This is a genomic window from Aeromonas sp. TS_SC_11 (genome assembly GCF_057318915.1).
The window spans coordinates 2364795-2480137 of record NZ_CM170470.1; the positions used below are offsets into that span (position 1 = coordinate 2364795).

93 protein-coding genes and 4 tRNA genes (1 of these 97 only partly in view) are annotated in these 115343 nt (G+C 59.9%); 50 read left to right on the forward strand and 47 right to left on the reverse strand.

Annotated features, from left to right (window positions below; translation table 11 throughout):
• A protein-coding gene (locus AC1P02_RS11175; RefSeq protein WP_021139072.1) for a YciK family oxidoreductase crosses the window boundary here: on the reverse strand, positions 1 to 631 show its 5' portion. Its footprint begins 125 nt before the window's first position; the window shows 631 of its 756 coding nt (coding positions 1-631); the start codon lies at positions 629 to 631; the stop codon falls past the left edge of the window.
• A 224-nt stretch (positions 632 to 855) separates the two neighbouring features.
• On the opposite strand from AC1P02_RS11175, the gene sohB reads away from it, so the two are divergent.
• Positions 856 to 1863, forward strand: coding sequence for a protease SohB (gene sohB, locus AC1P02_RS11180; RefSeq protein ID WP_485185400.1), 1008 nt, complete (start codon positions 856 to 858; stop codon positions 1861 to 1863).
• A gap of 203 nt (positions 1864 to 2066) precedes the next feature.
• Here sohB and astB read toward each other — a convergent pair whose 3' ends face one another.
• Positions 2067 to 3404 carry an N-succinylarginine dihydrolase gene (astB, locus tag AC1P02_RS11185; protein ID WP_429179595.1) on the reverse strand — a complete coding sequence of 446 codons (1338 nt, stop codon included), beginning with the start codon at positions 3402 to 3404 and terminating at the stop codon, positions 2067 to 2069.
• Positions 3405 to 3765: 361 nt separating this feature from the next.
• Between astB and topA the strand changes: the two genes are divergently transcribed.
• Together topA and AC1P02_RS11195 are read left to right on the forward strand one after the other, a co-directional pair.
• Positions 3766 to 6387, forward strand: coding sequence for a type I DNA topoisomerase (gene topA, locus AC1P02_RS11190; RefSeq protein WP_429179594.1), 2622 nt, complete (start codon positions 3766 to 3768; stop codon positions 6385 to 6387).
• Positions 6388 to 6501: 114 nt separating this feature from the next.
• Complete coding sequence (locus AC1P02_RS11195) at positions 6502 to 6669, forward strand: hypothetical protein (RefSeq protein WP_005312189.1); 168 nt, start codon at positions 6502 to 6504, stop codon at positions 6667 to 6669.
• 130 nt (positions 6670 to 6799) lie between these two features.
• On the opposite strand, the gene AC1P02_RS11200 is transcribed toward AC1P02_RS11195, so the two are convergent.
• The 11 genes from AC1P02_RS11200 to AC1P02_RS11250 form a co-directional block, all read right to left on the reverse strand.
• Positions 6800 to 7156 (reverse strand): MGMT family protein, encoded by a 357-nt coding sequence (locus AC1P02_RS11200; RefSeq protein ID WP_290068204.1) that lies wholly within the window; start codon positions 7154 to 7156, stop codon positions 6800 to 6802.
• A gap of 69 nt (positions 7157 to 7225) precedes the next feature.
• Positions 7226 to 8779 (reverse strand): methyl-accepting chemotaxis protein, encoded by a 1554-nt coding sequence (locus AC1P02_RS11205; protein WP_429179593.1) that lies wholly within the window; start codon positions 8777 to 8779, stop codon positions 7226 to 7228.
• A gap of 214 nt (positions 8780 to 8993) precedes the next feature.
• A complete protein-coding gene (locus AC1P02_RS11210; RefSeq protein ID WP_429179592.1) occupies positions 8994 to 10859 on the reverse strand; it encodes a beta-N-acetylhexosaminidase in 1866 nt (621 codons plus the stop codon).
• Positions 10860 to 11019: 160 nt separating this feature from the next.
• Positions 11020 to 11892: a glucosamine kinase nucleotide-binding domain-containing protein gene (locus AC1P02_RS11215; protein ID WP_429179591.1), complete on the reverse strand. Its 873-nt coding sequence runs from the start codon at positions 11890 to 11892 to the stop codon at positions 11020 to 11022.
• 105 nt (positions 11893 to 11997) lie between these two features.
• Complete coding sequence (locus AC1P02_RS11220) at positions 11998 to 13737, reverse strand: glycoside hydrolase family 9 protein (protein ID WP_429179590.1); 1740 nt, start codon at positions 13735 to 13737, stop codon at positions 11998 to 12000.
• Between the two features lie 114 nt (positions 13738 to 13851).
• Positions 13852 to 14844, reverse strand: coding sequence for an ABC transporter ATP-binding protein (locus AC1P02_RS11225; RefSeq protein WP_021139062.1), 993 nt, complete (start codon positions 14842 to 14844; stop codon positions 13852 to 13854).
• Positions 14845 to 14855: 11 nt separating this feature from the next.
• Positions 14856 to 15875: an ABC transporter ATP-binding protein gene (locus AC1P02_RS11230; protein WP_059112083.1), complete on the reverse strand. Its 1020-nt coding sequence runs from the start codon at positions 15873 to 15875 to the stop codon at positions 14856 to 14858.
• Positions 15872 to 16780 (reverse strand): ABC transporter permease, encoded by a 909-nt coding sequence (locus tag AC1P02_RS11235; protein WP_212540034.1) that lies wholly within the window; start codon positions 16778 to 16780, stop codon positions 15872 to 15874. Before AC1P02_RS11235 ends, AC1P02_RS11230 begins: the two co-directional genes overlap by 4 nt.
• Position 16781: 1 nt before the next feature.
• Positions 16782 to 17765, reverse strand: a complete 984-nt coding sequence (locus AC1P02_RS11240) for an ABC transporter permease (RefSeq protein ID WP_021139059.1) — start codon at positions 17763 to 17765, stop codon at positions 16782 to 16784.
• A gap of 117 nt (positions 17766 to 17882) precedes the next feature.
• Entirely contained in the window at positions 17883 to 19568 is a 1686-nt protein-coding gene (locus AC1P02_RS11245) for an ABC transporter substrate-binding protein (protein WP_087756235.1), read from the reverse strand.
• Positions 19569 to 19981: 413 nt separating this feature from the next.
• A complete protein-coding gene (locus AC1P02_RS11250) occupies positions 19982 to 23419 on the reverse strand; it encodes an ATP-binding protein (RefSeq protein ID WP_485185401.1) in 3438 nt (1145 codons plus the stop codon).
• A 248-nt stretch (positions 23420 to 23667) separates the two neighbouring features.
• Between AC1P02_RS11250 and AC1P02_RS11255 the strand changes: the two genes are divergently transcribed.
• Positions 23668 to 23743, forward strand: a tRNA-Gly gene (locus AC1P02_RS11255).
• A gap of 56 nt (positions 23744 to 23799) precedes the next feature.
• Positions 23800 to 23873 (forward strand) — tRNA-Cys (locus AC1P02_RS11260).
• 66 nt (positions 23874 to 23939) lie between these two features.
• On the opposite strand, the gene AC1P02_RS11265 is transcribed toward AC1P02_RS11260, so the two are convergent.
• A complete protein-coding gene (locus tag AC1P02_RS11265) occupies positions 23940 to 24233 on the reverse strand; it encodes a hypothetical protein (protein ID WP_485185402.1) in 294 nt (97 codons plus the stop codon).
• 214 nt (positions 24234 to 24447) lie between these two features.
• Here AC1P02_RS11265 and AC1P02_RS11270 point away from each other — a divergent pair, with 214 nt between their 5' ends.
• The 4 genes from AC1P02_RS11270 to AC1P02_RS11285 all read left to right on the forward strand — a co-directional run bounded on the left by AC1P02_RS11270 (position 24448) and on the right by AC1P02_RS11285 (position 28467).
• The gene (locus AC1P02_RS11270) at positions 24448 to 24648 is read left to right on the forward strand and encodes a YbfA family protein (protein ID WP_021139055.1); all 201 of its coding nucleotides are present in this window, start codon (positions 24448 to 24450) and stop codon (positions 24646 to 24648) included.
• Between the two features lie 343 nt (positions 24649 to 24991).
• Positions 24992 to 25456: a GNAT family N-acetyltransferase gene (locus AC1P02_RS11275; RefSeq protein ID WP_485185403.1), complete on the forward strand. Its 465-nt coding sequence runs from the start codon at positions 24992 to 24994 to the stop codon at positions 25454 to 25456.
• Positions 25457 to 25719: 263 nt separating this feature from the next.
• Positions 25720 to 27015: a methyl-accepting chemotaxis protein gene (locus AC1P02_RS11280; RefSeq protein WP_408113718.1), complete on the forward strand. Its 1296-nt coding sequence runs from the start codon at positions 25720 to 25722 to the stop codon at positions 27013 to 27015.
• A 78-nt stretch (positions 27016 to 27093) separates the two neighbouring features.
• Entirely contained in the window at positions 27094 to 28467 is a 1374-nt protein-coding gene (locus AC1P02_RS11285; RefSeq protein ID WP_485185404.1) for an HD-GYP domain-containing protein, read from the forward strand.
• Positions 28468 to 28524: 57 nt separating this feature from the next.
• Here AC1P02_RS11285 and AC1P02_RS11290 read toward each other — a convergent pair whose 3' ends face one another.
• The 6 genes from AC1P02_RS11290 to AC1P02_RS11315 form a co-directional block, all read right to left on the reverse strand.
• Positions 28525 to 29586, reverse strand: a complete 1062-nt coding sequence (locus tag AC1P02_RS11290) for an FUSC family protein (RefSeq protein ID WP_485185405.1) — start codon at positions 29584 to 29586, stop codon at positions 28525 to 28527.
• Positions 29587 to 29649: 63 nt separating this feature from the next.
• Positions 29650 to 31395: a bifunctional molybdopterin-guanine dinucleotide biosynthesis adaptor protein MobB/molybdopterin molybdotransferase MoeA gene (locus AC1P02_RS11295; RefSeq protein WP_408135905.1), complete on the reverse strand. Its 1746-nt coding sequence runs from the start codon at positions 31393 to 31395 to the stop codon at positions 29650 to 29652.
• Complete coding sequence (gene mobA / locus AC1P02_RS11300) at positions 31392 to 32036, reverse strand: molybdenum cofactor guanylyltransferase MobA (RefSeq protein WP_485182227.1); 645 nt, start codon at positions 32034 to 32036, stop codon at positions 31392 to 31394. Before mobA ends, AC1P02_RS11295 begins: the two co-directional genes overlap by 4 nt.
• The gene (locus AC1P02_RS11305; RefSeq protein ID WP_111588218.1) at positions 32008 to 32703 is read right to left on the reverse strand and encodes an energy-coupling factor ABC transporter ATP-binding protein; all 696 of its coding nucleotides are present in this window, start codon (positions 32701 to 32703) and stop codon (positions 32008 to 32010) included. The genes mobA and AC1P02_RS11305 overlap by 29 nt, the downstream gene beginning before the upstream one ends.
• A 115-nt stretch (positions 32704 to 32818) precedes the next feature.
• Positions 32819 to 33520 (reverse strand): ABC transporter permease, encoded by a 702-nt coding sequence (locus AC1P02_RS11310; RefSeq protein WP_485182228.1) that lies wholly within the window; start codon positions 33518 to 33520, stop codon positions 32819 to 32821.
• 64 nt (positions 33521 to 33584) lie between these two features.
• Entirely contained in the window at positions 33585 to 34430 is an 846-nt protein-coding gene (locus tag AC1P02_RS11315; protein WP_113721379.1) for an ABC transporter substrate-binding protein, read from the reverse strand.
• A 250-nt stretch (positions 34431 to 34680) separates the two neighbouring features.
• Between AC1P02_RS11315 and AC1P02_RS11320 the strand changes: the two genes are divergently transcribed.
• On the forward strand, positions 34681 to 36036 hold the full coding sequence (locus tag AC1P02_RS11320; protein WP_485182229.1) for a sigma-54-dependent transcriptional regulator: 1356 nt from the start codon (positions 34681 to 34683) through the stop codon (positions 36034 to 36036).
• A gap of 31 nt (positions 36037 to 36067) precedes the next feature.
• On the forward strand, positions 36068 to 38194 hold the full coding sequence (locus AC1P02_RS11325) for a sensor histidine kinase (protein ID WP_485182230.1): 2127 nt from the start codon (positions 36068 to 36070) through the stop codon (positions 38192 to 38194).
• Between the two features lie 110 nt (positions 38195 to 38304).
• Here AC1P02_RS11325 and AC1P02_RS11330 read toward each other — a convergent pair whose 3' ends face one another.
• Both AC1P02_RS11330 and AC1P02_RS11335 read right to left on the reverse strand, forming a co-directional pair.
• Positions 38305 to 39171, reverse strand: a complete 867-nt coding sequence (locus tag AC1P02_RS11330; protein ID WP_270905930.1) for a helix-turn-helix transcriptional regulator — start codon at positions 39169 to 39171, stop codon at positions 38305 to 38307.
• 15 nt (positions 39172 to 39186) lie between these two features.
• Positions 39187 to 40044: a formate dehydrogenase accessory sulfurtransferase FdhD gene (locus AC1P02_RS11335; RefSeq protein ID WP_485182231.1), complete on the reverse strand. Its 858-nt coding sequence runs from the start codon at positions 40042 to 40044 to the stop codon at positions 39187 to 39189.
• A 221-nt stretch (positions 40045 to 40265) separates the two neighbouring features.
• On the opposite strand from AC1P02_RS11335, the gene AC1P02_RS11340 reads away from it, so the two are divergent.
• The 9 genes from AC1P02_RS11340 to AC1P02_RS11380 all read left to right on the forward strand — a co-directional run bounded on the left by AC1P02_RS11340 (position 40266) and on the right by AC1P02_RS11380 (position 50095).
• The gene (locus AC1P02_RS11340) at positions 40266 to 41192 is read left to right on the forward strand and encodes a DUF4062 domain-containing protein (protein ID WP_485182232.1); all 927 of its coding nucleotides are present in this window, start codon (positions 40266 to 40268) and stop codon (positions 41190 to 41192) included.
• A gap of 460 nt (positions 41193 to 41652) precedes the next feature.
• The gene (locus tag AC1P02_RS11345) at positions 41653 to 42207 is read left to right on the forward strand and encodes a DUF3305 domain-containing protein (RefSeq protein ID WP_485182233.1); all 555 of its coding nucleotides are present in this window, start codon (positions 41653 to 41655) and stop codon (positions 42205 to 42207) included.
• On the forward strand, positions 42200 to 42802 hold the full coding sequence (locus tag AC1P02_RS11350) for a DUF3306 domain-containing protein (RefSeq protein WP_485182234.1): 603 nt from the start codon (positions 42200 to 42202) through the stop codon (positions 42800 to 42802). Before AC1P02_RS11345 ends, AC1P02_RS11350 begins: the two co-directional genes overlap by 8 nt.
• 104 nt (positions 42803 to 42906) lie before the next feature.
• Positions 42907 to 44649, forward strand: coding sequence for a 4Fe-4S binding protein (locus AC1P02_RS11355; protein WP_485182235.1), 1743 nt, complete (start codon positions 42907 to 42909; stop codon positions 44647 to 44649).
• Between the two features lie 10 nt (positions 44650 to 44659).
• Positions 44660 to 45292, forward strand: coding sequence for a TorD/DmsD family molecular chaperone (locus AC1P02_RS11360; protein WP_162626302.1), 633 nt, complete (start codon positions 44660 to 44662; stop codon positions 45290 to 45292).
• Positions 45293 to 45365: 73 nt separating this feature from the next.
• On the forward strand, positions 45366 to 45569 hold the full coding sequence (locus AC1P02_RS11365) for a transcriptional initiation protein Tat (RefSeq protein ID WP_485182236.1): 204 nt from the start codon (positions 45366 to 45368) through the stop codon (positions 45567 to 45569).
• A 23-nt stretch (positions 45570 to 45592) separates the two neighbouring features.
• Positions 45593 to 48481 carry a formate dehydrogenase subunit alpha gene (locus AC1P02_RS11370; RefSeq protein WP_485182237.1) on the forward strand — a complete coding sequence of 963 codons (2889 nt, stop codon included), beginning with the start codon at positions 45593 to 45595 and terminating at the stop codon, positions 48479 to 48481.
• 4 nt (positions 48482 to 48485) lie between these two features.
• Entirely contained in the window at positions 48486 to 49145 is a 660-nt protein-coding gene (gene fdh3B, locus AC1P02_RS11375; protein ID WP_058393423.1) for a formate dehydrogenase FDH3 subunit beta, read from the forward strand.
• Complete coding sequence (locus AC1P02_RS11380; protein ID WP_485182238.1) at positions 49142 to 50095, forward strand: formate dehydrogenase subunit gamma; 954 nt, start codon at positions 49142 to 49144, stop codon at positions 50093 to 50095. The genes fdh3B and AC1P02_RS11380 overlap by 4 nt, the downstream gene beginning before the upstream one ends.
• A 6-nt stretch (positions 50096 to 50101) precedes the next feature.
• Here AC1P02_RS11380 and AC1P02_RS11385 read toward each other — a convergent pair whose 3' ends face one another.
• Complete coding sequence (locus tag AC1P02_RS11385; protein WP_485182239.1) at positions 50102 to 50917, reverse strand: substrate-binding periplasmic protein; 816 nt, start codon at positions 50915 to 50917, stop codon at positions 50102 to 50104.
• Positions 50918 to 51153: 236 nt separating this feature from the next.
• Between AC1P02_RS11385 and AC1P02_RS11390 the strand changes: the two genes are divergently transcribed.
• Complete coding sequence (locus AC1P02_RS11390) at positions 51154 to 52869, forward strand: NAD-dependent malic enzyme (protein WP_021139102.1); 1716 nt, start codon at positions 51154 to 51156, stop codon at positions 52867 to 52869.
• Between the two features lie 88 nt (positions 52870 to 52957).
• Here AC1P02_RS11390 and AC1P02_RS11395 read toward each other — a convergent pair whose 3' ends face one another.
• Positions 52958 to 53299 (reverse strand): RT0821/Lpp0805 family surface protein, encoded by a 342-nt coding sequence (locus tag AC1P02_RS11395; protein ID WP_282788955.1) that lies wholly within the window; start codon positions 53297 to 53299, stop codon positions 52958 to 52960.
• Positions 53296 to 54762 carry a hypothetical protein gene (locus tag AC1P02_RS11400; protein ID WP_485182240.1) on the reverse strand — a complete coding sequence of 489 codons (1467 nt, stop codon included), beginning with the start codon at positions 54760 to 54762 and terminating at the stop codon, positions 53296 to 53298. Before AC1P02_RS11400 ends, AC1P02_RS11395 begins: the two co-directional genes overlap by 4 nt.
• Positions 54763 to 55067: 305 nt before the next feature.
• On the opposite strand from AC1P02_RS11400, the gene AC1P02_RS11405 reads away from it, so the two are divergent.
• The 4 genes from AC1P02_RS11405 to AC1P02_RS11420 all read left to right on the forward strand — a co-directional run bounded on the left by AC1P02_RS11405 (position 55068) and on the right by AC1P02_RS11420 (position 60104).
• Positions 55068 to 56306, forward strand: a complete 1239-nt coding sequence (locus AC1P02_RS11405; protein WP_021139103.1) for a uracil-xanthine permease family protein — start codon at positions 55068 to 55070, stop codon at positions 56304 to 56306.
• 549 nt (positions 56307 to 56855) lie between these two features.
• On the forward strand, positions 56856 to 57587 hold the full coding sequence (locus AC1P02_RS11410) for a substrate-binding periplasmic protein (protein WP_485182241.1): 732 nt from the start codon (positions 56856 to 56858) through the stop codon (positions 57585 to 57587).
• A 39-nt stretch (positions 57588 to 57626) separates the two neighbouring features.
• On the forward strand, positions 57627 to 59153 hold the full coding sequence (locus AC1P02_RS11415) for a methyl-accepting chemotaxis protein (protein WP_113721679.1): 1527 nt from the start codon (positions 57627 to 57629) through the stop codon (positions 59151 to 59153).
• A gap of 210 nt (positions 59154 to 59363) precedes the next feature.
• Positions 59364 to 60104 (forward strand): dienelactone hydrolase family protein, encoded by a 741-nt coding sequence (locus AC1P02_RS11420; RefSeq protein WP_485182242.1) that lies wholly within the window; start codon positions 59364 to 59366, stop codon positions 60102 to 60104.
• Positions 60105 to 60192: 88 nt separating this feature from the next.
• Here AC1P02_RS11420 and pgl read toward each other — a convergent pair whose 3' ends face one another.
• From pgl to pykF, 3 genes are all read right to left on the reverse strand, one after another.
• On the reverse strand, positions 60193 to 61203 hold the full coding sequence (gene pgl / locus AC1P02_RS11425) for a 6-phosphogluconolactonase (RefSeq protein ID WP_485182243.1): 1011 nt from the start codon (positions 61201 to 61203) through the stop codon (positions 60193 to 60195).
• Between the two features lie 191 nt (positions 61204 to 61394).
• Positions 61395 to 64718: a mechanosensitive channel MscK gene (mscK, locus tag AC1P02_RS11430; protein ID WP_096118056.1), complete on the reverse strand. Its 3324-nt coding sequence runs from the start codon at positions 64716 to 64718 to the stop codon at positions 61395 to 61397.
• A 147-nt stretch (positions 64719 to 64865) separates the two neighbouring features.
• On the reverse strand, positions 64866 to 66278 hold the full coding sequence (pykF, locus tag AC1P02_RS11435) for a pyruvate kinase PykF (RefSeq protein WP_131731419.1): 1413 nt from the start codon (positions 66276 to 66278) through the stop codon (positions 64866 to 64868).
• A gap of 303 nt (positions 66279 to 66581) precedes the next feature.
• Here pykF and AC1P02_RS11440 point away from each other — a divergent pair, with 303 nt between their 5' ends.
• On the forward strand, positions 66582 to 66797 hold the full coding sequence (locus AC1P02_RS11440; RefSeq protein ID WP_485185446.1) for a hypothetical protein: 216 nt from the start codon (positions 66582 to 66584) through the stop codon (positions 66795 to 66797).
• Positions 66798 to 66883: 86 nt separating this feature from the next.
• Here AC1P02_RS11440 and AC1P02_RS11445 read toward each other — a convergent pair whose 3' ends face one another.
• The 4 genes from AC1P02_RS11445 to rdgC all read right to left on the reverse strand — a co-directional run bounded on the left by AC1P02_RS11445 (position 66884) and on the right by rdgC (position 73365).
• Positions 66884 to 68065, reverse strand: a complete 1182-nt coding sequence (locus tag AC1P02_RS11445; RefSeq protein WP_485182244.1) for a M28 family metallopeptidase — start codon at positions 68063 to 68065, stop codon at positions 66884 to 66886.
• A gap of 407 nt (positions 68066 to 68472) precedes the next feature.
• A complete protein-coding gene (ybaL, locus tag AC1P02_RS11450) occupies positions 68473 to 70125 on the reverse strand; it encodes a YbaL family putative K(+) efflux transporter (protein WP_485182245.1) in 1653 nt (550 codons plus the stop codon).
• A gap of 372 nt (positions 70126 to 70497) precedes the next feature.
• Positions 70498 to 72279 carry a gamma-glutamyltransferase gene (gene ggt / locus AC1P02_RS11455; RefSeq protein ID WP_485182246.1) on the reverse strand — a complete coding sequence of 594 codons (1782 nt, stop codon included), beginning with the start codon at positions 72277 to 72279 and terminating at the stop codon, positions 70498 to 70500.
• Positions 72280 to 72453: 174 nt separating this feature from the next.
• Entirely contained in the window at positions 72454 to 73365 is a 912-nt protein-coding gene (rdgC, locus tag AC1P02_RS11460) for a recombination-associated protein RdgC (RefSeq protein ID WP_005312334.1), read from the reverse strand.
• Between the two features lie 179 nt (positions 73366 to 73544).
• Between rdgC and AC1P02_RS11465 the strand changes: the two genes are divergently transcribed.
• The 3 genes from AC1P02_RS11465 (at position 73545) to AC1P02_RS11475 (ending at position 79053) form a co-directional block, all read left to right on the forward strand.
• Positions 73545 to 73973: a GNAT family N-acetyltransferase gene (locus AC1P02_RS11465; RefSeq protein WP_005312341.1), complete on the forward strand. Its 429-nt coding sequence runs from the start codon at positions 73545 to 73547 to the stop codon at positions 73971 to 73973.
• 104 nt (positions 73974 to 74077) lie between these two features.
• Positions 74078 to 75304, forward strand: coding sequence for an exonuclease SbcCD subunit D C-terminal domain-containing protein (locus tag AC1P02_RS11470; RefSeq protein WP_485182247.1), 1227 nt, complete (start codon positions 74078 to 74080; stop codon positions 75302 to 75304).
• Positions 75301 to 79053 (forward strand): AAA family ATPase, encoded by a 3753-nt coding sequence (locus AC1P02_RS11475; protein ID WP_485182248.1) that lies wholly within the window; start codon positions 75301 to 75303, stop codon positions 79051 to 79053. The genes AC1P02_RS11470 and AC1P02_RS11475 overlap by 4 nt, the downstream gene beginning before the upstream one ends.
• A gap of 72 nt (positions 79054 to 79125) precedes the next feature.
• Here AC1P02_RS11475 and AC1P02_RS11480 read toward each other — a convergent pair whose 3' ends face one another.
• Positions 79126 to 79671, reverse strand: a complete 546-nt coding sequence (locus tag AC1P02_RS11480; RefSeq protein WP_125606427.1) for a cytochrome b — start codon at positions 79669 to 79671, stop codon at positions 79126 to 79128.
• Between the two features lie 237 nt (positions 79672 to 79908).
• Here AC1P02_RS11480 and AC1P02_RS11485 point away from each other — a divergent pair, with 237 nt between their 5' ends.
• Both AC1P02_RS11485 and AC1P02_RS11490 read left to right on the forward strand, forming a co-directional pair.
• Positions 79909 to 80727: an ABC transporter substrate-binding protein gene (locus AC1P02_RS11485; RefSeq protein ID WP_485182249.1), complete on the forward strand. Its 819-nt coding sequence runs from the start codon at positions 79909 to 79911 to the stop codon at positions 80725 to 80727.
• A gap of 62 nt (positions 80728 to 80789) precedes the next feature.
• The gene (locus AC1P02_RS11490) at positions 80790 to 81752 is read left to right on the forward strand and encodes a sensor domain-containing diguanylate cyclase (protein WP_096118820.1); all 963 of its coding nucleotides are present in this window, start codon (positions 80790 to 80792) and stop codon (positions 81750 to 81752) included.
• An 88-nt stretch (positions 81753 to 81840) separates the two neighbouring features.
• On the opposite strand, the gene crr is transcribed toward AC1P02_RS11490, so the two are convergent.
• The 4 genes from crr to cysK form a co-directional block, all read right to left on the reverse strand.
• A complete protein-coding gene (gene crr, locus AC1P02_RS11495) occupies positions 81841 to 82350 on the reverse strand; it encodes a PTS glucose transporter subunit IIA (protein ID WP_005312365.1) in 510 nt (169 codons plus the stop codon).
• A gap of 43 nt (positions 82351 to 82393) precedes the next feature.
• Positions 82394 to 84121: a phosphoenolpyruvate-protein phosphotransferase PtsI gene (ptsI, locus tag AC1P02_RS11500; protein ID WP_005312368.1), complete on the reverse strand. Its 1728-nt coding sequence runs from the start codon at positions 84119 to 84121 to the stop codon at positions 82394 to 82396.
• Between the two features lie 44 nt (positions 84122 to 84165).
• Entirely contained in the window at positions 84166 to 84423 is a 258-nt protein-coding gene (locus AC1P02_RS11505; RefSeq protein ID WP_005303128.1) for an HPr family phosphocarrier protein, read from the reverse strand.
• A 442-nt stretch (positions 84424 to 84865) separates the two neighbouring features.
• Complete coding sequence (gene cysK / locus AC1P02_RS11510) at positions 84866 to 85834, reverse strand: cysteine synthase A (protein ID WP_005312371.1); 969 nt, start codon at positions 85832 to 85834, stop codon at positions 84866 to 84868.
• A 167-nt stretch (positions 85835 to 86001) separates the two neighbouring features.
• On the opposite strand from cysK, the gene AC1P02_RS11515 reads away from it, so the two are divergent.
• From AC1P02_RS11515 to AC1P02_RS11525, 3 genes are read left to right on the forward strand one after another with little or no spacing between them, the layout of a single operon-like run.
• Complete coding sequence (locus AC1P02_RS11515; RefSeq protein ID WP_005312374.1) at positions 86002 to 86844, forward strand: AAA family ATPase; 843 nt, start codon at positions 86002 to 86004, stop codon at positions 86842 to 86844.
• Positions 86845 to 86848: 4 nt separating this feature from the next.
• Positions 86849 to 88012 (forward strand): vWA domain-containing protein, encoded by a 1164-nt coding sequence (locus AC1P02_RS11520; RefSeq protein WP_485182250.1) that lies wholly within the window; start codon positions 86849 to 86851, stop codon positions 88010 to 88012.
• 57 nt (positions 88013 to 88069) lie between these two features.
• Entirely contained in the window at positions 88070 to 89191 is a 1122-nt protein-coding gene (locus AC1P02_RS11525) for a beta-ketoacyl-ACP synthase III (RefSeq protein ID WP_125606431.1), read from the forward strand.
• A 75-nt stretch (positions 89192 to 89266) separates the two neighbouring features.
• Here AC1P02_RS11525 and tsaA read toward each other — a convergent pair whose 3' ends face one another.
• Positions 89267 to 89971, reverse strand: a complete 705-nt coding sequence (gene tsaA, locus AC1P02_RS11530) for a tRNA (N6-threonylcarbamoyladenosine(37)-N6)-methyltransferase TrmO (protein ID WP_485182251.1) — start codon at positions 89969 to 89971, stop codon at positions 89267 to 89269.
• Between the two features lie 235 nt (positions 89972 to 90206).
• Here tsaA and AC1P02_RS11535 point away from each other — a divergent pair, with 235 nt between their 5' ends.
• Positions 90207 to 91199, forward strand: a complete 993-nt coding sequence (locus tag AC1P02_RS11535) for an NAD-dependent epimerase/dehydratase family protein (RefSeq protein ID WP_271771758.1) — start codon at positions 90207 to 90209, stop codon at positions 91197 to 91199.
• Positions 91200 to 91279: 80 nt separating this feature from the next.
• Here the strand turns inward: AC1P02_RS11535 and AC1P02_RS11540 are convergent, their stop codons facing one another.
• From AC1P02_RS11540 to cydD, 4 genes are all read right to left on the reverse strand, one after another.
• Positions 91280 to 91666 carry a DUF488 domain-containing protein gene (locus tag AC1P02_RS11540; protein ID WP_005312389.1) on the reverse strand — a complete coding sequence of 129 codons (387 nt, stop codon included), beginning with the start codon at positions 91664 to 91666 and terminating at the stop codon, positions 91280 to 91282.
• Between the two features lie 9 nt (positions 91667 to 91675).
• On the reverse strand, positions 91676 to 92047 hold the full coding sequence (rcsF, locus tag AC1P02_RS11545) for an Rcs stress response system protein RcsF (RefSeq protein ID WP_017412233.1): 372 nt from the start codon (positions 92045 to 92047) through the stop codon (positions 91676 to 91678).
• Positions 92048 to 92215: 168 nt separating this feature from the next.
• Positions 92216 to 93961, reverse strand: coding sequence for a heme ABC transporter ATP-binding protein/permease CydC (gene cydC, locus AC1P02_RS11550; RefSeq protein WP_404293700.1), 1746 nt, complete (start codon positions 93959 to 93961; stop codon positions 92216 to 92218).
• A complete protein-coding gene (gene cydD, locus AC1P02_RS11555) occupies positions 93954 to 95723 on the reverse strand; it encodes a heme ABC transporter permease/ATP-binding protein CydD (RefSeq protein WP_339021151.1) in 1770 nt (589 codons plus the stop codon). The genes cydC and cydD overlap by 8 nt, the downstream gene beginning before the upstream one ends.
• Positions 95724 to 95924: 201 nt before the next feature.
• On the opposite strand from cydD, the gene AC1P02_RS11560 reads away from it, so the two are divergent.
• Both AC1P02_RS11560 and AC1P02_RS11565 read left to right on the forward strand, forming a co-directional pair.
• Positions 95925 to 95998: transfer RNA gene (locus AC1P02_RS11560), tRNA-Gly, on the forward strand.
• A 99-nt stretch (positions 95999 to 96097) separates the two neighbouring features.
• Positions 96098 to 96172: transfer RNA gene (locus tag AC1P02_RS11565), tRNA-Gly, on the forward strand.
• Positions 96173 to 96304: 132 nt separating this feature from the next.
• Here the strand turns inward: AC1P02_RS11565 and arcA are convergent.
• A complete protein-coding gene (gene arcA, locus AC1P02_RS11570) occupies positions 96305 to 97024 on the reverse strand; it encodes a two-component system response regulator ArcA (protein ID WP_005312398.1) in 720 nt (239 codons plus the stop codon).
• A 376-nt stretch (positions 97025 to 97400) separates the two neighbouring features.
• Here arcA and AC1P02_RS11575 point away from each other — a divergent pair, with 376 nt between their 5' ends.
• Positions 97401 to 97817, forward strand: a complete 417-nt coding sequence (locus AC1P02_RS11575; RefSeq protein ID WP_485182252.1) for a DUF3293 domain-containing protein — start codon at positions 97401 to 97403, stop codon at positions 97815 to 97817.
• Between the two features lie 42 nt (positions 97818 to 97859).
• Positions 97860 to 98339 carry a putative 4-hydroxy-4-methyl-2-oxoglutarate aldolase gene (locus AC1P02_RS11580; RefSeq protein WP_485185447.1) on the forward strand — a complete coding sequence of 160 codons (480 nt, stop codon included), beginning with the start codon at positions 97860 to 97862 and terminating at the stop codon, positions 98337 to 98339.
• A gap of 4 nt (positions 98340 to 98343) precedes the next feature.
• On the opposite strand, the gene AC1P02_RS11585 is transcribed toward AC1P02_RS11580, so the two are convergent.
• Positions 98344 to 98820, reverse strand: coding sequence for a hypothetical protein (locus AC1P02_RS11585; protein ID WP_058395661.1), 477 nt, complete (start codon positions 98818 to 98820; stop codon positions 98344 to 98346).
• Positions 98821 to 98992: 172 nt separating this feature from the next.
• Between AC1P02_RS11585 and AC1P02_RS11590 the strand changes: the two genes are divergently transcribed.
• On the forward strand, positions 98993 to 99391 hold the full coding sequence (locus AC1P02_RS11590) for an META domain-containing protein (protein ID WP_485182253.1): 399 nt from the start codon (positions 98993 to 98995) through the stop codon (positions 99389 to 99391).
• Between the two features lie 170 nt (positions 99392 to 99561).
• On the opposite strand, the gene aceK is transcribed toward AC1P02_RS11590, so the two are convergent.
• Positions 99562 to 101289: a bifunctional isocitrate dehydrogenase kinase/phosphatase gene (gene aceK, locus AC1P02_RS11595; protein ID WP_485182254.1), complete on the reverse strand. Its 1728-nt coding sequence runs from the start codon at positions 101287 to 101289 to the stop codon at positions 99562 to 99564.
• Between the two features lie 266 nt (positions 101290 to 101555).
• Between aceK and AC1P02_RS11600 the strand changes: the two genes are divergently transcribed.
• From AC1P02_RS11600 to AC1P02_RS11625, 6 genes are all read left to right on the forward strand, one after another.
• Positions 101556 to 102248 carry a tRNA/rRNA methyltransferase gene (locus AC1P02_RS11600; RefSeq protein WP_005312418.1) on the forward strand — a complete coding sequence of 231 codons (693 nt, stop codon included), beginning with the start codon at positions 101556 to 101558 and terminating at the stop codon, positions 102246 to 102248.
• A 250-nt stretch (positions 102249 to 102498) separates the two neighbouring features.
• Positions 102499 to 104991, forward strand: a complete 2493-nt coding sequence (thrA, locus tag AC1P02_RS11605; protein ID WP_485182255.1) for a bifunctional aspartate kinase/homoserine dehydrogenase I — start codon at positions 102499 to 102501, stop codon at positions 104989 to 104991.
• A 40-nt stretch (positions 104992 to 105031) separates the two neighbouring features.
• Entirely contained in the window at positions 105032 to 106000 is a 969-nt protein-coding gene (gene thrB, locus AC1P02_RS11610) for a homoserine kinase (protein ID WP_485185448.1), read from the forward strand.
• Positions 105997 to 107271 (forward strand): threonine synthase, encoded by a 1275-nt coding sequence (gene thrC / locus AC1P02_RS11615; protein ID WP_485182256.1) that lies wholly within the window; start codon positions 105997 to 105999, stop codon positions 107269 to 107271. The genes thrB and thrC overlap by 4 nt, the downstream gene beginning before the upstream one ends.
• Before the next feature lie 94 nt (positions 107272 to 107365).
• Positions 107366 to 107782 carry a YybH family protein gene (locus tag AC1P02_RS11620; RefSeq protein ID WP_485182257.1) on the forward strand — a complete coding sequence of 139 codons (417 nt, stop codon included), beginning with the start codon at positions 107366 to 107368 and terminating at the stop codon, positions 107780 to 107782.
• 377 nt (positions 107783 to 108159) lie between these two features.
• On the forward strand, positions 108160 to 109110 hold the full coding sequence (locus tag AC1P02_RS11625) for a transposase (protein ID WP_485182258.1): 951 nt from the start codon (positions 108160 to 108162) through the stop codon (positions 109108 to 109110).
• 1037 nt (positions 109111 to 110147) lie between these two features.
• Here the strand turns inward: AC1P02_RS11625 and AC1P02_RS11630 are convergent.
• Both AC1P02_RS11630 and AC1P02_RS11635 read right to left on the reverse strand, forming a co-directional pair.
• Positions 110148 to 111038 carry a hypothetical protein gene (locus AC1P02_RS11630; RefSeq protein WP_485182259.1) on the reverse strand — a complete coding sequence of 297 codons (891 nt, stop codon included), beginning with the start codon at positions 111036 to 111038 and terminating at the stop codon, positions 110148 to 110150.
• An 11-nt stretch (positions 111039 to 111049) separates the two neighbouring features.
• Positions 111050 to 111337, reverse strand: coding sequence for a hypothetical protein (locus AC1P02_RS11635; RefSeq protein WP_485182260.1), 288 nt, complete (start codon positions 111335 to 111337; stop codon positions 111050 to 111052).
• Between the two features lie 523 nt (positions 111338 to 111860).
• Here AC1P02_RS11635 and AC1P02_RS11640 point away from each other — a divergent pair.
• The 4 genes from AC1P02_RS11640 (at position 111861) to tsgA (ending at position 115293) form a co-directional block, all read left to right on the forward strand.
• Positions 111861 to 112235: a hypothetical protein gene (locus tag AC1P02_RS11640; RefSeq protein ID WP_485182261.1), complete on the forward strand. Its 375-nt coding sequence runs from the start codon at positions 111861 to 111863 to the stop codon at positions 112233 to 112235.
• A gap of 226 nt (positions 112236 to 112461) precedes the next feature.
• Entirely contained in the window at positions 112462 to 113043 is a 582-nt protein-coding gene (locus tag AC1P02_RS11645; protein WP_485182262.1) for a DUF1349 domain-containing protein, read from the forward strand.
• A 330-nt stretch (positions 113044 to 113373) separates the two neighbouring features.
• Positions 113374 to 114075 carry a purine-nucleoside phosphorylase gene (deoD, locus tag AC1P02_RS11650; RefSeq protein WP_485182263.1) on the forward strand — a complete coding sequence of 234 codons (702 nt, stop codon included), beginning with the start codon at positions 113374 to 113376 and terminating at the stop codon, positions 114073 to 114075.
• Positions 114076 to 114129: 54 nt separating this feature from the next.
• Entirely contained in the window at positions 114130 to 115293 is a 1164-nt protein-coding gene (gene tsgA / locus AC1P02_RS11655; RefSeq protein WP_485182265.1) for an MFS transporter TsgA, read from the forward strand.
• Positions 115294 to 115343: the final 50 nt, after the last annotated feature.

Genomic DNA, 115343 nt, shown 5'->3' on the forward strand with positions numbered 1-115343 from the left:
CGCTGGCGCGCATCTTGGTGCGGGTACCGCCCGGGTTGAGGGTGTTGACTCGCACAGCCGTGTTTTCCAGTTCGTCGGCCAGCACTTCCATCATGCCTTCGATGGCGAACTTGGAGATGGCGTAGGTGCCCCAGTAGGCGCGGCCTTTGCGCCCCACGCTGGAGGAGGTGTAGACAATGGAGGCCTCACCATGCTCCTTGGCGGTCTGGCGGATCAGCGGCAGTAGCGCCTGGGTCAGCAGAAATTCGGATTTCACGTTGACCTGCATCACCTCGTCCCACTCTTTCTCCTGAATATGTTCGAAGGGAGAAAGGGTGCCGAGCAGGCCCGCGTTGAACAGTACGCCGTCGAGGCGACCAAACTGCTGGGCGAAGGTCTCGGCCATGCCGCGGTAGTGGGCGGCGGTTGCTCCTTTCAGGTCCACCGGCACTATGGCGGGAAGGGGATAACCGGCGGCCTCAATCTGGTCATAAACAGCCTCGAGTTTGGCACTGGTGCGGCCGAGCAGGATCACGGTCGCGCCGTGGGCTGCATAGGTGATCGCCGCTTCGCGGCCTATGCCGTCACCGGCACCTGTGACCAGAATGACCTTGTCCTTGAGCAGATCCCGGGGTGCCTGATAATCGAGCATGACAACTCCTGTTAACAAATTCGTGGCAGATGCGCGCGGCATATAGAGGGGCAAGTGTACTGATCCCGCACGGCATTTGACCAGTATGAGACGGCAAAAATGTGAAGAAAATAGAGGGGTTGTGATTGTCGAGTCTGTTTTTTGAGCCACTGTCGCAGAGTTTTTGCGCGAGCCCTGCAAACTCCCTAGAATGTGAAAAACTCGAACACTGAGCGGAGCATCAAGTGGCATTTTTGACCGAATATGGGCTGTTCCTGGCCAAGACCCTCACCTTACTGCTGGCCATAGCTGCCGTCATCCTGATGGTGATCAGCAGCCGTCAGCCGAAATCCCGCAAGGGGGAGCTGGTGGTGACTGATCTCTCCAGCGAGCTGGAGCAGGGGCGTTATCAATTGCAGGCGGCGCTGGCCGGCAAGACCGAGCGCAAGCTGCTGGAGAAAACGCGCAAGGCCGAACACAAGGCCCGTGCCAAGACGGAAGACGAACGCAGTCGCCTGTTTGTGCTCGATTTCAACGGCAGCATGGATGCCAAAGAGGTGGCTTCCCTGCGAGAAGAGGTGAGCGCCGTGATAGGGGTCGCCCAGTCTGGTGACGAGGTGTTGCTGCGTCTTGAGTCCGGCGGCGGTGTGGTCCATGGCTATGGCCTGGCAGCTTCCCAGCTGCAGCGACTGCGGGACAAGGGCATCAAGCTCACCGTAGCCATCGACAAGGTGGCGGCGAGCGGCGGCTACATGATGGCCTGCGTGGCAGATCAGATCCTGGCTGCGCCCTTTGCCATCGTCGGCTCCATCGGTGTGATTGCCCAGTTGCCGAACTTCAACAAGTTCTTGAAAAAGCACGACATCGAATTCGAGATGCACACCGCTGGCCAGTACAAGCGCACCATCACCATGTTCGGTGAGAACGACGATCTGGGGCGGGAAAAGTTTCGTGAGGAGCTGGGCGCCATCCACGAGCGGTTCAAGGCGTTCGTGGCCGAGCACAGACCCCACCTCGACATAGACAGTGTCACCACGGGGGAACACTGGCTGGCGAGCCAGGCCAAGGGGCTGGGGCTGGTGGATACCCTCTGCACCAGCGACGACTACCTGCTGGCCCAAGCCAGCCACCACAAGGTGGTCGGCATCAGCTATCGCAAGCCAAAGAGCCTGACCCAGAAGCTGGGCCAGCAGGCGGCCCTGGCGCTGGAATCGAGCTTGGGTCGCCTGTGGCAGCAGAGCCCCTGGCGCTGAGAACCTGTTCCGATCTTACTGCGAGGTCGTGATCAAGGCTCATGTGCTGCTCGGAATCCTCACGTATGTTTATACGCTCCGGTTCCTGCGCTGCTCTTCACCTTGCTGACGACCTCTCGCGACAGTTCGAAAACAGGTTCTAGGAAGCCGTTCAAAGGGCAATAAAAAGCCGGGCACTTGCCCGGCTTTTGCTATCCAGCGACTCAGCGCTGGAAGGGGTAGACGGAGCCGAGTTTGAGGATCTGGGTCAGCTCGTCCAGTGCGGTACGGGACTCCTGTACCAGTGCCGGGTCGCGCAGATCATCCAGCGCCAGACTGTCGCGGTAGTGGCGATCCACCCAGTTGTCGAGGCGGGCAAACTGGCTGTCGTTGATGAGGCAGGCCGGATTGACCGCCGCCAGCTCCTGATCGTTCATGGCGACCCGCAGCCGCAGACAGGCGGGGCCACCGCCGTTGCGCATGCTCTGCTTCACGTCCATGTAGTGTATCTGCTTGATGGGGGTGCCCTGGGCGATGAGCTTGCCGAGGTAGGCCGATACCGCCGGATTGTCACGACACTCTGTGGGGGCGATGATCGCCATCTCACCGGACGGCAGGGTCAGGATCTGGGTATTGAACAGATAGGATTTCACCGCATCTTGTACCGACACCTCGGCAGTCGGTACCTCGATAAAGTGCAGCTCGCCTTCGCCGAACTTGTTGCGCACCTCGACCAGCGCCGACTCGGTATTGAGAAACGCCTGCTGGTGGAAGAAGAGCACGTTCTGGTTGCCTACCGCTATCACGTCGTTGTGAAACACCCCTTGATCGATCACGTCCGGATTCTGCTGGATGAAGACGGCACTCTCTTCACTCAACCCGTGCAGACGGGCGATGGCCTGGCTGGCTTCCAGGGTCTGGCGGGCCGGATAGCGCTTGGGGGCGGGCTGGGAGACATCAAACGCGCTGCGGCCATAGACGAACAACTCGACCCCGGATTCGCCGTAGGCACGACACAGTCGGGTGTGGTTGGCGGCGCCCTCGTCACCAAAGTGGTCGTTTTCCGGCAGGTGCTGGTGGTGATGGAAGTGACGGTCGTTGTTGAACACGGCGCGCAGTATGCGGCCCGTCACCTCGGGTTCGAGGGAGCGGTGGAACTTGTTGGTCAGGTTGGCGGGGGTGAAGTGAATGCGGCCATCCTGGGTATCGGCACTCGGGGAGACGGTGGCGGCGTTGGCAGTCCACATGCTGGAGGCCGAATAACAGGCGGCCAGCACGGCAGGTGCCTGTCTGGCGGCCTGGGCCAGCACGCTTGCATCATTGCCGGTGAAGCCTAGACGGCGCAGGGTAGCCAGATCCGGCCGCTCCTGCGGTGCCAGCACCCCCTGGGTCATGCCAAGCTCGGTCAGCGCCTTCATCTTGCGCAGCCCCTGCTTGGCTGCCTCCTTGGGATTGGACGCTTCCTTGGCATTGCTCTGGGAGGCAACGTTGCCGTAGGACAAGCCCGCATAGTTGTGGGTCGGGCCGACCAGGCCGTCGAAATTGACCTCGAAGTGCTTCATTTAGTACATCCTTTCGATTTTTATATGGGTAGCGGTTCCTTCCGCGCACAAAGCTGCGGGATGTAGCCATTATAAAGAGATTTTGTCTTTTGTAACAAGCTGATAACTAAAGTGGTTTGTTATGTTGCAAGAGCGGTTTGTTATGTCGTTTCAAATATAAAAAAGGGGTGGATATGGCATAAAAATAAAAAAGCGGTTGCTTCCCAAGGCTCGGCTTCGCATTAATAAATAAAGAGGTCAGGTGGTTCGGGCTGGTGAGCTAATTTGCTCACAAGATTGCTTTTTCGCGTCAAATCTCTTATACAGCCCCACAAAACCGCACACCAACCCCGTCGGGTGCAATGAGGATAATAGTTACAGCATGGGCAAATCACTGGTCATAGTGGAGTCTCCGGCCAAGGCCAAGACCATCAATAAATATTTGGGCAAAGACTACGTGGTGAAATCCAGCGTCGGTCATGTTCGCGATCTGCCCACCAGTGGCAGCGCCAGCAACGAGCCCAAAAAACCTGTCATTCGCGGTATCAAGCTGAGCGAATCAGAGAAGGCTGCCAAGGATCGCAATGCCCTGTTCTCACGGATGGGGATCAATCCGACCGCAGGCTGGCAGGCCAACTACCAGATTTTGCCCGGCAAAGAGAAAGTGGTCAGTGAGTTGCAAAGTCTGGCCGCCAAGGCTGACACCATCTATCTCGCAACCGACTTGGATAGAGAGGGAGAAGCCATCGCCTGGCACTTGCGCGAGATCATCGGTGGTGACGACAGCCGCTACAAGCGGGTGGTGTTCAACGAGATCACCAAGACTGCGATTCAGGAGGCGTTTGCCCAGCCATCCGAGCTGAACATCCACCGCGTCAATGCCCAGCAGGCCCGTCGTTTCCTCGACCGCGTTGTGGGCTACATGGTTTCCCCCCTGCTATGGAAGAAGCTGGCCCGTGGCCTCTCTGCCGGCCGGGTGCAGTCCGTTGCCGTGCGTCTCATCGTCGATAAAGAGCGCGAGATCAAGGCGTTCGTACCGGTCGAGTTCTGGGATCTCAACGCCGATCTGCTGACCGGTGACAAGGCCGATCTGCGCATGGAAGTGGTCAGCCGCAACGGCGCCGATTTCAAGCCGGTCACCCAGGCCGAGACTTTCGCTGCCGTAGCCGCCCTGGAAGGGGTCGACTACAAGGTGGTGAACCGGGAAGACAAGCCGACCGGCTCCAAGCCGTCAGCCCCCTTCATTACTTCCACCCTGCAGCAGGCGGCATCGACCCGTCTGAGCTTCGGGGTGAAGAAGACCATGATGATGGCCCAGCGTCTGTATGAAGCGGGTTACATCACCTATATGCGTACCGACTCCACCAACCTCAGCAAAGAGGCGGTCGAGGCGCTGCGTGAATATATCGGTGAGCAGTATGGCGCAGCCTATCTGCCGGCCGAGCCGAACCTCTATGGCTCCAAGGCTGGCGCCCAGGAGGCTCACGAGGCGATCCGTCCCTCCAGCGTGCTGGTGACTGCCGAGATGCTGGAAGGCATGGAGCCGGATGCAATGCGGCTTTATGATCTCATATGGCGCCAGTTCGTGGCCTGCCAGATGACACCGGCCCAGTACGACTCCTCCACCCTGACCGTCAAGGCCGGTGAGTTCGAGCTCAAGGCCCGTGGTCGTACCCTGCGTTTCGCCGGTTGGACCAAGGCGCTGCCGCCCATGGGGCGCAAGGGCGAAGACAGCCAGCTACCTGCGGTGACAGTGGGCGAGGTGCTCAAACTGATCAAGCTGGATCCGCGCCAGCACTTCACCAAGCCGCCCGCGCGCTTCACCGAAGCGGCCCTGGTGCGCGAGCTGGAAAAGCGCGGCATTGGCCGTCCGTCTACCTACGCCTCCATCATCTCCACTATCGTGGATCGCGGTTATGTGCGGGTCGAGAGCCGCCGTTTCTTCGCCGAGAAGATGGGTGAAATCGTCACCGACCGTCTGGTGGAGAACTTCGTCGAGCTGATGAACTACGAGTTCACCGCCAAGATGGAAGACAAGCTCGATGGCATCGCCGAAGGCAGCCTGGAGTGGAAGAAGGTGCTGGACGCCTTCTACGAAGAGTTTACTCAGGAGCTGGCAAAAGCGGATCGGGATGCGGAAGAGGGTGGCATGCGTGCCAACCAGATGGTGCTGACCGACATCGACTGCCCGGATTGCGGCCGCAAGATGGGCATTCGTACCGCCACCACCGGCGTCTTCCTCGGTTGCTCCGGTTACGCCCTGCCGCCGAAAGAGCGCTGCAAGAAGACCATCAACCTGGTCTCCGCCGACGAATTTGTCTCCGCCACCGACGGTGAAGAGGCCGAAACCGAGGCGCTGCGTGCCAAGCACCGCTGCGGCATCTGTGGCACCGCCATGGACGCATACATCATCGACGACAGCCGCAAGCTGCACGTCTGTGGTCGCAACCCGGATTGTGACGGTTACGAAATCGAGAAGGGCCAGTTCAAGCTCAAGGGTTATGAAGGCCCCAGCATAGAGTGCGATCGCTGCGGCTCCGAGATGCAGCTCAAGAACGGCCGTTTCGGCAAGTACATGGGCTGTACCAACGAGACTTGCAAGAACACCCGCAAGATCCTGAAAAACGGCGACATAGCGCCGCCGAAGGAAGATCCTGTACCGCTGCCCGAGCTCAAGTGCACCCAGTCCGATGCATACTTCGTGCTGCGTGACGGGGCGGCGGGCCTGTTCCTGGCCGCCAGCAACTTCCCGAAATCCCGCGAGACCCGTGCACCTCTGGTGGAAGAGCTCAAGCGCTTCAAGGATCGCCTCTCGCCCAAGCACCAGTACCTGGCTGACGCTCCGGCGTCAGATCCTGACGGTAACGCCTCCATCGTTCGCTTCAGTCGCAAGACCAAGGAGCAGTACGTGATGACGGAGGTCAACGGCAAGGCGACGGGCTGGACGGCGCACTACGACAACGGCAAGTGGCAGGAGAGCCAGGCCAAGTCGAAGAAGGCGTGATGGCGCGCAGTTCACACTATGATGAAAGAGGCCCCTTGCAGGGGCCTTTTTGTTGGGAGATGACGGTATACTGAAACGGCTGCAAGGATGGCAGCGCTGTACACGGAGGTTGTGATGGAGATTAACGAGATCCGGCCGGGAATGACCTGTTTGACCCGGGAAGGGACTGCCTATGTGCTGGAAGTGGACAGGCAGAGTCTGCTGGTGTTGCTGCAACGGGAGTATGAAACCATACCCGTGCAGGTGCGCAGCGACGAGATCCTGGCTCCCCTCACACTGTGACTTGAAAGGGAACAAGGAGGCATGACAGCTCTTTGATTCGAAAGGAAACCAAGACAGATAGCCGCGCTGTGACTCAACAGAACATCATGAGAAACCGCAGCGCTCTGGTTTAACAAAAAATAGCAGCGCTTTAAAAAGGAATGAGGAATAGCAGCTCGGCGAGGTCGGGCTGCCATTGCCACTCCCGCATCTTTACCCTCCCGCCTATCACAGGCACCCCCTCCTGCTGCAATCGCCCCGTCTGTTCCATAAAGCCTGTCGACCCTTTTGGCAGTGAAATGGTGCCGCCTGCGCCCAGCACGCGATGCCAGGGCAGCACCTTGTCCGTTTCCCGCAGCACCTTGCCCACCAGCCGGGCTCGACCGGGCAGCCCAGCCAGATCGGCCACCTGACCATAGCTGACCACCTTGCCGGGCGGGATCAGGGCGAGGATCGTCTCGATGCGGGCGACCTTGTTCAGGGGGGCAGGGGCTGGCTCCATTCTCATGGGTCATGACTCTCCAGAAACGACAGAAGCGCCATTGTGGCGCTTCTGTCGTGGGGGTGGCAACCTGTGTCAACCAAAGGTCTGACTGAGCCCCTTGAGCTGCCTGGCGCGCTCCAGCAGCTCCTGACTCGAGTCGTCGACTTCCTGCATCTTCTGGCTATTGGCCTGGGAGTACTGGGATATCTGGTTGATGCTGCGGCTGATCTCCTCCACCACCGCCTGTTGCTGCTCGGCGGCGGCGGCGATCTGGGTGGAGTGTTCCGTGACCAGCTCTATCTCTTCCAGCACCGAGTGCAGGCTGCTGGCGCCCTGGCGGGTCATTTCGGCGCACTCGCGGGTCTGTTGCAGGTTCTCCTGCATCATCCCCTTCCAGCGTCCCAGTGTGTGCTGGATCTGCTGTATGCTGCCCTGGATCTGTTCGGTCGCCTTGTGGGTGCGGGTCGACAGGGTACGCACCTCGTCAGCCACCACCGCAAAGCCGCGGCCCTGCTCACCGGCCCGCGCCGCCTCTATGGCGGCGTTGAGGGCCAGCAGGTTGGTCTGATCGGCTATACCCTGGATTTCGCCCATGACGCTGCCGATCCGCTCCGACTCGCTGGCAAGTTCTACCGCAGAGTTGAACGCCAGTTCAGCCTGTTTGGCGAGCTGCTCGATGCGTTGTTCGGTCTGGCTCAGCTGTTTGTTGGTGTGCTCGCAGCGGCTGCGTGCCTCGTTGACCTGACCGTTGGAGTCCTGAATGTTGTGGGCAATCTCATGAGCCGTGCTGGCCATCTGGGTCATGGCGGCAGCCATCTGCTGGGTCTGTGCATCCTGCTCGTTGATGTCGAGACAGGCCTGATGGGATGCCTGTTTCAGGTTGGTGGCCAGGGTCTGCAGGGGATGGGTCGCATCGTTGATCCGGCCCAGCACGGTACGGATGCGGGCCTGCAGCATCTTGATGTGAAAATCGGCGATGGCGCCCGGGCCGTCACCCGAATAAACCAGCCGGGTCAGGCTGTCATACTCCCGGCCGAGCTGCTGCAGGTAGAGGGGCAGGGAGAATATTTCCCGCCAGTAGGCGCCACCGATGAGCAGCAGGGGCAGCAGCATCAGCAGGGCTGTCATGGCGCCCTTGCTGAGAAAGGCCCAGCCGAGCAGGCCGAGCAACAGCAAGCCCAGCACCGGCAGGCGCATGCGGCTGAGGGAGGGAAGGCTGCTGGCCGAGCCCCGCTCAGCCTTGAGCAGGGCCTGATAGGTCTGGCTGGCGACGCGCTTGAGCTGGGGTTCCGGTTTGCAGCGCACTGACTGGTAACCGCTGATCCTGCCCCCCTCGTAGATGGGGGTCACATAGGCGTCGACCCAGTAGTAACGGCCATCCTTGCAGCGGTTCTTCACCATGCCGCGCCAGGGCTTGCCCTCCTTGAGGCGGGCCCACAGATCGGCAAAGGCGGCCTTGGGCATGTCGGGGTGGCGCACCAGGTTGTGGTTGTGACCGACCAGCTCTTCAACGGGGTAGCCGGCAATGCGGCAGAAGGCGGGGTTGGCGTAGGTGATCACCCCGCGCAGGTCGGTGGTGGAAACGAGTTGTTCGTCGGCAGGAAACTCCACTTCGCTGTCCAGGGTATGGACGTCTCTGCGAGCCATAGGAATACGCTCCGATGTTCTTGTTGATAGTTTTGTCGTTGTTATTGTGGCAGATCCGGGCGTGGTTGCAGGTGATTGCCAGGGCGCGCCGAGTCGGCTTCATAGGGGGCTGAATTTTGCCAACAATGGCGGATGAATGGTAGGGGAAAGTTGGTTTTTTGTTGGTGGATGGTAAAAAAAGGCGACCCAAAGGTCGCCAGACAGAAAGATAACACTACCTCTGTGGTACCCGATAACGCACCTGTAGCTGGTCGAGGATCTGCAGCTGGCCCGGCAGGCGGGCGGCGAAGTGATCCCACGCCTTGCGGGTGGCGTCGCTCCAGGCCACCTCGGCGGTGGCCAGCATGCGCGGGAACAACATATAGTCGAGACGGTCACGAGAGGTCACCAGTTCCGACCATAAGGGGCTCAGCACCCCCAGGATGTTATCGTTGGCATGGAAATCGGCCGGGGCAGGATCACATCGATATACCTGCTCCAGATTGAGGGTGCCCGCCCAGTAGAGGCCGGGTTCGCGGGGATCCTGGCTCCAGGCCAGATCCAGATAGAGGTGCTGGGCCGGTGCCATCACAACGGGATAGCCCGCAGCCGCGGCATCCAGCCCTGCCTGGAAGCTGGTCCAGGCGAAGATGGTGGCATCCCGGCTTACCTTGTCGCCGTGCAATATCTCCTCCCAACCCAGCATCTGCTTGCCCTTGCTGGCCAGATACTGTTGGCAGTGGCGCAGCAGGTGGCCCTGCAGCTCGCGGCAATCCTGATATCCCTGCCGTTGCATCAACTGCTGGCAGGCCGGGCTGTCGGTCCATACGCCGGTCGGTACCTCGTCCCCCCCCATGTGTACCAAGGGGCCAGGGAACAGCTCGCACACCTCGTCAATTACCGCCTCCAGGAACTGATAGGTGCCGGGCAGGGCCGGGTTGAGCACGTTGTCGTCGAAATATTGCACCGACAGGTAGCGGGAGCGATCCGCTTCCTCGATCAGTAGCCCGGGCAGCGCCTTGATGGCGGCGTGGCAGTGGCCCGGGATGTCGATCTCGGGGATGACGGTAATGCCGAGCCCGCTGGCATAAGCCACCAGCTTGCGTACCTCGCTTTGGGTATAGTAGCCGCCATAGGGCTCGGGGCCGCCACTGAGCTGGGGCCCCACAGGCAGATCGTGGCCGCGCCAGGCGGCGATCTCTGTCAGCTGCGGGAAAGCCTTGATCTCGAGCCGCCACCCCTCGTCATCGGTCAGATGCCAGTGGAAGCGGTTGAACTTGTAGAGGCTCATCAGCTTGAGCAGGCGCTTGAGGCTAGCGACGGGGTGAAAGTGGCGGGCGCAGTCGAGGAAGATGCCGCGAAAACCGAAGCGGGGGGCATCGACCAGCTCGATACAGGGCAGGCTCTCCCCGTGCTGCTGAGCCCACTGGGCCAGGCTTGTCAGGCCGTGGCGCCAGCCAGCCTCGCCAGCCGCGGCTATGGTCACCCCCTCAGGCGTGATGGTAAGGCGATAGGCCTCGGCAGCCAGGGGGGCCTCGATCAGCCGGATCTCGGCATCATGATCCTGCTCCAGCGCCAGCCCTGTCAGCTCGTTGAAATGGGCCAGCAGGCCGGTCAGCGACCCGGGCCCGCTGACATGAGCCCGTTCCGCCAGCCGGAAGTTGCCCTCCAGCAGCACCAGCTGATCCGGCTGGGGCACTATGCCGGCGAGGGGCTCGACTTCGGGCAGATCCGGGGCGCCGGGCCCGCTTGGCGGCAGGCCCAGATCTTGTTCCACCAAGGTGACCGGCATCAGCTGGGGGCCCGTGTTCGCCTCGGGCAGGCTCAGGAAGAAGCCCTGCGGCATGTCAGACAATCGCTTGATGGGGGTGTTGCGACAGCAAAAACGCAGCTCGCTTTGCCCCTCGGCCGGGATCAGCACCTTGTAGCTGCCGCTCTGACGCTCCAGTCTGGCACCTTCGAGGGAGGCGGGATCTATGTGGCGTGCCAGGCAGAAGTGAAGTTTCCAGGGGACGGCCGGCAACTGGCTCAGGTTGAAGCGGAACCAGACGTCCTCGCCATCGCGTCGGTCAACCTGGGTGTGGATCAGGGGTGTAGACATGAAAATTCCTCTGATGGAGTTAAGGGAACAAACAGGGCGATCATCTCCTTGTGGTACTGGTCAACCCGGGGAGGGATCCAAAGTGCAGGCATGGGTATTCCCCGGAGCGGGCAGAGGGGGATCCTGTCCCCGCCGGCGGGTAGATCAAATTGGACAAGGCTCAGCAGTGCAGACATGGGAACGACTCCGACTGGGCAAACAGTATGGCCCCCTCCAGTGCATCGGCCTTGGGGTTGACCAGGTTTAGGTGCGCCAGCCGGGGAGCGAGGCGCATGCCGATGCCGCCGAGCAGGGCAATCTGGCTGGCTCCCAGCTGCTGCATCCCTTCCAGCAGGGTATTCAGCTGGGCGCAGGTCTCGTCAAGCAGCTGGCAGGCGAGCTCGTCGCCGTCGCTGGCGGCATCGAACACCCAGGGGGCGAAGCGGCCGTAGTCGGCGGGAATGGCGCGGGCGGCCCAGCGCACGACTTCGGCCTGATCCCGTTTGAAGTGATCGAGCAAGCGGATGGCGAGCGTACTGGGGGGCAGGATGCCGTCGTGGCAGAGCAGGGATTGCTGGATAGTGCGCAGCCCCAGCCAGGCACCGCTGCCCAGATCCGAAATGGGAAAACCGCGACCGGAACAGGTGTGCAGCTGACCGTTGCGATAGATGAGCCCGGCCGAGCCGGTGCCGGCGATGAGGATGGCCCCCTCTTGGCCGCCAAAGGCACCGAGGCAGGCACCGAAGGCATCGGAGGTGAGCCTGACGCTGGCAAAGGGAAAGGGCATCTCGAGCATGGCGTGATAGCACTCCGCCAGCTCGGCGGAGGCCAGTGCCAGACCAACCCCCATCCATTGCTGTGAATCGTCATCCAATCCGGCTTCAATTCTGGCCTGCTCGATGGCGGCCAGCACGTTGGTGTGGGCGACCTCTATGCCGAGCTCCAGATTGGATCCGGCGGCGCGCCCCTCGCCCAGCAGCTTGCCCGCCTTGTCCCGAATGCGGGCGCGGGTGTGGGTGCCGCCGCCATCCACGCCGACCCAGTACTCAATCATGCTATCCTCCCGGTGCGCTCTGCCAGCTGATGGCCAGGGCAAACCAGGCGGAATGTATGGAGGATCCACTGCTCTCCCCCAGTGCTAATGATGTCCGAGCCGCTCTCAATCATGGCGACCTCCCTGCACGCTCTGCCAAGTGATGGCCAGGGCAAACCAGGCGGCGTGCGGGATCCACTGCTCCCCCCAGCGCCAGTTCTGATCCAGCCGATCCTTGTACTGCTCAGGAATAAATGCGATATCCGCCTCGTCATCGAACCCTGCTGTGATGCCGTTGCAGATGCCGCCGAGGGCATTGGGATAACCGGCTGTGTAGCCCGGGTTGTTGATGCCGTGGCCCGCCAGCATGCAGACGTTGAACGGGTTCTGCCCCAGGATCCAGTCGAGCTGGCGCTGGCCGAAGCCGAGCAGCTGCCCGGATTGCTGCGGGAGCTGTTCGGCGGCGGCAAAGGCCATGGCGGCCAGGGAGGCCAGCCGGGCATTCTCCCCCTGCCACCAGTAACCCGATTCGTTGTGGTGGGGCATAAAGAAGCTGACGCGAGGCGCTTCATCCACCCCTTTTACATACTGGCGGGCGAGGGAGAAGGGGTTGCCTGCTTGGGCGCAAAGTGCCAGCTCGGCGGCCAGCGCCTGCTGCACCACGGTTTGCACCTGAGCCCTGCGTCCCTGATCCGGCTCTACGCCTAAATATTCCAGCAGCGCCAGCACCGGCAACCCTGCCTCGGCGGCGTGGTAGTAGGGGCGCGAGCCATCCTCGTTGGCTGACCAATAGTGACCCAGCTCCGGATGGATGCGCTGGCGGGCACAGAGCTTGCCGGCCCACACTCTCGCCTCTCTTAGCCACTCATGGCCCAGGGTCTTGGTCAGCTCGACCGCCGCCAGCAGGGCGCAGTAGTCGTCGATGATGTTTTCGACCCCGTCATCGAGATAGGCGAGGTTGTACTCGCACAGGTGCTGGTAGCCGCGTCTGGCCGCCTCGGCGTAGCGGCTGGCATCGAAGTCGCCGCTGACGCTGTCGCGGGCGGCGCGGGCCAGGGCGGCGATGGCCATGCCGCCCCCTTGCCGGAAACCGGCCTGCCAGTTGGCGGATTTGATCCCCTGCTGGGTGGCGTAGGCGCACAGCTCGCGCTGGGCGGGATCCTTGCTCCACTTGTCGAACAGGGTCATGAAGAAGAAGCCCGACTCATCCTGCATCCGGCAGAGGAAATCGGCGCCGTGCAGCGCCTCGTCATTGAGCCGCTTGCAGAGGTTCACCCCGTCTATGTCGCGGCGCGGGGCCAGCAGTTCCCGGCACTTGAGCAGAGCCCACACCACCATGGGGGTCTGCTGGGGGTTGAGGTAGTTGGCGTAGGAGAGGTGGCTCAAGTACTTGCTCATGTCGCCACTGGCGTCGAACCAGCCGCCGTGCACATCTTTGTGCTGGTCGGTGCCAAACAGGCGGGCGCTGCGATCGGCTCTATCGAAGGCGCCGCTGGCACGCTGGCCCTTGAAGTAGTGGATGACGTCGGAGAGGCAGCGACTGGCCAGCAGATCCTGGCCGATGGCAAAACGGGTTGAGCGGACAATGCGCTGCTCCATGGCGGCTGCGCCTGTGGGGGCCGTGATCGCCTCCAGCCGGTAGTGGCCGGGCTCCTTGAATGCAGAGAAGTCGGCGCGCCAGTAGGCACGGCCCTGCCAGCCAGGGACTTCACCGGCCGCTTGCAGTTGGGTTTCAAACAGCGTCTGGCCATCGCTTAAGCGTTGCAGCCTGACATAGCCGCCGAGATCATGGGCAGGGGAGGTTTGCAGCAGGGCGACCTTGTGCCCGTCGCACTCGTAACCCACCTGATTGATCAAGAGTTCCATCAAGGTATTGCTCCAGTGGTTCACCCCATTGCGGTGAGGCACATAGCGGGGCCGTGGTGGCCCCGCATCGAGGCATGGCCGGACTGGCTTGTCCGGCCGTGTTAGTGGCGAGCATCACTCGTAGAGATAGCAGCGCACGAAGTGGTTGTCGGCGAGTTTGGTGATGGGGGGCAGCTCATCCTTGCAGCGGGCCATCGCCTGGTTGCAGCGCCCGGCGAAGGGGCAGCCACAGGAGTCCGGCGTCCAGAGCGGTATCTCCCCCTTGCGGCCCCCCTCCAGCGCGGCGTGGATGCTCTTCTCGGGGTCGGGCACCGCCGAGATGAGCAGCTGGGTGTAGGGGTGTTGGGGGTGGTGTAGTATCTCGTCCACCTCGCCCCACTCCACCATATGACCCACGTACATCACCGCCAGATCTTCCGCCACATAGCGTGCGGTGGCGATGTCGTGGGTGATGTAGAGCATGGAGACCCCCAGCTCGTTTTTCATCTGCTCCATCAGGTTGAGAATGCCGATGCGAATGGAGACGTCGAGCATGGAGGTGGGTTCGTCCGCCAGCACCACCTCCGCCTCCACCGCCAGGTTGCGGGCTATGTTGACCCGCTGGCGCTGGCCGCCGGAGAGCTGGTGCGGGTACTTGGCCGCCGTGGCCTTGGCCGGGGTCAGTCCCACTTTTTCCAGCAGGGTATAGACCATCTCGGGCAGATCTTTCTTGTCGATCACCTTGCTGTGCAGCAGCAGGGGGCGGGCTATGTGGTGGTAGATGGTGTGGGTCGGGTTGAGCGAACCGAACGGGTCTTGCCACACCATCTGCACGCTCTGGCGGTAGTCGAGCAGGGCCGTGCCCTTGTTGAACTCCTCCAGATCCCGTCCGCGATAGAGGATGCGGCCGCTGGAGAGCTTGTACATCTTGGCGATGATCTTGGCGATGGTGCTCTTGCCGGAGCCCGACTCCCCCACCACGGCAAGGGCGCGGCCCCGGTGCAGGTTGAAGGTGATGTCGGAGAGGGCCCGCATCTTGCCGCTCTTGATGGCATTGGAGTTGACGGGGAAGTCCTTGTAGAGGTGCTGGACTTCGATGATGGGCGCGTCGGTTTGGGCGATTTGCATGACAGACATCCTTAACAGCCAGCGGCCTTGTCCAGATAGAAAACGGGATCCGGTTGCTCATCCTGCGCTTCATAAAGGTGGCAGGCGGTTTGTTGCCCCGGCCGGATCTCGACCAAGCGGGTGTACTCCTGGCGGCAGCGATCGTGCACCTTGCCACAGCGGGCCTGGAAGCGGCAGCCGACCGGCACCTCCAGCAGGTTGAGCGGTGTGCCGGGGATCCCTTCCAGCACGGTTTTCGGGCCGTGCAGGGGCGGGAACGAGTTTCCGAGCCCTTTGGTGTAGGGGTGCAGCGGAGCTGTCAGGATCGCCTTGGAAGGCGCCACCTCGATCAGCTCACCGGCGTACATGATGCCGATGCGATCGCAGAATTCGACCATCAAGGAGAGGTCGTGGGTGATAAACAGAATGGAGAAGTTGAACTGCTCTTTCAGGGCATAGACCTTCTGCAGTATCTCCCGCTGCACCACCACATCGAGCGCCGTGGTCGGCTCATCCATGATCAAGAGCTCGGGGTTGAGCGCCATGGCGATGGCGATCACCAGCCGCTGGCGCATGCCGCCGGAGAACTGGTGCGGATAATCCTTGAGCCGGCTCGGATGGATGTCGACTATCTCCAGCAGCACCTGGGCGCGCTTGATCGCCTCATAACGGGTCATGCCGGGATTGTGGGCCAGCAGCACGTCGCAGAACTGCTCCTCCATGCGCAGCACCGGGTTGAGGGCGTTCATGGCGGACTGGAACACCACGGATACCTGTTGCCAGCGGTAGGAGCGCAGCCGCTCCTCGTTGTAGTGGAGAATGTTCTCTCCCTTGAACAGGATCTCGCCACCGCTGATGTAGGCGGGCGGCTTGTGCAGCCGGGCCACCGAGAAGGCGACCGTGGACTTGCCGCAGCCGGACTCGCCTGCGAGGCCGAACACCTCCCCCGGGGCTATGTCAAAACTGACCGAGTTGACGGCGCGCACGTCGCCGCTCTCCGTGATGTAGTCGACGCAGAGGTTGCGTACCGACAGCAGGGGTTGCTTGTTCATGCTGTCCTCTCCTGTGGTGATGCCACGGGGACGGCGAGCTGCTTCCAGCGGCGAAGACCCTTGTGGGAGCGCAGCTGAGGGTTGGCTATCTCGTCGATGGCGAAGTTGAGCAGGGCCAGGCCTGCGCCCAGGGTGGCGATGGCGAAGCAGGGGGCCAGGATCTCCCACCAGGCACCCACCAGGATGGCACTGGAGGTCTGGGCGTTGTAGAGCATGATGCCCCAGCTGACCACGGTCGGATCCCCGAGCCCCAGAAACTCCAGGGTCGCCTCGGTGACGATGGCGTAGATGATGGAGCCGATGAAGCTCACCCCTATGATGGAGATGAGGTTCGGCAGTATCTCCACCAGAATGATGCGCCAGGCCGGCTCCCCCAGCACTTCGGCGGCGATGACGAACTCTTTTTCCCGCAGGGCCAGGGTCTGGGCCCGGATGACGCGCGCGCCGTAGGCCCAGGAGGTAAAGCCTATGATGAGCGCGATCACCGTCGGTGACGCCTCCCCGATGAAGCTTGCGAGCACCAGTAGCAGGGGGAGGTTGGGGATCACCAGCACCACGTTCATCAGGAAGGTGAGGCACTCGTCGATCACGCCGCCAAAGTAGCCAGCCGTGATGCCGACCGTGATGGCGAGGGCGCACACCAGTATGCCGGCCCCGAAGCCCACCATCAGGGAGATGCGGGCACCGTTGGCAAATTGGGACCAGATATCGTGGCCCATGCGGGTGGTGCCCATCACGTATTCGGCGCTGGGGGGCTGGTGCGGACGGGAGACTCGCTTGGTCGGCTCGTTGCTGGCCAGCAGGGGGGCGAACAGTGCCATCAGCACGAAGCTGACCACGATGAAGAGGCCGAAGGCGGCTTTCTTGTTGCCCAGCAGGATTTTCAAAATAGTCGGCATACGCATCTTATTTGCCTCCTGTACGCAGACGGGGATCCAGGAAGACGTAGAGCACGTCGGCCAGGAAGTTGAAGCTGAGCATTGTGATGGTCATGATGAGCAGCTGCCCCTGAATGAGGGGGTAGTCGCGGGCCAGAATGCCCTGATAGAGAGTCAGACCCAGCCCAGGGTAGTTGAAGATCACCTCTGTGATGAGGGAGCCGCCGATGACGAAACCGAGCGCCATGGAGAGCGCCGTCACGCTCGGCAGTATGGCGTTGCGGGCACCGTAGTTGAAAATGACCCGGTTGCTGGAGAGCCCCTTTGCCTTGGCCATGGTGATGTAATCCTCCCCCAAGAGGTTAATCATGTTGTTGCGCATTGTGATGAGGAAGCCCCCCACCTGCACCATGGCCAGGGTGGCGACCGGCATGATGGCGTGGGTCATGATGCTCTTGATGTGCTCCCAGCCAAAATCGGCTTTTATCTCCGGGCTGTAGGCATAGCCGATGGGCAACCACTCCAGACTGACCCCGAACAGGAAGAGGGCGAGCAGGGAGATGACCACGGGCGGAATGGCCTGCATCACCAGGGTGAGCGGGGAGAGGATGCTGTCCATGGCGCCTCCCCGATACCAGGCGGCGAAGATGCCGACGATGGATCCGACGGAGAAGCTCAGTATGGTGGAGGTACCCACCAGGAACAGGGTCCAGCCGATGGCACGTCCGAGTACGTCGGCCACGGGTTGGGGGTAGTAGCGCACCGAGGTGCCGAGATCCCAGGTGAAGACACTCTTCACATAGGTGAGAAATTGGGTGCTGATGGGGCCGTCCACGAAACCGAAGGTGGCCTTGAGGGCCTCCAGCGCGGCGGGTTCCATCATGGCGCCAGCCCGGGCAAACATGACGGAGACAGGATCCCCCGGCATGGCTCTGGGTAGCAGGAAGTTGATGGTGGCGGCCACCAGAAAGGCGACCAGATAGAAGGAGAAACGTCTCAGTATAAATCCCATGGTGAACCCTTTTACTGCAAGCCTGCCCCGCGCCGGGCAAAGCTCCCCCAACCCCGAACAATCAGGGGGATGGAAGACATGGCGGGGAGAATGGCCCCCCGCAGGGGGCCGGGGTGGTTAGCTGTTTGGCTTGAGTGACAACACGTGCAGCAGACGTTCCGGGGTGTCCGGGTGAACCTGCGGCTTGGCGACCGGGTTGTCGGCACTGAACCAGCCATTGAAGCGCTTGGTGCTGTATTCGTACCAGGTCGGGTTGTTGAACACAGGGATGATGGTCTGATTGGCACCGACCTTGTCCTGGATCTCGAACATGATGGCCTTCTGCTTGGCCGCATCGGCGGTCTGGGTGAAGTCATCGATCAGCTGGTCGAGGGCCGGGTCCTTGTAACGGGGCGCCGCAAAGCGGTTGCCACGCTCACCCATGTTGCGGGAGTGGAAGGCTGTCTCGAAGTACTTGTGCGGGTTGGCACCGGCAAAGTAACCCTGCAGGGCGACGTCGAAGTCACCGGTGATCAGGTTTTCGGTCCAGACGGTGGCTTCCGGGGTGGCGGTTTTGGCGTTCAGACCCAGGGCCTGCAAGCCTTCGACCCCGATCTGGGCGGTATTGACCCAGTCGGTCCAGCCGTTCGGTACCAGCACCTTGAACTCGATCTTCTTGCAGCTCGGGGTGTCGAGGAACTTGTCGCCGTCACAGTCCTTGTAGCCCGCCTCTTTCAGCATGGCCTTGGCGCCTTCCAAGTCGAACTTGTTGAATTTGCCGTACTTCTTGTCGACTTCCGGGTTGTTCCAGGAGTCGAAGGCTTTGCCGAGCCCTGAGGGGTACTCGTTGACGGTCGGGTAGCCGTAACCGGCGATATCCACCATGGCCTGACGGTCCATCGCCATGGAGAAGGCGCGGCGGAAAGTGATGTCGTTGAAGGCTTCGTGGTTGCCCGGGTTCTTGGTCTGGAAGTTGACGTTGAACGCCACTGTGCCGGAGGCCGGGAACCAGTACTTGTTGTTTTTCGGATCGTTGCCAACGTAGAGGCGCTCTATGTCCGGTACGAAGGAGCCGAACCAGTCAACGTCACCCTTCATCACGGCGGCCAGCACCTGGTCGTTGGTGGCCATCTGCGGCATGCGCAGGCAGTCGATGGCGAGGTTGGCGTTATCCCAGTAGTGCGGGTTGCGGCACTGGGTGTAGAGCTGGGCGGAGAAGTTGTCCACCTCGGTGAAGGGACCGGTACCGACCGGTTTGTCGTTGGTGAAGGCGACCGGGTCTTTTACCGACTTCCACTGGTGCTCGGGGACTATGGGCACCAGCACCAGGTCATTCACCACGTTGGTATTGACGTCGGTCAGATCGAACTTGATCTTGTAGGGACCTAGTTTCTCTATGTTCTTGATCTGGGTCCAGATAGAGCGCTCATCCAGCGCCTTGTTGGCTTTCACCAGATTGAAGGAGAAGAGGATGTCATCCGCATCAAAACCTTCCCCGTCGGACCACTTGACCCCTTCACGCAGATCGAAGGTGACGGATTTCAGGTCATCGCTGAACGCATAGTGAGTGGCCAGACGATAGACGGGTTTGCCACCCTGCATATCGTTGAAGATCACCAGAGGTTCATAGATGAAGTGACGAGTAGTATGGAGCAAACCCGCTTGCAGGAAGGGGTTGAAGTTTTTGACCCAGGCGGTCTCCTGTTGTGCGACCAGGGTCAGCACAGTCTTGTTTTCAGCAGCCATGACATTGCCGGCGGCCCCGGCAAGCATCATGGTTCCCAGCAGTACAGCAGTAGAGATTTTGGATACTTTGGCAAGCATATTATGTCCTTTCTTATTTTTTGGCATTCCCGAGGGTTCGCCTTGTTTTGTGTGAGCACCGACTTCGCATGCTGGGGAGGTCGGCCCTCTGTGTTGGTCAGGTGTCTAACCTTTGTCGTTCTGTTTTCCAACGTCCCTAGCAAAGCAGAGTTAACAGGAAAACAACAACTGTTCCGTTCGTCGATATCGTAAAAATCACAGCCCCGACGTCAATATCGTCAAAATGGTTTTTAACCCATTTTAAATCATGAAGTTATGTTATTTGCTTTGGCGTAATAAGTCCCTGTCTGCAGGCCATTCATGACAATTGTGTGAATTGGATCGGCTCTTGTTTTGACGCGTTTTACCCGCTTAATTCTGCACAAAAAAAAACCGCCCCGGCAAGTGTGAGCCAGGGCGCAGTTCGGGGGGGATCAGGATTTGCGGTTGGCGAGTTGACGCAGGGTCTGGGCGCTGTGATGCAACTGCTGGCGTAGGGGATCGCTCAGCGGACTGTGGGCGAGCACATACTCGGCGGTGGCGACGACCGTCTTCCAGCGCGGTGCCTTGGGCAGAGTATCCAGGCTCAGGTATTTATCGAGGGTACGGGTCTGGGGGCTGGATCTGTCCATGTAGACGCGCCAAAGCTTGCTCTTCTCCGCCAGCACTATCTTGCCCTTGCCGGTGCTCTGCTGCCAGGCATCCAGGGTGAGACGCATGGTATCCACCAGGGCCCGGCGCAGGGGTTCGTCATCCTGTTGGCGAATGAGATCGTCGGCCAGTGAACGGAATTCTCCCCCCAGTCGGCTCAGTTCACCCAGCAGCTGACCATCCTCTATAATGGCCTGACGTGACAGGCTCTTGAGGGCATTTTCCAGAGCCATCACCCGGTTCTCGTCCTGGCGCAGCTCAGTGCTGAGGGTGAGGGCGAAGGCGGCCTGCCCCCCCAGGCTGATGGAGAGGGCACGGGCATTGAGCTCGTCCTGCTGGCCTGCCACCAGAAACGCCAGTCGCTGTTCCTGCTGCGCTTTCAGGTCAGGCCACTGGATTGCCAGCGGGAGGGCCAGCCACTCATCCAGAGGCTGGCCCTCCATGGCTTCCGGCTCCTGACCCAGCAAGCGGGCCAGCACCCGGGAGGCAAACAGCACAGTGCCTTGCTCATCGATGAAGACAATCGGATCGGCCCCTTCCCCAAGCAGCGCCAGCAGCCGCTCCTGATCCTGATGCAGTTGCTCCTGCAGGGTGAGGCGATGTTCTATCTCCTGCTTGAGCAGGCGGTTCTCCACCAGGGAAGCGCGGCCCGCACTCGCTTCCAGCAGGGCCTTGACCCGGGCAAACAGCTCCTCCTTGCAGAAAGGTTTGACCAGGTAATCGTTGGCCCCGGCGTTGAATCCCTCTTCTATATCCTTTGGCTGGTTGAGGGCAGTGAGCAGCAGCACCGGCAGCTTGTCTTTCGGGTGCTGCTCGCGCAGGCGGCGGCAGACGTCAAAACCCGAGAGGGTCGGCATCATGACATCGAGCAGGATCAGGTCGACCGGCTCCTGGGCCAGCTTGGCCAGGGCGTCGTGGCCATCGCTGCTGGGCAGGATGCGATAACCGCAGGGTTGCAGCAGATGGCGCAGGATATGCAGATTGATGGGCTCGTCATCCACCACCAGTATGAGAGGCGCATCATGGGGCGGAGGCGGCAGATCATCGCTCTCCCAGTCCGGCAAGATGAGCGGCTGCTGGCGCACCAGCTGGTGTTCAATCTGGCGGCTGTCTAGGGTCAGGTTGCCCGCCTTGCCGCTGGCGAGCGGCAGGGTGAAGGCGAAGGTGGAACCGACGCTCGGCTCGCTCTCCACGAAGAGCTCGCCTCCCATCAGGTGTACCAGCTGGCGGGTGATGGAGAGGCCGAGGCCGGCACCCTGTTTGCTCACTTCCGGGCTCATCTGCACCAGTGGTTCGAAGATGTGCTCCAGATGCTCTTTGGCAATCCCGATGCCGGTGTCGGTCACCTTGATGCGCAGGAAGTTGCCCTCCACCAGGGCGCTCAGCACCACCTTGCCCTGGGGCGTGTACTTGATGGCGTTGCCCACCAGGTTGTAGAGCACCTGTTCGAGGCGCTGCTCGTCGGCCAGTACCGGCGGCAGTTCGGCCGGGCTTATGTCCACCAGAGTGAGGGGCTTGGCCTGCACCAGGTGCTGACAGAGATCCAGCACCAGCCGTATGACCCCCTTGGAGGCGACTGGCTGGGAATGGATCTCCAGCTGGCCGTAGCGCATCTGATGGTAGTCGAGCAGGTCGTCCACCAGCCGGGCCAGACCGTCGGCGCTCTTGATGATGAGGCCGAGCTGATTTTGCTGCCCCTCGGTCAAGTCCTGCTGGCTGGCGAGCATGGACTCCGCCATCCCCTTGATGCCATGGATGGGAGTGCGCAGCTCGTGGGAGGTGTTGGCCAGCAGCTCATCTTTGAGCTTGTCCGCCTGTTGCAGACTGAGGTTCTGCTTGTGGGTCAGTTTGACCTGCTGTTGCAGCTCCTGGGTCTGGCGCTCGATAAGCTCAATCTTGTCTTTCACCGAGCGCTGCATGTGGCGAAACGCCTGAGCCAGCCTGTCTATGTCATCGTCGGTGCGAGGGATAGTGATGGGGTGATCCAGGGCGCCATCGGCCACCTGCTCGGCGGCGGCGGTGAGGGATCGCAACGGGGCCGTGATGGAGTGGGAGAGCCAGCGGGAAAACAGGATCAGCAGCAGCAAGGATCCGGCTCCCAGCAGGATCACCAGCGTCTCCAGCTGACGGATGGGGCGATAGGCCTCACTGGTGGAGATCTCGGCGATGAAGGCCCACTCGGTGTCGAACACCTTCACCTGGGTGTAGGCGGCCAGCACATCGTCATCGTGATAGGAACGAAACAGCCCGACACCCTGTTCACCGGAGAGGGCCTTGACCACCAATGGGGTCTGCAAGGGCCTGAAATTGGGGCTGAAGCTGTTCTCCACGCTGAATTCCGGCGCCAGCCAGGCATTGGCACGCATCCGCTTGTCCGGCCCTATGAGGATGGTCTCGCCAGTTTCTCCCAGGCCCTCCCGCTCGGCCATGATCTGGTTGAGCTTGTCCGGCAGCAACTCGAAGATCACCACGCCGCGCACATAGTCGTACTGCATGACGGGGGCGGCCATGTAGGCGACCACCTGGCCGGTCAGCTCGTTGCGGCCAAAGTCGGTGAATTCGAAGATCTGCTGCGGTTTCTGACCGCCGTCGAGGCGGCGCTTGATCTTGGAGAAGGTGCTGCCAAGGCCGCTTGCTTGATAGGGGCCGGAGAGCAGGTTGGTGGCAAAGTTGGGGCGCTTGGTGACTGAATAGACAACGTCGCCGTTGAGATCGATGAGGAAGATGTCGCTGTAATTGGATTTGCGCACCATGTCGGCATAGCCGCGATGAAAGCGCTGGTGCACCCGGCCATACATCTCGTCTGCCAGGATCAGGGCGCTGATGGCCGGTTCGATCTCGACTTTGGGCTCGGGTTTTTGCAGCTTGTCCCAGGAGCCGGGAACGTAGCGTGCCTGGGCGCGTGCGCGGGCCTCCTGCGGCGTGGTGCCGAGCTTCTCGAACGCACCGGTAAAGCCGTAGAAGCGACCTATACTGTTGCCGGCAAAATCCTGCTGGGAGAAGTTGATGATCTGTTCTTTAAGGTTGCCGAAGTAATCCTCCAGCTGGCTCTTCTTGATGTTGCGAACGGAAACCAGGTGGTTGGAAGTCTGGGTGGTGAGATCTTTGCCATGGCTGTAGAGGAAGAACAGGGTGACGACCAGGAAGGGCACCAGACCCAACATGAAAAAAGCCAGCATTAGCTGCGGCCTGAGCCCACGAGGCTTGAAGATCCATTTCATCGTGTGATTTTCAATTGAGAATCCAGTTACTAAGCGGCACAAGTCTCTGACTAAAGACTAATCATTTCAATGACTTTATCTTAAATTCGCCTGTGGGGTCACAGCCTGATGTGGTTTTTTTGGTCAAGCCGTCTAAACCCTGAGCAAACAGTACGGGCAAGGGCTAAAAGTGCGAAAAAAGGGTTGTGCCCGCGCTCGGGGTACGTATAATGCGCCTCGTTGTCAGGTAACTGGCACACGGCAGTCAGGCGGGAATAGCTCAGTTGGTAGAGCACGACCTTGCCAAGGTCGGGGTCGCGAGTTCGAGTCTCGTTTCCCGCTCCAATTTCTCATAGCACCAACTATGGGTATCACTTTCAAGGCAGCAGCCTTGTCAGCATGGCGCGTTAGCAAAGCGGTTATGCAGCGGATTGCAAATCCGTTTAGTCCGGTTCGACTCCGGAACGTGCCTCCATATCCTTACGGTTCAATGCCATTCCAGCGATAAATATCACACACCATAGGTGTGCTTTTCTGTTTCTCAATATCCCTGCTGAGCCAGTAACTGTTCACAGCCCTGCTGTTGCCACTCCCGTTCCAGATAGCGATTGACCTCCACCAGATCCTTCCCCCGGAATTGAAATTGCACTGCGGCCGAATGTTCGGTCAGATCCGCCATCTTTTGTTTCAGCAGACCGCACTGCCACAGGCTGACGGTGGGCACGCCCTGATAGGCCAGGGTGATGCTGTCGCCTTGATTGAGTTGCCAATCCTGCCATTCCGACCAGAGCAAGAGGCCCAGTACTCCCAAGACCGCCATTTCCGCAGGTTTCATCGCACAAGCTCCCTCCTGACTGCCAACCTATTAAATCTGGTCGACGCACATCCCTTTGCCAGTTTTTGTTACTTGTAAGTTAATTAATGTAATTGGATTTCACCATATGGCCTTTTGTGGATTTTTTTGCGAAAAAATGGCGTTATTGGTGTAGTAATCCTACAGTTTGTGGAGTAATCTTTGTTCAGTGGTCTTACCAGTAAGGAGTGCTATCATGTTTCATCCCTTTTCTCTGACTCAGATAATTCTTCGTCGCATCTATGCGTTGCTGGTGGGTATTCTGGCCTTCCCCGTTATGCTGTTTCGCAGCGATCGTGCCCGCTTCTACAGCTACTTGCATCGTATCTGGAGCAAAACCAGTACCAAGCCGGTATGGCTCAAGATGAGCGAGCGTGGTGAGCGGATCTTCTACTAAATTCGATTTCAGACAAAAAAGAGAGCTTCGGCTCTCTTTTTTTATTGTCATCAAGAGACTGAAATAACAGGATTTGTTGGCATCGGCCTCCTTCATCATCTGGTCATCCCTCTCGTGAAGTGGACCCCATATCTTGCACACTTTATCTGACAAGGCCTTTGGGATCGCCAGTCGTGGCGCCGGGTGCTGTGGATCCCGGCCGTCCAGGGTATGGGGGATCTGGCGAGAAGGCCGCATGCCTTGCCAAGGCGGGCCTATTTGTGTGCACACTGTCCCATCCACAAGGGGGCCTGCGGGTGTGCCTCTTCATCTATGAAGCACTGATGAGACTGAAGGAGACGCGATGATTATTCGTCAGGCAGATATGGCCGATATTCCCGCCTTGGTGAGTTTGCGCATGGGGCTGTTTTGCGAGGTGGGGGAGTTGGCCGATCCGCTGGCCGACCTGGATCTCTGGCAGGCGACCAGTGCCTATTTCAGTGCGGGGCAGGCTGATGGCAGTGCGCGCTCCTGGGTGGCGGAGGTCAGGGGAGAAGTGGTGGCGAGTGGCACCCTGGCCCTGTTTGTGCGGCCGCCCTATCCCGGCAACCTGTCAGGGCGGGAGGCCTATCTGCTCAACATGTATACACTGCCGGCATACCGCAAGCAGGGCATGGCCAGCGCCCTGCTCGATGCCATGGTGGCCCATGCCCGTGCCGAACAACTGGGCAAGGTGTGGCTGCATGCCAGTGAGCAGGGGCGTCCCCTGTATGAACGAATGGGTTTTGTGGCCAATTCGGCCTATCTGGAGTGGCAACCAGCGGTGTGACTCCGAGCGATGCGAAACTGATCCAACACGGGCAGATATTCGTACCAAGCGTCCAGCGCAAGCGCGCCTGCTCTCTACGTTGTGTCTCTTTTTATGGATGGCAAGAAGATAACCGGGCGAGCGCCGGCAGTAAAACGTCGGTCAAAGTCTGATCCGGCGATTTCGCTCAACTATGATCAGCCTCATCATGCTCGTACTCGCCCACATTGATGGCGGGTGTCGTTTGCGAGTTCCCACATCGTCAGTACAGAGGTATGACATCCATGTTCAATAACAAGCTGAAGGCACAACTGCTGGCCTGCCAGATGCAAGTCGGTGAGCTGCAGGGTTTTGTCGATGCCGTCAAAGGCGGGGTGGCGACCATCATCTTCACTCCGGATGGCGGTATTCTGGAGGCCAATGAGCCTTTCTTGAACCTGATGGGATACAGCGCAGCTGAACTCCAGGGTCAGCATCACAGAATGTTTTGCAGCAAGGCACTGTCTCAGTCGTCTGATTACCAGCAACTCTGGACCCAGCTACAACAAGGCAGGGTCCAATCCGGCATTTTTCCGCGCATCAACAAGCGGGGCGAGGCGCTCTGGCTGGAGGCGAGCTACTTCCCGGTGAAGCAACAGGGGCGAGTGACCCAGGTGATCAAGATCGCCAGCGATGTGACCGAGCATCACCAGCGCCTGCTGAGTCAGGAGGCCGTTTCCAAGGCGCTTGATCGCTCCCTCGCCATGATAGAGTTCACCCCGACGGGGGAGATAGTGACCGCCAATGCCAATTTCCTGAGTTGCATGGGGTACAGCCTGTCCCAGATCAAGGGGCATAACCACAGGATGTTCTGTGATGATGCCTTCTATCGCGAACAGCCCCGTTTCTGGGAAGAGCTGGCCCAGGGCCAGTTCAAGTCAGGGCTTTTTCTGCGTCGCAACAGCCACGGTGATGCCATCTGGCTGGAAGCCACTTACAACCCGGTCAGGGACGAGAGCGGCAAGGTGACCAAGGTGATCAAGCTGGCCACTGACATTACCGAGCGGGTGACCAAGAGTCATGCCATTCGGGATGCCGCCCAGGTGGCTCATGCCACGGCGCAGGAGACATTGCGCAGTGCGGAGCAGGGCGCTGATCTGCTGCGTTCCGTGGTGGAGACATCCTCCCTTGTCAGTGAGCAGGTAGACAAGACCATACAGCTGGTCAACCAGCTCAACGAGCAATCCAAGAGTATCGAAGCCATCGTCTCTACCATCAGCAGCATCGCCGACCAGACCAACCTGCTGGCGCTCAATGCGGCCATCGAAGCGGCTCGCGCCGGCGATCAGGGGCGCGGGTTTGCCGTGGTGGCCGATGAAGTGCGCCAGCTCGCCGCTCGCACTTCCCTCTCTACCGACGAGATAGCCAAGGTGGTGCAGAAGAACCGGGAGCTGACGGCCAGGGTGACGGACGACATGGCCAGAGTGGCCAGCAGCGCCGAGCTGGGCAAGCAACAGGTCGACAAGGTCAATGAGGTGATGGTCGAGATCCGGCAGGAAGCCAACAATGTCTCGGCGACCGTATCCAGTCTGTCCATCTGACATCGGGATTCGTTCTGGCCTGAATGGGTATAGTATTTCCTGCAGGCAAGATCGCCGTTATAGCTAATGGAGCAGCTCATGACCTTCAGCGGTCTGCGATTATCTGAATTGATAGGTTCCCTCAGTCATGCCCTCGACATGACTGAGGGGCAACCCAGAGGGCACTGCATCCGCTGTTGCTGGATGGGTTCCCGGCTGGGGGAGCAGCTTGGCCTCAATGCCGGGCAGCGTCACGACCTCTATTACACCCTCTTGCTCAAGGATCTCGGTTGCAGCAGCAATGCGGCCCGCATTTGCGAGCTCTATCTCACCGACGATCTGCACTTCAAACGCGACTTCAAGCTGGTGGATGGCTCCCTCTCCGAGGTGGTCAACTTCGTGCTGGGCCACACCGGCCTGCAGGCGGATCTGCTGGGGCGCTTTCGCAGCCTGTTCCACATCTTTCGCAACGGCGATCAGATTGCCAACGAGCTGATCCAGACCCGCTGTCACCGTGGCGCCGATATCGCTCGCCAGCTGCGCTTCAGTGACGAGGTGGCCGGTGGCATCCTCTCTCTTGACGAGCACTGGAATGGCAAGGGGCGGCCGCTGCAGCTGGCCGGTGAGGCGATCCCGCTCTTCTCCCGCATCGCCCTGCTCTGTCAGGTGGTGGATGTGTTTCATGCCGCAGCAGGGCCGGAAGCGGCGCTCAAAGAGGTGCGCGAGCGCAGCGGCAGCTGGTTTGATCCCGAGCTGGTCAGGCAGTTTGAAGCCATTGCCGATGAGCCCTTCTGGCAAGGGCTGGCGGATCCCCAGCTTGCTGAGTGGGTATTTATCCATCCGGCCGGGCAGGGGGAAGTGGCGCTCGATGAAGATTATCTGGATGAGATTGCCGCCGCTTTTGGTCAGGTGGTGGACTCCAAGAGCCCCTACACAGCCGGTCACAGCGGCCGGGTGGCACTCTATACCGATATCCTCGCCACCCAGATGGGGATCCCGGAGCCACGGCGGCGCTGGCTCAAGCGTGGTGCCCTGCTGCACGATGTGGGCAAGCTTGGGGTGAGCAACGCCATCCTCGACAAACCGGGCAAGCTTGATGCCGATGAGTGGGTGGCGGTGCAGATGCATGCCGCCTACACAGAAGAGATCCTGAGCCGGATCGGAGCCTTCAAGGAGCTGGCCCAGGTGGCGGGGGCCCATCATGAGCGGCTCGACGGCAAGGGCTATCCCAAGGGACTCAAGGCGGAGGAGATTGCCCTTGAGACCCGCATCATCACCACGGCCGACATCTTCGATGCCATCACCGCCAAGCGTCCCTATCGTGGTGCCATTCCCGTGCCCCAGGCGCTGGAGATGATGGCCGAGCAACTGGGATCTGCCATAGACCCCGACTGTTTTGCTGCGCTGGAGGCGGGGATCAAGGATTTTTCCATTTACCTCACGGCCGAGCAGCCGCTGGCGGATGCCAGTTAAGTCCGTTGCCCTGACCCCTGTTCAGTCAAAGGCCCCGCTTCGCGGGGCCTTCTGTTTTCAGCGGTCGTCCGACTGGCTGCGGGGCGGGTACATCACCAGCCCCAGCAGGCGGCGCAAGTGGGTGAGCTGTTCGGTGAGCTGTAGACTCAACCAGAGATAGCCGCTGATGGCGGCCTCGCCCCTGGCATCGAGTCGCACCCGGGTCGCGGCCTCCTGCAACTCGCTGATGGCCTGCTCAGCCCCTTTCAATTCGCCGCTCTTGAGCATGAGCGCCAGCTGGGTCATCACGGCCTCGGTCGCCTGCTGGCAGGCGCGCAGCTCGGGGGTACTCTGCATCAGAAAGTGGCTCTGGCGATCACTCCAGTAGGTGTTGGCCAGCATCTCCAGGGTGCAGAGGGTGTTGCGCATCGTGGTCTGGATGGCCTCGAACAGGGCGCTGCCAAGGCGGGTCTCCTTGACCGCCGGGGTCAGCAGGGGGCGCAGGCTCACCATCTTGGAGAGCAGGCGAGAGTGGCTCTGGGCCAGCCTGGGTCGCTCCAGAATATTGGGGGAGAGGTGGGTATGGTAGAGCCGGTGCGCCTGCAGCAGGGTGTCGTGCATCTGCAACCGCCAGTGGCTGTAGGCGCGCTGGGGGTAGATGCTGCAAAACAGCAGCGCCAGCAGGGAGCCAAGGATCACGTCGGCACTGCGCCACAGCGCCGTCTCTATGTCCCCCGGCATGGCCCCCATGGTGACCCCCAGTGTGATGCCGATGAGCAGCCCCACGTAGGGGCGCTTGCCGAGCGCCAGATAACCGCACAGGAACATGATGCAGCCGCACCACACCAGGGTCAGCGGCAGGGAGTAGAGCTCCAGATAGAGGGCCACCACACCGCAACCGGCGCCGAAGATGGTGCCGACCACCCGTTGCAGGGCCCGTGACAGCACGTTTCCCCAGAACGAGATAGGGCCCATCACCACCACCAGCGTGATCAGCGGCCAGGTGCTTTCAGGCAGCTTGAGTTCGCGGGTCAGCAGAAAGGTGAGCATGAAAGCGAGCGCGATGCGCAGGCCGTGGACGATGCGATAGCGGCCATAGATCAGCAGATCGAGCCGGGAGAGCGGGGTATTCAGGCGCAAGGGACTAGCCTCGGGTCATGGGCGCAAGCACCCCGCCACGCCCGGCGGGGTGATCGCGATTTATCAGGCCACTCGTCCCTGGAGTGGGTGGATCCAGACCCGCTCGCCGACCGCGATGGCCGGCTGGGCGGGGACAATTTCAATCAGGCAGTTGGCATCGGCCATGGAGCTGAGAATGCCGGAGCCCTGCGGCCCCGTGGTGCGCACCCGCAGCACGCCGCTGGCATCCTGGTGGAAGACGCCGCGCAGAAACTCGGTGCGGCCAGGGCGGCTCTGCATCTTCTGCTCGGCCTGCGCCGACAGGCGCAGCGGCTGCCAGACCCGGCCCTGCAGGCGGGCGATGGCGGGCTCGACAAATTGTAGGAAGCAGACCATGGCCGCCACCGGATTGCCCGGCAGGCCGAAGAAGGGGGTAGTCCCCAGCTTGCCAAACGCCAGCGGGCGGCCCGGCCGCATCTGGATGCGCCAGAAGGCTATCTGGCCAAGCTCCGCCAGCACCTGTTTGATAAAGTCGGCATTGCCCACCGAGACGCCGCCCGAGCTCAGCACCAGATCGGCGCTGGTCGATGCCTGCTCCAATTGCTGGCGCAGTATGGCGGGATCATCGGGGATGATGCCCAAGTCCATCACCTCGCAGCCGGCGGCGGCGATGAGCGCCATCAGGGTGAAGCGGTTGCTGTCGAAGATATGGCCCGGGGCCAGCGTCTCGCCCGGTGCCTGCACCTCATCGCCGGTGCTGAACAGTGCCACCTTGAGCGGGGTGCGTACCGACAGGCTGGCCTGACCCAGCGAAGCGGCGAGCCCCAGCTGGGGGGCGCCAAGTCGAGTACCGGCCACAATGGCGACCGCGCCCCTGGCGAGATCCTCCCCGGCCAGACGCACGTTCTGCCCCGCCTTGATGGGGGCGCTGATGGTGACCCACTCGCCCTCAACTTGAGTCTCTTCGCGCATCACGACCGTATCGACGCCGGGGGGCAGCGGCGCGCCCGTCATGATCTGCACCGCCTGACCGGCCAGCACAGGCTCATGGTGCTGCTGACCCGCCAGCACTTCACCCACCAGTCGCCAGCGACCGGCGGCGAGATCGTCGCCGCGCAGGCCAATTCCGTCCATCGCCGAATTGGCGTGGGGGGGCACATTGATGGGGCTGACCAGATCGGCCGCCAGCACGGCGCCGTGGCACTGGGCCAGCGGCTTGTCGCAGCAGGCTGTGCTGGGGGTGAGGGCAGCCAGAATGGCGCTGCGGGCCGCCTCCACCGACAGAAATCCCGTTCCCGGCACCTGTTCGGCATGCTTGGCCTTGCTCGCGTAGCCGCAGACGAAGTCGGCGATGGCCGCCAGATCATTGATATTGAGCTGGGGCAAGTCGGTCTGCTGGGGCAGATCTGCTGCCAGCGCCATTATGTCGCCGTCGTCCGGGAACAACAGGGGCTTGCCGAGCTCGGTGCGATGCAGCTCTATCTTGGGGAAGTGCTCGTGCTTGAACCCTTCCACCAGCAGCAGGTCGAGGCAGGTTTGATCGAAGCTTGCCAGCAGCTGATGAAAGTCGGCTTCGGCCAGATCGGTCTCCATGATGCGAGCATGGCGGCGGCGGGAGGCGACCATCATCTGGCTGGCACCGGCCTTGCGCAGGCGATGGCTGTCCTTGCCCGGCTGGTCGATGTCAAAGTCGTGGTGGGCGTGTTTGAGCACCCCAAGGCGCAGACCGCGGCTTACCAGAATGGGGATGAGCTGCTCCAGCAGCGTGGTTTTGCCGGTACCGCTCCAGGCGGCAAAGCCGAGCAGGGGAAGGGTGGGGGCCGGGGTCATGCAGTGGCTCCTTGTCGGGGGTCGGTAGACGAGTTCAGTAGGCGCGCCTCGTAGGCGGCCAGCTCGGCCGGACTGTTGAGATTGATGAAGGCATCCGGCTGGTCGGCAAAGCTCACCACCGCCATCCTGTGGCGGGCAAACCAGATATCGATTTTGCGCTCTCTCTCGGCCAGGGCGGCGGACAGGGAGGGGAGCAGGGATTTGTGCAGCAGGGCCACCACGGGTTGCAGCCAGTCACCATCGTGGGCTACCACCAGTTCGGTATCCGGGGTGAGGGCGGTGCGAAAGCGGCTCATCAGATCATGGGGCAGGGCGGGGCCATCGCAGGGGACGAACAGCACCCAGTCGTGGCGGGCGGCGGCAAGGCCGGCTTGCATGCCCGCCAGCGGGCCGAGATAGTCGTTGTTGTCGTCGCTGATGACGGTGGCCAGCGCCTGATAGCGGGCCTGACTGCGGTTGGCGTTGATCAGCACCTCATCCACCTGGGGACGCAGCCGGTCAAGCACATGGCCGATGAGCGGGCGTCCCGCCAGTGCTACCCAGCCCTTGTCTTCGCCCCCCATGCGGGTGGCGCGGCCACCGGCCAGGATCACGGCAGAGACGGGGAAGGTGTCAGTTCTGGGTTCGCTGTTTGAGGTCATGTCGCTCGATGATTTTCAAAGGAGTGGGTTCGTGCAGCCGGCCACGGGCGAGGGTCCATTGCCGCTCGCACAGGTCGGTCAGATCGTTGCTCTGGTGGCTGATGATGACCAGGCCGCTGCCCTGTTCCCGCAGATCTTGCGCCAAGGCGGCCATCAGGGCAACCGAATGTGCATCCAGATTGGCGGTGGGTTCGTCCATCAGTAGGAAGGCGGGCTGCAACGCCCAGGCGCGGGCCATGGCCAGACGCTGGCGCTCGCCACCAGACAGTATGCTGATGTGCTCCCGTGCTAGCCCCTCCAGCTCGACCCGGCGCAGCGCCTCGAACACCCGCACCTCGTCGGCGGCCTGATGGCCGAGGGCCCAGGCCACGTTGTCGTGCACGCTGCGATCGAACAGATAAGGAGTCTGGTGCAGATAGGTGACTCGGCCCGGGCCGGGATCCCGTTTGATCCACTGCTCGAGTCTGGCGCGCCAGCCGCAGGCGAGATTGGTGTGGCCCCGGGTCGGTGTCAGTAGCCCGGCCAGTATCTTGAGCAGGGTCGTCTTGCCCACCCCGTTGGCCCCGCGCAGCCAGATGGCGTCGCCCGCAGCGATGGAGAGCCGCTCTATCTGGAACAGGTTGCGCTCGCCAAAGCGCATCATCAGCTGGTGGGCGGTCAGGGCCATGGGGTACTCCAGTTGATAAACAGTGGGGGCATGGTCAGTTCTTCAGATAGCTGTGGCCGCGACAGAGATGGGGTCAGCAGCATTCGGTCAGGGGTAAAAGTGCGCTGTGCCATGGTCAGTTTTTCAAATAGCTGTGACCACGACACGCGGTCAGCAGCAGGTTGAGCAACAGCGCCAGGCTCAGCAGCACTATGCCGAGCGCCACCCCCTGGGCAAAGGCGCCCTTCTGGGTTTCCAGCGCGATGGCGGTGGGGATGTTGCGGGTAAAGTGCAGGATATTGCCCCCCACCATCATGGAGCAGCCCACCTCGGTGACGATGCGGCTGAAGGCGCCGATCACCGCCGCCAACAGGCCGAAGCGGCATTCGCGCATCAGTCCGAGCAGCGCCCTCGGCCAGGAGAGCCCCAGGGTGAGCGCCGTCTCCCAGGCGCGCCTGTCGCTCTGGATAAAGGCGGCGTGGGCCATGGTGGCGATGACGGGGAAGGCGATCAGCATCTGCCCCACCACCATGGCCTGCTGGGTGAACAGCATCTTCCAGTCGCCGAAGGGGCCGGCCCGCGACAACAACATGTAGAGCAAGAGGCCGATTACCACGGTCGGCACCGACTGCAGGGTATTGATGCAGGAGAGCCAGAGCCAGCGCGCCGGGATCGGCAGATAGGCGAGCGCAAAGCCGAGCAGCAGCGCCGGCAGCAGCACCAGCGCCAGTGCCAGGCAGGAGACGGAGAAGGAGACCCCCACCACCTGCCACAGATCTGTGTCGCCACCGAACAGCAGGGCGAGGGCGGCCAGCGTTGTATCCAGCAGGGTTGGCATCAGGCGCTTCCCCTATCGTGCGGGGTGAGAGCCATCCATGTGATCGTATGGAATAAGGGCTGCATTATTTTCCGTTGGCATCGGCCACAAACAGCGCCTGGCCTGCCACCTTGAAGTCACCGATAAGCGTCTGGCCGTGCTCGGAGACCAGCCAGTTCTTCAGGGTGCGCGCCCCTTCGGTGTTGAGATCCGGGTAGCGCTTGGGGTTGACCAGAATGACCTGATAGGGGTTGAACAGTCGCTTGTCCCCCTCCAGCAGCACGGCGAGATCCAGCTTGCTCTGGTAAGCAAGCCAGGTGCCGCGGTCGGTCAGGGTATAGGCGCCCAGCTCGGAAGCCATGGTGAGGGTCGGGCCCATGCCCTGGCCGATGGACTTGTAGCCGGCAAACTCGGGTTTGACGTCGGCCGCCTGCCACAGTGTCTTCTCCTTGATGTGGGTGCCGGACTCGTCCCCTCGGGAGATGAAGGTCTGGCCCTTATCCTTGATGGCCTGCAGCGCCTTGGCGGCGTCGTGCAGCTTGCCCAGGCCCGCGGGATCCTGGCTCGGGCCGACGATGACAAAGTCGTTGTACATCAGGTGCACCGGATCTATGCCAAAGCCCGCGTCAACAAAGGCTTTTTCGGCAGACGGAGCGTGGGTCATCACCAGGTCCGCGTCGCCGTTCTCACCCATCTTCAGGCTCTGGCCGGTACCGGCCGCCATCACCTGTACCGGATAACCTGTCTCCCTGGTGAACTGGGGCAGCAGCCAGCCCAGCAGGCCGGACTGCTCCGTGCTGGTGGTGGTGGCGAGGCGAATGGGCGCCTTGGCGCTCTCGGCGTGGCTGGCGGTACTCAGCAAGGAGAGGCTCAGCAGCAGGGCGGTCGAGAGGGCAAGGGCGAGACGTTGGCGCACGGTTCCTGTGATCATGATGTTCATCGTATCCGGGTGATGGGGAGAGGGCAGGACTAAGCAAGCAGGGTGCCAAGCTGGCCGCACACAGCCAGCAGCGCAGTTTTTAATGTTGAAACAGTCGGTTAAGAGCGTTAATTGCGTGATGGCCTCGTCGCTTTTAATAAAGGGGGTTGGCACTCGGGGCCGGTTAGCGACAAAATGTCACACAGTTTATAAGGTCGGTGGGACAATCCCGGAACCTTGTCGAATCTGAGGTACTTTTTTCATGACTGCACCCGCCAGCCGCTGGTCTGCCCTCTCTCTGCTCATCGTCGATGACGAGCCCGGCATGCGCAGCTTTCTGGCCAAGGCGTTGGCCAGGCGCTTCGCCCAGATAGAGACAGCCGCCAGCGTGGAGGAGGCGGAAGCCCTGCGCTGCCGCCTGCATTTCGATCTCATCATCGCCGACATCCGCCTGCCGGGGCGCTCCGGCATCGAGTGGCACGAAGCCATCGACCCGGCCACCCGGCGCAGCGACATCATCTTCATGACCGGTTTTGGCGACATGGATACCGCCCTCAAGGCGCTGCGACTCGGTGCCAGCGACTTTATCCTCAAGCCCTTCAACTTGGATCAGATGGTGCAGGCGGTGGACAGGGTGATAGAGCGCCGCCAGATGGAGCGGGAGAACCTGCTGCTGCGCCGGGAGGTGAGCAAGCTGTTCCCGCCCACCTTGATAGGCGACAGCGCCAAGACCCGCGAGCTCAAGACCCTGATTGCCAGAGTGGCTCCCTCCAATGCCGCCGTGCTGGTGGAGGGGGAGTCCGGCACCGGCAAGGAGCTGGTGGCCCGCGCCCTGCACCAGCTCTCCGGCCGCATGGGGGCCTTCGTGCCGCTCAACTGTGCCTCCATCGCCCCCGAACTGCTGGAAAGCGAACTGTTCGGCCACGTGCAGGGGGCCTTCACCGGTGCCCGCAAGGGGCGCGACGGCCTGTTTCGGGTCGCCCATCAGGGCACCCTCTTTCTGGACGAGATAGGCGAGATGCCGCTCGCCATGCAATCGTCCCTGCTGCGGGCTCTGGAACAAAAAGCCATCCGGCCGGTCGGCGCCGAGCGCGAGCTGTCGGTGGATGTGCGCATCGTCGCCGCCACCAACCGCAACCTCAAAGCCGAGGTGGGGGCGGGCCGCTTTCGGGAAGATCTCTTCTACCGGCTCAACGTGGTGGCACTGCCGGTGGCGCCCCTGCGCGATCGCGTCGACGACATCCCCGCCCTGGTGCACCACTTCACCCGTCAGCTCACCGCCGAAATGGGGATGGGCTCGCTTAGCTGGACCCACGAGGACGTGGTGGCCATGCAGGCCTATCCCTGGCCCGGCAACGTGCGTGAGCTGCGCAACCTGATCGAGCGCTGCCTGCTGCTGGGCAAGCCCCCCGCCGACTATTGGCAGAGCGCCCAGTCCAGCGAGCAGAGCAAGGGGGGAGAGGGATATCCCCTGGAGTGGGCGCTGTCGGAGGTGGAGAAGGCCCACATCCTGCAAGTGGTTGAGCGTTTCGAGGGAAACAAGTCCGCCGCTTCCCGGGTGCTGGGGGTGGCGCGCAAGACCCTGGAGCGCAAGTTCAAGGAGTGGGCCATCGAATGAAACTGCTGATCCTCTGCCGCTGGCGGCGACCATGACGCTGAGCCTGCTGCCCCGCTGGTTGAAAACAAAAGTCCGTTGGCGCCTGCTGTTGCTCACCTCTGTGCCCATCATGCTCACCCTGGTGGGCATGATGGGGCTGACGCTTTACTGGACCCTCACCTACAGCTGGCAGAACCTGCTCACCAATGTGCGCGGTGACCTCGGGGTGGCCCACCATGCGGTGAGCGTGCAGCAGCAGCGTCAGGCGGAGCATCTGGAACACCTGCGCGATGCCTGGGCTTTTCAGCTGCGACTGCGCGAGACGCCCGATGAGTTGCAGCAGTGGGTGAAGCCACTGGCGGCCAACTATGACCTCGACTTTCTGCGCTTGCGCAGTGGCGCCGAACTGGATCAGTTGACGGCCCGGGAGCGCGCAACCCTCGGCGCCGGGCGCAGCATCAGCCACTTCGTGGTCTGGTCTCGTGAGGAGTTGCAGGCCCTCTCGCCCGCCCTTGCCAGCCGCGCCGTGTTGGACAGGGAACAGACAGCCGCCACGGATCAGGAGACACGGGGGCTTGTCAGCCTCTCCATGACGCCCGTCATGGGGCGGGATGGATCGCTCTGGGCCGTTCTGGAAGGGGGTGAGCTTATCAACGGCAGCACCCGACTGGTGGATGAGCTCAAGCGCCAGGTGTTTGCCAAAAACACCCTGCCAGAGGGGAGCATAGGGACCGTCACCCTGTTTCTCGATGATTTGCGGGTGAGCACCAATGTGCCGGTCAGCAGCAGCCGTCAGGTGGGCCGAGCCGTGGGCACCCGTGTCTCGGCGCCGGTACGGGAACAGGTGCTGGGGAGGGGGGAGCTCTGGATAGATCGCGCCTTCGTGCACGATGCCTGGTATGTCTCCGGTTACGAGCCTCTGCTCGGGGCACGCGGCGAGCGCATCGGCATGCTCTATGTCGGCTTTCTGGAGTGGCCCATCATTCGCACCTACCTCACCAATCTGCTGGAGCTGGGCTCAGGCGTGGTGCTGCTCTTGCTGCTCTCGGGCCTGCTGGTCTATCGCGGCGCGCGGGATCTCTTCACCCCCATAGAGCGGATGCACAAGGTGGTGCGTCAGGTGCAATATGGCCAATCGGCCAGGGTAGGGCAGTTGGCCCTGGATCCCGACCACGAGCTGGCCCAGCTGGGTCGCCAGTTTGACGCCATGCTGGACCGGCAGGATGCCCATCGCCAGCAGATGGCCCGCAGCGCCGACGAGCTGGAGCAAAAGGTGGCCGAGCGCACCTTGAGCCTCAAGCAGAAGACTGCCGAGCTTGAACACCACATCCATATGCTGACCCAGGCGCGCCAGCAACTGCTTATCAGCGAGAAGCTGGCGGCCCTCGGCGAGCTGTGCGCCGGTGTGGCCCACGAGATCAATAACCCGCTGGCGGTGATCCTTGGCAATGTGGAGCTGATGAAACTGGAGCTGGGGGAGGCGGCCGCTCCGGTCAGCGAGGAGCTGGAGCTGGTGCTGGCACAGATCGAGCGCATTCGCGCCATCACCCGCAGCCTGTTGCAATATTCGCGCCCCGGCGATTACGAGACAGCGCCCGTCTGGCAGCACCTCACCCCCATCATCGAAGAGAGCCTGACCCTGGTGCGCTCCGCCCTGCGCCAGCAGCAGGTGAATCTGGTGGCCGATCTGCAAGCCCAGCAACCCATAGAGGCGGATCGCCAGCAACTGCTGCAGGTGCTGATAAACCTCTTGGTCAACGCCAGCCATGCGCTGGGGGAGCAGGGAGAGATCCGGGTCGAGAGTCGCGACTGGTTCGACGAGGCGGGTCAGTTGCAAGGGGCCGAGGTGCGGGTTATCGACAACGGCAGCGGCATAGACGTCGCCATCATGGACAAGATCTTCGACCCCTTCTTCACCACCCGCGCCACAGGCACAGGCTTGGGATTGGCCCTGAGCCACCGTATCATCTGCCGCTGGGGCGGGGAGCTGTTGGTGGCCTCCACCCTGGGGAAAGGAAGCTGCTTTACCATACGGCTGCTCAGCCGCGCCTGCCTGCCCGTTGGCAGCGAGCCCCGTCAGCTGGAGGGGTGGCGGATTGCGCTGGGGGCCGAGGGGCGTGAGTCTGGCACGGCGGGACATGAACCTGACTCGGCAGCCCATGAGTCACGGCAAGAGTAAGCGTCGGCCCAATCACTAGAGCCGGTGGTAATAAAACAGACGGGTCTGCCAGGGTGGCAGGCCCGTGCTGGTCAGGGCTGTCGGCACAAAGAGAGGGCTAGCCGCTTTCGCTACTGCGGGCTCCACACCAGCTTGCCGCTTTGGGTCAGGTCATAGCCGCCGAGGCGGGCCGCCAGCTCGCGCCCTTCCGGCGATTGCAGCCAGCCGATCAGCTGCTGCAACAGGGTGCGAAAGAAGACCCCTTGCGGCATCACCAGATCGAAACACTCCTGCGACAGTGGCATAAAGCCGAGGCCAAACTCGGTGGCGGTGCTCTGGGCGCCGGGCCCCACATCGGCATCGCCACGGCTGATGGCGGCGGCGAGCTCCCGCTCGCTGTTGACCTCGAGGGTGCGCTCCAGCCGGGTCAGCGACTCCCCTTGCGTTTGCAGCCACTCCTGCAGGGCGCGCTGGCTGCCAGCACCCTCCTGGCGCATGGCCCAGCGCCAGTCGAGCGCCTCTTTCGCCTCTCTGGGTTGCAACCCCTGTCGCAGTACCAGCCCCTGAACCCGGCGAAATCCATGAACGATCACCCATTGCCGGTGGCCCTGATACTGCTGTACCAGCGCCGGATGGCGCAGGTGGGCCTCTTCGGCCTGCCCCCAGTGGATGGCGCAGAGATCCACATGGCCGCGCGCCAGCATCGCCAGCCCCTGCCTAGTGCCGCACGGGGTGTAGCCCACCAGTGCCTGGGTGCCGAGCTGCTGGGCCAAACGGCTGCTGGCGTAGTGCAGCAGCACGTCGTCGGATCCCGCCAGCAGCAGGCGGTCGTTCATCACCCCCTCGTGGCAGCTGCCGAGCAGCCAGCGATCGAGCAGGGAGCGGGGAAACAGCCACTTGCCGGTCGCCTTGGTGGCGGGGATGCGCGCCTCGTTGGCGAGCTGGTAGACCTTCTTCTCGTTGAGATCGAGGTATTCCGCCACCTGCTTCACGTTCATAAACTCGTTCATGGTTTAATCCCGCATCCCGCGACCGGCTGAACCAGGCGCCAGTACCGGCGGCTTCTCGTCCAGCACCATATGGTCGTGGCCGCTGAAGACCTCGAAGTGTCGCCCCTTGGCGCGGGCAATCATGGTGATGCCGAGCTGGCGGGCCAGATCCAGCCCCATCTGGGTGACGCCGGAGCGCGACAACAGCACAGGAATGCCCATCTGCGCCACCTTGATCACCATCTCCGAGGTGAGCCGCCCCGTGGTGTAGAAGATCTTGTCGCTGCCAGCCTCGCCGCGCATCCAGAGCTCGCCCGCCAGCGTATCCACCGCATTGTGGCGCCCCACGTCCTCGACAAAGGAGAGGATTTCGCTGCCGCGACAGATGGCGCAACCATGCACCGCACCGGCCATCTTGTAGGTTTCGTTATGGGCCGACAGCGCCTTGAGCAGGGTATAGAGGGTGCTCTGTTTAAGCTCAGGCGCCGCCAAGACCACCCCTTCCAGCTTCTTCATCACGCTGCCATACATGGTGCCCTGACCGCAGCCGGAGGTGACCGTCTTCTTCTCCAGTGACTGGTCGAGATCTTCGGCCTGCTGGCTGCTCACCACGGCGGCGGCCTCGCTCTCCCAGTCGACGATCACCGACTCGATGGCTGCAATATCCTCGATAAAGCCCTGATTCTTGAGATAACCCAGCACCAGTGCCTCGGGGCGCGCCCCCAAGGTCATCAGGGTTACTATCTCCTTCCAGTTGAGGTAGACCGTCAGTGGCCGCTCACAGGCGATTTGGCGGGTTTGCATTGTGCCCTGCTCATCCATCACCTCGACGGCCATGGTGAGCTGGGCGGCAGCATTGCTTTTGATAAAGGTCGGTGTCATGGGCCCCTCGCGACCGGTTGCCAGGATCTAAGGGGAGGGATACAGCAAGTTTTGTTCCAGATTAATATGGCAGTAAAGATATATCTATACAGTAGATATCGAAGGTGGCCATTTTGATAGTTTCGTTAGCTGGATGTAGACAAAACATAAATAAAAATGTTTATATAGTATTAGCTACACTTAATTCATTTTATTTTTTCAAATATTAATGGAATGTAAATATGGCAAAGCCAAGAGTTTTTGTTTCTTCAACATATTATGATTTAAAACACATACGAAATAGTTTAGAAGCATTCATCGATGGTATGGGATATGAGTCCGTATTATTTGAAGATGGCGATATACCATTTCATCATGATGCACCACTTGATATATCATGCTATGAAGAAATAAAAAATTGCCATATATTGGTATTGATTATTGGCGGGAGGTATGGCAGCCCGGCTTCAGAACCCGATGCCGAACATGGGTTGGAATTTTACAACTCAGTAACTAAGAAAGAATATGAGACCGCACGAAAAAATGACATTCCAATATACATTTTTATAGAAAAGAATGTTCATTCCGAATATCACACATACAAAAAAAATAGAAAAAACCAGAATATTGAGTATGCTCATGTTGATAATGTAAATATATTCAAGTTGATAGATGACATATATTCTCAAAAAAGAAATAATGTTATAAAAGATTTTGAGAAGTTTGATGATTTATCGAGCTGGCTTAAAGATCAGTGGGCCGGATTATTCGCTGATCTTTTATCAGATAAAAAAAGAGATAAAGATCTTGAAGACCTTTCTGCGCAAGTTTCTGGGTTAAAAGAGCTTAGTTCTGTACTCAAAAATTACACTGAATCAATAATGGAAAAGCTACAACCTGAAAATTTTGAAGAAATAATTACATCTTCAAATAAAGCACTTAGAGAAAGCCAGATTCAAATTTTTGAAAACCATCCAATGATTAAATATATTATTGCGATGTCCACCAAAAAAATTGGTGTGGATGAATTATATAGTGCATTTGAACAATCAAAAACCGTTGGTGATTTTTTGAGAAGTGCTGGCTATAGCGATGATTTTGTTAATGAAATGGAAAAAAATGAAGGTGCTCACCGAGATTATGCAATCATCAAGAAGGAGGTTGGATAATATCAATATAGCTACATGCTATGCGTTGAATTTTTGGTGATATTGATTCATTATTTCCATAATGAAGTCATTTTATCTATCTCGTATGTTGGGTTAAATCGTAGGTTGGTGCTGAGCGCAGTGAAGCCCAACGTTTACCGCGAACATTCTTATCAAGGCAATAATCGGATAATTCAGCATTATTCGATTATTGCCATCCTCTTGCTCAAGCACTGGCGGATTGGTTTTACGCCGCATGTTGGGCTTCGCTGCGCTCTGCACTAACCTACGCTCAGCGCCAACCCATATCCCGCACGACGTCCCAACCCGTATCAAAGCCCAATCAGCCATCAAACCGGCCTTGGCCCCACTCTTGCTATGTCTTATCCCATTGATGGCTGTGGCCGCCCTGAATGTCCCGCCGTGATCCGCCCTAACAGGGGCTAATCATGGGGGAGGGCGACCCGGCAGAGACCTTCTGATGGGAGCCGTGACAGTGCAAGACACCAACAATACCTTGCCCCCGCAGCGCTGGCTGCAGCTGGAGTTAAAGGCCATCGACAGCCAGGTTGGCCGCTGGCAGAGCCGCCGTTTCGAGATAGCAGCGCTCCATCCCGCCGAACCTGAAGCTGCAGGTGCCTTGCCCCTTACCCTGTTTCGCGATGAGCGGGGGGATTATCGCTTCAATTTGAGCTCCGGCTCGCCCCGCCTTTTTGTCACCGGAAGCCGCGTGGACAGTGGCTTTGTGGCCGATGGCCTCACCTTGAGCCAGACCGTGGCCGCCGCCTATATGGATGGCGAGCGGCAGGTGCTCTCCTGCCCGCTGCCCGAGGCGCTGCAAGCCTGGGTGGAGGCCTTTATCGGTCGTCACGGCGAGCTGCTGGAGGCCCGTCGCAAGGGCAAGAAGGGCAAGGGGCGGGCGCAGGATCCGCTCGGTGTCGATAGTCGAGATCAAGCCAGCTGCGGCGCCGTCAAAGCCACCGGCACCGATGGCCGCGAGCGTGGCAGAGACGCCGGAAACAACGCCCATGAGTGAGTTCCTCAAGCGCTGGTCGTCTCGCAAGAGCGAGGCGCGCAAGCATCAGGCATTGCAGCCAAGGGAAGAGGTCATTTCCGAGGTGGTTGCTGCCCCCATCGAAGGCAGTGGTGAAGGTGAAATCCCTGATAACGCGCTGGATAGCCCCGTAGTCAGCACTGACAAGGGGAGTGGTGAACCCCTTGCCGTTGAGGGTGCTGAGAGTTGCGAGCCGCAGCTAACAATGGCCCCGCCGGGCAAGGCCAAACTCCCCGACAAGGAGGCGCTGCGGGCCATGTTTCGCACTCACAAGCCGGACGGGCTCGACGACTACACCCAGGATTTCAGCCAGCCCGAATTGCTGCCCGCGGCCCTGACTGCCGGGCTGCGCAACTGGCTGGTGGATCAGGTGACCGACCTTGAGAGCGAGACGGCCAATCCAGCCACCGGAGCTGCTGAACCGGCCGCGGTTATGAGCATTGCTGCCGCAGACGAGCCGAACGGGCTGGCTGATAACCATTCTCAAACCCCCACCGACGATCGGGACATTTTGGTTTCCCGTGATGGACAAAATGTCCCAACCGAGGGTGGGGGAATGGAACCCTCAGGATCCTGACTCCCTGTCAGTTACTTTTTTTCCGGGGGAGTTGGCTCGTCTCTTGCTCTCCCGGTAGACCAACAAGCGCCCCATCCCATGAGGTGGCGCGCACAGGAGTGCATGTGAGCATCGAACTACCAATTTCAACCTTGCCCCTTTATGAGGGTCGCGCGGGGCGCAGTGAGCAGCATGGCGATCGCAACAGCCGTGCCCGTGCCTATGCCCTGCAGCATACGGTCAAGACCGATAACCTGATCCCGGCGACTGTTTCTTACCAGAGTCAGGGGCGCCTGCTGCTGGTCGGCCCGGAAGATCGCATTCGCCGCGCCGCCAGCCTGCTGCCCGCCGGGGTGAAGCCGACTCTGCTGGTCACCGAATCCGTCCACAATGCCGAGGCGGCAGATCTTGAAGCCATCTTCGATGCGACCGCATCGCTGAATGCCCTGACCCTGCGCGAACCGAGCCTGACAGGGTATCTGGGTCAGTTCCAGCTCACTGGCCTCAATGGTCAGGGTGAGCGGGTTAATCTGGCTGCGCTCTGCTTTCCACAACAAGCGACGGTGGGGAGCGAACGGCGTTTCGATCTGGTGGCCGATCTGGGCCGCGCCCCACTGTTTGCGCTGGAGCGCCCGCCGGTCGGCTATCTGCATCTCTCTGATGACGAGGGGCTGGCTGAACGGCTCGCCGAGCTCTGTGCTCTGACCGGTATCTTCGACAAGCCGCGCTATTTTCGCCTCGACCCCGAGGCCTGCGCCTTTACCGCCCGCGGCGTGCCCGGTTGCAGCCGCTGCCTCGATGTCTGCCCGACCGATGCGCTCAAGCCCATCAATGGTCACATCCAGATCGATCCCCATCTCTGTCAGGGCTTTGGCAGCTGTGCGACTGCCTGTCCGACCGGCGCCATCGCCTATCACCAGCCCGACGCCAACACCAGCGGCGACTACCTGTTCCGTCTGCTCAAGCACTACCGGGAGGCGGGCGGCGAAGCGCCGCAGCTGCTGATCGCCGGTGAAAACGAGCGCGAATGGGTGGAAACGGAACTCACTGCTCTGCCTGCCAATTGGCTGCCGGTCTGGGTGGAGGAGAGCGCGAGCTTAGGCATCGAGAGCTGGTTTGCCGCCCTCGCCTATGGCGCCAGTGCGGTGCGCATCGCGCTGAGTGACTATGCCCCCGCCAGTGTGCGGGCATTGGTTGAGCGGGAACTGGCGAGCGCCGCCGTGCTCTTGGCGGGTGCGGGTCTTGCTGCCAATAGCATCGCCCTGTTTAACCCGGATGCCGAACAAGATAAGCCGATTTCCTGCCTGCCAGCCGTTGCCCTGCTGGACAAGCCGCTCAAAGGGGACAAACGGGAGAACCTGTTTGCCGCCTTCGATGCCCTCTGGCAGGCCAACGAAGGGCGCCGCGAGCCGCTGGCGGTGCCCCACGGCGCCCCTTACGGCAGCGTGGAGCTCAAAGAGTCTGACTGCACCCTCTGCATGGGCTGCGTGGCGGTTTGCCCGACCCGCGCCCTCCACTCTGTGGGACACACGCCTGGCCTCAACTTTATCGAGCAGGACTGCATCCAGTGCGGCATGTGCGAAAAGGCCTGCCCCGAGCAGGCCATCGTCCTTGCGCCTCGTCTGCAACCTGTGCCCGAGGCGCGCCGCGCCGTACAGAGCCTGAAAGCCGAAGAGGCCGCCTGCTGCATTCGCTGCGGCAAGCCGTTTGCCCCCGCCTCGATGATCCGCCGCATCCAGCAAAAGCTGGCCGGTCACTCTCACTTCCAGAACGAGGCCGCCCAGCGGCTGCTGATGTGTGAGGACTGCCGGGTCAAGGATGTGTTTGCAGAGCTGGCGGCGGATCCTGCCGCCCAGCTCAAGATATGAGGGGCCTGTGATGAGTGAACAACCGAATAGCCATACCGCACTGAATGCAGGCGAACTGACCATGACTGAACTGGAACAGATCAGCGCCGATCTCTACGCCCTGCTGGCGAGCCTGTGGCGCGCCGCTCCCCGTGGCGAACAGCTCGCCTGGCTGCAAGGGTTGCAGGCTATGCCGGGCCCCTTTGCCAGAGGGCTGGGGCTGGTGCAGCTGGCTGCCAGCAGCCACCACGAGCACGAGCTTGCCGAGGAGTATCAGGATCTCTTTATCGGGCTGGGGCGCGGGGAGATAGTGCCGTTTGCCTCCTGGTATCTCACCGGCTCCTTGATGGAGCTGCCGCTGGCGGTGCTGCGCGCCGACTTGCAGTCGCTCGGTTTCGAGCGCCAGAGCGGAGTGTGCGAACCGGAAGATCATCTGGCCGCCCTGTGCGAGGTGATGGCGGTATTGATTGCCGAGCAGCACCCGGATCGCAACCACTTCTATGAGCGCCACCTTGCCCCTTGGGTTCTCGCCTGCTGCCGCGATCAGCAACAGGCGAAGGGGGGCAGCTTCTACCGGGCGGTCGGGGCCCTTGCCGAAGATTTCTTCAAACTGGAGCAGGATCTGCGCCTGCCGTTTGGTAGCCCTGTGGTAACGCTGCCATGACGCGGCACCCACTCACTCATAGCGAAGCCGGCACAGTGCGGCTGGTCATAACAAAAACAGAGGTCACAGAAAGATGAGCGATGAAAAGCTGAAAGACCCGTCCCGCCGCAATCTGATCAAGGGAGGTGGCGTGGTCGCCACCATAGGCGTGCTGGCCGGTGCCACCGGCCGGGTGGTGGGCAAAGAGGTGCTGACCCAGGACACACAACCAGCCAAGGGCTATCGGGAGACCCCCCATGTTCACGACTTTTATCGCACCCTGCGCGGCACTGACTGAGCCGGATCAGTGAAGGAGACCTTATGAAACTGACAAAACGTGCCGAGCAGCCCCAGGCGGGCGAGCAGGGCCACTTGCAAAATAATGCGGCCGCTCGCGGTCAGGGGCTGACCCGCCGCGCCTTTATGGTCAACTCAGGTCTGGTGGCCGGTGGCGCCGTGGCCGCCGGTTGGCTGGCTCCGGCCATGATGCAGCGGGCCGAGGCCAAAACCGTGGCGGCCGAGGTACCGGTCGAGGTGAAGCGCACCATCTGCTCCCACTGCTCTGTGGGTTGCGGCGTCTATGCCGAGGTGCAGAACGGCGTCTGGACCGGTCAGGAGCCGGCGTTTGATCACCCCTTCAACCTTGGCGGTCACTGCGCCAAGGGGGCGGCCCTGCGCGAGCACGGCCACGGTGAGCGTCGCCTCAAGTACCCGATGAAGCTGGTGGGCGGCAAATGGCAACGCCTGAGCTGGGAGCAGGCCATCGAAGAGGTGGGCAACGAGGTATTGCGCCTGCGCAAGGAGTCCGGCCCCGACAGCGTCTACTGGCTCGGCTCCGCCAAGCACTCCAACGAGCAGGCCTATCTGTTTCGCAAGATGGCGTCCCTGTGGGGCACCAACAACGTGGATCACCAGGCGCGCATCTGCCACTCCACCACGGTCGCCGGGGTTGCCAACACCTGGGGCTACGGCGCCATGACCAACAGCCTGAACGACATGCACAACAGCAAGTCGATCATGTTTATCGGCTCCAACCCGGCGGAGGCCCACCCGGTCGCCATGCAGCACATACTGCTGGCGAAAGAGCGCAACGGCTGCAAGATCCTGGTGGTTGACCCGCGTCGCACCCGCACTGCCGCCAAGGCTGACATGTACCTCTCCCTGCGTCCTGGCACAGACGTGGCTTTTATCTGGGGCATGCTCTGGCACATCTTCAAGAACGGCTGGGAAGACAAGGAGTTCATCCGCACCCGCGTCTTTGGCATGGACGAGGTGCAAAAAGAGGTGGCGCGCTGGACGCCTGCGGAAGTGGAGCGGGTGACCGGCCTGAGTGAAAAAGAGGTGTATGGCGCCGCCAAGTTGCTCTCCGACAACCGCCCTGGTTGCGTGGTCTGGTGCATGGGCGGCACCCAGCACACCACGGGCAACAACAATACCCGTGCTTACTGCATCCTCGAACTGGCCCTCGGCAACGTGGGCAAGAGCGGGGCGGGCACCAACATCTTCCGTGGTCACGACAATGTGCAGGGCGCCACCGACTTTGGCGTCACCTCCGACTCATTGCCCGGTTACTACGGGTTGGAAGAGGGTTCCTGGAAGCACTGGGCCCGGGTGTGGGACCTCGATTACGAGTGGATCAAGGCCCGCTTCGACAACAAGGCCTACAACGGCAAGTTGCCGATGCAGAACAATGGCATTCCTGTCTCCCGCTGGGTGGATGGTGTGCTGGAGAACGCCAATCTTATCGAGCAGGGTTCCAACATCCGCGCCATGTTCTACTGGGGCCATGCGGTCAACTCCCAGACTCGCGGCCCCGAGATGAAGAAGGCGATGCAAAAGCTCGACATGATGGTGATTGTCGACCCGTATCCCACAGTCGCCGCCGTCATGAACGATCGCACCGACGGCGTCTATCTGCTGCCGGCTACCACCCAGTTCGAAACCTATGGCTCCGTCACCGCCACCAACCGCTCCATGCAGTGGCGCGACAAGGTGATAGAACCCCTGTTCGAATCCAAGGTCGACCACGAGATCATGTATCTGCTGAGCAAGAAACTCGGCTTTGCCGATGAGCTGTTCAAGCACATCAAGGTGGAGAACAACGAGCCGCTGCTGGAAGACATCACCCGCGAATACAACCGCGGCATGTGGAGCGTGGGCTACACAGGCCAGAGCCCTGAGCGGCTCAAGGCGCACCAGCAGAACTGGCACACCTTCCACAAGACCAACCTCAAGGCCGAAGGTGGCCCGGTCAGCGGCGAGATCTACGGTCTGCCCTGGCCCTGCTGGGGCACCCCGGAGATGAAACATCCCGGCAGCCACATCCTCTATGACACCAGCATTCCGGTGTCGGAAGGGGGCGGCGGTTTCCGCGCCCGCTTCGGCATCGAGTATCAGGGCGTGTCGCTGCTCGCCGAAGACTCCTGGCCCAAGGGCAGCGAGGTGGAGGATGGTTATCCCGAGATCACCGCCGATCTGCTGAAGCAGCTCGGCTGGTGGGACGAGCTGACCGAGGCCGAGAAGAAAGAAGCCGAGGGCAAGAACTGGAAGACGGATCTGTCCGGCGGCATCCAGCGGGTCGCCATCAAGCACGGCTTCGTGCCCTATGGCAACGCCAAGGCGCGCTGCGTGGTGTGGACCTTCCCGGATCAGGTGCCCAAGCACCGCGAGCCGCTCTACACCCCGCGCCGGGATCTCTTGGCCGACTACGCCACCTGGCCCGACTCCAAGAGCCTGTGGCGCCTGCCGACCCAGTACGCCTCGGTGCAGGAGAAGGACGTCAGCAAGGAGTTCCCCATCATCCTCACCTCCGGCCGTCTGGTGGAGTACGAGGGGGGCGGTGACGAGACCCGCTCCAACCCCTGGCTCGCCGAGCTGCAGCAGGAGATGTTCGTCGAGATGAACCCGGCGGATGCCAACGACGTCGGCGTGCGCGACGGTCAGGATGTGTGGGTCGAGGGGCCGGAAGGGGGCCGGGTGCTGGTCAAGGCGCTGGTGACTCCAAGGGTCAAGCCGGGGCTCGCCTTTATGCCGTTCCACTTCGGCGGCCACTTCGAGGGCAAGGATCTGAGATCCAAATATCCGGAAGGGTCTGACCCTTATGTGCTGGGGGAGTCGGTCAACATAGTCACCACCTATGGTTATGACCCTGTCACCCAGATGCAGGAGACCAAGGTCACCCTGTGCCGCTTTCGTAAAGTAGGAGCCTGAGACCATGGCCAAAATGAAATTCATGTGTGACACCAAGCGCTGCATCGAGTGCAACGGCTGTGTGACGGCGTGCAAGAACGAGAACGACGATGCGCTGGAGTGGGGCATACAGCGTCGCCGGGTGGTGACCCTCAACGACGGTCTGCCCGGCGAGACCTCCATCTCGGTGGCCTGCATGCACTGCACCGACGCCCCCTGCATGGCGGTCTGCCCGGCCGACTGCTTCTACCACACAGATGACGGCATAGTGCTGCACAACAAGGATCTCTGCATCGGTTGTGGTTACTGCCTGTTTGCCTGTCCGTTCGGTGCCCCCCAGTTTCCCAAGAGCAGCGCCTTTGGAGAGCGGGGCAAGATGGACAAGTGCACCTTCTGCGCCGGTGGCCCGGAGGAGGACCACAGCGAGGCGGAGCGCCAGAAGTACGGTGCCAACCGCATCGCCGAGGGCAAGCTGCCCATGTGTGCCGAGCTCTGCTCCACCAAGGCATTGCTGGCCGGTGATGCGCAGGTGATCTCCGACATCTTCCGCGAGCGGGTCGCTTATCGCGGCGCCCCTCACGCCGCCTGGGGCGGGGATGAGCAGGATCTGTTCCATGACGCCAGCCAGCCGCGCGATGGCAGAGGCAAGGGGCTCAAGCTTGGCAAGCAGGAGGGAGGCCAATGAAACACTGGCTGACAGCGCTGCTGACGGCCTTGCTGCTGTTCAGTGCGCCCGGTTTCGCCGATGCCGAAAAAGAGACGGTCGGCTTTGCCGGCGCCGACTACTGGCGTGCCGTTAAGGGGGGAGAGGTGGGCATCACCACCTCCAGGGGCGCCGAACACGGTGTGCTGATCAATGTGACCGGTGAACAGTGGCGTACCCTGCGTAATACCTGGGTCTCCCCGTTCGGTGCTCTGGCCATAGGTGGTTCCGTCCTTGCCTTGCTGCTGTTCTATCTGTGGGCAGGCCAGCTCAAGCTGGCTCACCCTCGCACCGGTCGCAAGGTGCTGCGCTGGACCCCGTTTGAACGTGCCTTGCACTGGTATACGGCGGCGCTTTTTCTGCTGCTTGCGCTTAGTGGCCTGATCCTGCTCTACGGCAAGTTTGTGATCCGCCCCTTCGGGGATGGGGTGTGGGGGGCCGCTATTCAGGGCGCCAAGCTGACGCACAACTACCTGGGGCCTCTGTTCGTGCTGGGGCTGCTGGTGATGATCCTCAAATGGTTGCGCCACAATCTGCCGACCCGGGTGGATTGGGAGTGGTTTCGCCAGGGTGGGGGCATCTTGCCCAATGGCAAGCATCCGGATGCGGCGTTTTGCAACGGCGGGGAGAAGGTGTGGTTCTGGCTGCTGTGCAGCGCGGGCCTGCTGGTCTGCATCACAGGACTGATGCTCGACTTCCCCCTGTTTGGCCAGACCCGGGAGGTGATGGCGGTGAGCAACTTGTTGCACGGGATCGGCGCCATCGGGCTGATTGCCGCCTCATTCGGTCACATCTACATAGGGACTGTGGGAACAGAAGGGGCGCTGGAGGGAATGAAGAGCGGCTATGTGGACGAGAGCTGGGCCAGGCAGCACCACAGGCTCTGGTTTGAAGAGGTCAAGGAGCAGCTCGACAAGCCGGATGGTCGTTGATCCGTGTCACCGAGATCGGGGCTGGCCCCGATCTCGGTATTCACCCCGTTCCAGTCGATCGAAATAGTCCTGATAGCGTCCGCTGGTGATGGCTTGCTGCAATTTCTGGTTGAACTGGGCCTGCAATCTGGCCGAGTCCGGCATCTTGCGCGGAAACATCACGAAGCTGTTGTTTTGCAAAAAGGGTGTCTGGCTGTGGGTGATGGTCGCTGCGGTGGCCGGATCAAATTCTTTGCGCAGTGCGGTCAGACCGATGCGCAGCTCCTGAGGATAGAGGTCGATACGGCCGCGCAGCAATTTGCCGAAATTGAGCTTGATGTCGGTGACCCGCTGCTGGCTTACCTTGCCCTCTGCCACCATGGCATCAAGCTCGGGCCCGTAGCTGTAGGCGATGTCGCCCCCCAGACGCAAACCGGTAATCTGTGCCAGTCGCTCGGCGTTCAACTGTCGTGACGTGAGCGAGAAGAAGACGAACTGTTCCTGCAATACCGGCTCGCTGAACAGAAAGTCCTTCTCTCGTTCCGGCTTGTGCATCCAGACAGCGGTGGCGTCATAGAGCTGGCTGCCTGCCGCCAGCGAATAGACCCGGCCCCAGGGGGCAAAGTGATATCTGACGCTATAGCCTGCCTCCTGAAACAGATCACTGATGAGGTGAGCCACGGGGCCGTAGTGTTTCGATTGCTCCGAGACGAAAGGGGGCCATTCACCGACTATGATGTTGAGCACCCTGGGCGGCGTGGCCAGGGCGGGGGGACTCGACATGGTCAGCAACAGCAAGACCGGCAGCATCAGACGCAGAGAAATAAGCTTGGCTATCAACAATATAGAAACCACTCTTGGCTGGTGGACAGTGAAGGATGGTCAGAATGGCCGCAATCCTAGCATGACTTTTGTCCATTTGTCGCAACACTGGCTGAGTGTCACTTTGGCTTGGTATTTTGGCCGCAGGGTATGCCCAAGCTCACAAAACCGAAAGATTAAACGTCATATGATTGATTTCATTATGAGTCTTGCTCTCCTGCCGAACGGCAACTTCACGTAAATCAAAGAGAATGACTATGGCTACCGGACAATATCTGCTGTGGAAAGATGCACAGGGACAGGATTTTCGCCCCGTTGCACTGACAGGCACTGACCTGCTCAACGATCGCAATCTCAACAAGGGCACCGCCTTCACCGAACAGGAGCGCGCCGACTTCGAGCTCGACGGCCTGCTGCCTCCTCAGGTGCAAACCTTTGAAGCCCAGCTGGAGCGGGTGTATCAGGGATTTCTGAGCGCCTGCAGCGACATCGAGAAGTACCAGAACCTGCGTGCCTTGCAGGATCGCAACGAAACCCTCTTCTATGCCCTCTTGTCCCGTCACGTGGAGGAGATGACCCCCATCATCTATACCCCGACCGTCGGCAAGGCGTGTCAGGAGTTCAGCCACCGTTACCAGAAGGCGCGCGGCCTCTATATCACCCCGAAAAACGTCGAGGACATGGGCTCTCTGGCGCGTCATCTGGACGCCAAGTCGGTGCGCATTATCGTAGTGACCGACAGTCAGGGGATCCTGGGGATCGGTGATCAGGGGGTGGGCGGCATGGGCATTCCCATCGGCAAACTCTCCCTCTATACCCTGGCGGCCGGTATTCACCCTGCCTGCTGCCTGCCCATCGCACTGGATGTGGGCACTGACAATCAGGCCCTGCTGGATGACCCCATGTATCTGGGTCAGCCTCACAGACGGATCCGTGGCAAGGAGTACGACGACTTCATCGAAAAGTTCGTGGCCGGGGTCAAGCGCCATTTCCCGAACGCCGTCTTGCAGTGGGAAGACTTCAGCAAGTCCAACGCCTTCAACAATCTATCCCGTTACCAGCAGGCGCTGCCCTCCTTCAACGATGACATTCAGGGCACGGGGGCCGTTGTGCTGGCCGGCATCATAGGGGCGGTCAAGGTGAAAGGGGAAACCCTGGGTCAGCAGAACTACCTGGTCTACGGCGCTGGTGCCGGTGGGGTAGGGGTGGCAGATCAGATCTGCGCAGGCATGATCCGTGAAGGGCTGGATCCCCAGGCGGCGCGCGACCGCATCTACATCCTGGATACCCAGGGGCTGGTGTGCGACAACCGCGAAGGGCTTGACGAGTACAAACGCCGTTACGCCAAGCCGGGGTTGTTGCTGGCGGGCTGGGATACCGAAGCCCCCGGCAAGGCGAATCTGACGGATGTGTTGCGTCATGTGCCCATCACTGTGCTGCTGGGGACCAGTGGTGCCGGTGGTGCCTTCAAGGAGGAGCACATCCAGCTGATGCAAAAACATTGTGCTCACCCCATGGTGTTCCCGCTTTCCAACCCGACCGCCAACTGCGAGGCGCTGCCGGAAGACATCTACCGCTGGAGTCAGGGCAAGGCGATCGTTGCCACCGGCAGTCCGTTCAATGATGTGCACTACGAGGGCAAGAGTTACCGCATCGGACAGGGCAACAACGTCTTCATCTTCCCGGGCGTGGGGTTGGCGGCCATCGTCAGCCAGCTGAGCGAAATCAGCCCGGATATCTTCACCACGGCGGCTTTCGCGCTGGCCGAGTGCGTGAACGAGGAGGATCTGGCCCAGGGCTCCGTCTATCCGCGCATTCGCGAGTTGCGCAATATCTCGGTCCACGTGGCGACCGCCGTGCTCAAAGACATAGTGCGCAAGGATCCGTCCCACCCGCTGATCGGGCAGGATCTGCAGCAGCACATACTGAGCCACATGTGGGAGCCGCTCTACCTGCCTTATCGCCGGGTATAACCACGGATCCACTGACCAGATCATGGGGCAGTAAAGATGACAAGGGGGTAGCGCTGCTACCCCCTTTCGTTTATTCCCGTGGCATGCACTAAGTTCGCAGTGGCCGCCAACGCCCTTCCTGATTGCGGCAGGCGGTATCCTGCCACTGCTGGCTCATCTTGCCGATATAGAGTTGCTCGCGATAGTCGCGACACCACTCCCCGCTGGCATGGCGGAAGGTACGCAGCGGCGTGACGCTGCCCGAGTGACGGTTGGCTGGATTGAACCAGGTGAGGCTTTGCCCTTTGGTGCGGGTTTCCAGTGCCTTGGCGAGGGCCTGATTGGCCAGTTGAACATCTGTCTTATCCATCTGATGGTAAAGCGGCGGAGTGTCGACCGTGGCGCAGCCAGCGAGGCCGAGCAGGAGGAGTGGTAGCAGATAGCGCATCATGGTTGTCCCTGTTGGCGAAAACCGTTGTTGAGCAGCGCACGCTCCTGCTCATCGGTAAGCACTTGCTGGCGATCATCGACCGTGCCATCGCCCCTGAGTTTGTTGCCATTGGTATCGACGGCATCCACGCCGTTGTCATCGACCGTGCCATTACCCCTGAGTTTGTTGCCGTTGGCATCGACGGCATCTACACCGTTGTCATCGACCGTGCCATCACCTCTGAGTTTGTTGCCGTTGGCATCGACGGCATCTACACCGTTGTCATCGACCGTGCCATCACCTCTGAGTTTGTTGCCGCCGTTGGCATCGACGGCATCTACACCGTTATCATCGACGGCATCCACCCCGTTGTCATCGATGGTGCCATCGCCTCTGAGTTTGTTGCCGTTGGCATCAACGGCATCCATACCGTTGTCATCAATGCCATTGCCAAACCCGCGCCCGCCATGGTGATCGCCATCGGCGTGTTGTTCACCACTGCCATGTCGCTCACCGCCAGCATGCTCGCCCTGGCTGCCACTATCATCGCGGCCCCCATCGCTATCGTTGCCACCACCGCTGTCGCTGCTTCCACCGCTGTCGCTGCTTCCACCGCTGTCGCTGCTTCCACCGCTGTCGCTGCTTCCACCGCTGTCGCTGCTTCCACCGCTGTCGCTGCTTCCACCGCTGTCGCTGCTTCCACCACTGTCGCTGCTTCCACCGCTGTCGCTGCTTCCACCGCTGTCGCTGCCACCACCGCTGTCGCTGCTTCCGCCGCTGTTGCTGCCACCATTACTGTTGCTGCCACCACCGCTGTCGTTGCCTCCACCGCTGTTGCTGCCTCCGCCGCTTCCCCCACTGTTGCCATCGCCATCTTTGTTGTGAACGATCAGATCATTGGCGATGTAGCTGTGGCTACCATCGAGCAGCAGATTGAAGAGTGCGGTAGTGGGAGGCGCCTCGATCCAGCAGAGCGACTCAACCAGCAGTAATTCCGGTTGGGGTTGCAGGGCCAGATTGCCCGTCACCATGCCAGGTGCCGGGCGACACATTATCTGCATGCCGGTAAATAGCGGCAGCACTGCCAGTTGCGGGTTTTCGGTTCGGGTCATGACGGGTGAGATGGCCGCCCAGCCCCGAGTGGTCAGCAGAGGGTGCTCTGCGGTAAAGAATGGAGGCAGATTATTGATCCCGTAGAGCCTGCGCTTGCCCAGTATGACCCGTTCGACCGCCAGGATCCGGTTGCTGCCGCCGTGCTGATCTTGCACCTGTTCACCGGCCCGGAGCGTTTCGATGGGGCGGATGGATCCATCGGCCATCGTGATGCGGGTGCCGGCGATAAAGCAGGACTTGGCATAGACCTGATTCATTTGCCACTCATTTTGGGTGAAGTCATAACTGAACGGGTTCGCAAACAGGGCGAGTGCGATGGCCGAGCCGATCAGTAATCTGCGCTGGCTGGCTTTGAATGGGGGCTGTGACATGGGGACTCCTTGTCCATCTTGATTCACAGGATCCATTATAGAGCGCCCCCTGATGTCGGAACTTTTGATCATAAACACAATAAGCATGAAGGAAAAACGATTGGCGTCTGCCACAAAAGTGCGTAAAATCGCATACTCGATGCTTGTAGCAACGAATCCCGCCTAAAAAGCCAGTTTCATGCCCTCCCCAAGCAGTAAAAGGTAACAAGTGACGCCTTATGGCTCGTTTCGTGCCTTGAAAAAGTCTTGTGATAACTGAAAAGTGTCAAATATCCCTGTCAGTTATCAAAAAATTAAGGACATCCATGTTTTCCTTAGTCAAGCAAAGTGTCGCCGGGCTGCAAATCCTGTTTGTCGCCTTCGGTGCCATGGTTCTGGTGCCCCTGCTCACCGGACTGAACCCCTCCATGGCCCTGCTTGGCGCCGGTGTGGGAACCCTGCTGTTCCAGCTCTGCACTCGCCGCCAGGTCCCGATTTTCCTCGGTTCCAGCTTTGCCTTCATCGCCCCCATCATTTACGCCACCCAGACCTGGGGACTGCCGTCCACCATGTTTGGCCTGTTTGCCGCCGGTTTCATGTATTTCATCCTGGCGGCACTCATTCGCGTGCGTGGCATGGGCTTTGTGCACAAGCTGCTGCCCCCTGTGGTGATTGGCCCCGTTATCATGGTGATCGGCCTCTCGGTGGCCCAGGTCGCTTGCAACATGGCGATGGGACGTGCCGGTGCCGAGCAGGTAGTTCCGCCCACCACGGCCTTGACCCTGGCGGGTATCTCGCTGGCGGTGACCCTGATTGCAGCCGTGTTCTGCAAGGGCTGGATCAAGCTCATTCCCATACTGTGCGGTGTGATTGCCGGTTACGTCTCTGCCGTGCTGATGGGCCACGTGAGTTTTGATGGCATGATCAATGCCCCCTGGCTGGCACTGCCCCATTTTGAAACACCGGAGATCAACTGGGCTGCGGCGCTGTTCATGCTGCCGGTGGCCATAGCGCCCTGTATCGAGCACATAGGTGGCGTACTCGCCATCGGCGGTGTGACCGGGCAGGACTACACCAAGAACCCTGGCCTGCACCGCACCCTGGCCGGTGACGGCATAGGTGTCTGCTTCGCCGGTTTCATCGGTGGTCCACCCGTGACCACCTACGCCGAAGTGACCGGCGCCGTGATGATCACCCGCAACTTCAACCCGGTTACCATGACCTGGGCCGCCGTGTTTGCCATCATTCTGGCCTTCTTCGGCAAGTTCAACGCCCTGCTCACCTCCATCCCCATGCCGGTGATGGGCGGTATCATGCTGCTGCTGTTCGGGTCCATCGCTGCCATCGGTCTCAAGACCCTGGTGGAGTCCAAGGTAGACCTGGGGCTGTCGCGCAATATCGCCATCGTGGCCGTGACCCTGACTGTGGGCGTCGGCGCGCTGGAGATGAAGATCGGTGACTTCGCCCTGGCTGGCGTCGGTCTGGCCTCGGTCGCCGCCATCCTGCTCAACCTGATCCTGCCTGCCAATTCCGAAGAGGGCGTGATGGACGCCGCCAAGGATTAAGCAAGGGAGCTATCGCTCACTGTGAAAAACAGGAAGCCACCTCAGGGTGGCTTCCTGTTTTTGGTCTGGCAATGAATGAGGCATGGTCATTGTGGTGTTATTTGGCACCATTTCAGCACTAAACGCTCTATTTGGCGTATGTGTTGACGTATCTGCTTTCGTGACCTTAGCTAAAGGACAGGTTTGGCTCTGAGGTTATGCTGCGCAATATGAAAAAATGGATGTGGGTGTTTTCAATCATTTTTTTGTCCCTTGCCTCTCTGGTTGTACAACTTGTCATGGTAGTGCACTGGGCAATTTTCCCATCAAGCCCTGGCCATCATGGCGCAGCCACTTCTCATCCTGATCACCAGATCCTGACCCTTTGGTCAGCCAAGTCAGCCACTATCTCGTTACTACAGCTGATCCAACCCCCCATCTGCTTGCTGCCACATGTGTCGTGAAGGCGGTGAACCGTGAAAGCCGGCGCGACCCAGCCAGGGTCATGACAGCCCAGTCATCGATAATGGCGGGTATTTAGGGATGAGTTATGAGCAAAGTGAGGTTGCAATGACATATCAACTGTTGTGGAAAAGTGCCCTGTTCTCCGTCTCTTCGGTACTGGTCATGAGCGCAGTTCAGGCCGCACCGCTGAATGTGATGACCGAGGATTATCCGCCCTTCAACATGCAGGGGGAGGGGGGCAAGATCGTCGGGCTCTCTACCGAGGTAGTGGAAGAGTTGCTCAAGCGTGCCGGCGTTGAATACAAGCTGAGCATGATGCCATGGAAGCGTGCCTATGAAGACACGCTCAGTACCCCCAATAACGCACTCTACTCCACGACGCGGACTCCCGAGCGGGAGGCACTGTTCAAATGGGTTGGCCCTCTGGTCAACAATAACTGGGTCTTTTTTGCCAATCCTGGCTCCAATATCACTATCGCGTCTCTGGAAGATGCCAAGCAGTATTCAGTCGGCGGCTATAACGGTGATGCTGCGGCAGAGTTCCTCAAGGCGCAGGGGTTCGACAAACTGCAACTGGCGGCCAATGACACGGCCAACGTGAAAAAGCTGGCGGCTGGCCGCATCGATTTGTGGGCGACAGGAGAATATCTGGCGCCTTATCTGGCCAATCAGGAGAAGACCACCAATCCCAAGCCGGTATTTGTGTTCAAGGAAACGCAAATGAGTTTGGCCTTCAACAAAGAGACACCGGATGATCTCATCAACAAGCTCAACGAGATCCTTGCCGCCATGAAGGCTGACGGCACCATCGAAAAGATCAATGCCAAGTACCAGTAACACCAGGACGCAGCCAAGTATCGATGTCGGGAGGGAACCATGGATTGGAATAGTCTGAAGTTCAGGATTGCCGTGCTGACCTCCCTGTCGGTGAGTCTGCTGCTGGTGCTGTTTGGCGGCTACAACTACAGCGCAGCCAGAGCGGATAGCTATAACAGACAGGCCGCGCTGGTCGAGCAGGCCATCAGCCGGCTGCAGTTGTCTTTGCCCGGCCCGCTATGGAATTACGAGTCGGCGTTTATCGAGGCATCGCTGAAATCGGAGCTGGCCGCCGATGCGCTCAGCGCCCTGTTGGTAGTGAACAAAGATAAACTGGTGGCGGGGTTTGCCCGTGAACCTGCTGGCGACATTCAGGGGGTCGCCCAGCTGCCAGCGGATACCGCCGCCTATAGCGGTCATGATCTGGTGTATGACGACAATGGCCAGCAGAACACTGTGGCCAAACTGCTGGTGCTTACCAGCGATGACACCATTCAAATACAGCTTCGCCAACTGCTCATCACCACTGTCTGGCAGATAGTGGTGCTCGATATCTGCATCATATTGTTGCTGATGGTGCTTATTCATCGCAACGTGCTGCGGCCCTTGCATCAAATGAACTCAGCCGTTTTTGACCTGGCCCGGGGGGACGGTGACCTGACGCAGCGCCTCAAGATCCGCCGCCAGGACGAGATGGGGGCTCTGGCTGGCAATATCAATCAGTTCATCGCCAAGCTGCAAGGCACTGTGGCCGAGATCAACACCCTCTCAGCCGGTGTACTGCAAACGGCAGAGCTGTGCGATTCCCTGGCGACCGATACCCGCCGCGGCAGTGATGAACAGCAATCGGAGCTGGATCAGGTGGCGACCGCCATTACCGAAATGAGTCATGCAGTACAGGAGGTCGCAGGCAATGCGGTGAAAACCTCAAGCGCGACCGATGAAGCCAGCCTCTATGTCGATCAGGGCTACAACCTGGCGGGCCATGCCAATGAGGCCATTCATCAACTGGTGGGAGAGGTGGAGCGGGTCGCCAACCTGATCCGTTCGCTCTCGACGGAGAGCAGCAGCATCGGCAACATCATTGAAGTGATCAACGGCATTGCCGAGCAGACCAATCTGCTGGCGCTCAATGCCGCCATAGAAGCGGCCAGAGCCGGAGATCAGGGCCGTGGTTTCGCAGTGGTGGCCGATGAGGTTCGTACCCTGTCCGGGCGTACCCGGCAATCAACCGAAGAGATCAGTGCCAGCATAAAGCGGCTGCAACAGGCGACACAAAATGTGGTGTCCGGCATGCAGCACAGTCAGGACAAAGCGTCGAAGGCAGGTGTCGAAGCGGCAGATGTGCAAGTATCTGTCGAGAAAATCAAGACCCAGGTCAGCCTCATTCGCGAGATGAACATGTATATCGCTCAGGCGTCGGAAGAGCAGCATTCGGTGGCGCAAGAGGTCAGCAACAGTGTCAATCGCATTGCCGGACTCAATAATGACAGTGCCGCCCGGGTGGCTCAGGTAGCGGAGGCAAGCAGCGACCTGCGCCAGTTGTCGGCCCAGCTCGACAGCTTGCTCAAGCAGTTCAGGGTATGAGTTTTTGGTGGAAGCAATGGTCATGATGAGGCGTCACAGATGCCGATAGCACAGCCAATCGGGCGGCGAAATCAGCAGAATAATGTGTTTGTCGATCATCAGGGGCCATTCACGAGTGGCCCCTTTGCATATCCGCTTTGCTGAACGGGGTCGCGGCGTCAGGCGCGGCGGCTACAATCAGAGCGCGTGCTCATGACCCGGGAGAGAAAGATGAAGAGAAGATGGATGCTGGTTTTACTTGGGCTGCTATGGGGTGGCGCTGTTCAGGCCGGGGCTGTGCCCTATCAGGTCGATGGTCAAGCCTTCGAGGGTTACTACTTGGCTGCCCCTGACAAGCAGGCGCCGCTGGTGGTGCTGGTACATGACTGGGACGGGTTGACGGAGTATGAAATCAAGCGAGCCAGGATGCTGGTAGCGCTGGGTTACAACGTCTTTGCCGCCGATCTGTTCGGTGCTGGAGTCAGGCCGACCGCCATGGAGGACAAAAAACGGCTTACCGGTGCTCTGTACCAAGACAGGCCCAAGATGCGCAAGCTGTTGCAAGGGGCCTTGACCGAGGCCGCCAGGCAGGGTGGGCGGTTGGATAATGCCGTGGCCGTCGGTTACTGCTTCGGCGGTGCCGCTGTGCTGGAGTTGGCCCGCAGCGGTGCCAGCCTGAAGGGGATAGTCAGTGTGCATGGCGGACTGGAGACACCGGCCGGGCAGGACTACCAGCAGACCCGGGCGAATTTGCTCATTCAGCACGGCAGCGCCGATCAGGCGGTGTCACTCGGTCAGTTCGCCGCGCTCATCGCCGAGCTGGAGAGTGCGGGCATCAAACATGAGGCGACCAGTTACAGCGGTGCCCCCCACGCATTCAGTGTGTTTGGCTCGGACAATTACCGCGCCGACGCCAATGCAAAAGCCTGGCAGCGCTTCACCGAATTCCTGGGTGAAGTGACCAGGGATTAGATCGGCCAGAGTGAGATAGATAGTGAGATAGAGAGCGAGACAGCAATTCCAGGCCGTGGCACTGCCATGGCTTTTTACTGCTTGTATCTCACTGTGTTGGCAAGGCCAGTACCCTCACCCACATGGCCCCTTCCCCGACAGGATGGCGCGTGAGAAGGGTTAGCTGGCCGCTATCGGGATCGATACTGTGGATGGCTACCTGGTGAGAGGCCTGCCCGGCCGCCACCAGATAGCGACCGCTGTGATCGATGGCAAAACCGCGGGGCATGGTCTCGGTCGGGAAGTGGGCGATGGCGGTCAGGCTGCCATCTTGCTCAGCTATGCCAAACAGGGTCAGCAGGCTGCTGGCCCGCTCGCAGCTGTAGAGAAAACGGCCGTCCGGCGTGACATGCAGATCCGCCCCCCAGCGCTCTCCCTGATACCCCTCTGGCAGCATATCCAGGCTCTGCTGCTGCCTGATCTGGCCACCCGCGTCACGCCGATAACGGTTGATGGTGCAATCGAGCTCGTTCAGGCAGTAGATGTCGCCATTGACGGGATGCAGCGCCAAGTGTCTTGGCCCGGCCCCTTTGGCGGTATGCAAGTCCCCCAGGGTGTGGGGCAGCAGTTGACCATCAGCACCGAGGATAAAGCGGCGGATGGCATCTTCGGTGAGACAGGCGACCAAGGCCTCCTGTTCTCCTCGTTCGTTCGTCAGCAAGGTAACAGAGTGAGCCGTCATCAATGGGGTCAGCTGCTGATGCGGTACCTGCACAATGCCGCTGGCATCGATGGGGGATACGGTGACGTGGTTGAAGGCATAAGAGGCTGCAAACAGGAAGCGCCCGCTGGCATCGATAGCGGTATGGGAGGCGCTGCCCGCCAGAGGGGCCGAGCCCTGTTCTGCGAGTTTGCCATCTGCGTCGATCCGGTAGCTTATCACCGCAAAATCGGGGCGCACGGCAGCATGGAGCCATTTTCCATCCGGGCTGATCACCAGAGGCTGTACCTGTCCCGGTGTGCTTACCACTTGCAAGAGTTGCATCTCCCCCGAGTCGGCTAGGGAAAATACATGGATCTGCTGGCTGCCGGGGCTGGCGACATAAACGACTTGCTGCATTGTGCTTCTCACTCCTGGTTATGGGCAACGGCAGGCCAATCTTATCCCCATCCCCTGGGATCTTGCCTGCTCTTTTGTTCGGGTCGGGCACAGGGGGTTGCCATGAAGGCAAAGCCAGTTGGCTGGGCTGATAGGGGACTGGCAATGAAAAGGCCCCATGACGGGGCCTTTGGCGTTTTATACCTGATGCATCAGCCGGGCTGCGGGCCCGGCAGGGCGGGGGGCTGGGGGGAGTCGGACTCCACTTTCTGCTCTTCGCCCTTCATGTTCTTGATGTAGACATCCATCTGGTTGAACGCGATCTCGATGCCGTTAGCCTTGAACAGGGCGTCGATCTTGCGGTTCAGTTCATCCACGGCCGGGTTGCGATCGCCGAGCTCGCTCACGAAGAAACGCAGCTCATGATCCAGGGTGCTGGGGCCGAAGGTGAGGAAGTAGACGATGGGGGCCGGGTCTTTCAAGACGCGGCTGTTCTCATCGGCTGCCTGTTTGAGCAGGGTACGTGTCAGCTCCAGATCCGAGCCGTAAGCCACACCCACCCGCACGATCACCCGGGTGACGGTATCGCTCAGGGACCAGTTGATCAGCCGCTCCGTCATCAGCTGCTGGTTGGGAATGATCACCTCTTTGCGGTCGAAGTCGGTCAGGGTAGTGGCACGAATGCGGATCCTGGAGACGGTACCGGAGAAGGGGCCAATGGTGACTGTGTCGCCGATCCGTACCGGACGCTCGAACAGTATGATGATGCCCGAGACGAAGTTGGAGAGGATCTCTTTCATGCCAAAACCGATACCGACCGACAGACCACCCGCTACCCACTGCAGCTTGTCCCACTGAACGCCCATCATGGAGAGGGCGGTCAGGGAGCCGAAGCCGATCAGTACATAGTTGAGTATGGTGGTGATGGCGTAGGCGGTACCCTGGGCCAGGTTCAACTTGGAGAGCACCAGCACTTCCAGCAGACCGGGCAGGTTGCGGGCCAGTGACCAGGCGCCCCCGAGCAGGAGGAAGCCGATCAGCACGTCGCTCAGGCTGATCGGGAAGAGCACGGCATTGGTGCCGCTCCCTTCACTGCGGTGCCACAACACCATGCTGTCGAGGTAGGAGAAGACCGCCACCAGATCAGACCAGAGCCAGTAGAAGGCGACGCCGAATACCAGCAGCAACGCAGTACGGGTCAAGCGCAGGGATTGCTGGCTGACATCCTCCAGGTCCATGGGCTGCTCTTCGATGGACTCGCCACCTTCCGCGTCTTCCTGGGATTTGTGCTCACGCTTGGCCACGGCACGGCGGTAGGCCAGGCGGCGGGCCGCCAGCTCCAGACCACGCAGTGAGGTGCGGTAGACCAGGCTCCAGATGATCAGCAGGTAGAAGGATTCCACCAGACGGCCGGTCAGTTTCAGTGCCGTATAGTAGTAGCCCAGTCCGACCAGCACCATCAGTGCCACCGGCGCCAGCGCCAGGGCGCCCGCTGTGATCGACTGTTGCATGCTGCCCTCGCCCTTGATGATGGTGCGAGAGATGGGGAACACCAGATAGGTGGTGAGGCCCAGCAGCAACAGGGTCAGTGCCTGACCGACAACATCGTTGCCCAGCGACGAAGGCTCTACGACTGCCTTGGTAGAGAGCATGATGAGGGGCAGCAGCGGCAGCCAGAGGTAGCGCATGCTGGTGCGCTTGGCCTGCAACTCTGCCTTCGGAATGCGGAAGTGGGATTCGGCAATGCCGCCCGGGCGCATCACCGCCAGGTAGACGCTGAACACCAGATAACCGAGGGCAAGGTTGAGGGTGATCTGGAAAATCAGTTTGGGGCTGAGCAGGCCACAGTAAGTGAGCCAGAGACCGGCCGCCAGTATGAAGAGGCTGCCTGGCAGGCGCTGCAGCACTGTATAGAGCAGGGCGCGCGGTGTATGCCACTGGCTGTCCTGGCGAAAACGTCCCAGATCCTTGTTGATCCGCTTCTGTCGATTGAGCAGGGAGGGTCGCTTCCAGATCAGCAGGCCACCCACCAGCAGCAGTGGGAAGGCGAGCAGGGAAACCGGCAGCAGCATCTCGCCCCAGCCGTCCCAGTCCGGTTTCAGCACCCAGTCTGAGGCTTGCTTGTAAGCCTGGGCAGGCCAGTTGATGAACCACTTCACATCGATGGGTTTGTTGCTGCTGACCCAGAAGATGTGTTGTTGCAGGGTAAATTCGATGGAAGCGTAGATCCGCGCCAGCTGCTGCTGGGTCAGCTGCAGGCTGATGGCGTTGGTCAGCTGGCTGTCGAGCTGACGGTTGAGCTGGTCGAGCAGGCTGATGCGGGTGTCGAGCAGGGTGGAGAGGTTGGCTCTGTCCTCTGCACTGACCGGCTCGCTGCTGTTGGCGATCAGGTTGTCCAGATACTGGGTTTTCTGGAACAGCTGGTCACGTTGCTGGCTCAGTTCGAACTGTGCCAGATGCAGATCGGCGATCTGCTCTTCCAGATTCTTGACTGCAGAGGTGGGCGCGGACTCCAGCTGTTGATAGAGCTGATAGAGGATGCGGGAGAGCAGCAGGTTGCCCTTGAGCATCTGTACCTGTTCGTTCAGGTTGCGCTCTGTCTGGGTGCCGCGTTCCAGCCAGCTCTTGGCTTGCAGGTTCTTCTGCACCAGATTGTTGAGATTGGTGGTGGCGCTGACCAGTTGCTGGCTGAGCTGATGGTTGAGTTCCTGCTCTTTTTGTACCAGCGGGTTATCGTCGATGGCGACCAGTTCACCGGTCTGCTCGGCGGTTTTTTCGGTATCCCCCAGACGTTTGGCACTGCTCTGCTCCTGCAGCAGTTGCAGCTTCTGCTCCTCGTTGGCGAGGCGAGCATTCTGGTAGTCCCGTTGTTTGACCGCCAAGTCCTGCATGCTGGTGCGGTTATCCAGCTGTTGTTGCAGATTGGCCAGTTGCAGTTCCAGCAGGGCCAGTTCTGCGCCCAGCTTCATCTTCTCGGCAGTGCTGACGCTGTCACCGACGTTGAGGCGGGTGCGTATCTCCTGGCTGCGCTGATAGGCACGGCTCATATTGGTCTGCGCCCGCTCCGGCAAGGTTTGCAGACTGGTGAGCTGGCTGCCGATGGTGCCGAGGGTTTCCTGGGCATCCTGCATGTTGGCAATGACTTCGGGCTGGCGACTCTCCAGCTCGGCCAGACTCATGCGTGCGTACTCACTCTTGATCTGCTCGGCGCTCTTGTTCTGGGTCAGGGCATCGAGTTTGGCGCTGATGTCCCTGAGCTCACCTGGCAGAGAGCGGAGGCGTTGGGTTTGGCTCTTGGCCTTGGCATGTTCCTTCTCGATGCTGTCGAGCAGGCTGAGGGTGTCTGTCAGAAACTTCTGGTCGGCCTGCTGGCTGACGGTGAGGGTCTCGGACTTGCCGAGGGCATCGAGCGCCCGCTGTACGCTGGCCCGTTGGGGCACATCCTGCGCCATGGCTTGCGGGGCGCAGAGGCTGATGAGTAAGCAGAGCAGCGGCAACAGGGCTGCCGAGGCTCTTTTGAAACGTGTTGAGAGCATAAAACTTCCGGGTTATTACGCGATATTTGGGACATTTCCCACTTGGACTGAATCCGCGTGGATTCTAACACCGGGCTTGAACGGGAAGCAGGGGGGCAGATAAAAAAAACGGCGCCCGCAGGCGCCGTTTTATCAGTTCAGGACTGATTAGAGTACGTGAACGGAGGCGGTGTTGGTGGTACCGCTCGGTACCAGGGCACCGGAGACCATGACGACCACGTCACCCTTCAGACCCATGCCGCTTTCCAGCGCGGCTTCTTTGCCGATGCGATAGAAATCGTCGGTAGAGGCGATGCTGTCAACCACATGAGTCACCACACCCTTGGTCAGAACCAGTTGGGCTGCGGTTTTCTTGTTGGTGGTGATGGCCAGGATCCAGGCTTGCGGGAAGTACTTGCGAATGGCCTTGGCAGATTTGCCGCCTTCGGTGGCAACCACGATCAGCGGGGCGCCCAGCTTCTCGGAGGTCTCGACCGCGCCTTTACAAACGGCTTCGGTGATGCGCAGCTTGTTGCTGTCGTTGGCAGCAGACAGGTTGGACGGCATAACGGCATCGGTACGCTCGCAGATGGTGGCCATGATGGTCACGGCTTCCAGCGGGTACTTGCCCTTGGCGGACTCACCGGACAGCATGACTGCATCGGTACCGTCCAGAATGGCGTTGGCCACATCGCCAGCTTCGGCGCGGGTCGGACGCGGGTTCTTGATCATGGAATCCAGCATCTGGGTGGCGGTGATAACCACTTTGCGTGCCTTGTTGCACTTGGTGATGATCATCTTCTGGGCGAAGATCACTTCTTCAACCGGAATTTCCACGCCCATGTCGCCACGTGCCACCATGATGCCGTCGGAGACAGCCAGGATCTCGTCGAAGTTGTCCAGGCCTTCCTGGTTTTCGATCTTGGAGATGATCTGGATGTTCTCGCCACCGTGGGCTTTCAGGTGCTCACGGATTTCCAGCACGTCTTCTTTCTTGCGAATGAAGGAGGCCGCAACGAAATCAACGCCTTGCTCACAACCGAAGATGAGGTCGCGCTTGTCTTTCTCGGCCAGGGCCGGCAGCTTGATGGAGACGCCCGGCAGGTTGATGCCTTTGTTCTCGCCCAGATCACCGCTGTTCAGCACTTTACAGATGACTTCACGCTCGGTGATTTCGATCACGTCCATGCCGATCAGGCCGTCATCCACCAGGATGCGGTTGCCGACGCGCAGGTCGTTGGCGAAACCGGCATAGGTCACGGCCACTTTGTCTTTGTTGCCAATGACGGTCTGGTCGGTGGTGAAGGTGAAGGTCTGGCCAGCGACCAGGGCAACGTCGTTGCCGCCTTCCAGCTTGATGGTACGGATTTCCGGACCCTTGGTGTCGAGCAGTATGGCTGCGTGCTTGCCGGTTTCGGCCATGACAGCGCGCAGGTTGTTGATACGACCACCGTGCTCGGCGTAATCGCCGTGGGAGAAGTTCAGGCGCATGACGTTCATGCCGGCATCCAGCATTTTAGCCAGCATTTCTTTGGATTCGGTCTTGGGACCTATGGTGCAGACGATTTTGGTCTTTTTCATGTCAGTCTTCATGGTTAAGGAGTTTCCGCCGTGCAATATACACCAGTTTTTGGATACTTTTTATGATCCAGAAACAACGTTTTGACCAGATAACGTTTTCTTTTCAGGGATAACGTTTTCCTCCCGGTTACTTTTTAGGGCATAAATTAACTGGTTTTCGCAGATCTGGCATAAATGTTGCCATATGTGTCTCGGCGCAGGTTAGCCTCGTCAGATGTTGTAAAATGACGATCCTTCCCTGTCATCAAGCCGTCATCAGTCTCGACAAGGATAGACCCGGTGACTGAACATGAGAGCCGCAATATGGCGCCCTATCTGCTGATACTCTCCCTCGCCCTGCTCGGGATGCAGGCACTGCCCGCCAGCTGCTGGCCGGATGATCCAGCGCCTCTGGAGGGGGCCGTCAGCGCCCTTGAGCTTGCCGAATTGCACCAGATGCTGGCGGCCAGTGAACCCCTTCTCTCCCGCCCAGCCTGGCAAGAGCTGCGTCAGGCCAGTCTGCTCGGCTGGCATCCATAATCCCGCTGAAAACCGTGTGATGAGCAAGAAAGGGAGGCCGAGCCTCCCTTTCTTGTCTTATTGCTGCTTGTTCAACCGGGTGTTACTCAGTTGATCTTGCCCATCTCGATGGCGAAGCTGGTGGCCAGCTGGGCAAACTTGAGGGCATGGCCGGCCGAGGCATCGGAGTTTTGCAGGGTATCCTGCGCCGTGTGGATTTTGGGATTGTAGTCGTTGAAGCGTGACTCGAACGGCATGGCGGCGGGATAACCCTGATTGTGCCAGGAGGCATGATCCGAGCAACCGTAGCCACAGCTGTCATAGCCATAGCTTATTTGCGGCAGGTAGGCGTCAAGCAACTGGGCGAGATAGCCGGTCAGTCCCTGGTCCGTGTAGTCGGTCATGAAGACGATATCCTCAACCGAGCCCTGATAGTTGGTCATGTCCAGCTGCAGCGCGGCCAGTACCCTGGTGTTGGCCGCCTTGTAGCGGGTCGCTATGTCCTTGGAGCCGCGCAAGCCCACCTCTTCTGCCGCATAACCGATAAATTGCAGGGTGCGCTCCGGTTGGCGGCCCTGCTCGGCGATGACCCTCAGTACTTCAGTCAGGGTGGCGATGCCGGAGGCATCATCGTCGGCGCCCGGGGCAAGGGTGCGGCTGTTGGGAGCCGAGCCTGCGGTGGAGTCGAGGTGGCCGCCGAGCACCACGACTTCGTCAGGATAGCGGCTGCCCTTGAGGGTCAGCACCACGGATTGCTGCGGATAGCCGCTGTGTTTGACCCGGCTGACGCTGGCCCAGGGCAGGGTTGTGCTCAGGTTCTGCCACTGGCTGGCGACCCAGTCGGCGGATTGCACCCCTGTTGTGGTGGTGTAGTAGCGGTTGCGCCAGCTGGCGAGCTTGCTGATGGTGCCCACTATGTTGCCCTGATCCAGATAGGGCAGCAGCCGGTTGACACTGACACCCTGAGTCAGCGGCGGCGGGCTGAACAGGTTCTGGCTGAGGGGTTGGGCCATGCTCTGCAGCGCATCTGCCAGCGTACTGTGAACCACATAGCCGCCACAGCGTTGGTGGCCTTCATGCATCAGGTGGGAGAGGGTACCCAGCTCGCTCGCCTCTATCTGGGCCAGCTGTATGGGGGCGCCGCTGGCACTGAACAGGGGGGCCAGCTTGGCCTTGACCTGCCTGAGTTCGACGCCGCTATCGGCACCGACCGTGATCCAGACGGGTTCAGCGGCCTGCACGGCGAGGGGCAAGAGGGGAAGCAAGAGGGCGGTTATAAAGGGTTTCATGTCGGATCCTTCCGGGTATTGTCACAGGTGACTAGCATGGGTGGGTGTCATAAGACGACCACCCCAGTCTAGCCAAGGGGGCGTTCACCGGATCTGCCCATCTGGTATGTGGGCTCCCCCGTCCGGTGGGGGCCGCTGCACAATCTGCTGTTTACCACCGGGCTTGTCCCGAGCTGGCCGGAGCTTTGTGCTGACAAGGAGGCGGGTGGCAGTGTGGTTGCAAGGTGGTACCCGAGGTGCCCCGGCTGGGGGGCTGACGAAGGGAGCCAAACTGTGCCATGACGCTGAGGTGCGTTCGGGATTGCCGATATGACTCATCAGCCATCGTCAGCACGATTCAGTCACGGGTGGACTGGGGGATAAACGAAAGGGGCCATGGGCCCCTTTCTTGTCTGGTGGTGACGGGCTTATGCAGGGGCGCCAGTGGTTTCCGCCAGCATACCGAGCGCTATCTCCCGCTCCCCCATGATCACCTTGTCTGCCCCCTGCCGGGTGAGGAAGTGAACCTCGTCATCGCTGTGGGCGCGGGCGATGACCCGGATGGCCGGATTGATCAGTCTGGCCTGGGCGATGGCCTCGCCGGCCTCGAAGCTGTTGGGGATGGCCACCAGCAGCCAGCGGGCGTCGGCGATGGCGGCGCGACACAGCACCTCATCGTTCGCCACGTTGCCATTGATATGGGGGATCCCGGCCTGGTGCAGGCTCTCCAGCCGGTGCGGATCCTGCTCTATCACCACCAGTGGCCGCCCGGCGGCTTGCAGCCCTTCCACCAGCAGGCGGCCGACACGGCCAAAGCCCACCAGCACAGTGTGCTCTTTCATCTCGACGGCCGGACACTTGCACTCGGCCAGTGCCTGGGTGTTGTCGGCATCGGGGTGCTTCTCCAGGTAGCGCTCGACGGCATTGAATACCAGCGGATTGAGCATGATGGATAGGCTGGCACCCACCAGGATCAGATCCTGGGCCGCTTCCGGCACCAGTTTGAGCACGATGGCGAGCCCAATCAGGATGAAGGAGAACTCGCCGATCTGGGCCAGGCTGGCGGAGATGGTGAGCGCTGTGCGCTGGCTGTAGCGAAACAGCCGCACTATGGCGTAGGCCGCCACCGACTTGCCGAACATGATGATGAACAGGGTGGCCAGCACCGCCAGCGGATCCGTCAGCAGCACAGCGGGATTGAACAGCATGCCCACAGAGACGAAGAAGAGCACGGCAAAGGCATCCTGCAGCGGCAGCGTGTTGTTGGCGGCGCGATGGCTCAGCTCGGAGCTGTTCATGACGATGCCGGCGAAGAAGGCGCCGAGTGCGAAGGAGACGCCGAACAGCTTGACCGCCCCAAAGGCGATGCCAAGGGAGCCGGTCAGTACCGCCAGCGTGAACAGCTCGCGGGAGCCAGTGCTGGCGGTGTGAGCCAGCAACCAGGGAATGAAGCGGCTACCCACCACCATCATCAGCGCCACGAACAGGGCGACCTTGCCGAGGGTCCAGCCCAGATCCAGCGCTATGCTCTGCCAGCTCATGCTCTGATCGCCGTGCTGAATATTGGCGAGTATGGGCAGCATCACCAGCGCCAGCACCATCACCAGATCCTCGACGATGAGCCAGCCGATGGCGATGCGCCCCTGCAGGGTCTCCAGGTTCTGGCGGCTCTCCAGCGCCCGCAGCAGCACCACTGTACTGGCGGTGGAGAGGGCGAGGCCGAACATCAGGCCGGCGGTGAGATCCCACCCCAGCAGAGAGGAGAGCCCCATGCCGAGCAAGGTGGCGACCGCTATCTGGGCGATGGCACCCGGGATGGCGATCTTCTTCACCGACATCAGATCGCTGAAGGAGAAGTGCAGGCCCACCCCGAACATCAACAGGATAACGCCCAGCTCTGCCAGCTCGGGCACCAGCGCCATATCGGCCACATAGCCAGGCGTGAAGGGGCCCGAGATCACCCCGGCCGCCAGATAGCCCACCATGGGCGAGATCTTGAGGCGATGGGCAAGCATGCCGAGCACGTAGGCGAGCACGAAGCCGCCAACCAGGGTGGTAATCAGGGGAAGGGAGTGGTCCATGTCGTCACCTCGCTAATGGCAGTCAGGGGGCTACCAGATCACCGCGCGGGATGAAGAGGGCAGCTGTCAATGAGCAGGGGGCGAAAGAGACAGATGTTGGCCGCGGCAAACACTGGATATTGGGGACAACAGTTGTCGTTTCTGTTGAAAAATAATACAAATTTTGCTTAAAAGCAATATTTATCCACATTTTGACGCTTTTTTGCGATTAAAAGTGCATAAGTGTCGAAATGCAGGGGGGAAGAGACAGCTTTATCCATTTCGTTGGCAGGAATAATTCATCGTTGATGGTTTTCCCTGTATAGGTGGGTGCCAGCACGCCACAAGCACCAAGGCGACCCTGAGGTCGCCTTGGTGAAGATACGCTGGTACTCACTCGCCCTTGGCAATGCCCTCGCGTCTCGGATCGGCGGCGCCGAACCAGCCGCCGGCATTGCGCTCGACCCCTTGCAGACCCGAGGTCTGCTCGCTCAGTACCACTTCGTGGCCTCTCGCTTTCAATCCCTCGACCACTCTCTGCGGTGTGCGCCCAAGCTCCAGCTCGGTGGGGCCGTTGCGGCTGCCGAAGTTGGGCAGGTTGATGGCCTGCTGCAGGTTCAGCCCCCAATCCTGGGTGCCGAGCAGCGTCTTGCCCACGTAGTTGATGATGGCGGAGCCCCCCGGCGAGCCCAGCGTCATGGTCAGCTCGCCGCTTGGCTTGTCAAACACCAGCAGGGGGGACATGGAGGAGCGTGGCCGTTTGCCAGGCTCCACCCGGTTCGCCACCGGCAGACCGGCGGCATCCACCGAGGTGAAGGAAAAATCGGTGAGCTGGTTGTTGAGCAGGTAGCCGTTGACCATCAGCCGCGAACCGAAGCCATCCTCGATGGAACTGGTCATGGAGACCGCCATGCCCGCCTTGTCGACGATGGAGACATGGCTGGTGGAGGGGAGCTCGGGGGTCGCATCCTTGCCGCGAGCCAGTGCCAGCGGCGGCGTACCGGGCGGGGCTATCCCCATGGAGCGCTCGCCGACAAGCTTGTTCCGCTCGGCCAGATAGCCCTTGTCCAGCAGCCCCTTCACCGGCACGCTGACAAAATCGCTGTCTGCCACGTACTGGTTGCGATCGGCGAAGGCGAGCCGCGCCGCCTCGCTGTAGAGGTGGATGGCATCGCTTGATGCGGCAAGCTGACCTTCTGGCGTCGTCACAGGTTTGAGGGCCGCCATGTTGCGGCTCTCCAGCATGCCGAAGATCTGTCCCAGGGCTATGGTGCCGGAGGAGGGGGTCGGGAAGCCGCAGATCTGGCTCTGACGGTAGTCAAAGCAGAGGCCGTCGCGCAGTTTGGCGCGATAGCTGGCCAGATCGGCCGCCGCCAGCACACCGGGATTGGTGGGATGCTGACGCACCTTGGCCACCATGGCATCTGCCAGCGGCCCCTGATAGAAGGCCTCCGCCCCCTGTGTGGCCAGGGTCTTCAACACCCGGGCCAGTGCCGGGTTGGTGAGCGTGCTGCCGGCAGGCCTTGGCGTGCCATCCGGCAGATAGAAGTAGGCGCGGGCATCCGGGTCTTTGGCGAGATAGGAGTCTTTTGCCAGCAGGGTCGCGAGGCGCGGGCTGATGACAAACCCCTGCTCCGCGAGGGTGATGGCAGGCTCGAACAGCGCAGCCCAGGGCAGCTTGCCATAGCGCTGATGGGCCAGCGCCAGTGCCCGCACTGTGCCAGGCGCACCCACAGAGCGACCGCCCACCACGCCGTCATAGAAGGCCATGGGCTTGCCATCCTTCATGAACAGCTGATCCGTGGCGGCGGCAGGGGCCGTCTCGCGACCATCCACAGCCGCAACCTTGCTGCCATCCCATACCAGCAGCAGGGAGCCGCCACCGATACCGGAGGATTGCGGCTCCACCAGGGTCAGTACCAGTTGCACGGCGATGGCGGCATCGACGGCGCTGCCGCCCGCCCGGATGATCTGGTAGCCCGCATCCACGGCCAGCGGGTTGGCCGCCGCCACCATGAAGTCATGGCCCTGCCAGCCCTGTTTGTCTGTCCAGCCGCTGGCCGCTTCCGGGGCGATCAGGGTCTGGGGGGGCGGGGCATAGTGAAAGCCCTTGTCACCGGCGCAACCGGCCAGGAGGGCGAAGGCAACGGCCAGCCCTGCGGGTTTGAGCAACATGACACTCTCCTTGTCTGTTTTATGAGCGCGAAGGACGACTATGTCACGATTGGCACTGGTTGCTCAAGTTGTTGAAGCAGATCAATACCTTACTCATTTATCAATAAAGGTCATGCGCCGCAGACACAAAAAAACCGCCACTCGGGCGGTTTGTGCAATGCAAGCAGGCGTTGATCAGATGGACTGCTCTTCGCCACCCAGTGCGGCAAACAGTGCCGGGATGAACTGGGCCAGCTCGGCGGTCACCAGGGCGAAATCCGCATCCAGACGGGCGGCGGGATCTTCGCTGGTCACGTCGTCGTTCTGCTCGCGCAGCTCTTCGCTGAACTTGAGACGCTTGATGGAGAGATCGTCCCCCAGCACGAAGCTCAGGGTCTCGCCCCAGTTCAGAGCCAGCTTGGTCACCAGCTTGTCGTTGGCCAGGTGGTTCTTTATCTCGTCGGTCATCAGATCCTGCTGCTTGCAGCGGATGATGCCGCCGTGCTCCATGGCACTGCGCAGTTCGGCTTCATCTTCCAGTGCGAAGGTGGCGGGCAGGTTACCCTCGCTCAGCCACTCTGTCATGGTGATTTCGGGCGGGTTCTTGAGCGCCACCGGCACCACCGGCAGGGTGCCTATGCTTTTGCGCAGCAGTGCCAGCAGATCGTCCGCCTTCTTGGCGGAGCCTGCATCCACCACCATCAGATTGTCGGCCGGGTTGATCCAGGCGAAGGTCTGGCTGGTGCGGCTGAAGGCGCGGGGCAGCAGGGTGTGTAGTATCTCCTCCTTCAGCGCTTCCTTCTCTTTCTTCTTGAGGGCGCGGCCCTGCTCGAATTCGATCGCTTCTACCTTCTCCGCCAGCATCTCCTTGATGACGGTACCCGGCAGCATCTTCTCTTCCTTGCGGGCACAGATGAGGATGTGGCCTGAGGCGGAGTGGGTCAGTGTCGAACCGAATTTGCCAAGGGGCTTGACCCAACCGAACCGGGACATGTCCTGACTGCCGCAAGGGGTGAAGGCACAGGCCTCGAGCTGGGTTTCCAGCTGATCCACTGTCAGGTCAAAGGGGCGGGTAAAGCGATAAATCTGCAGGTTTTTAAACCACATGGCGTCCTCGGTCTCATAGATTGTCCGGCGGGCATTGTACTAGAGAGGCGCTTTGTGATCAGCCAATCATTCTCGTAAAAAAAGGACGATCGAGTTCACAGGGAGTCATGTTCGTCCCCAACCCTGTCATCAAAGTCCCCTAGACTGCGGGTGTTCAGATTGTTAACAAGGATGCAAATATGTTGAGGCCGAGTCGGTCCGAGGACATGGAAGAGATCGTCGAAATCTGGTTGCTGGCCTCCCTGCAGGCCCACGATTTCGTCGATGCCTCCTGCTGGTGGCAGGCCCAGGAGGATCTGCGCACCCGCTATCTCGACCACGCCCGCATCTGGGTGTTCGAGGAGCGCGGCGAGCTGCTCGGCTTCATGGCGCTGGTGGAGGATTACCTGGCTGCCCTGTTCGTGCGCCCCGACCGGCAGGGGCGTGGCGTCGGCCATGCCCTGCTGCAGGAGGCCAAGGCGCAGGGGGCCAGATTGCATGCGCGGGTGTTCGTGGAAAATGCGCAGGCGGTGCGCTTCTACCGCCGTCACGGTTTTGTGATCCAGGGGGAGGAGTCGGATCCCCTCACCGGTCATCCCCAGTACAAGATGTGTTGCGAGCCCGCCTGAATCTGACGTCACCTGCCTGTTTTGCTTGAAAAGAGAGGCTGGCATCCTCATCTTGTCTCCATCGGGTGCCGCTGGCACCTCTCCTGGATCCGAGTCGATTTCTCATGAAAATCCTGCATACCGCCGACTGGCACCTTGGTCATCAACTCCATGGCCATGAACGCCGCTTCGAACACGACAGCTTCCTCGACTGGTTGACCGATACCATCAAGCAGCGGCAGATCGATGCTCTGCTGGTGGCGGGCGATCTGTTTGATACCGCCAATCCCCCCGCCAGCGCCTGGCAGCAGCTCTACCGTTTTCTGGCCAGGCTGCGGGCCGAGATGCCCCACCTCAACATGGTGCTGATCGGCGGCAATCACGACTCCCCCTCCAAGCTGGATGCCCCTCATGAACTGCTGCGCGCCTTCGACCTGCATCTGGTGGGCAGCATCAGCCGTGACAGTGAGGGCAAGCTTGAGACCGACCGCCTGCTGGTGCCGCTGCAAGACAGGGAGGGCAAGATAGCCGCCTGGTGCGCCGCCGTTCCCTTCCTGCGCAGCAGCGACCTGAGGGTTGAACAGCTTGAAGAGGGCCAGGATCGGCTGATTGAAGGGGTTCGGCGGGTCTATGAAGAGGTATTGACGCAAGGTCGCGCGCGCTGCGAACCCGAGCAGGCACTGATCGCCATGGGCCACGCCTATCTGGCGGCAGGCCAGCTCTCCGAGCTTTCAGAGCGGCGGGTACTCGGCGGCAACCAGCATGCCCTGCCTGCCAATATTTTTGCCAGCGCCGACTACACTGCGCTCGGTCACCTCCATCTGTCCCAGAGCCCGGCCGAGGGTGTTCACTATAGCGGCTCGCCACTGCCGCTCTCGCTGGCCGAGGCCAACTACAACCATCAGGTGCTGGAAGTGACGTTTGAGGGGGGCAAATTGGTGGGCATGGAGCGGATCCCTGTGCCCCGCGCGGTGGAGATGATCCGCCTGCCCGAGAGCGAACTGGAAGGGGCGCTCAAGGCCATAGAGGCCTTGTCCCTGCCGGCGCGGCCCAGCGAGGCACAGCCCTTCCTCGAAGTACGACTGCTGCTGCCCAGACCCGAGGCCCGCATCCGCGAGCGCATACTGGCGGCGCTGGTGGGCAAGCCGGTACGCCTGGCCCGTATCAGCACCCGTTATCTGGGCTCTGGCCAGGGGCTGGCCGATGGCCAGAACCAGCGCAGGCTCGATGAGCTCTCCCCCACAGAGGTGTTCAAGCTCTGCTATCAGCGCCAGTTTGACGGTGAACCCGAGGCCGAACTGGTCGCCTCGTTTGAAGAGATATTGCAACAGGTGAAGGAGTCCGGCGCATGAAGATCCTATCCCTCAGCGGTGAGAACCTGGCCAGCCTGACCGGGGCCTTCACCATCGACTTTACCAAGGGGGCGCTCGGCGCTGCAGGGCTGTTTGCCATCACGGGCAACACGGGTGCCGGCAAGAGCACATTGCTCGATGCCATCTGTCTGGCGTTGTACGACGAGATGCCGCGCTTCATCGCCAACCGCAAGCACGTGGCCGAGGTGGGCCGAGCGGATGACGAGGAGAAGCTCAAGGCCAACGACGTGCGGGGCATCCTCAGTCGCGGCCACGCCAGCGGCTGTGCCGAGGTACGGTTTCGCGGCTGCGATGGCCGCATCTGGCTGGCCCGCTGGGCGGTGCGCCGGGCGCGCAACCGCTCCGAGGGGCGCTTTCAGGCCCAGGAGCGCAGCCTGACCGACGTGGCATCGGGTCAGGTCTTCTCCGGCAGCAAGCGGGAGCTGCAGGATCGCATCGATGAACTGGTAGGGCTCTCCTGGGAGCAGTTTCGCCGCGCCGTTATCCTGCCCCAGGGGGAGTTCGCCGCGTTTCTCAAATCGAGCGCCGACGAGCGATCCGCCCTGCTCGAACGGATGACGGGCACCGAGCTTTATTCCGCCATCTCCATCCAGACCCATGAACGGGCGCGGGAGGAGCAGCAAAAATTGGCCGCCATCGGGCAACGGCTCGGCGACGTGGCGCTGATGGATGAGGCGACCCGCGAGCAGTGGGTAGCCCAGCAGCTGGGCCTTTCCACCAGTCTCAAGCACGAGCTGCAGCAGCGCCAGCTGTTGCAGGACTTGCGGGATCTCAACGATCGCATCGCCGCCCAGTTGCTGGCCTGCGAGGAGGGGCAGACGGCACTGGCCGCCGCCGAGGCGGCTCACGCACAGGCGGCTCCCGAGCGGGAGGAGTTTGGCCGCGCCGAACAGGCCCAGGTGGCCCGCGCCGATCACGACGAGCTCGCTCGCCTCACCCTGGAAGTGCAGCAGCAGGAGCAGCTCATTGGCCAGCTGGGTCCCGAGCTCGAACAGGTCGAGCAGACCCAGCAGCAGGCCGCGCTGCGCGAACAGCAACTGCTGGCCGACAAGATAGCCGCCGAGCGCGAATGGGGGGCGCTGCAACCCGAACTCAAGCGGGCGCAGGAGCTCGATACCCGCATCAGGGAGAAGAGCAGCCAGTTGCAGGAAGTTCAGCAGCAGGGGGTGCAGGCCCGCGCGCTGCAAGTCGCCCTGCAACAGGAGTGGCAACAGCAGGCGAGCCGGGTGCAGGCGCTCGAGGTGCGGCGTCAGCAATGGGCGCTCTGGCTCGAGGAGCGCAAGGCGCTGGCACCCCTGGCACGCCAGTGGCAACCCCTGCTGGCGGCCATGCAGGATTGGGCCGAGGGTCGGGATCAGCTGCAACATCTGCTGCAAAGCCGTGAGCACAAGAGCCATGCGCTGCGGGATCTCAACAGCCGGCTGGAGCAGGGACAGCAGGAGCGGGACTACTGGCAGCAGGAGCGCGCCCGGCTGCAACAGCAGCACGACCAGTTGCAGGCGCAGGAGTGGGATGGTCAGGTCGCCAAGGCGCAGGAGCAGCGTCAGACCCAGACCGAGCAGCTGGCACGGGTACGCCAATTGCTGGAGCTGGCGGAGGCAGGCCGTAATCACAGCGAGCAACAGGAGCGCTTGTTGCAAGAGATGGCACTGCTCGAGCAGCACCTCACCCGATTGGCCATCCAGCACGAGGAGCTGGTGCCTGCGCTGGAGCGACTCGGGCTTCAGCGTGACGAGGCGCGTCATGCGCTGGATCAGGCCCGTGCCGTCGCCAGCTTCGAGCAGTATCGTCACGTGCTCAGCGACGGCACTCCCTGCCCGCTGTGTGGCGCAGAGGAGCATCCCTATCGCCAGAGCCAGCCGCAGGTGGCCGGTATCCTGGCCCAGCTGGCCGAGCGTGCCCGCCAGCTGGAGCTGGAGTGGGAGCGACTCAATCATCAACATATTCAGGGAGAGAGCGAGCGCGTCGAGCTGACTCGTCAGCTGGTTGCCCGCCAGCAACACCAACCCGAGCTGGAGGCGAGAGCCGAACAGCTGACCCAGCGCTGGTTGCAGTGGGGTGGTGAGACCTTGTTGGGCCACGGGCTGCCTTTGCGGCAAAGCCCCGCCGAGTGGGCGGATCTGCTGGCGCATCTCTTGGCACAGGGGGAGGCGCTGGAGCTGGGTCTGGTGGCCGGACAACGACAGCTGCAACAGGCCCAGCAAGGCCAGCAGATGCTGATGGGGCTGCGCAATCAGCTGACTCAGCTCACAACCCGTCATCAGCAGTTTGAACAGCAGTGGCAGGAGGCCGAGCGGAAGAAGATAGAGTGGGAAGCCGAGCTCAAAGCGCTGGCCGAGCAGGAAGTCACACTGCGCCAGCGCCTGGTTCAGGGTGAAACCCGGCTCGATGAACAGATGGGGGCCGAACCCTGGCGTCAATGGCTCGGCAGCCGGCAGTGGCTCGAATGGCAGCAGACCTGCGAGGCCTATCTGCACGGACAGCGCGAGTGGGAGCAGCTGGGCAGCGAACTTGCCAGCCTGACCCCGGCGCTCAGTGCGCAGGAGGCACGGGTGCAGAGCCAGAATGAACAGCTGCACAAGCTGGAGCGCGACTACAAGGAGGCCGAGCAACAGCGCCAAGGACTGCTGGCCAGCCGTGAAGCGTGTCTTGGGGGGCGTGCCATCGCCGAGGTCGAGGGCGAGTGGCAGCAGCGACTTTCACGGGGAGCCAATCAACTCGAAGAGGCGGTGGGCGCACTACGGGCCGCAAGGGAGCGACAAACAGAGCTCAATACACGGTTGACCCATCTTGAGCAGGACAAACAGGTGAGCAGTCGCCGCCGCCGCGAGGTACTGGGGCGCTGGGCTGCCCATGCCACCAGGCTCGGGATTGCCGAATATGATCTGCGCCGATTGCTGGCCATCCATCCGGAGGAGCTCAAGGCCCGCCGCACAGCCCTGCAGGGGCTGGATGATGCCCTGGCCGAGGCGCGTACCAGGCTGGCCGAACGCCAACGGGCGCTGGCGCTGGAGGAGGTGAAACGGGAGCGTTATCGCGAGCATCACGGCGAACTGACGGCGCTCTCCACCGAGGCCCTTGCCGAGCGTCTTGGCGCTTGTGAGGCCCATTGTCGCGAGCTGGAGGAGCAGCTGTTCCAGTGCAAGAGTACCTTGGCCCAGGCCGAGGCGGCGGCCCTCAAGGCTGGCTCCTTGCAAGAGGAGCTGAGTTGCCAGCAGGCGGTGACGGATCACTGGCAGCAGCTGTCCGAGCTTATCGGTTCAGCCAGCGGCGCCAAGCTGCGCACCTTCGCCCAGAGCCTCACCCTGGAGCGTCTGCTGCTGGAGGCCAATGCCCAGCTAGGCGAGCTGTCGCCGCGCTACCGGTTGGAGCGGGTACCTGGTACGGATCTGGCGCTGCAGGTGGTGGATCTCGACATGGGGGACGAGGTGCGCTCTGTGGACTCTCTCTCCGGCGGCGAGAGCTTCTTGGTATCGCTGGCACTGGCACTGGCGCTCTCCAGCCTCTCGTCGCGCCAGACCCAGGTCGAGTCGCTGTTTATCGACGAGGGCTTCGGCACCCTGGATCCCGACAGCCTGGATCTGGCGCTTTCCAGCCTCGACTCGCTGCAGGCGGCCGGCCGCCAGATAGGCGTCATCTCCCATGTGCAGACCCTGGTGGAGCGGATCGGTGTGCAAATTCGGGTCGAGGCCCTCGGCGGTGGTGAGAGTCGGGTGGTGTTGCCCTGATGGTGGCGCTTCATCCATGGCAAAAGGCCCCTGTCAAAGGGGCCTTTTTGTTGGCGTGTTCAAGGCGGGTGCTTATTTCCGCTCGGGCAACATATTGGTCAAGGTGTTGTCCTTGAGCACATGATGGTGATAGATGGCTGCCGCCGCATGCAGGGCTATCAGCGCATAGCCTATGTTGGCCAGCGTTTCGTGCAGATCCTTGATCGTCCCCTTCAGAGCATCATCCGGTGCAAGCAGGGCAGGCAGCTCACATCCGAAGAAGGGGATGGGCTTGCCGCCTGCGCTGAGGAGCAACCAACCCAGCAGCGGAGCAAGGATGAGAAACCCGTACAGTGCCAGATGGGCGAGGTGACCCAGTGTTCGCATCAGGGGTGACAGGGTGGGCACTATGCGGGGTGACGGGCTGCTAAAGCGCACCAGCAGCCGTACGACGACCAGCGCCAGAATCAATAAGCCCACCATGAAGTGCCACTCCTTCATCAGGTCACGGCCGGCCGATCCCTTGGGGAAAATATCCCTGAACTCCATCAATGCGTAGACGGCCATCATCAATAGCAGGGTCAACCAGTGCAGCCCGATACTCAGGCTGCCATAACGCTGTTCGGTATTTTTCAACATGCTCGTGTCCTTCTCGGGGCGCTCATTGCATCACGTTTTATCTCGTTGGGCGGGCTTGGGATGGCCGGACCTTGGTGTATCCCTTTCCATGTTACGAGGCCTGTCAGGGCAAACATTGATCCAGATAATCTTTTAACACTGAATGCTCATCCCGCTGGCTGTGGATGTACCTTTCATCACGGAGCTATGCTTCTGATAACCCTGCCCGCTATGGCAGTGATGACGAGGGTTTGATCCATGAAACATGTCGGCTTGAGTAAGGGTCTCCTGTTCATGTTGTGCGCCCTTGTGGCTGGGGGGATGGGGAGCAGCAATGGCCACCTCTCTGCGGCCGAGTCTGAACATCCAGCGCGCTTTTCTGCCTATCTGGGCCTGTTGCCAGGGCTCATCGATTCCGATGGTAGCGGCCCCTTCGTCAATCTGGTCAAGGCTATCGCCGATCTGGACGACGGGGTCGAGGTGAGCGTGATGGTCTATCCCATGTCGCGGGCAACCCGCAGCGTGGTGGTGGGGGAAGCGGACTTCAATCTGCCCGCGTTGCGCAATCCCTATATAGATGAATCCATGCTCCCCTATCGTTTCAGTTCTGTGACCTTTGGCAAGGTCACCCATGTGCTTTACAGCAACAGCACAGCTCCGATTACGCCTGCCATGGTACTCGGTTATGAGTACACCAAGCGCGATCTGCTCATCGAGGGGGTGAGCGACTTCTGGCCCTTCTCGGTCAAACGTTCCCTCTCAATCGAGCAGTCCCTTGGCAAACTGAGCAGGGGCCGTATCGACGCCTTTCTCTGGGCGCAGGAGGAGGCCGATTTTGCATTGAGGAAGATGGGGCTGACCAATATCCACCGTGTCTATTTCGGCGAGTTCGACGATGTGTTTATTATCCCGAAAGGAGAGAAGGGGGATAGGGTGGACCGCTTCCTGACACAGTCCATCGGCAAGCTCAAGACCTCCGGTGAGCTGGACAAGATCTACTCTGCCATCCACGGCCCCTATCAGGAGTGGCAACCGGGAGAGAACACTGCGACCAAGGTGGTCCGAGAGGCTCAATAAGCGGATTTACCCAGCCTGCGGACTCACTTACTGTTGAGCGAAATATTGGTAAGGGAAATACCTTGAACATATCCGAGTCAGCGATATTGAGCGAACTGCAGCAGATCCTGTTTCGATCCTTTGATGTGATCCCGATACCGATCCTCATTTCAGAGGCGGTCTGTGGTGACACTCTTGGCACAATACCAACAACCCTGTCGAACATTCCCATCCGGCATCACAGGTTCGTGAATCAGGCATTCTCTGCGCAGCTGGGTTACACCCTGGCCGAGTTGCCGGATATGACAGCCTGGTTTGCGACTGTCTATCACGATGAGCAGACCAGAACTCAAGCCATCCAGGACTGGAATCAGGTTGTCATGACCAGTCTGGCCAACGGCTCTGCCGTGGCGGAGATGTCTACCCGGATCTACTGCAAGAATGGCCAGCGCCGCTGGTTTACCATCACAGCCCAATTGACGGCCGATGCCATGCCCGGCTGGCACATAGTGACGTTTCGCGACATTCACGATCTGCACTGCATGATAGAGGAGGTCAGTCGCCTCTCCTGTACCGATCCACTGACAGAACTCAGCAACCGGCGCGGAGCCGAGCAGCAGCTGCAGGCGCACTGGCTGCAGGGGCGACCTTTGTCAGTGGTTCTGTGCGATGTTGATCACTTCAAGCAGGTCAACGATCGATACGGTCATCCCGCCGGGGACGCGGCCTTGTGTGGGGTTGCCCGCATCATGGAGGAGCAGTTGCAGGGAAAGGAGTGTCTGGCGCGCTGGGGAGGGGAGGAGTTCCTGCTGATCCTGCCGGGAGCGGATGCCTCCCGGGCGGTCTCCCTGGCCGAGCAACTGCGACAGCTGTTGTCTGCCAGTCAGATAAATTGGCACCATCACCATTTCTCACTGACGATGAGTTTTGGCTGTGCCACGCTGACGACGGGACAAAGCCTCGACAACCTGTTGCTGGTGGCGGACAGGGCGCTGTATCAGGCGAAGGCGCAGGGGCGAAACCGGGTATTGTTTGGCAAGGAGTAGTCGTTATTCACTGCCATTTTTTCATAAAAAAACCGAAGCACATGGCTTCGGTTTTTCGTTGCAGCAACTGGCTTGAGCCAGCCGTGCATTATTTTTTGATGCGGATCACCGGGGTCTCGCCCACAGTTACGGCACCCGTCATCTTGATCAGCTCTTTGATCTCATCCATGTTGGAGATGACAACCGGCGTCAGGGTAGACTTGGCTTTCGCTTCCAGAATGGCCAGATCGAACTCGATGATGGTGTCGCCGCGCTTGACCTTTTGACCTTCCTGAGCGATGCGGGTGAAGCCTTCGCCTTTCAGTTCAACGGTATCGATACCGAAGTGAACGAACAGCTCGATACCAGAGTCGGATTCCAGCGAGAACGCGTGGTTGGTCTCGAAGATCTTGCCGATGGTACCATCGCACGGTGCAACCATCTTGTTGCCAGCCGGCTTGATGGCGATACCGTCGCCGACGATCTTCTCGGCGAAGACAACGTCAGGCACATCTTCGATCGGTACGATTTCACCTGACAGCGGGGCAAAAATTTCGATGCCGCCTGTATCAGAGCTATCGTCGGAAACCAGTTTCTTCAGTTTATCAAACAGACCCATAGTAAAAGCTCCTAGAGATGATTGTCGCTGTTTGCAGCCGATCTTAGCAGACTGCCTTCTGCTTAATAAAGTTATCTACACAGGCTTCGATTTCGGCGGCGGTTGCATAGCTCAGAGCCTGGTCAGCCATTGCCTTCACATCTTCGAAGTTGGTGTTGCGGATAAGCTTCTTGATACGCGGTACAGAGATGGAGCTCATGGAGAACTCATCCAGACCCATACCCAGCAGCAGCAGTGTGGCGCGTTCGTCACCAGCCAGCTCACCACACATACCGGTCCACTTGCCATTGTCATGGGAAGCGTCGATAACCATCTTGATCAGGGTCAGGACGGAGGGTGACAGCGGGTTGTACATGGCGGAGATCATCTCGTTACCACGGTCGACAGCCAGGGTGTACTGGGTCAGGTCGTTGGTACCGATACTGAAGAAATCCACTTCTTTAGCCAGATGATGAGCCATCACGGCAGCAGCCGGAGTCTCGATCATGATACCCACTTCGATGGATTCATCAAAGGCTTTGCCTTCGGTGCGCAGTTCGGCTTTCAGCTTCTCTACGGTGGCCTTGAGGCTGCGGAACTCTTCGACGGAGATGATCATCGGGAACATGATGCGCAGTTTGCCGAAGGCAGACGCACGCAGTATGGCCCGCAGCTGGGCATGCATGATGTCTTCGCGATCGAAGAAAATACGCACGGCACGCCAGCCCAGGAAGGGGTTCATCTCTTTCGGGAAATTCATGTACGGCAGTTCTTTGTCGCCACCAATGTCCATGGTACGGACAATGATCGGCTGATCCGGCATGGCCTCTGCCACTTCTTTGTAGGCCTTGAACTGCTCGTCTTCGGTCGGCAGCGCATCGCGATCCATGAACAGGAACTCGGTACGGTACAGACCCACGCCTTCGGCGCCATTGCGGATGGCACCTTCGGTATCCTTGACGGTACCTATGTTGGCGCAGACTTCGACCTGGTGACCATCCAGAGTGATGGCAGGCAGATCTTTCAGCTTGGCCAGCTCATCTTTTTCAGCCTGGAACTGGGCCTGGAATTGCTTGGCTTCGTTCAGCTGTTCAGCGGTCGGGTTGATGATGATCTGGTTGTTGATCGCATCCAGTATCAGCATCTCGCCATTGTTGACGCGCTCTGTGATGTCGTTGGTGCCCACTATGGCCGGCAGCTCAAGGGAGCGCGCCATGATGGAGGTGTGAGAGGTACGGCCACCGATATCGGTAACGAAACCCAACACATATTTCAGGTTGATCTGGGCAGTTTCGGACGGAGTCAGGTCTTTGGCGACCAGGATGACCTCTTCGTCGATGGTGCTCAGATTGACAACGGCGATGCCCAGCACGTTCTTCACCAGACGGGTTCCGATGTCACGGAAGTCGGTGGCGCGCTCGCGCAGGTAGGGATCGTCCAGATCGGCCATCATCTTGGCGTATTGCTCGATGACCTCGTAGACGGCCTTATCAGCGGTGGCCTTGTTGTCTTTGATGAAGGATCTGATATCCCCTTCCAGCTCCTCATCTTCGAGCAGCATGATGTGGCCTTCGAAGATGGCCTCTTTTTCCTCACCGAAGGTGCGACCAGCCATGGCTTTGATGGCTTCCAGCTGTGCAGCTGACTTGGTGCGGGCTTCGAGGAAGCGGTTGATCTCGGCGTCAATCTGGTCAGCAGAAATCTTGCCCTGATTGATAACGATTTCATCTTCTTTAAGAAGAAGCGCCTTACCGAATGCGATACCGGGGGACGCAAGAATGCCAGATATCATAATCCTTCCTATTAAAACGACTGTGGGGGAGGAATAAAGCTGGATTACTCCAGCTCGTCCATCAGGGCAACCAGCTTCTCAACGGCTTTCTGAGCGTCCGGGCCGTCGGCCTGGATGGTCACGTTGGTGCCTTTGGTCAGGCCCAGGGTCTGCAGCTTGAACAGGCTCTTGGCGCTGGCGGATTTGCCACCGGAGACCACAGTGATCTCGCTTTGGAATTCTTTGGCTTCTTTCACGAACTGAGCTGCCGGACGGGTGTGCAGGCCGTTTTCAGCAGTGATAACAACAGACTTCTCGTACATGGTTTCACCCCATATTATTGATATTTTTTGGAGAGATGGATGCTTTTGACGCTTCCTTGTCTCACCGTGTCAGTATGGATATGTTGTAAAGTAACGAAATCAGACCTGCAATGGTTTAATCCAGGTCAATTTTCTGTGCAGTATTCGGTGTTTGCCGCTACTCTTTTCCGTTATCGCGCTACAAGCCGCAGAAATACTGGCTTGAAATTATTTTATAACGAAAAATAACACTTTGTTACTTTGTGATACCTAGTCGGCAAACACCTCGTGACGCCGCACAGGATATGAAATTTATCACAGGATGTCTGCTTTTTTTGTCACTCGTTTGTTTGTTATTTTACCCCAAAAAATAAGGGGCCGAGTGGCGCTGCCAAGTGCTCAGTCTAGCTCATAAAGAAACGGCGCTCCTGGGAGCGCCGTTGTTTTGAAATTATCCGATCACTTACTGTTGCAACTCCTGCTCGCTGAACACGCCGGCAAACAGCGCGCTGGAGAGATAACGCTCGGCGGCACTCGGCAGTATGACGACGATTGTCTTGTCGGCAAATTCCGGCAGCTCGGCCAGACGGGCGGCGGCCACGACGGCGGCCCCAGAGCTGATACCGGCCAGAATGCCTTCCTCTTCCATCAGACGGCGCGCCATCTCGATGGCATCATCGCTGCTTACCTGTTCGACGCGGTCCAGCAGGGTCAGGTCCAGGTTGCCCGGGATGAAGCCGGCACCAATGCCCTGGATCTTGTGGGGACCCGGTTTGATTTCGAGACCGGCCAGACGCTGGCTGATCACCGGTGATTCGCTTGGCTCGACGGCCACCGAGATCACGGCCTTGCCTTTGGTCTGCTTCAGGTAGCGGGAGACGCCGGTAATGGTGCCGCCTGTACCTACACCGGCCACGAATACATCCACCTGACCGTCGGTGGCATCCCAGATCTCGGGGCCAGTGGTCTTCTCGTGAATTTCCGGGTTGGCCGGGTTTTCAAACTGTTGCAGCAAAACGTATCTGCCCGGCTCGGACTCGAGGATCTCGTTGGCCTTGGCGATAGCGCCTTTCATGCCAAGAGGGCCTTCGGTCAGCACCAGATTGGCACCGAGCGCCTTGAGCAACTTGCGGCGCTCCAGGCTCATGGTGGCCGGCATGGTCAGGGTGATGGGATAGCCACGGGCGGCGGCCACAAATGCCAGAGCAATACCTGTGTTACCACTGGTGGGCTCGATGATCTCCTTGCCCTGGGTCAGTACGCCGCGCTTCTCGGCATCCCAGATCAGGTTGGCACCGATGCGGCACTTGACGCTGAAGCTCGGGTTGCGGCTTTCAATCTTGGCCAGTACGCGGCCCTTGGTAACACGGTTGAGTCGAACCAGCGGGGTGTGACCTATGGTCTGGCTGTTGTCCTCAAAAATTTTGCTCATGGTGCTATCCCTGTTTGTTACGGCGATGAAACAAGATTACCCTGTGGTTTCTGAATGAGAAGTGACGATTTGTTATAACAATATGTTATTACAAGATATAGAGCTTATTCTTTCTTACTGAGGCCTCGATCTCAAAAAGGTCTCTTATCGTCAAAGGAATGGACGTTATGGGATTTGCAGGAAGCGATCGCTATCTCGCCTCAGAGGCGCTGAAGATGGCGGTCAATGCGGCTATAGTGCTGGAAAAACCTTTACTTATCAAAGGTGAACCTGGCACTGGCAAGACGGAGCTGGCCGAGGCCGTGGCCAGTTCGCTCGGCACTCACCTCATTGCCTGGCACATTAAATCCACCACCAAAGCCCAGCAGGGGCTCTACGAATATGATGCAGTGGCCCGGCTGCGGGATTCCCAGCTAGGGGATCCGCGAGTGGGGGATATCAGTCATTACATTCGCCAGGGCAAGCTGTGGCAGGCGTTTACCGCTGATGAGCGGCCCGTGCTGCTTATCGACGAGATAGACAAGGCGGACATCGAATTCCCCAACGACCTGCTGCTGGAGCTGGATCGGATGGAGTTTGACGTCTACGAGACAGGAGAGCGAGTCAAGGCCCGCCGGCGCCCCGTTGTCATCATCACCTCCAACAACGAGAAAGAGCTGCCGGATGCCTTCTTGCGTCGCTGCTTTTTTCACTACATTCGCTTTCCCGACAAGGCCGAGATGCAGGCCATCGTCAACCTGCACTATCCGAACCTGAAAGCGGCGTTGCTGGATGAGGCCATGACGCTCTTCTTCGAACTGCGGGAAGTGGAAGGGCTGCGCAAGAAGCCCTCTACCTCGGAGCTGCTGGACTGGATCCGGCTGCTGCTGGCCGATGATATCTCTCCCGAGGCAATGCGCACCCGCGAACCAGGCAAGCTGGTCCCGGCGCTATACGGCGCCCTGCTGAAGACGGAGCAGGATTTGCACCTGTTCGAGAAGCTGGCCTTTCTGGCCCGTCGTGGCAACTGACACCATGCTGATCGACTTTTTCAGCCAGCTGCGTCGTCACAAGATCCCCTGCAGTTTGCGCGAATTACTGGACTTGCACGCCGCGCTGGCAGCCCGGCTGGTCAGTATCGACATGGACGACTTCTATCAGCTCTCCCGCTGCCTGCTGGTCAAGGACGAGGCGCATTTTGATCGCTTCGACCGCGCCTTTGCCGAGTATTACGACGGTCTGCAGGCCAGCCCCTTGCTGCCCGACGCCTTACCTGATGAGTGGCTACGCAAGGAGTTCGAACGCTTGTTAAGTGCCGAAGAAAAGGCACTGCTGCACTCTCTGGGTGGACTCGACAAGCTGCTTGAAACCCTCAACCAGCGATTGGCGGAACAAAAAGAGCGCCATGCCGGTGGCAACAAATGGGTGGGGACTGGCGGCAGCAGTCCGTTCGGTCACGGCGGATTGCATCCGGAAGGGATCCGCATGGGGGGAGAGGGCCAGCATGGCAAGGCGGTCAAGGTGTGGGAAGCCCGCCACTATCGCAACTTCAGCGACGACTCACCCCTGGGCCAGCGTGCCATCCAGCTGGCCCTGCGCAAGCTCAGACGCTGGGTGCGCAAGGGTAATCCTGACGAGCTGGATCTCGACGACACCATCAAGAGCACAGCTCGTCAGGGCTGGCTGGATGTGAAGCTGAGGCCCGAGCGCCACAACGGTGTCAAACTGCTGGTCTTCTTCGATGTGGGTGGCTCCATGGATGCCCACGTGGCCGAGGTGCAGCGGCTCTTCTCGGCGCTACGCCACGAGTTCAAGCATCTGGAGTATTTCTACTTTCACAACTGTCTCTACGACTTCGTCTGGCAAGACAACGCCCGTCGCTTCGAGGAGCGGTTCGACACCCTGAGATTGTTGCGCACCTACGGCAGCGACTACAGGGTGATTTTTGTGGGGGACGCCAAGATGGGCCCCTACGAGATCAGCTGGCCCGGCGGTGCCGTTGAGTACTGGAACGAGGAGGCGGGTCAGGTATGGCTCGCTCGCCTGCTGCAACACTTTCCCAGGCTGGTGTGGATCAATCCCATCCCCAGGCGCGAGTGGCTCTGGCATCCCTCCATCAAGTTGATGAATGACGTGGTTGGCGGGCGTATGCATCCGCTGACGCTGGCTGGTCTCGCCGCGGCGATCGATCAGTTGTAATGACCTCTCTACCCAAATAAACCAACAAGCCGGGATTGCACCCGGCCAGGAGCAAAGATGACTTCTATCGTGATCAGTGGATCAGGCCTCTATACCCCGCCTTTTGCCGTCAGCAATGAAGCGTTGGTGACCGCCTTCAACCAGTACGTGGACCTCTACAACGAGGAAAATGCCTCCGCCATCGATGCGGGTCAGCTGTCCGCCAAGCAGCACTCGAGCTGCGAATTCATCGAGAAGGCGTCCGGCATCAAGAGTCGCTATCTGGTGAGCAAGGAGGGGGTGCTGGATCCTGACATCATGCAACCCTTGCTTCCCGAGCGGGCCGACGATCAGCCCTCCATCATGGTGGAGATGGCGGTTGCTGCCGCCGAGCAGGCGCTGATTGCCGCCGGCCGGGAGCCGGGTGAGATTGATCTGGTGATAGTGGCGGCTTCCAACATGCCAAGGCCCTATCCGGCGCTCTCCATCGAGTTGCAACACTATCTGGGGGCGAGCGGCATGGCCTTTGACATGAACGTGGCCTGCTCATCCGCTACCTTTGGCATCAAGACGGCGGCGGACATGCTGGCGGCAGGCACCGCTAAACTGGCGCTGGTAGTGAACCCGGAGATCTGCTCCGGGCACCTCAACTTTCGTGACAGGGACAGCCACTTCATCTTCGGCGATGCCTGTACCGCCGTGCTGCTGGAGCGGGAGGCCGATTGCAAGGTGGCCAACCCCTGGCAACTGGTGGCCAGCAAGCTGGTGACCCAGTACTCCAACAATATCCGCAACAACTTCGGCTTTTTGAACCGGCTCAGTCCGCGTACCCGTCATGGGGATGACAAACTGTTCCGCCAGCAGGGGCGCAAGGTGTTCAAGGAGGTGCTGCCGCTGGTGTGCGATCAGATTGTCAGTCAGCTGGATGAGCAGGGCTGGACGGCAGACTCCTTGAGTCGACTCTGGCTGCATCAGGCCAACCTCACCATGAACCAGTTTATCGGCCGCAAGCTGTTGGGCCACGATGCCAGCCAGCAGGAGGCGCCCGTGATCCTCGACAGCTATGGCAATACCAGCTCGGCGGGCTCCATCATCGCCTTCCACCTGTTTAACCAGGACCTGCCGAGCGGAGCCCGCGGCGTGCTCTGCTCCTTCGGCGCTGGCTACTCGATAGGGAGCCTGTTGTTGCAGCGCCTGTGAGCGTCACCATCCGGCTGCGGTAGCAAAAAACCACCTGAACGGGTGGTTTTTTTCATTGGTTGAGGCAGGTGGAGATCAGGCGGACTCAATGGCCGACACCAGACAGTCGGGCTCTGTGATGCGAAAGCGTACGTTGAGATCAAACAGCCTGACGCCGTACTCCTTCTCGTCCGACTTGCCTTTCTTGTAGGCGGGGCGAGGGTCCTGGGCCAGCACTTCGCTCACCAGCAGACGAAGCTCGGGGTGAGCCTTGAGCCAGGGTTGCAGCTGCAGCTCCGCTTCGGGGGTGAAGTTGACCACGAGAGGCGGGGTGGGGGCTTCGGGGGCAAAGCCGCCACGGGCGTCCGGCAGACTGTCGGCATAGGGAATATAGGGCTTGATATCGACGACAGGAGTGCCATCCAGCAGATCCACGGCGCCGAGTTCCAGCCACAGTTTGCCACGCTCGCGACCAACGCCGTGCAGCTCGACCACCGACAGACCCAGCGGGTTGGGGCGGAAGGTGGAGCGGGTGGCAAAGACTCCGACCCGTTCGTTGCCGCCCAGGCGCGGCGGACGTACCGTCGGGTGCCAGCCCTGATCCATGGTCTGGTGAAACACGAAGCTGAGCCACAGATGGGAGAACTGCTCTATGCCGCGCAGCACGTCCGGCTGATCGTAAGGAGGCAGCAGTTCGAGGCGGGCGCGGGCCGATTTGACCAGACCGGGCTGGCGGGGGATGGCGAACTTCTCCTTGTAGGGAGAGCGGATGATCCCGAGGGTGTCGATTTCGAACTTCATGGCGGATCCTGACTGAAAACTTCGGCAATTTAGCACAGGCAGCCTCAAAACGCAGGTTCTGCCTCGCTACGCTCATTTCCCGCGTCCTGTCGTGATCCCCGTCCCATACCGGCACTCGGGGAGCTGTACCCCGGCACCAACTTGCGTAGGGTGAGGGCAGATGGAGCAGGGGATGGCATTCGCGCTCTGCTCTGTGGCGAAGGCGTTCAGATGGCGCCGGATTGGAGATACATGGATGAAATTGCTGATTATCGGTGGCACCGGCTTTCTGGGCCGCCACCTCACCACGCTGGCGTTGGACTGGGGGCACGAGGTGACGCTATTCAACCGGGGCCGGCATCAGCACCCGGACTGGCGCGACCTGGTTCAGCTCAACGGTGACAGGGACAAGGATCTGAGCCCCCTGCAAAGCGAAGGGTTGCGCTGGGATCTGGTCATAGACACCTGCTGCTACCGTCCCGAGCAGGCGGTGAGCCTCTCGGCAGCCCTGCTCGGGCGCTGCGAGCGGCTGATCTTCATCTCCACCATCAGCGTCTATCGCGACTTCGCACAGCGGGGGATGGATGAATCGGCGCCGTTGCACGAGATTGCCGAGGGGGAATTGCCCACCGATTACGGTCCCCTGAAGGTACTGTGCGAAGCTGCGTATCGTGCTCATTGGGGCGAGCGGCTCTGCATCCTGCGCCCTGGTGTCCTGTGCGGTCCCCATGATCACACGGGTCGCTTGGCCTGGTGGGTGAAACGGGTGCAGCAAGGGGGGCCCTGGTTGCTGCCGGGGGACGGGCAGGATCGACTGCAATACCTGGATGTGCGCGACTGCGCCGAATTTGTGCTGCGCGCTGCCGAGCAGCAGCTGGGTGGCTGTTTCAATCTGCTCAAACCCGGTATTGCGCTGGTGGACTGGCTGGATCGTATCACCGCCAGGCTGGCGCCCGCCACACAATGGCAAGCACAGTGGCGCCCCTGGCCCGAGTTGCTGGCCGCCGGCGTCGAACCCTGGCAGAGCTATCCCACGCTATTGCCAAACGAGCTGGCTGAGTATGCCGGCTATGGCCGCATCAGTGCCGAGGCAGCCATAGTGCAGGGGCTCAACTTTCGACCGCTGGAGGAGACGGTCGCCGATCTGATGCAATGGTTGATGGACAACGAAGGAGCCGTGGTGGCGGGTATGACTGGGGAGCAGGAGGCTGCGCTGCGTCGGCGCCTGCTGGTTGGCAGCCTGCAGTAGTGCTTATCCTGTCTGAATGGTGATTGAAGTGAAAGAGGGCGTCCGTCGGGACGCCCTCTTTCACTATCCAGCGGTGCCCTCTAGCGTAACTTGGCGCCGCAATTGACCAGCAGCTCTTGCAATATGCTGCGATGACAGCGAGACGCCTGCTCGCAGTAACAGCCCACCGACAGATTGGTGGTATGGGAGAGGGCAGCCAGCAGCGCCAGATCGTGGCGGGCACAGGGGGTGGCCATCTCGGCCTTGTACTGCTTGCAGAAAACGGCCCAGAGGGCAGGCGTATCGGCGGCCTGGCCCAGCTTCATGGTGTCGCTGCTGGGCGCCAGATTGGGAAACCAGACGTCATACCAATCCTGACTGGCAAATGCGTGCTTGGGCACACCACGGGGCGGGCGCCGCACTGTGCCGATGCGCAACCCTTCACCTTCAAGACGAGGACTGCCGAGCCGGACTATGGCCAGGGCCATGGGGTGTCCTTACTTCTCTTGTGCCACTTTGAGCGCCTGCCCGTAGCAGATCACCTGTTTCAGGCAGCCCGGGGTGTCACTGAACTCGGCGCATTTGTCGAAGGTGACGCCATTGCCACCCATGTCGGCCACGCGGCGACGCGCCAGGGTACGAGCCTCACCTGCGTTGGGTACCGGCTGCTTGGCATCGCTCTGGCAAGATTCCCCCTCGACGGTGCCGAGGTAGAGGTAGTTGAGGTCAGCCAGTTGGTTCTGTTCATAGATCTGAACGCCGCCCGGCTTGAAGTACTCGTCGAAGTTTTCCTTGTCCAGATTGCTGTTGAAGGAGAAGTCGGCGCAACCGGAGGCAATCAGGGGCATCATCAGGATCAGGCGTTTCATATCAGCATCTTTTTGAACGGTGAGGGCGGACATTATAGGGGCCAGTCGCTGCCTGCGACCAGCCCCAATTTTAGCTGTGAAGACGAGGTGTGACGGGGATCAGACAGGCTCCGCTGGCCTGTCTTAAAGGAGAGCGGTGTCCGCAGACGTATCCTCCCTCTTTCATTCTCAAGCCGGTGTCAGCCGCTCATAGAGGCTGCGATAGTAGTCGTCAGCCAGCAGATCATAATGAGGCGCACACAGTCGGATCTGCCCCTCTTCCATCAGGGCAATACGGTCCATCTGCTCCAGCCCCAGCAAGCGGTGGGAGATGAGCAGCAGGGTGCGATCCGCCCCCAGCTTGAACAGCAGATCCATGATCTCCCGCTCGGTCTGGCTGTCGAGGCCCTCGGTCGGTTCATCCAGCAGCCAGAGCGGTGCATCGTGCAACAGGGCACGGGCGATACCGATACGGCGTCGCTCACCACCCGAGAGGGGGCGACCGCCATCTCCGAGCCAGGCATTCAACCCGGTATCGCTGTGGCCCGCCTCATCCTCCAGCAGATGTGCCAGACCGACCTGGCTCAGCACCTCGGTCAGCTGCTCATCGCCGGCCCCGGGGGCGGCCAGTTTCAGGTTGTCACGCAAGGTGGCGGCAAACAGATGAACCCGCTGGCTCACCACAGAGAGAGACGCGCGCAGCGCCCCTTCGCTGTAGTCAGTCAACGGCTTGCCATCGAGCAGGATCTTGCCCGCCTGCGGGCTCCATTCACGGGTCAGCAATCCCATCAGGGTGGACTTGCCGCAGCCGGTCTGGCCCAGCAGAGTCAGTTTCTCACCCGCCTGCAGTTGCAGGGTACAGCCACGCAGCACGGGATGCGGGTTGCCGGGATAGCCGAAATAGAGATCGCTTATCTGCAAGACGCCCTCTTTGGCATGCTGCTGCTCGTTCCCCCACTCGGGGGCCTTGGCCTCCTGCAGGATCTCGTTGAGGCGGCGAGCCGAAGTGAGGCTGGTGGAGAGGTGCTGGAAAGCCCCCGCCAGCGGCAGCAGGGCCTCGAAACTCGCCAGGGTGGCGAACACCATCAGCGCCGTGATGGGGTCAGGCGCCGCGCCTGCCACACCATGACCGGCCAGCCAGAGCATCAGGGTGAGTGTCCAGCCGCTCAAGAGCTGCACGCTGGCATTGGCCAGTCCGCTCACCCTGGCCATACGGGCCTGTGCCGTCAGCAGGGCCTGTTCCGCCTGTTGCAGCTCGGTGAGCGCCTTGGGGGCTGCGGCAAACATCTGCAGTTCGGCCTGACCGTCCAGATAGTCCACCATACGGGTGCGCATGGACGATTTCTCCGCTATCAGCGCCTGACCGGGCTGGCGACCGAGGTAATAGAAGACCAGCGGTAGGGCAATCATGCCAAACAGCAGTATGGCGCCCAGAGTCAGGGCGAGGCCGCCATCAAAGAAGGAGAGGAATATGACCAGTCCGGTGCAACTGAGCAGGGCCGCGCCTATGGGAGTGACCAGCCGCAGATAGACGTGATCCATCGCATCGATGTCGGCCACCAGCCGGTTGAGCAGATCCGCCTGACGAAAACCGGCCAGGGTGCCGGTGGAGAGTGGCGAGAGCTTTTGCCAGAACCAGACTCGCAGCCGGGTCAGTACCCGGAAGGTAGCGTCATGGCTCACCACCCGCTCACCCCAACGACCTGCGGTGCGGATGATGGAGAAGAAACGCACCCCGCCAGCCGGTGTCATGTAGTTGAAGGTATCGCGGCTGGCGACCGCCATTCCCGCCACTGCCGCGGCGGAAAGGAACCAGCCGGAGAGGGACAAGAGCCCCATCCCGGCCACCAGGGTGACCAGTGCCAGCAGCAGTCCCAGCGAGAGACTCAGCCAGTGCTGACGATAGAGGCGCAGAAACGGCAATAGATCAGTCATCGAGAGAACTCCCGGAACGATGGGACAACAGATGGGCGAAAGCCCCCTGGGCCTGGCTCAGTTGCTGGAAGCTGCCTTGCTCCACCAGTTGGCCACGGGCCAGCACCAAGATGTTATCCATCTTGGTGAGTTCATCCAGGCGGTGAGTGATCATCAGCAGGGTTTGACCTGCCGTCGCCTGTTCCAGCGTGGTCATGATGGCGCGCTCCGAGTGGCGATCCAGGCTGGCGGTGGGTTCATCCAGTACCATCAGCTGAGTCGATTTGAGCAGGGTGCGTGCCAGTGCGAGACGCTGTGCCTGACCGACCGAGAGACCGCCGGCCTGATCACCGACCGGATAGTCGAGTCCCTTCTCCATGACAAACTCCCAGGCTTGAGCCCGCTTTAGAGCATCTTCCAGCTCGGCGTCGCTGGCAGATGGCTTGGCCAGCAGCAGGTTGTCGCGCAAGGAGGCGTGAAACAGCTGGGGATTCTGGGAGAGCCAGCCCAGTTGCAGTCGCCACTGACTCATGTCGAGACTGGCAAGCTCCTGCCCGTTGACCTTGAGCTCACCACGATAGGGGGCAAAGCCGAGCAGGGCATTGACCAGCGAGCTCTTGCCCGCGCCGCTGATCCCGATCAGTGCCGTGCGTGAACCGGCTGCCAGCGTGAAGTCGATGGGGCCGACCAGCACCTTGCCTTCGGCGCTCAGCACCTCCAAGGCACGGGCTTCTACCTTGACTGGGCTGTCGACATGAAAGGAGGCATTGCCGGAGGCGGGCTCGCTGACCTCGGCTTCGAGGAATTCCAGCAACTGTTCGGCCGCACCTATGGCTTGCGCCTTGGCATGGTAGTGAGCGCCCAGCTCGCGCAGCGGAGCATAGAACTCGGGGGCGAGGAACAGCACGAACAGGCCGGTAAACAGGGTGACCTTGGTGCCATAGTGGCCAAAATTCAGATGATCTATGTAGGAAAAGCCAAAGTAGACCGCGACCAGCGCCACCGAGAGGGCGGCGAAGAACTCCAGCACGGCGGTACTCAGAAACGCCAGACGGAGCACCTCCATGGTTCGCTCGCGAAAATCTTCCGACGCGTCGCGAATGGCGTCACCCTCCGCTCGGGTGCGCATGAAGAGTTGCAGGGTACGCAAGCCCTTGAGGCGATCGAGAAAGTGGCCGGAGAGACGGGCCAGTGCCTGGAAGTTGCGGCGGTTGGCATCGGCGGCGCCCACACCCACCAGGATCATGAAGAAGGGAATGAGGGGGGCTGTGCCCAGCAGGATCAGGCCAGCCGCCCAGTTGACCGGGAACACGGCCACCAGGATCACCAGCGGAATAAAGACGGCAATGGCCATCTGCGGCAGATAGCGGGAGAAGAAATCCTGCATATTTTCAATCTGTTCCAGCAAGAGGCTGGCCCAGCTACCGGCAGGGCGGCGTTGTATATAGGCAGGGCCGAGACGGCTGAGGCGAGTGAGGACCAGCTCGCGAATGGCCTGGCGCACAGCGCTGCCCGCCTTGAAACTGGCAACCTCGCGGCCATAGGCCAAAGCGGCCTTGGTCAGGGTGACCAGCAGCAGGGTAATAAAGAGAGGAATGGATTGCTCCGGGGTTGCCCCCTCGATGATGAAGCCATGCAACAGGGTCGCCAGCAGCCAGGCCTGGGCGACCATCAAGATGCCCTGGCCAAGGCCAAAGCCGATGGAGAGACCGATCCAGCGTCGGCCGTGGCTCGATTGGTTGCGCAACCAGCCATAAAGACGTTTTTGAGTTTTTTTATCCATTACCACCATCCTCGCGTCGAGTGGCGCAAGACTATCCTCGCCCCTCAGGCTTGGCAACCTTGTAAATTTCTGGTGTTGAAAATGTTTGATGGAAAAAACAGCTTGCTGCTCATTAGTTGGTCGAACAGCTTGATTTATGGTAAAAAACACCATTGCGGTGATTGCGCTCAGCGGCAAAATGCATATAGTAGAGGCCCTGACGCGGGTGTAGTTCAATGGTAGAACGGTAGCTTCCCAAGCTGCATACGTGGGTTCGATTCCCATCACCCGCTCCAAATTTAGATGCAAAGCCTGCATCAATGCGGTAACTGCACAAGCCTACAGGCTGATTGCAAGGGGTTGAACTCCCGTTTCGCACTTGATTTTGATGTCCTGCGGGCATCGTATAATGGCTATTACCTCAGCCTTCCAAGCTGATGATGCGGGTTCGATTCCCGCTGCCCGCTCCAGCTTTCATGCAAAAAGCCCACTCCTGCGAGTGGGCTTTTTGTTTTGTGTTTGCGCTGGATGATGGCAAACATCAGGCAGAGAAAAGGCGCCATGGGCGCCTCGTAAACTCACTCTGCAATGACGAAAGGGGCTTATTCCTGCTCCAGCTCGCCACAGAAACGGTAGCCTTCGCCATGGATGGTGGCGATGATTTCAGGTGTGTCGTTGACGCTCTCGAAGTGCTTGCGAATGCGGCGGATGGTGACATCCACAGTGCGGTCATGGGGCTTGAGCTCACGACCTGTCATCTTCTTGAGCAGTTCTGCACGGGTCTGGATCTGGCCCGGGTTTTCGCAGAAGTGCAGCATGGCACGGAATTCTGAACGGGGCAGCTTGAACATGTCGCCAGCCGGGCTGACCAGTGCGCGGCTGTTGATGTCCAGTGCCCAGCCGTTGAACAGGTAGCGCTCAACCAGCTTCTTCTCTTCGCCGCCGGCGGCCACATTCATGGTGCGGCTCAGCAGATTGCGGGCACGAATGGTCAATTCACGGGGATTGAACGGCTTGGTGATGTAATCATCGGCGCCGATTTCCAGACCCAGGATCTTGTCCACTTCATTGTCACGACCGGTCAGGAACATCAGGGCGATGTTGTCATCTTCACGCAGCTCGCGCGCCAGCAGCAGGCCATTTTTGCCTGGCAGGTTGATGTCCATGATCACCAGATTGATGGTGTGGGCAGTGAGGGCTTGATGCATTTCGTCGCCATTATTGGCCTCGAGTACAACATAGCCTTCGGCCTCGAAGATGCTTTTCAGGGTATTGCGGGTGACCAGTTCGTCTTCGACGATCAGAATGTGTGGTGTTTGCATGAGTATTCCCAGATTCTTATCAGTTAGTTATCTAAATTTTAACACTCTTTGGCGTTACCCGACCGGTCCTGAAAATTTATTACGTCATCCTGGGTATGAATGTCAGGTCGGATTATCGCGAATTTGGCATCAGCGTCGGCAAACATCCCTGTGCCACACGTGGGCTCTCAACAAGTCTGATCGAGAGAAGCCTGGAAAGGTAGTCCATTACAAAAGTGGCTGCATTTTATCAGTTAACAGGCGCATAACAACACTCTTTGCCGTCAGATAGCAACTTTTTAACTCTGGATTGATATAGGTCAAACCCTGAGTTCACAGCATGATACTTGGGGTTACCCCCATTTTCGCCCTTATAAAATGTAATGGAATGTAACATGTGGTTGACATGATTTTGTGGGAAAACTACAAAAAAATTTGTTTTATTGCACCATTTTTGGCACCTCAATGGCCTGTTTACGCCATTGTGACGGCCTGGAATCCTGCCAGCCGCGAGGTAGGAATGCGTCGCAATACACGCTGTCAGCGCGCCCTGTGGCGAGCTATCGCCGCGTCTCCCACCATGATGGCGCTGGGGCCATTGTGGGGCAGTGCTCCTGATGCAAGTTGGCGTGAATCATCGCTGGCGCTGGCTTCTTCTCGTGGTGAGGCCATCGGTTTGGCAGCTCGTTTCGGCCAGAACGCCATCTATTGGGTGGAGCAGGGCGAGCTCTGGTTGCAGCCCGTGCTGATGAAAGGCGAACCACTCCATTTGGGTAAAATTGAATCCCACTGGATTGTCAGATCAACAGCTTGATGAAAGAATGAGCGAATTCATGTCCATGGAAGGAAGCTTATGATGCTGGATCTACTGCCCGACCTCTGCGATCAATACGGTGATGCCCTGCAAGTCGCCGATCCACTGTTTCACGATTTTGGTGGCAAGCCGCTGTTTTATGGCCAGGCGGTCACGCTTTCCTGTTATGAAGACAACAGCCTGGTGCGAGAGCTGGTCAACCGTCCCGGTCAGGGGAGGGTGATGGTGATTGATGGCGGCGGCTCGTTGCGCCGTGCTTTGCTCGGCGATCAGCTGGCCATCAAGGCGGCGGAGCAGGGTTGGGAGGGAATAGTGATCTTTGGCGCTGTGCGCGATGTGGGGACACTGGCAACCCTGGCGCTGGGAGTCAAGGCGTTGGCAGCTTGCCCGGTCAAAACAGAGAAGCTGGGTAAGGGAGAGCTGGATGCCGTGGTGTCGTTTGCCGGTGTGACCATACATCCGGGTGACTATGTTTACGCCGACCTCAACGGCGTACTGGTCAGTGCCACCCGGCTTATCTGATCGGTCAGAAGTTGAAGCCTACGCCCAGGCTGAGGGAGTGCTCAGTACTGAATGCACTCACGCCGTAGTTGGCCGTGATGGCAAGCTGTGGTGTGAGCAGCAGGCTGGTGTTGAGCTCCAGCAGTGTGCTGGCCTTGTGCACTTCCAGCTGTTTGAGCTGACTGCCGATGTTCAATGTGGGGGAGAACTGGTAGCGCACCCCCGAGCTCAGGTTGTAGCCGGACTGTTCGCTGTGCGGGCCTATGGCCGGGCCTGCTTCCATGTAGAGACTGACGTCATCCATGATCGGATATTGATAGCCGGTGTTGATGAGCCAGAGGTCGAAACTGTCGCTGTGATGAGTCTGGCTGTCGAGCAGCACGCCTGAGTAGCTTTTGACGTAGAGCTGGCTGTCAGCCTCGCTCTTGAGGAAATCCCAGTCGGCGGCCTGAGCGTTGAGGCTTAAGCATGAAACCAGTGTGACGATGAGTGATTTAACCATTCTTTTCCCCTCCCTGGGTCCGGAACAGGAATACAAGCATGGCACATGCCAGTTGGTAGTAAAGGGAACGGAGATCACAATAAAAGAGTTTTAATCTGCCTCGGTCTCGTGATAAACAGGCCACCATCATCACGTTCCTTCCCCTATTTCGCTTATATCAAGAGGTGAACCCATGAACAAGAAACTGACCCTGCTGGCCGCATTGGCTCTGGGAGGCTGCGCCATGACCACTGGTTCCAATCTGGCTGCGCTGCAAGCGTCTACCTGGCAACTGCAAGGTGCGAGCGATGATACCTTCACCCTGCAAGTAGCGGGTGACAAGGTGGCGGGCAAGGGCGGCTGCAACCGCTATTTTGGCGGTATCACCCAGCAGGGTGACGGCGTATTGACGCTGGGTGCCATGGGCTCGACCCGCATGATGTGCCCGGGTGATCTGGCGGGCAAAGAGATGATCTATCTGCAGCAACTGGAGAAGGTGGCGACCTTCAAGGTAAGCGGCAAGCAGCTGGTGCTGAGCGATGCCAACAAGGTTGCACTGCTCACTTTCGATGCCATGCCTGTGGCCAAATAACTGATATTTCTGTCAGGGGTTGTCGTAGCGTGAGCCGGCAGCTGCCATCAAAAAGGGACGCAACGGCGTCCCTTTTCAATACTGCGCCATAGCGTTGTGGCAAGACTCCCGGCTCTGCCGTCGCAAGATGCATTGCATCCCAAGTTGGCAGCAAGGCGAGGCTCGCCTCTTCATCCCCCTCGCTGAAACTTGAAGCGCTTCTTGCGTCGATAGGGATAGACATCCTCGAACACCCCCACCTTGATGTTGCTCTGCAGCATCTTCCAGTAGTTGGCGTCGAACATCTCCTTGTGCAGCTGCATCATGATCTCCCGCACCTGGGGCTTTTGCAGCAGGAAGGTGGCGAACTCCTCGGGGAAGATGTCGTTGGGGGCCACCGAATACCAGGGTTCGGCGCTCCATTCATCTTCCGGGTAGCGCGGTGGCGGGATCTGGCGGAAGTTGCACTCCGTCATGTAGCAGATCTCGTCGTAGTCGTAGAACACCACCCGGCCGTGGCGGGTGACGCCGAAGTTCTTGAACAGCATGTCTCCCGGGAAGATGTTGGCCGCCGCCAGCTGCTTGATGGCGTTGCCGTACTCCTCCAGCGCGAGCCGGGTCTGCTGCTCGTCCGCCTTGTCCAGATAGAGGTTGAGCGGGATCATCTTGCGCTCTGTGTAGAGGTGCTTGATCACCAGCTTGTCACTGGTGATGGTAAGCGCCGAGGGCGCCACCGTCTTGAGCTCTGCCAGCAGCTCGGGCGAGATGCGATCCAGGGGAAACTCGAAGTTGGTGAACTCCTGGGTATCGGCCATGCGGCCCACCCGATCGTGTTGTTTTACCAGTCGGTATTTCGCCCGCACCTGCTCGTGACTCACATCCTTAGGGGGGGTGAACTCGTCTTTTATCACCTTGAACACAACGTCGTATGAGGGGAGGGTGAACACGCTCATCACCATCCCCTTGATGCCGGGGGCGATGACAAATTGTTCCCGGCTCTGGGCCAGGTGTTGCTGGTAGTGACGATAGAGCTCAGTCTTGCCGTGCTTCTGGCAGCCGATGGCGTTGTAGATCTCATAATCAGGCTTGTGGGGCATGATCTGGCGCAGAAACACCACAAACAGCGCCGGCACAGGGGCGTAGACCATGAAGTAGGCGCGGGCGAAGCCGAACACGATGGAGGCCAGCTCCGGCTCGAAGATGACGGTATCCACATAGATGCTCTGGCCTGTGCTGAGCAGCGGCAGAATGAAGGGGAACACCTGCCCCTTCACCCGAATAAGTCCCACCAGATAGGCGCCCTTGTTGCGGTAGAACACCTCTTTGAGCAGCTCGATGGCGAAGGGCTCTTCATGCAGGATCTGCGGGCCGTTCTCGGCAAGATGGCGGTGGATGTCGACAATGTCGCGCTGCTTGTCTTCATAGGGGAGGGTGAAGCTGTAATCCCCCAGCATCTGGCTCAGGGTCTGGGGCAGATGGGTGAGGTCAGTGCGATAGACCCGCAGCAGGGCGCTCAAGTCGGGATGCTCACCCCGGCTGCGAAACGGATGGATGTAGAGGTTCTCGTCGCGGATGTTGCGATGGCGGAAGATGCGGCGATAGACGGAGTTGAAGAAGGACTCCGCCACTTCGAAGTTGTCACAACGGGGCAGCAGATCACTGAAGGCGCCTTTTACCCGTTTGAGCAGCTCCTGAGTGGCGTGATGCTCCCCCATCATCTGCTTGATCAGGGCCGTGGTGGCGCCGACGTGGTGATCATAGAGGCGAATGCGCTCGCGTCCGGCCAGCTGTACTCCCAGCCAGTCACTGTTTTCGAAGCGGCTCTTGCTGCCCTGGGTTATTTCGAGAAACCGGCTGTAAAACGACTCGAAGCGTTGCAAGATCGTCTCGGCGACGGTCTGTTCCAATGGCTGCTGCATCTCTCTCTTCCTTGTGATGTGTCGGCCGGTATGGCGGCTGAGTCCGGGGCTGGTCTGTCGTCCTGTCCTTGCCCTGCAAGCGCTCAATCACTCACGGCATTCATGCCGGGAATGGCTGGCAGTTTGTTCACACGTCTGGCTACTATGGCAACATTCAAACATCTGTTCAAGTGGCAATTTTGGGGGATAAACGGTAGATTGCGCCCCTGTTTTGCCGACGGTTTGCAGCCTGTTTCAGATGTCGGCCCAGCCCAAGAGGAAACCCAATGAAGCTCTATTTTGTACTGGTGGCACCTGCCCGGGCACCCAATGTCGGGGCCGCTGCCCGCGCCATGAAAACCATGGGCTTCGATGCCATGCGACTGGTGGCGAGCCGGGTACACGAAGAGGAAGAGGCGAGTTGGGTGGCCCATGGGGCGCAGGAGATTTTGACCCAGGCCGAGGCGTTCGACACCTTGCCAGAGGCACTGGCCGACATGGATCTGGTGATCGCCACCACGGCCCGTCAGCGCGGCCGTTATCAGCACTACCTCACGCCGGGGGAAATTCGCGATCAAATCCGTGCCAAGCCGTCTCTCAACAAAGTCGCCATCGTGTTTGGCTGTGAAGAGTCAGGCCTTTCCAATGAGCAGCTGGCCCATGCGGATTTGCTGAGCTATCTGCCCCTCAAGGTGAGCTACCCGTCCCTGAACCTGGGGCAGGCGATCATGCTGTATGCCTACGAGATGAGCCAGTTGCTGGATGAGCCACAAGCAGTAGCAGAAAATTTTGATAGCGTCGGACAGGTTCGCGTACTGAAACACAAAACAGCAGAAATACTTGGTGAACTCGGAGTTTCGCAGGATGAAAAACTGCATCAATGGGTGATGGACCGGGTGCCCATGCTGCCACAGCGGGATTTGAACATGCTGCATCTGCTCTGCAAAGACCTTGCTCGCCGATTTGGCAAAGAGGTTTAAGTTGACAGCCCGGCGCCCGGCGCGGTATTGCTAAAAGCCAGCTTCGTTCAAGAGTGTTCGTCATGCAGTTATTCACCAACGTCATCACCACCACCATTATTACCGGTACCACCACAGGTGGCACTGGGGCCGGTTGATGCGCTGACGAACAAGCACAGAAATCAGAAAAGGCCCGTACCCACCCAGTACGGGCCTTTTTGTTGGATTGGTTTTTAGATTGAAATTCATAGATTTACAGGGAGAGAAAGCGATGAGAGTGTTGAAGTTTGGCGGGTCGTCACTGGCCGATGCAGAGCGTTTTTTACGGGTAGCGGATATCGCGGTCAATACCCACGGCCAATCCCAGGTTGCCCTGGTGTTGTCGGCACCGGCCAAGGTGACCAATCATCTGGTCGCCCTGGTGGAGCAGACCAGTCGCGGCATGGATGCCAGTTCCACCCTGTTTGAAATCAACGGCATCTTCTCCCGCCTGCTGGCCGGGTTGAAGGCGGCCTATCCGGCGCTGGATGACAAGGCGCTGCTGGCCCGTCTCACTGCCGAGCTGGATCAGGTCGAGCGGCTGATGCAGGGCATTCGTCTGCTGGGCCTCTGCCCGGACAACGTGCAGGCCCGCATCCTGAGCCGTGGGGAGAACCTCTCCATTGCCTTCATGCACGAGTTGCTGCGGGTGCGTGGCCTCGAGCTGGATATCATAGTGCCGGAGCAACTGCTGGTCACCGACGGCGGTTATCTGGAAGCCCATGTCGACATCGAAGCCTCCCGCCTGCGCTTTGCCGCCAAGGGGCTGCGTCCAGCTGTAGAGGGGCAGGGCCCCGCTGGAAAAGAGTCATGCCTGCACCTGATGCCGGGCTTCACCGGTGGCAGCGACAAGGGTGAAACCGTGTTGCTGGGGCGCAATGGCTCGGATTACTCCGCCGCCGTACTGGCCGCCTGTGTCGATGCAGAATGCTGCGAGATCTGGACCGACGTGGAAGGTTGCTACAACTGCGACCCTCGTCTGGTGCCGGACGCCTACCTGCTCAAGACCCTCTCCTATAAAGAGGCGATGGAGCTCTCCTATTTTGGCGCCAAGGTGCTGCACCCGAAAACCATCGCCCCCGTGGCCCAGTTCCACATTCCCTGCCTCATCAAGAACAGCTTCAACCCGCAGGGGCCGGGCACCTTGATCGGCGTCGAGCAGGGGGATGATGACCTGAAAGTGAAGGCCATCTCGGATCTCTCCGGCATGTGCATGTTCAACGTCTCCGGCCCTGGCATGAAGGGCATGGTGGGCATGGCCGGCCGCATCTTCTCTGCCGTCTCCCGCGCCGGGGTCAGTATCGTCCTCATCACCCAGTCATCGAGCGAGTACAGCGTCAGCTTCTGTATCCACAGCTATGACCAGGAGAAGACCCGCAAGGTGCTGGAGCGGGAGTTCGAGCTCGAATTCAAAAACCAGCTGCTGGAGCCACTGGATATCATCAGCGATCTGGCGATCATCTCCCTCATCGGTGACGGCATGCGCACCAGCAAGGGGATGGCAGCCCGCTTCTTCACCTCCCTGGCGCAAGCTTCCATCAATATCGTCGCCATCGCGCAGGGCTCGAGCGAGCGCTCCATCTCCGCCGTGGTGCGGGATCGCAAGGTGGCGGAAGCCATCAAGGCCTGTCACCAGAACTTCTTCGGCAGCCAGCAGTTCATCGACCTCTTTGTGGTCGGTGTCGGTGGCGTCGGCGCGGCCCTGGTGGATCAGATTGCCCGCCAGCAACCGGTATTGGCCGAGCAGGGCACAGGTCTGCGGGTGGTAGGCATCGCCAACAGCCGCCAGATGGCGGTCAACAAGGATGGGTTGGCGCTGGCAAACTGGCGTGAACAGCTGGTGGAAGCCCGTGACAGCTTCAGCCTGGAAGCGGTGCAAAAGCTGGTGGAAGAGAGCCACCTCATCAACCCGGTGATCGTCGATTGCACCTCCTCCGAAGCTATTGCAGTGCAGTACGCCGATTTCCTGGCCGCCGGTTTCCATGTGGTCACCCCGAACAAGAAGGCCAACACAGGGTCGCTCGATTACTACAAGGCGCTGCGCCGCACCGCCCGCCAGACTCGCCGCAAGTTCCTGTACGAAACCAACGTGGGCGCTGGCCTGCCGGTTATCGAGAACCTGCAGAACCTGATCAAGGCCGGTGACAAGCTGCGCGCCTTTGATGGCGTGCTGTCCGGGTCGCTCTCCTTTATCTTTGGCAAGCTGGATGAGGGCATGGCCTTCTCCGAGGCGACCAAAATCGCTCGCGGCAACGGCTTTACCGAGCCGGATCCCCGCGACGATCTCAACGGCATGGATGTGGCGCGCAAGCTGCTGATCCTGGCTCGCGAAGCCGGCATGGCGCTGGAGCTTTCCGATGTGGAAGTGGAGCAGGCGCTGCCCCCTGGCTTTGATGTGAGCGGCGATGTGGAGTCCTTTATGGCTCGTCTGCCGGAAGCCGATGGCTGGTTCCGCGATCAGTTCGCCCTGGCTCAGAGCGAGGGCAAGGTGCTGCGCTACGTGGGTTCCATCGAGGGTGGCAAGTGCAAGGTCGCCATCAAGGCGGTCGGTGCCGACGAGCCCCTGTTCAAGGTGAAAGACGGGGAGAACGCGCTCGCCTTCTTCTCCACCTACTACCAGCCGATCCCGCTGGTGCTGCGCGGCTATGGCGCCGGTACCGAAGTGACTGCCGCCGGCGTCTTTGCCGACGTGCTGCGCACCCAGAACTGGAAGCAGGAGTTGTAACATGAGTTCAGCGATGAACCCCGATTTTGAACAAGATGCCATGGCGCAGGGCGGCAGCGTGGTCGCCTATGCCCCGGCCTCCAGCGCCAATCTGAGCGTGGGCTTTGACGTACTGGGGGCGGCGCTCGCCCCCGTGGATGGCTCCCTGCTGGGGGATCGCGTCCAGGTAAAGGCTGCTGATGTGGCGTTTGCCCTCTCCTCCGTGGGCCGCTATGCCCACAAGCTGCCGGATGATCCCAAGAAGAACATCCTCTATGACTGCTGGGTCGCCTATGGGGAGGCCCTGGAGAAGCGCGGCCTGACCCTCAAGCCGCTGGCGATGGTGCTGGAGAAGAACCTGCCGGTGGGATCCGGTCTGGGCTCCAGCGCCTGCAGCGTGGTGGCGGCACTGGAAGGGCTCAACGCCTTCCACGGTGAGCCGCTTGATGAGCACGACCTGCTGCTGCTGATGGGGGAGATGGAAGGCAAGATCTCCGGCTCGGTCCACTACGACAATGTGGCGCCCTGCTATCTCGGCGGTATGCAGCTGGTGCTCGAAGAGCACGGCGTCATCAGCCAGGGCATTCCGGTGTTTGACGAGTGGTACTGGGTGGTCTGCTACCCGGGCACAGTGGTTTCCACCGCCGCCGCCCGCGCCATACTGCCGGCCCAGTATCGCCGCCAGGATTGCCTCACCTATGGCCGCCGCCTGGCGGCCTTCGTGCATGCCAGTTACACAGGGCAGGAGGGGCTGGCGGCGAGCGTGCTCAAAGACGTGATTGCCGAACCCTACCGCGCGGCGCTTATCGAAGGTTTCAACGAGGTGCGAGCCCAGGCGGCTCAGAACGGGGCCCTGGCCACCGGCATCTCCGGCTCAGGCCCCAGCGTCTTCGTGGTGATGAAGGATCTGGCCCAGGCCGAGCGCATGAAGGATTGGATGGACGCACATTTTGTGCAGAACGAAGATGGATTTGCCCGGGTCTGCAAACTGGACATGGCCGGGGCACGGGTAACAGGAAGCGAGCTATGAATCTTTACAATATCAAGGACAAGAGTGAACAGGTGAGCTTCGCGCAGGCGGTGCGTCAGGGGCTGGGTCGCGATCAGGGGCTCTTCTTCCCCGAAGTGATCGCGCCGCTGGCCGATGTGGATGCCCTGCTGGATTTGCCGCTGGCCGAACGTTCTGCCCACATCATCAGCCACCTGCTGGGGGACGAAGTGCCCGCCGCCAAGGTAAGCGAGCTGATCAATGCCGCCTTCACCTTCCCGGCACCGCTGGTCAAATTGAAAGATGGCACTTATGCCCTTGAGCTGTTCCACGGCCCGACCCTGGCATTCAAGGACTTTGGCGGTCGCTTTATGGCCCAGTGCCTGGCTGCGTTCAGAACAAATGACAAGATCACCATCTTGACCGCTACCTCCGGCGACACTGGCGCCGCCGTGGCCCACGCCTTCTACGGGCTGGAGGGGATTGAAGTGGTGATCCTCTATCCCAAGGGCAAGATCAGCCCGCTGCAGGAGAAGCTCTTCTGCACCCTCGGCGGCAACATCCGCACCATCGCCATCGATGGCGACTTCGATGCCTGTCAGGCGCTGGTCAAAGATGCCTTCGATGACGAAGGGCTCAAGACCGCCATCGGCCTGAACTCCGCCAACTCCATCAACATCAGCCGCCTGCTGGCCCAGGTCTGCTACTACTTCGAGGCGGTGGCCCAGTTGTCCAAGGCCGACCGCGCCAAGGTAGTCATCAGCGTGCCGTCCGGCAACTTTGGCAACCTCACCGCGGGCCTGATTGCCAAGGCGCTGGGGCTGCCGGTGAAGCGCTTTATCGCCGCCACCAACGCCAACGACACAGTGCCGCGCTACCTGAAATCCGGTCAGTGGGAGCCACACCAGACAGTGGCGACTCTGTCGAATGCTATGGATGTCAGCCGCCCCAACAACTGGCCACGAGTAGAAGAGCTCTGCCGCCGCGAAGGCTGGGCGCTGGAAACGCTGGGCTCCGGCATGCGTGACGACGCCCAGACCCGCGATGCGCTCAAGCGTCTGCACCAGCTGGATTACCTGTGCGAGCCCCACGGCGCCATTGCCTGGGACCTGCTGAACGAGCAGCTTGCCGAGGACGAAGTAGGGGTGTTCCTCTGCACCGCCCATCCGGCCAAGTTCAAGGAGTCGGTGGACGAGATCCTGAATCTCGATGTGCCGCTGCCCGGCCCGCTTGCCAAGCACGCCGAGCTGCCGCTGCTGTCACACAACCTGCCAGCGGAGTTTGCTCGCCTAAGGGCCTTCCTGCTCGGTTAAGTTGATTGCCAATCCCCCGACCTCGGGGGATTTTTCTATCCGTTGCTTTCTATCTGTGACAGGGCGGGCAAGCCGCCCCATATAAGGAGTGAAGATGAGTCAGCATCCCCTTCGAACTCTCATCGAGACCTGCGATGCCGCCATCTCCCGGCGCGATTTCGACGCCTTGATGGCCTTCTACGCCGAGGATGCAGGCCTAGTGGTCAAGCCCGGCATGGTGGTGCGCGGCATTCCCGGCATCCGCCGCGCCTTCACTGCGATCTCGGATTACTTTCAGGGGCAGCTCAAGGTGGAGCAGGGCGCCATGGAGGTGATCGAGGGGGCCGACAATGCCTTGGTGATCATGGAGACCCGGCTCAATTACCCGGATGGTCAGGGGGGCCTGACTGATGAAACCCGCCGCGCCACCTATGTGTTTCGCAAAGAAACCGATGGGCAGTGGCGCTGCACCATAGACAACTCCTACGGCACTGCGCTGCTGGCAGCGGTGGACCCCACGTCTTCTGCCTGAGCGCTCATCAGGGGCCATCGCAGAGTGAGGGCTAGTACAAGCCCCCGAATGGCAGGCTATCAATAAGCTGCTGAACGACAAGCGCTTGTCAGAGGTTACTAGGGGTCAGCGCTGATCTGATGCACGTTTTTCCCGCCATAACGGCGGCATGCAGAAAAATAAAAATCGTGGGAAAAACCCGCTGAGACTTTCAAATTGGGACACCAGACTTTCAAATTGGGAGACTTTCAAATTGGGACACCCACCTTTTTGACCAAATCTTTCAAATTGGGACACCCACCTTTTTGACATCTTTCAAATTGGGACACCCACCTTTTTGACAACAGCATAGCGCTGTACTTGGCTTGAGATGAGAGGTCACTGTCGAGGGGGGAGCCATGACTATTGCCCGTTCACGTCAAATCAGTCTGCAGGATACGCCTTACTACCATGTGGTCAGCCGCTGTGTGCGGCGGGCTTTTCTGTGCGGGGAAGATGCCCATTCCGGTCAGAGTTACGAGCACAGGCGCCAGTGGGTAGTCGACAAGTTAGGGCAACTGTCGCGGCTATTTGCCATCAGCGTCTGTGCTTATGCGGTGATGAGCAACCACTATCACTTAGTGCTCAAGGTGGAGCAGGATACCGCCTCCAGCTGGAGCGAGTGGGAGGTGGCCAAGCGCTGGGCTGCGCTGTTCCAATGGCCGTTGTTGGTACGGCGCTGGTATCAAGGGGAATCCTTGATTGAGCCCGAACTTATGGTGGTGCAGCAACTGATAGAGGAATGGCGGGAGCGGCTTTATTCCATCAGCTGGTTTGTGCGGCTGCTCAATGAAACCCTGGCACGGCAGGCCAATCGGGAAGATGGCTGCAAGGGCCATTTCTGGGAAGGGCGCTTCAAAAGTCAGGCACTGCTCACCGAGTCAGCCCTTCTGGCCTGCATGGCGTATGTGGACCTCAACCCGATACGGGCTGGATTGGCCGACCGGCCCGAGCAGAGTGATTACACCAGTATCAAACAGCGTCTCGAGAAAGATCCCGGCACCGATGTTTTGCCACCACTATTGCTGCCGTTTGCCAGTAAGTTCGAACCTGACGGCCTGCCCTATACCTTGTCTGACTATCTGATGCTGGTTGACTGGACCGGCCGTGCAATTCGGACCGACAAGCGGGGTTATATTCCGGCCCACATGGCTCCAATTTTGGTACGGTTGGGCCTTGATGGTACCCGATGGCTGAAACAGGTGACCCTGTTTAGGCGACAAGGGATTCGAGTTGTGGGAGATAAGGCGCATTGTCGGCAGTTCGCCCACCACTGTGGTCAACAACGATGTCATCAGCCACTGGAATAATTCGGTAAGTTCCGTACCCCCTATTTTTGACATCTTTTCCGATGTGATGAATTGCCACGCCAGCACCAGCGTTTTGCCAGGTCAAAGCTAATTTTTTGCCCCATGTTAACCTTTTTTCTTCGTTAGCTTTTGTGATGGTAAAAATAGCCAGCTGAGGGGCGGCTGGCTCAGAAATATGGGTGTCCTAATTTCGCTGGCTGGTGTCCTACTTTCGCTGAATGGCAGCCATAAAAAATCCTCCGATATCGGGGGGTTTTTGTTTTCTGTGTTGAGGTCGAGAGCAACCAGAAATCGGGAGCAAGTTATTCCACTGCCGTTTTTTCATAGCTGACAAGTGGCACTATCTTGGTGACAAGGGATCTGCGTAGAGGGAGACTGGGCGCATTACCAGCAGTTCGCCCACCACTGTGGTCAACAACGCTGTCACCAGCCACCATACTAATCCGCTAGACCCTATTTTATCCCTGTTTTTGGCATGTGTTCCGGTGTCAGGTATTGCAACGTTTGCACAAGCGATCTGTCAGGTAAAGCTGCTTGCTTGCCCAATTTTTACTGTTTTCTTGGGAGCAGCATTCATTATTGTAGAGATAGCCAGCCGAGCACGAGCAGTGGCTGGTTCAGAAAGGTGGGTGTCCTAAATTTCCGTGTCCTAAATTTCCTGGCCAAGCTGCCGCTGCTCTCCCATAACCTGTCAGCGGAGTTTGCCCGGTTAAGGGAGTTTCTGGTGGCTTGAGCCTTTGCCGCAAGCTAACCGATAGAAATAAAAATCCCCCGGTAACGGGGGGGGGGTAATAGGGAAAGGCGGCGCTAGCTATCTTTTATTAAGGTAGCCTACTACCGGGATCTTTTCTTCTGGTCTTTCACGATCCCGATTTTGGGTATTTAGTGGGAGTATTGGCTATGGGGGGATAACTAGATCTGTACATACAGTTTATATAATTAGTAGTTCTTCGTGTTCTATAGTTGCTTTTGGCGTAACTATCATCCCATTAAAAACACCATGTTTTCTAATCCCTATGGCTGGAGAGCCGATGTTGTCACAGTACCCCCCCTCCTTTATTGTCACTTTTAGCTGAGATGTAGAAATCCCCTTGTTGAAAGATATAATCACTTGCAGATAACTGCGTTTCATATCCAGTTTCCAAATCTATTATTTGAGTAATTGATTGTTTTTGTGAAATTGAACCAATCGGGAATGTCACTTTATACCAGTCAGCACCTGCCATTTTTAAAGCAAAATCTGCGGATGCCTCTATTTTAATACAGTGATTAATTAGAGAGTTATTATGTTGATCCCTAACATAACTTGGCTGGTAACATATTATACAATCAACGATGTTATCTTCTTTATTAACAAGTTCTTTTACTTGGTCTGCAATAAAGTCGTAATCTGCATTAACATGAACTCTGATAAAAACAATTCGTGATGTTTTAGCATCTTTGTTCGTGTGTTTTTTTATGTTCCCTATAGCATCATGAATTCTCCTGATATATCGCTTGTACTCTGATTCTGGTGGAGGGCAGAAAACTTGAACTAGATCAGATGGTAGAGTTTCCGAGGTGGTATAATTATCATTGGGAAGATTGAAAGTGCTGATCTTGATATACTCATCAAAACTATTAGGTATTATTGCAGATGAAAGATCATATTTTTTAACGCTTGCTATGATTTCTTCGAAGTCATTATCATCTATATTTCGCGTTGCTACGACTCTTAATCCTAAGTTAACCTTTAAGATCTTTAGTTTTGCTATCCAATTTTTTCTCAGTTTTCTAGAGCTTTGTTGGAATTTTTTCTGTGGTTCTGATGCATCAATGTTTTTAATGGAAATTAAATGCTCTATTTCATTAGGAAACGTGACGGAGAAGTCATATCCAGGTGCTCCTATTTTAGCTGGTGTTAGGGTTGAATGATGAAGGCCAAACATTCCTAGGAAAATTATTTCTGTAAAAAAACCATGTGAGGAGCTTTCTGATTCTCTTTATTCTTTATCGAAATGTTTAATATGCATGAACCAAGAATATATAGCTCAACTGTTGCTAGTCTATCCTGACGCATCCAAAGCTTTGGTAGTCTGTGCTTCTTATTGCATTTTAAACAACCCTCACCAAAATGCTCAATTATTGCTTCTAATGCTTTTTTAGCACTATCTTCACTACCCAGGTTTTCTAAATTGCGTCCTTCAATCATTTTATATTCACCTATTTTTCTCTTTTTTATATTCATCCATATTGATTTATGGAAACTTATAAAATTCGATAAACCATTATCACGTATGTTGGCTTCGCTGCGCTCAGCGCCAACCTAAGAAATGCATCAATTACTGTGCAAATAAAATGCTACCGCCCGTGGATTACAGCTTCCAAAATGCTCCATTAACCAACGAGGGCTGCTGCCCATCGCAGCAATTGGCACCGGATGGCTATGTTAAGCCAATCGAATCTGGTCTCACCAGTCACAAATTGACGTAACTATCAGGAAGATCTGCGTTTTATGCGCCAGCTCAACAAATCGCACTGACCGAGAGCCGGATTCCCATGGCCCTTGATTTTATTGGGGTTGGTGGGCGTGGGGGGAATAGGGTGGCGTGCTTGCCGTTGGAGAAGGCTGGTTGGGGGCAATCCCGCTCTGCCAATCGGCGCTATAGTGCGGGCGATGGTTGCCCGGCTTCCTGCCGCTCTGGCTGGCGGTGCGGGGGATCTGCGGCAACAATCAGCTGTTGCAAACACATCACAATAAGGAACGTCATATGAAGCGTATTGCCATCCTGTTCGGCCTGTTTTGTACCGGCGCGTTGCTGACCAGCACGGCGTTTGCCCAGGACTCTGCCCAGTTGCAGTGCGAGGCGCAGGCCGCAGCCAAGAAGCTGAACGGCGCCGCCAAAAACAGCTTTATCCAGAAGTGCGTGAAAACCGGCGCGGCCACCGACAAGACAGCTCAGTGCGAGAAGGCGGCCGCTGACAAGAAGCTGGCTGGCGCCGCCAAAAACAGCTTTATCCAGAAGTGCGTGAAAACCGGCGCGGCCACCGACAAGACAGCTCAGTGCGAGAAGGCGGCCGCTGACAAGAAGCTGGCGGGCGCGGCCAAGAACAGCTTTGTCCAGAAGTGCGTCAAATCGGCATAAGCCGACAGGTCGACAGTGCATGCTAGCGGGGGCCATCAGGCCCCCGTGCTTTTTGGGGAGGACTGATGGCGCTGGGCACTAGGCTTGTATCGGGGCGGCAATGGCGACACTATTGACTCCTTTTATGGGTTCCGCAGAGGCGCAGCCATAACCTGTCGTTACTGGACGAGGCGTTGGCGAGTCGCATTTGTGCGGGATTTCGCGGGATAAAAGGGAGCAGAGCAGGATGATGGAAGGGACGGCGTGGCGCTGGCTCAATGAACCGGCCCAGTGGCACCAGACAGACGACGGTTTGCAGGTGGTAACGGACAAGCAGACCGATTTTTGGCGCAGCACCTGGTATGGCTTCGAGCGCCACAGCGGGCATCTCTATGGCTGCGAGGTGGTGGGGGAGTTTACCTTTCAGGTCTGCGTCGAGGGGGAGTTCACCACTCTCTACGATCAGGCTGGGCTGATGCTGCTGCAAGACGACGAGCACTGGCTCAAAGCGGGGATCGAGTACAACGATGCCCAGCCGATGATCGGCAGCGTGCTCACCAATCCGTGCTCTGACTGGGCCACCGGTATTTTCACCGGCAATCCGCGCCGCTTCTGGCTGCGGTTGACCCGGTTGGCAGATTGCCTGCGTTTGCAATACTCCACCGATGGCAAGGTGTGGCCGCTGCTGCGCCTCGCACCGTTCCCGCCAAGCGAGCGCTGCTTTATCGGGGTGATGTGCTGCACCCCGGAGCGGCAGGGGCTGTCGGTGCGTTTTTCGGATCTGCGCCTAACGCCTCCTCTTGGCAAGGCGCTGCATGACCTGAGCTAGGCCAGCGTTTGTTGGCGCAGTGAAAGCGTCAACCGGCAGAACCAACAATGTCATCGGCCCGTTGCGTCAGTAGCAGGGTCTATCGAGCGGGAGGGCAGTCGCCCTCCCGCTTTTTTATGCCGATTGCCCGGCGCGTCAGGAATGGCGGGTGACTGTGATGGGCAAGCCGTAGCAAGCAACGTCGAAAGCATGCGGCACGCAACGTAGCAGACAACAAGTTGCCGGAACTGGGATCTCGATCGGGGCAACAGGACTTTTGTCCTGCAAGGGGCGAGGGGGCGGGGGCTAGGATGCGCTCATCCACACGAGTCAAACTGGAGCACAACCATAATGACCGCTCATATCAATGCCAACCCGGGCGATTTCGCCGAGACCGTCATCATGCCGGGGGATCCGCTGCGGGCCCGCTATATCGCTGAGACCTTTCTGACCGATGCGCGCGAGGTGACCAATGTGCGCAATATGCTGGGCTACACCGGCTACTACAACGGCCAGCGTATCTCTGTGATGGGCCACGGCATGGGGATCCCCTCCATGGTGCTCTATGCCCACGAACTGGTGAACGACTTCGGGGTCAAGCGGATCATCCGTATCGGCAGTCTGGGGGCGACCCAGCGCCACGTGCAGATGCGTGACGTCATTCTGGCGCAGGCGGCAGGCACCGATTCCCCGACCAATGCCAAGCGCAGCGCCGGTTACCAGATGGCGACTTCGGCCGATTTCGCCCTGCTGCACAAGGCGTTTACCAAGGCGCAGGAGAAGGTCATTCCGGTCAAGGTGGGCAATATCTTCACCGGCGACCTCTATTACGATCCGGACGAAAACCTCATTCCGGCGCTGGAGAAGTTCGGCGTGCTCGGCATCGACATGGAGGTGGCCGGTCTCTACGGGCTGGCCCATCAGCAGGGGATAGAGGCGCTCGCCATCCTGACCGTCTCCGACCACTGCCTGACCGGTGAAGAGACCACTGCCGAGGAGCGGCAACTCTCCTTCAATCAGATGATCGAGCTGGCGCTGCATACCGCGCTGTAAGCGCAGCCGCACCGCCAACCCTGCACGCACCCTGACCCCTATGAGAGATCCAATATGAACAATAAGCTCTCCCTCACTGCCATCAGCTTCCTGGCCAACTTCGTGATGGCCGGTTTTGCGACCCAGTTCGGCATGCTGATCGAACCCATCGCCGCCAAGTTCGGCGCCGACGTCAATCAGGTGGCCTCCATCTTCTCCCTGCTCAACGGCGGGGCGTTGGCGGGCACCATTGCCGCCTTCTTCCTCATCGAGAAGGTGGGTCTCAAGCGGATGACGCTGCTCTGCTACGGCCTGATCGCGCTGGCGGCGGCCTCGCTCCATCTGACCGGTTCCCTCTATGTGGTGATGGCGGCCATGACGGTGATTGGCCTGTGTGGCGGGGTGGGGCTCTGCATTGCGGGAACCCTGGTGGTGAGCGTCTGGAAGGCGCGGATGCAGAGCACCATGCTGGTGGTGCAGGATGCCACCTTCAACGTGGCCGGGGTGGTCTTTCCGCTCATCACCACCTACACCCTGACCCACGCCATGGCGTGGAGCTGGAGCTATCTGGCGGTGGGCGTGGTGGCGCTGGCCACCATGCTGGTGGCTGTGCTGACGAACTTCAGGGCCTGCGAGGCGGGCGGCGAGAGCGCCGGTAACGAGCACTCCGAGTGGAACCTCGGCATCATCAGCGGCGGGGTGGGGCTATTTCTCGGCATGCTGGCGCTTTACACCTTCCTCACCTGGGCGCCCATGTTCGTGAAGAACAAGTTCGGCATTCCCTTCGAGGAAGCGGGCAACATCATTACCCAGTACTGGACGGCTGCCCTGCTCGGCGCCCTGGTCTCGACCGCTATCGTGACCCGCATTCCAATCCGCACCTTTCTCTTGGTGATCATTACCCTGGCGATGGGGATGACGACCTTGATCGTTACCACCGACAACCTGAGCCAGCTGCCTTACCTCACCTATGGTTACGGCTTTGTCTGCGCGGCCCTCTACAACGCCTTTATCGCCTACGGGGTGTCGTTTGTGCGCCAGGCATCGAGCAAGAACGTCTCCTATATCCTTATCAGCGGCAGCGCCGGGGCCATGTTCAGCCCGGCCATCAGCGCCCTGCTGGAGCAGGTGATTGGCTTGCAGGCGGTGATGTACGCTATCCCGCTGATCTACGGCCTGATCCTCGCCATGCTGGTGGCCTCGCTGCGGATGGTGCAGCCGCAGCCTTGTATGGCCTGATGTAGGGATTGAATAGCAGGAGGGGCGGTTTGGACCGCCCCTCTTTTATT

Bases quoted from the DNA above. Each gene is read 5' to 3' on its own strand.
- rdgC (WP_005312334.1), bottom strand. From the start codon at position 73,365: ATGTGGTTTAAAAACCTGCAGATTTATCGCTTTACCCGCCCCTTTGAC.
- topA (WP_429179594.1), top strand. From the start codon at position 3,766: ATGGGCAAATCACTGGTCATAGTGGAGTCTCCGGCCAAGGCCAAGACC.
- deoD (WP_485182263.1), top strand. From the start codon at position 113,374: ATGACCGCTCATATCAATGCCAACCCGGGCGATTTCGCCGAGACCGTC.
- AC1P02_RS11335 (WP_485182231.1), bottom strand. From the start codon at position 40,044: ATGACACCGACCTTTATCAAAAGCAATGCTGCCGCCCAGCTCACCATG.
- AC1P02_RS11395 (WP_282788955.1), bottom strand. From the start codon at position 53,299: ATGATGCGCTATCTGCTACCACTCCTCCTGCTCGGCCTCGCTGGCTGC.
- AC1P02_RS11620 (WP_485182257.1), top strand. From the start codon at position 107,366: ATGAGTCAGCATCCCCTTCGAACTCTCATCGAGACCTGCGATGCCGCC.
- AC1P02_RS11325 (WP_485182230.1), top strand. From the start codon at position 36,068: ATGACGCTGAGCCTGCTGCCCCGCTGGTTGAAAACAAAAGTCCGTTGG.
- AC1P02_RS11270 (WP_021139055.1), top strand. From the start codon at position 24,448: ATGTTTCATCCCTTTTCTCTGACTCAGATAATTCTTCGTCGCATCTAT.
- AC1P02_RS11465 (WP_005312341.1), top strand. From the start codon at position 73,545: ATGTTGAGGCCGAGTCGGTCCGAGGACATGGAAGAGATCGTCGAAATC.
- AC1P02_RS11285 (WP_485185404.1), top strand. From the start codon at position 27,094: ATGACCTTCAGCGGTCTGCGATTATCTGAATTGATAGGTTCCCTCAGT.
- AC1P02_RS11635 (WP_485182260.1), bottom strand. From the start codon at position 111,337: ATGAATATAAAAAAGAGAAAAATAGGTGAATATAAAATGATTGAAGGA.
- AC1P02_RS11310 (WP_485182228.1), bottom strand. From the start codon at position 33,520: ATGCCAACCCTGCTGGATACAACGCTGGCCGCCCTCGCCCTGCTGTTC.
- AC1P02_RS11320 (WP_485182229.1), top strand. From the start codon at position 34,681: ATGACTGCACCCGCCAGCCGCTGGTCTGCCCTCTCTCTGCTCATCGTC.
- thrC (WP_485182256.1), top strand. From the start codon at position 105,997: ATGAATCTTTACAATATCAAGGACAAGAGTGAACAGGTGAGCTTCGCG.
- AC1P02_RS11390 (WP_021139102.1), top strand. From the start codon at position 51,154: ATGGCTACCGGACAATATCTGCTGTGGAAAGATGCACAGGGACAGGAT.
- AC1P02_RS11230 (WP_059112083.1), bottom strand. From the start codon at position 15,875: ATGAACAAGCAACCCCTGCTGTCGGTACGCAACCTCTGCGTCGACTAC.
- AC1P02_RS11195 (WP_005312189.1), top strand. From the start codon at position 6,502: ATGGAGATTAACGAGATCCGGCCGGGAATGACCTGTTTGACCCGGGAA.
- AC1P02_RS11365 (WP_485182236.1), top strand. From the start codon at position 45,366: ATGAGCGATGAAAAGCTGAAAGACCCGTCCCGCCGCAATCTGATCAAG.
- AC1P02_RS11410 (WP_485182241.1), top strand. From the start codon at position 56,856: ATGACATATCAACTGTTGTGGAAAAGTGCCCTGTTCTCCGTCTCTTCG.
- AC1P02_RS11225 (WP_021139062.1), bottom strand. From the start codon at position 14,844: ATGCAAATCGCCCAAACCGACGCGCCCATCATCGAAGTCCAGCACCTC.
- AC1P02_RS11280 (WP_408113718.1), top strand. From the start codon at position 25,720: ATGTTCAATAACAAGCTGAAGGCACAACTGCTGGCCTGCCAGATGCAA.
- mscK (WP_096118056.1), bottom strand. From the start codon at position 64,718: ATGCTCTCAACACGTTTCAAAAGAGCCTCGGCAGCCCTGTTGCCGCTG.
- AC1P02_RS11440 (WP_485185446.1), top strand. From the start codon at position 66,582: ATGGCGCCCTATCTGCTGATACTCTCCCTCGCCCTGCTCGGGATGCAG.
- pgl (WP_485182243.1), bottom strand. From the start codon at position 61,203: ATGCAGCAAGTCGTTTATGTCGCCAGCCCCGGCAGCCAGCAGATCCAT.
- AC1P02_RS11520 (WP_485182250.1), top strand. From the start codon at position 86,849: ATGCTGATCGACTTTTTCAGCCAGCTGCGTCGTCACAAGATCCCCTGC.
- AC1P02_RS11315 (WP_113721379.1), bottom strand. From the start codon at position 34,430: ATGATCACAGGAACCGTGCGCCAACGTCTCGCCCTTGCCCTCTCGACC.
- AC1P02_RS11380 (WP_485182238.1), top strand. From the start codon at position 49,142: ATGAAACACTGGCTGACAGCGCTGCTGACGGCCTTGCTGCTGTTCAGT.
- AC1P02_RS11340 (WP_485182232.1), top strand. From the start codon at position 40,266: ATGGCAAAGCCAAGAGTTTTTGTTTCTTCAACATATTATGATTTAAAA.
- AC1P02_RS11350 (WP_485182234.1), top strand. From the start codon at position 42,200: ATGAGTGAGTTCCTCAAGCGCTGGTCGTCTCGCAAGAGCGAGGCGCGC.
- AC1P02_RS11515 (WP_005312374.1), top strand. From the start codon at position 86,002: ATGGGATTTGCAGGAAGCGATCGCTATCTCGCCTCAGAGGCGCTGAAG.
- cysK (WP_005312371.1), bottom strand. From the start codon at position 85,834: ATGAGCAAAATTTTTGAGGACAACAGCCAGACCATAGGTCACACCCCG.
- AC1P02_RS11475 (WP_485182248.1), top strand. From the start codon at position 75,301: ATGAAGATCCTATCCCTCAGCGGTGAGAACCTGGCCAGCCTGACCGGG.
- AC1P02_RS11370 (WP_485182237.1), top strand. From the start codon at position 45,593: ATGAAACTGACAAAACGTGCCGAGCAGCCCCAGGCGGGCGAGCAGGGC.
- AC1P02_RS11480 (WP_125606427.1), bottom strand. From the start codon at position 79,671: ATGTTGAAAAATACCGAACAGCGTTATGGCAGCCTGAGTATCGGGCTG.
- AC1P02_RS11200 (WP_290068204.1), bottom strand. From the start codon at position 7,156: ATGAGAATGGAGCCAGCCCCTGCCCCCCTGAACAAGGTCGCCCGCATC.
- AC1P02_RS11215 (WP_429179591.1), bottom strand. From the start codon at position 11,892: ATGATTGAGTACTGGGTCGGCGTGGATGGCGGCGGCACCCACACCCGC.
- AC1P02_RS11485 (WP_485182249.1), top strand. From the start codon at position 79,909: ATGAAACATGTCGGCTTGAGTAAGGGTCTCCTGTTCATGTTGTGCGCC.
- AC1P02_RS11645 (WP_485182262.1), top strand. From the start codon at position 112,462: ATGATGGAAGGGACGGCGTGGCGCTGGCTCAATGAACCGGCCCAGTGG.
- AC1P02_RS11220 (WP_429179590.1), bottom strand. From the start codon at position 13,737: ATGGAACTCTTGATCAATCAGGTGGGTTACGAGTGCGACGGGCACAAG.
- AC1P02_RS11525 (WP_125606431.1), top strand. From the start codon at position 88,070: ATGACTTCTATCGTGATCAGTGGATCAGGCCTCTATACCCCGCCTTTT.
- AC1P02_RS11235 (WP_212540034.1), bottom strand. From the start codon at position 16,780: ATGCGTATGCCGACTATTTTGAAAATCCTGCTGGGCAACAAGAAAGCC.
- AC1P02_RS11345 (WP_485182233.1), top strand. From the start codon at position 41,653: ATGGGAGCCGTGACAGTGCAAGACACCAACAATACCTTGCCCCCGCAG.
- AC1P02_RS11540 (WP_005312389.1), bottom strand. From the start codon at position 91,666: ATGGCCCTGGCCATAGTCCGGCTCGGCAGTCCTCGTCTTGAAGGTGAA.
- AC1P02_RS11360 (WP_162626302.1), top strand. From the start codon at position 44,660: ATGAGTGAACAACCGAATAGCCATACCGCACTGAATGCAGGCGAACTG.
- crr (WP_005312365.1), bottom strand. From the start codon at position 82,350: ATGGGTCTGTTTGATAAACTGAAGAAACTGGTTTCCGACGATAGCTCT.
- AC1P02_RS11405 (WP_021139103.1), top strand. From the start codon at position 55,068: ATGTTTTCCTTAGTCAAGCAAAGTGTCGCCGGGCTGCAAATCCTGTTT.
- AC1P02_RS11585 (WP_058395661.1), bottom strand. From the start codon at position 98,820: ATGGTTAAATCACTCATCGTCACACTGGTTTCATGCTTAAGCCTCAAC.
- AC1P02_RS11535 (WP_271771758.1), top strand. From the start codon at position 90,207: ATGAAATTGCTGATTATCGGTGGCACCGGCTTTCTGGGCCGCCACCTC.
- AC1P02_RS11445 (WP_485182244.1), bottom strand. From the start codon at position 68,065: ATGAAACCCTTTATAACCGCCCTCTTGCTTCCCCTCTTGCCCCTCGCC.
- AC1P02_RS11640 (WP_485182261.1), top strand. From the start codon at position 111,861: ATGAAGCGTATTGCCATCCTGTTCGGCCTGTTTTGTACCGGCGCGTTG.
- AC1P02_RS11240 (WP_021139059.1), bottom strand. From the start codon at position 17,765: ATGGGATTTATACTGAGACGTTTCTCCTTCTATCTGGTCGCCTTTCTG.
- AC1P02_RS11580 (WP_485185447.1), top strand. From the start codon at position 97,860: ATGCTGGATCTACTGCCCGACCTCTGCGATCAATACGGTGATGCCCTG.
- AC1P02_RS11265 (WP_485185402.1), bottom strand. From the start codon at position 24,233: ATGAAACCTGCGGAAATGGCGGTCTTGGGAGTACTGGGCCTCTTGCTC.
- ggt (WP_485182246.1), bottom strand. From the start codon at position 72,279: ATGTTGCTCAAACCCGCAGGGCTGGCCGTTGCCTTCGCCCTCCTGGCC.
- astB (WP_429179595.1), bottom strand. From the start codon at position 3,404: ATGAAGCACTTCGAGGTCAATTTCGACGGCCTGGTCGGCCCGACCCAC.
- cydC (WP_404293700.1), bottom strand. From the start codon at position 93,961: ATGACTGATCTATTGCCGTTTCTGCGCCTCTATCGTCAGCACTGGCTG.
- ybaL (WP_485182245.1), bottom strand. From the start codon at position 70,125: ATGGACCACTCCCTTCCCCTGATTACCACCCTGGTTGGCGGCTTCGTG.
- ptsI (WP_005312368.1), bottom strand. From the start codon at position 84,121: ATGATATCTGGCATTCTTGCGTCCCCCGGTATCGCATTCGGTAAGGCG.
- AC1P02_RS11205 (WP_429179593.1), bottom strand. From the start codon at position 8,779: ATGGCTCGCAGAGACGTCCATACCCTGGACAGCGAAGTGGAGTTTCCT.
- AC1P02_RS11305 (WP_111588218.1), bottom strand. From the start codon at position 32,703: ATGGCCCTGACCGCCCACCAGCTGATGATGCGCTTTGGCGAGCGCAAC.
- AC1P02_RS11590 (WP_485182253.1), top strand. From the start codon at position 98,993: ATGAACAAGAAACTGACCCTGCTGGCCGCATTGGCTCTGGGAGGCTGC.
- AC1P02_RS11505 (WP_005303128.1), bottom strand. From the start codon at position 84,423: ATGTACGAGAAGTCTGTTGTTATCACTGCTGAAAACGGCCTGCACACC.
- AC1P02_RS11400 (WP_485182240.1), bottom strand. From the start codon at position 54,762: ATGTCACAGCCCCCATTCAAAGCCAGCCAGCGCAGATTACTGATCGGC.
- pykF (WP_131731419.1), bottom strand. From the start codon at position 66,278: ATGAAAAAGACCAAAATCGTCTGCACCATAGGTCCCAAGACCGAATCC.
- rcsF (WP_017412233.1), bottom strand. From the start codon at position 92,047: ATGAAACGCCTGATCCTGATGATGCCCCTGATTGCCTCCGGTTGCGCC.
- AC1P02_RS11210 (WP_429179592.1), bottom strand. From the start codon at position 10,859: ATGTCTACACCCCTGATCCACACCCAGGTTGACCGACGCGATGGCGAG.
- AC1P02_RS11330 (WP_270905930.1), bottom strand. From the start codon at position 39,171: ATGAACGTGAAGCAGGTGGCGGAATACCTCGATCTCAACGAGAAGAAG.
- thrA (WP_485182255.1), top strand. From the start codon at position 102,499: ATGAGAGTGTTGAAGTTTGGCGGGTCGTCACTGGCCGATGCAGAGCGT.
- aceK (WP_485182254.1), bottom strand. From the start codon at position 101,289: ATGCAGCAGCCATTGGAACAGACCGTCGCCGAGACGATCTTGCAACGC.
- thrB (WP_485185448.1), top strand. From the start codon at position 105,032: ATGGCGCAGGGCGGCAGCGTGGTCGCCTATGCCCCGGCCTCCAGCGCC.
- tsaA (WP_485182251.1), bottom strand. From the start codon at position 89,971: ATGAAGTTCGAAATCGACACCCTCGGGATCATCCGCTCTCCCTACAAG.
- AC1P02_RS11630 (WP_485182259.1), bottom strand. From the start codon at position 111,038: ATGTTTGGCCTTCATCATTCAACCCTAACACCAGCTAAAATAGGAGCA.
- AC1P02_RS11470 (WP_485182247.1), top strand. From the start codon at position 74,078: ATGAAAATCCTGCATACCGCCGACTGGCACCTTGGTCATCAACTCCAT.
- cydD (WP_339021151.1), bottom strand. From the start codon at position 95,723: ATGGATAAAAAAACTCAAAAACGTCTTTATGGCTGGTTGCGCAACCAA.
- AC1P02_RS11625 (WP_485182258.1), top strand. From the start codon at position 108,160: ATGACTATTGCCCGTTCACGTCAAATCAGTCTGCAGGATACGCCTTAC.
- tsgA (WP_485182265.1), top strand. From the start codon at position 114,130: ATGAACAATAAGCTCTCCCTCACTGCCATCAGCTTCCTGGCCAACTTC.
- AC1P02_RS11295 (WP_408135905.1), bottom strand. From the start codon at position 31,395: ATGACCCCGGCCCCCACCCTTCCCCTGCTCGGCTTTGCCGCCTGGAGC.
- arcA (WP_005312398.1), bottom strand. From the start codon at position 97,024: ATGCAAACACCACACATTCTGATCGTCGAAGACGAACTGGTCACCCGC.
- AC1P02_RS11420 (WP_485182242.1), top strand. From the start codon at position 59,364: ATGAAGAGAAGATGGATGCTGGTTTTACTTGGGCTGCTATGGGGTGGC.
- AC1P02_RS11250 (WP_485185401.1), bottom strand. From the start codon at position 23,419: ATGAAATGGATCTTCAAGCCTCGTGGGCTCAGGCCGCAGCTAATGCTG.
- AC1P02_RS11275 (WP_485185403.1), top strand. From the start codon at position 24,992: ATGATTATTCGTCAGGCAGATATGGCCGATATTCCCGCCTTGGTGAGT.
- fdh3B (WP_058393423.1), top strand. From the start codon at position 48,486: ATGGCCAAAATGAAATTCATGTGTGACACCAAGCGCTGCATCGAGTGC.
- AC1P02_RS11600 (WP_005312418.1), top strand. From the start codon at position 101,556: ATGAAGCTCTATTTTGTACTGGTGGCACCTGCCCGGGCACCCAATGTC.
- AC1P02_RS11415 (WP_113721679.1), top strand. From the start codon at position 57,627: ATGGATTGGAATAGTCTGAAGTTCAGGATTGCCGTGCTGACCTCCCTG.
- AC1P02_RS11245 (WP_087756235.1), bottom strand. From the start codon at position 19,568: ATGCTTGCCAAAGTATCCAAAATCTCTACTGCTGTACTGCTGGGAACC.
- mobA (WP_485182227.1), bottom strand. From the start codon at position 32,036: ATGACCTCAAACAGCGAACCCAGAACTGACACCTTCCCCGTCTCTGCC.